The 91,882-nt window shown below is 34.5% G+C and carries 94 protein-coding genes, 4 pseudogenes and 1 riboswitch; of the genes and pseudogenes, 23 read left to right on the plus strand and 75 right to left on the minus strand.

Annotated elements, in window-relative coordinates; translation table 11 throughout:
- Positions 1-509: 509 nt before the first annotated feature.
- The 3 genes from FOT98_RS00010 to FOT98_RS00020 all read right to left on the minus strand — a co-directional run bounded on the left by FOT98_RS00010 (position 510) and on the right by FOT98_RS00020 (position 3,280).
- The gene (locus tag FOT98_RS00010; protein ID WP_063259545.1) at positions 510-932 is read right to left on the minus strand and encodes a bleomycin resistance protein; all 423 of its coding nucleotides are present in this window, start codon (positions 930-932) and stop codon (positions 510-512) included.
- 185 nt (positions 933-1,117) lie between these two features.
- Positions 1,118-2,032: a phosphotransferase family protein gene (locus tag FOT98_RS00015; RefSeq protein ID WP_063259544.1), complete on the minus strand. Its 915-nt coding sequence runs from the start codon at positions 2,030-2,032 to the stop codon at positions 1,118-1,120.
- Positions 2,033-2,110: 78 nt separating this feature from the next.
- Positions 2,111-3,280, minus strand: coding sequence for an MFS transporter (locus FOT98_RS00020; protein WP_063259543.1), 1,170 nt, complete (start codon positions 3,278-3,280; stop codon positions 2,111-2,113).
- Between the two features lie 204 nt (positions 3,281-3,484).
- Between FOT98_RS00020 and FOT98_RS00025 the strand changes: the two are divergent.
- Positions 3,485-4,915, plus strand: a pseudogene (locus FOT98_RS00025) (IS4 family transposase).
- Positions 4,916-5,110: 195 nt separating this feature from the next.
- Here FOT98_RS00025 and FOT98_RS00030 read toward each other — a convergent pair.
- The 4 genes from FOT98_RS00030 to FOT98_RS00045 all read right to left on the minus strand — a co-directional run bounded on the left by FOT98_RS00030 (position 5,111) and on the right by FOT98_RS00045 (position 11,559).
- A complete protein-coding gene (locus FOT98_RS00030; RefSeq protein WP_063259542.1) occupies positions 5,111-6,967 on the minus strand; it encodes an alpha/beta fold hydrolase in 1,857 nt (618 codons plus the stop codon).
- A 58-nt stretch (positions 6,968-7,025) separates the two neighbouring features.
- The gene (locus FOT98_RS00035; protein ID WP_063259541.1) at positions 7,026-7,592 is read right to left on the minus strand and encodes a TetR/AcrR family transcriptional regulator; all 567 of its coding nucleotides are present in this window, start codon (positions 7,590-7,592) and stop codon (positions 7,026-7,028) included.
- Positions 7,593-7,778: 186 nt separating this feature from the next.
- Entirely contained in the window at positions 7,779-8,984 is a 1,206-nt protein-coding gene (locus tag FOT98_RS00040; RefSeq protein ID WP_063259540.1) for a M20 family metallopeptidase, read from the minus strand.
- An 88-nt stretch (positions 8,985-9,072) separates the two neighbouring features.
- Positions 9,073-9,174: riboswitch (SAM riboswitch) on the minus strand.
- Positions 9,175-9,249: 75 nt separating this feature from the next.
- Positions 9,250-11,559 carry an AAA domain-containing protein gene (locus FOT98_RS00045; RefSeq protein WP_063259539.1) on the minus strand — a complete coding sequence of 770 codons (2,310 nt, stop codon included), beginning with the start codon at positions 11,557-11,559 and terminating at the stop codon, positions 9,250-9,252.
- Positions 11,560-11,670: 111 nt separating this feature from the next.
- On the opposite strand from FOT98_RS00045, the gene FOT98_RS00050 reads away from it, so the two are divergent.
- The gene (locus FOT98_RS00050; protein WP_061677736.1) at positions 11,671-12,063 is read left to right on the plus strand and encodes a VOC family protein; all 393 of its coding nucleotides are present in this window, start codon (positions 11,671-11,673) and stop codon (positions 12,061-12,063) included.
- A 50-nt stretch (positions 12,064-12,113) separates the two neighbouring features.
- On the plus strand, positions 12,114-12,437 hold the full coding sequence (locus tag FOT98_RS00055) for a hypothetical protein (protein ID WP_063259538.1): 324 nt from the start codon (positions 12,114-12,116) through the stop codon (positions 12,435-12,437).
- 52 nt (positions 12,438-12,489) lie between these two features.
- On the opposite strand, the gene FOT98_RS00060 is transcribed toward FOT98_RS00055, so the two are convergent.
- The 6 genes from FOT98_RS00060 to FOT98_RS00085 all read right to left on the minus strand — a co-directional run bounded on the left by FOT98_RS00060 (position 12,490) and on the right by FOT98_RS00085 (position 21,413).
- Positions 12,490-12,822: a DUF1904 family protein gene (locus FOT98_RS00060; protein WP_063259537.1), complete on the minus strand. Its 333-nt coding sequence runs from the start codon at positions 12,820-12,822 to the stop codon at positions 12,490-12,492.
- A gap of 686 nt (positions 12,823-13,508) precedes the next feature.
- Positions 13,509-13,814, minus strand: coding sequence for a monooxygenase (locus FOT98_RS00065; protein ID WP_063259536.1), 306 nt, complete (start codon positions 13,812-13,814; stop codon positions 13,509-13,511).
- A gap of 100 nt (positions 13,815-13,914) precedes the next feature.
- Positions 13,915-14,664: a class I SAM-dependent methyltransferase gene (locus FOT98_RS00070; RefSeq protein ID WP_063259535.1), complete on the minus strand. Its 750-nt coding sequence runs from the start codon at positions 14,662-14,664 to the stop codon at positions 13,915-13,917.
- A 368-nt stretch (positions 14,665-15,032) separates the two neighbouring features.
- Entirely contained in the window at positions 15,033-15,539 is a 507-nt protein-coding gene (locus FOT98_RS00075; RefSeq protein WP_061677742.1) for a GNAT family N-acetyltransferase, read from the minus strand.
- 550 nt (positions 15,540-16,089) lie between these two features.
- The gene (gene cypD / locus FOT98_RS00080) at positions 16,090-19,287 is read right to left on the minus strand and encodes a bifunctional P-450/NADPH--P450 reductase (RefSeq protein ID WP_063259534.1); all 3,198 of its coding nucleotides are present in this window, start codon (positions 19,285-19,287) and stop codon (positions 16,090-16,092) included.
- 647 nt (positions 19,288-19,934) lie between these two features.
- A complete protein-coding gene (locus tag FOT98_RS00085) occupies positions 19,935-21,413 on the minus strand; it encodes a DHA2 family efflux MFS transporter permease subunit (protein ID WP_063260490.1) in 1,479 nt (492 codons plus the stop codon).
- Between the two features lie 540 nt (positions 21,414-21,953).
- On the opposite strand from FOT98_RS00085, the gene FOT98_RS00090 reads away from it, so the two are divergent.
- A complete protein-coding gene (locus FOT98_RS00090) occupies positions 21,954-22,547 on the plus strand; it encodes a hypothetical protein (protein ID WP_063261379.1) in 594 nt (197 codons plus the stop codon).
- Between the two features lie 342 nt (positions 22,548-22,889).
- Here FOT98_RS00090 and FOT98_RS00095 read toward each other — a convergent pair whose 3' ends face one another.
- Positions 22,890-23,276 (minus strand): DUF1259 domain-containing protein, encoded by a 387-nt coding sequence (locus FOT98_RS00095; protein WP_144290917.1) that lies wholly within the window; start codon positions 23,274-23,276, stop codon positions 22,890-22,892.
- 297 nt (positions 23,277-23,573) lie between these two features.
- Complete coding sequence (locus FOT98_RS32175; protein WP_029442740.1) at positions 23,574-23,735, minus strand: hypothetical protein; 162 nt, start codon at positions 23,733-23,735, stop codon at positions 23,574-23,576.
- A 370-nt stretch (positions 23,736-24,105) separates the two neighbouring features.
- Between FOT98_RS32175 and FOT98_RS00100 the strand changes: the two genes are divergently transcribed.
- Positions 24,106-24,483 (plus strand): hypothetical protein, encoded by a 378-nt coding sequence (locus FOT98_RS00100; RefSeq protein ID WP_063261381.1) that lies wholly within the window; start codon positions 24,106-24,108, stop codon positions 24,481-24,483.
- A 353-nt stretch (positions 24,484-24,836) separates the two neighbouring features.
- Here FOT98_RS00100 and FOT98_RS00105 read toward each other — a convergent pair whose 3' ends face one another.
- The 3 genes from FOT98_RS00105 to FOT98_RS00115 all read right to left on the minus strand — a co-directional run bounded on the left by FOT98_RS00105 (position 24,837) and on the right by FOT98_RS00115 (position 27,008).
- Positions 24,837-25,496, minus strand: a complete 660-nt coding sequence (locus tag FOT98_RS00105; protein WP_063261382.1) for a protein kinase family protein — start codon at positions 25,494-25,496, stop codon at positions 24,837-24,839.
- A 697-nt stretch (positions 25,497-26,193) separates the two neighbouring features.
- The gene (locus FOT98_RS00110; RefSeq protein ID WP_063261383.1) at positions 26,194-26,517 is read right to left on the minus strand and encodes a PepSY domain-containing protein; all 324 of its coding nucleotides are present in this window, start codon (positions 26,515-26,517) and stop codon (positions 26,194-26,196) included.
- Between the two features lie 20 nt (positions 26,518-26,537).
- Positions 26,538-27,008: a hypothetical protein gene (locus FOT98_RS00115; protein ID WP_063261384.1), complete on the minus strand. Its 471-nt coding sequence runs from the start codon at positions 27,006-27,008 to the stop codon at positions 26,538-26,540.
- A gap of 176 nt (positions 27,009-27,184) precedes the next feature.
- On the opposite strand from FOT98_RS00115, the gene FOT98_RS00120 reads away from it, so the two are divergent.
- Both FOT98_RS00120 and FOT98_RS00125 read left to right on the plus strand, forming a co-directional pair.
- On the plus strand, positions 27,185-27,859 hold the full coding sequence (locus FOT98_RS00120; RefSeq protein WP_063261385.1) for a response regulator transcription factor: 675 nt from the start codon (positions 27,185-27,187) through the stop codon (positions 27,857-27,859).
- Positions 27,856-29,229 (plus strand): sensor histidine kinase, encoded by a 1,374-nt coding sequence (locus FOT98_RS00125; RefSeq protein WP_063261386.1) that lies wholly within the window; start codon positions 27,856-27,858, stop codon positions 29,227-29,229. Before FOT98_RS00120 ends, FOT98_RS00125 begins: the two co-directional genes overlap by 4 nt.
- Before the next feature lie 176 nt (positions 29,230-29,405).
- On the opposite strand, the gene FOT98_RS00130 is transcribed toward FOT98_RS00125, so the two are convergent.
- The 3 genes from FOT98_RS00130 to FOT98_RS00145 form a co-directional block, all read right to left on the minus strand.
- Positions 29,406-29,621 carry a hypothetical protein gene (locus FOT98_RS00130; protein WP_063261387.1) on the minus strand — a complete coding sequence of 72 codons (216 nt, stop codon included), beginning with the start codon at positions 29,619-29,621 and terminating at the stop codon, positions 29,406-29,408.
- Between the two features lie 343 nt (positions 29,622-29,964).
- On the minus strand, positions 29,965-31,410 hold the full coding sequence (locus tag FOT98_RS00135) for a L,D-transpeptidase family protein (RefSeq protein WP_063261388.1): 1,446 nt from the start codon (positions 31,408-31,410) through the stop codon (positions 29,965-29,967).
- 895 nt (positions 31,411-32,305) lie between these two features.
- Complete coding sequence (locus FOT98_RS00145; RefSeq protein WP_063261389.1) at positions 32,306-32,728, minus strand: hypothetical protein; 423 nt, start codon at positions 32,726-32,728, stop codon at positions 32,306-32,308.
- 102 nt (positions 32,729-32,830) lie between these two features.
- Here FOT98_RS00145 and FOT98_RS00150 point away from each other — a divergent pair, with 102 nt between their 5' ends.
- Positions 32,831-33,121: a hypothetical protein gene (locus FOT98_RS00150; protein ID WP_063261390.1), complete on the plus strand. Its 291-nt coding sequence runs from the start codon at positions 32,831-32,833 to the stop codon at positions 33,119-33,121.
- 168 nt (positions 33,122-33,289) lie between these two features.
- Here the strand turns inward: FOT98_RS00150 and cuyA are convergent, their stop codons facing one another.
- The 7 genes from cuyA to FOT98_RS00185 all read right to left on the minus strand — a co-directional run bounded on the left by cuyA (position 33,290) and on the right by FOT98_RS00185 (position 40,448).
- Positions 33,290-34,285 (minus strand): D-cysteate sulfo-lyase, encoded by a 996-nt coding sequence (cuyA, locus tag FOT98_RS00155; RefSeq protein WP_063261391.1) that lies wholly within the window; start codon positions 34,283-34,285, stop codon positions 33,290-33,292.
- A gap of 350 nt (positions 34,286-34,635) precedes the next feature.
- On the minus strand, positions 34,636-35,859 hold the full coding sequence (locus tag FOT98_RS00160; RefSeq protein WP_063261392.1) for a DUF4073 domain-containing protein: 1,224 nt from the start codon (positions 35,857-35,859) through the stop codon (positions 34,636-34,638).
- A 270-nt stretch (positions 35,860-36,129) separates the two neighbouring features.
- Positions 36,130-37,242, minus strand: a complete 1,113-nt coding sequence (locus tag FOT98_RS00165) for an aminopeptidase (RefSeq protein WP_063261393.1) — start codon at positions 37,240-37,242, stop codon at positions 36,130-36,132.
- A 58-nt stretch (positions 37,243-37,300) separates the two neighbouring features.
- A complete protein-coding gene (locus FOT98_RS00170) occupies positions 37,301-37,624 on the minus strand; it encodes a hypothetical protein (protein ID WP_063261544.1) in 324 nt (107 codons plus the stop codon).
- A 28-nt stretch (positions 37,625-37,652) separates the two neighbouring features.
- Positions 37,653-38,477, minus strand: coding sequence for a CPBP family intramembrane glutamic endopeptidase (locus FOT98_RS00175; RefSeq protein ID WP_063261394.1), 825 nt, complete (start codon positions 38,475-38,477; stop codon positions 37,653-37,655).
- A gap of 109 nt (positions 38,478-38,586) precedes the next feature.
- Positions 38,587-39,381, minus strand: a complete 795-nt coding sequence (locus FOT98_RS00180) for a MerR family transcriptional regulator (RefSeq protein WP_063261395.1) — start codon at positions 39,379-39,381, stop codon at positions 38,587-38,589.
- A 146-nt stretch (positions 39,382-39,527) separates the two neighbouring features.
- Positions 39,528-40,448, minus strand: a complete 921-nt coding sequence (locus tag FOT98_RS00185; protein ID WP_080467636.1) for a class I SAM-dependent methyltransferase — start codon at positions 40,446-40,448, stop codon at positions 39,528-39,530.
- A 203-nt stretch (positions 40,449-40,651) separates the two neighbouring features.
- Between FOT98_RS00185 and FOT98_RS00190 the strand changes: the two genes are divergently transcribed.
- Positions 40,652-41,245: an ATP-binding protein gene (locus FOT98_RS00190; RefSeq protein WP_132133146.1), complete on the plus strand. Its 594-nt coding sequence runs from the start codon at positions 40,652-40,654 to the stop codon at positions 41,243-41,245.
- Between the two features lie 145 nt (positions 41,246-41,390).
- Positions 41,391-42,509 carry an LPXTG cell wall anchor domain-containing protein gene (locus tag FOT98_RS00195; RefSeq protein WP_063261398.1) on the plus strand — a complete coding sequence of 373 codons (1,119 nt, stop codon included), beginning with the start codon at positions 41,391-41,393 and terminating at the stop codon, positions 42,507-42,509.
- 201 nt (positions 42,510-42,710) lie between these two features.
- Here FOT98_RS00195 and FOT98_RS00200 read toward each other — a convergent pair whose 3' ends face one another.
- On the minus strand, positions 42,711-43,382 hold the full coding sequence (locus FOT98_RS00200) for an ABC transporter ATP-binding protein (RefSeq protein ID WP_000202604.1): 672 nt from the start codon (positions 43,380-43,382) through the stop codon (positions 42,711-42,713).
- Positions 43,382-44,446, minus strand: a complete 1,065-nt coding sequence (locus tag FOT98_RS00205; protein ID WP_063261399.1) for an ABC transporter permease — start codon at positions 44,444-44,446, stop codon at positions 43,382-43,384. Before FOT98_RS00205 ends, FOT98_RS00200 begins: the two co-directional genes overlap by 1 nt.
- Positions 44,447-44,628: 182 nt before the next feature.
- On the opposite strand from FOT98_RS00205, the gene FOT98_RS00210 reads away from it, so the two are divergent.
- Both FOT98_RS00210 and FOT98_RS00215 read left to right on the plus strand, forming a co-directional pair.
- A complete protein-coding gene (locus FOT98_RS00210) occupies positions 44,629-45,255 on the plus strand; it encodes an ArsR/SmtB family transcription factor (RefSeq protein WP_063261400.1) in 627 nt (208 codons plus the stop codon).
- Between the two features lie 68 nt (positions 45,256-45,323).
- The gene (locus FOT98_RS00215) at positions 45,324-46,583 is read left to right on the plus strand and encodes an MFS transporter (protein WP_063261401.1); all 1,260 of its coding nucleotides are present in this window, start codon (positions 45,324-45,326) and stop codon (positions 46,581-46,583) included.
- 146 nt (positions 46,584-46,729) lie between these two features.
- Here FOT98_RS00215 and FOT98_RS00220 read toward each other — a convergent pair whose 3' ends face one another.
- The 5 genes from FOT98_RS00220 to FOT98_RS00240 form a co-directional block, all read right to left on the minus strand.
- A complete protein-coding gene (locus FOT98_RS00220) occupies positions 46,730-48,106 on the minus strand; it encodes a sensor histidine kinase (protein WP_063261402.1) in 1,377 nt (458 codons plus the stop codon).
- A gap of 1 nt (position 48,107) precedes the next feature.
- On the minus strand, positions 48,108-48,785 hold the full coding sequence (locus FOT98_RS00225) for a response regulator transcription factor (protein ID WP_000781971.1): 678 nt from the start codon (positions 48,783-48,785) through the stop codon (positions 48,108-48,110).
- Positions 48,786-48,966: 181 nt separating this feature from the next.
- The gene (locus FOT98_RS00230; RefSeq protein ID WP_000747488.1) at positions 48,967-49,806 is read right to left on the minus strand and encodes a YitT family protein; all 840 of its coding nucleotides are present in this window, start codon (positions 49,804-49,806) and stop codon (positions 48,967-48,969) included.
- A gap of 352 nt (positions 49,807-50,158) precedes the next feature.
- Positions 50,159-50,428, minus strand: a complete 270-nt coding sequence (locus tag FOT98_RS00235; protein WP_063261403.1) for a 2TM domain-containing protein — start codon at positions 50,426-50,428, stop codon at positions 50,159-50,161.
- 171 nt (positions 50,429-50,599) lie between these two features.
- A complete protein-coding gene (locus FOT98_RS00240; protein ID WP_063261404.1) occupies positions 50,600-51,241 on the minus strand; it encodes an ATP F0F1 synthase subunit alpha in 642 nt (213 codons plus the stop codon).
- Between the two features lie 467 nt (positions 51,242-51,708).
- On the opposite strand from FOT98_RS00240, the gene FOT98_RS00245 reads away from it, so the two are divergent.
- From FOT98_RS00245 to FOT98_RS00265, 5 genes are all read left to right on the plus strand, one after another.
- The gene (locus FOT98_RS00245) at positions 51,709-52,077 is read left to right on the plus strand and encodes a hypothetical protein (protein ID WP_063261405.1); all 369 of its coding nucleotides are present in this window, start codon (positions 51,709-51,711) and stop codon (positions 52,075-52,077) included.
- Between the two features lie 297 nt (positions 52,078-52,374).
- Complete coding sequence (locus FOT98_RS00250) at positions 52,375-53,478, plus strand: tetratricopeptide repeat protein (RefSeq protein WP_063261406.1); 1,104 nt, start codon at positions 52,375-52,377, stop codon at positions 53,476-53,478.
- Complete coding sequence (locus FOT98_RS00255) at positions 53,475-53,762, plus strand: hypothetical protein (RefSeq protein WP_063261407.1); 288 nt, start codon at positions 53,475-53,477, stop codon at positions 53,760-53,762. Before FOT98_RS00250 ends, FOT98_RS00255 begins: the two co-directional genes overlap by 4 nt.
- 616 nt (positions 53,763-54,378) lie before the next feature.
- Positions 54,379-55,410 (plus strand): S66 family peptidase, encoded by a 1,032-nt coding sequence (locus tag FOT98_RS00260; RefSeq protein WP_063261408.1) that lies wholly within the window; start codon positions 54,379-54,381, stop codon positions 55,408-55,410.
- A 75-nt stretch (positions 55,411-55,485) separates the two neighbouring features.
- Positions 55,486-55,881, plus strand: coding sequence for a DUF3224 domain-containing protein (locus FOT98_RS00265; protein WP_063261409.1), 396 nt, complete (start codon positions 55,486-55,488; stop codon positions 55,879-55,881).
- Positions 55,882-56,080: 199 nt separating this feature from the next.
- Here the strand turns inward: FOT98_RS00265 and FOT98_RS00270 are convergent, their stop codons facing one another.
- From FOT98_RS00270 to FOT98_RS00300, 7 genes are all read right to left on the minus strand, one after another.
- Positions 56,081-56,458, minus strand: a complete 378-nt coding sequence (locus tag FOT98_RS00270) for a hotdog family protein (protein ID WP_063261410.1) — start codon at positions 56,456-56,458, stop codon at positions 56,081-56,083.
- Positions 56,459-56,541: 83 nt separating this feature from the next.
- The gene (locus FOT98_RS00275) at positions 56,542-57,789 is read right to left on the minus strand and encodes a DUF1015 domain-containing protein (protein ID WP_063261411.1); all 1,248 of its coding nucleotides are present in this window, start codon (positions 57,787-57,789) and stop codon (positions 56,542-56,544) included.
- Between the two features lie 15 nt (positions 57,790-57,804).
- Positions 57,805-58,977 carry a 3-phosphoglycerate dehydrogenase family protein gene (locus FOT98_RS00280; RefSeq protein WP_063261412.1) on the minus strand — a complete coding sequence of 391 codons (1,173 nt, stop codon included), beginning with the start codon at positions 58,975-58,977 and terminating at the stop codon, positions 57,805-57,807.
- Between the two features lie 12 nt (positions 58,978-58,989).
- Positions 58,990-60,072, minus strand: coding sequence for a 3-phosphoserine/phosphohydroxythreonine transaminase (gene serC / locus FOT98_RS00285; protein WP_063261413.1), 1,083 nt, complete (start codon positions 60,070-60,072; stop codon positions 58,990-58,992).
- 211 nt (positions 60,073-60,283) lie between these two features.
- Entirely contained in the window at positions 60,284-60,475 is a 192-nt protein-coding gene (locus FOT98_RS00290) for a DUF378 domain-containing protein (protein ID WP_000670802.1), read from the minus strand.
- Between the two features lie 89 nt (positions 60,476-60,564).
- Positions 60,565-61,632, minus strand: coding sequence for a glycoside hydrolase family 113 (locus FOT98_RS00295; protein ID WP_063261414.1), 1,068 nt, complete (start codon positions 61,630-61,632; stop codon positions 60,565-60,567).
- Between the two features lie 506 nt (positions 61,633-62,138).
- Positions 62,139-63,020, minus strand: a complete 882-nt coding sequence (locus FOT98_RS00300; protein ID WP_063261415.1) for a CPBP family intramembrane glutamic endopeptidase — start codon at positions 63,018-63,020, stop codon at positions 62,139-62,141.
- A gap of 341 nt (positions 63,021-63,361) precedes the next feature.
- On the opposite strand from FOT98_RS00300, the gene FOT98_RS00305 reads away from it, so the two are divergent.
- From FOT98_RS00305 to FOT98_RS00315, 3 genes are all read left to right on the plus strand, one after another.
- Complete coding sequence (locus FOT98_RS00305) at positions 63,362-64,687, plus strand: erythromycin esterase family protein (protein WP_063261416.1); 1,326 nt, start codon at positions 63,362-63,364, stop codon at positions 64,685-64,687.
- Positions 64,688-64,889: 202 nt separating this feature from the next.
- Positions 64,890-65,468, plus strand: coding sequence for a sensor domain-containing protein (locus FOT98_RS00310; RefSeq protein WP_063261417.1), 579 nt, complete (start codon positions 64,890-64,892; stop codon positions 65,466-65,468).
- Positions 65,469-65,582: 114 nt separating this feature from the next.
- A complete protein-coding gene (locus tag FOT98_RS00315; protein WP_063261418.1) occupies positions 65,583-67,370 on the plus strand; it encodes a helix-turn-helix transcriptional regulator in 1,788 nt (595 codons plus the stop codon).
- Between the two features lie 259 nt (positions 67,371-67,629).
- On the opposite strand, the gene FOT98_RS00320 is transcribed toward FOT98_RS00315, so the two are convergent.
- The 3 genes from FOT98_RS00320 to FOT98_RS00330 form a co-directional block, all read right to left on the minus strand.
- Entirely contained in the window at positions 67,630-70,020 is a 2,391-nt protein-coding gene (locus tag FOT98_RS00320; RefSeq protein ID WP_063261419.1) for a penicillin acylase family protein, read from the minus strand.
- A 72-nt stretch (positions 70,021-70,092) separates the two neighbouring features.
- Positions 70,093-70,839: a DnaD domain-containing protein gene (locus FOT98_RS00325; RefSeq protein ID WP_063261420.1), complete on the minus strand. Its 747-nt coding sequence runs from the start codon at positions 70,837-70,839 to the stop codon at positions 70,093-70,095.
- Between the two features lie 288 nt (positions 70,840-71,127).
- Complete coding sequence (locus FOT98_RS00330; RefSeq protein WP_063261421.1) at positions 71,128-72,909, minus strand: S-layer homology domain-containing protein; 1,782 nt, start codon at positions 72,907-72,909, stop codon at positions 71,128-71,130.
- Between the two features lie 617 nt (positions 72,910-73,526).
- Here FOT98_RS00330 and FOT98_RS00335 point away from each other — a divergent pair.
- Positions 73,527-73,970, plus strand: a complete 444-nt coding sequence (locus FOT98_RS00335; protein ID WP_063261422.1) for a DUF7832 domain-containing protein — start codon at positions 73,527-73,529, stop codon at positions 73,968-73,970.
- Positions 73,971-74,046: 76 nt separating this feature from the next.
- Here FOT98_RS00335 and FOT98_RS00340 read toward each other — a convergent pair whose 3' ends face one another.
- The 7 genes from FOT98_RS00340 to FOT98_RS00370 all read right to left on the minus strand — a co-directional run bounded on the left by FOT98_RS00340 (position 74,047) and on the right by FOT98_RS00370 (position 78,220).
- Complete coding sequence (locus FOT98_RS00340; protein WP_063261423.1) at positions 74,047-74,505, minus strand: hypothetical protein; 459 nt, start codon at positions 74,503-74,505, stop codon at positions 74,047-74,049.
- Between the two features lie 155 nt (positions 74,506-74,660).
- Entirely contained in the window at positions 74,661-75,617 is a 957-nt protein-coding gene (locus FOT98_RS00345; protein WP_063261424.1) for a DUF3994 domain-containing protein, read from the minus strand.
- Positions 75,618-75,673: 56 nt separating this feature from the next.
- Positions 75,674-76,003, minus strand: a complete 330-nt coding sequence (locus FOT98_RS00350; RefSeq protein WP_063261425.1) for a hypothetical protein — start codon at positions 76,001-76,003, stop codon at positions 75,674-75,676.
- A gap of 101 nt (positions 76,004-76,104) precedes the next feature.
- Positions 76,105-76,443 (minus strand): DUF4064 domain-containing protein, encoded by a 339-nt coding sequence (locus FOT98_RS00355; protein ID WP_063261426.1) that lies wholly within the window; start codon positions 76,441-76,443, stop codon positions 76,105-76,107.
- A 127-nt stretch (positions 76,444-76,570) separates the two neighbouring features.
- On the minus strand, positions 76,571-76,945 hold the full coding sequence (locus tag FOT98_RS00360) for an immunity 22 family protein (protein WP_063261427.1): 375 nt from the start codon (positions 76,943-76,945) through the stop codon (positions 76,571-76,573).
- Positions 76,946-76,960: 15 nt separating this feature from the next.
- Positions 76,961-77,476, minus strand: a complete 516-nt coding sequence (locus tag FOT98_RS00365) for an ankyrin repeat domain-containing protein (RefSeq protein WP_063261428.1) — start codon at positions 77,474-77,476, stop codon at positions 76,961-76,963.
- A 255-nt stretch (positions 77,477-77,731) separates the two neighbouring features.
- Positions 77,732-78,220 (minus strand): antitoxin YezG family protein, encoded by a 489-nt coding sequence (locus FOT98_RS00370; protein WP_063261429.1) that lies wholly within the window; start codon positions 78,218-78,220, stop codon positions 77,732-77,734.
- Positions 78,221-78,456: 236 nt separating this feature from the next.
- Between FOT98_RS00370 and FOT98_RS00375 the strand changes: the two genes are divergently transcribed.
- Positions 78,457-79,164, plus strand: a complete 708-nt coding sequence (locus FOT98_RS00375; RefSeq protein ID WP_063261430.1) for a DNA alkylation repair protein — start codon at positions 78,457-78,459, stop codon at positions 79,162-79,164.
- A gap of 66 nt (positions 79,165-79,230) precedes the next feature.
- On the opposite strand, the gene FOT98_RS00380 is transcribed toward FOT98_RS00375, so the two are convergent.
- The 9 genes from FOT98_RS00380 to FOT98_RS00425 form a co-directional block, all read right to left on the minus strand.
- On the minus strand, positions 79,231-79,692 hold the full coding sequence (locus tag FOT98_RS00380; RefSeq protein ID WP_063261431.1) for an Imm30 family immunity protein: 462 nt from the start codon (positions 79,690-79,692) through the stop codon (positions 79,231-79,233).
- 227 nt (positions 79,693-79,919) lie between these two features.
- Positions 79,920-80,342 carry an immunity 22 family protein gene (locus FOT98_RS00390; RefSeq protein ID WP_063261432.1) on the minus strand — a complete coding sequence of 141 codons (423 nt, stop codon included), beginning with the start codon at positions 80,340-80,342 and terminating at the stop codon, positions 79,920-79,922.
- A 19-nt stretch (positions 80,343-80,361) separates the two neighbouring features.
- The gene (locus tag FOT98_RS00395) at positions 80,362-80,874 is read right to left on the minus strand and encodes a SecY-interacting protein Syd (RefSeq protein WP_180740655.1); all 513 of its coding nucleotides are present in this window, start codon (positions 80,872-80,874) and stop codon (positions 80,362-80,364) included.
- Positions 80,875-80,934: 60 nt separating this feature from the next.
- Positions 80,935-81,486, minus strand: coding sequence for an SUKH-4 family immunity protein (locus FOT98_RS00400; RefSeq protein WP_063261433.1), 552 nt, complete (start codon positions 81,484-81,486; stop codon positions 80,935-80,937).
- Between the two features lie 160 nt (positions 81,487-81,646).
- The gene (imm47, locus tag FOT98_RS00405; RefSeq protein WP_063261434.1) at positions 81,647-82,435 is read right to left on the minus strand and encodes an Imm47 family immunity protein; all 789 of its coding nucleotides are present in this window, start codon (positions 82,433-82,435) and stop codon (positions 81,647-81,649) included.
- Positions 82,436-82,496: 61 nt separating this feature from the next.
- The gene (locus FOT98_RS00410; RefSeq protein ID WP_144290915.1) at positions 82,497-82,985 is read right to left on the minus strand and encodes an SMI1/KNR4 family protein; all 489 of its coding nucleotides are present in this window, start codon (positions 82,983-82,985) and stop codon (positions 82,497-82,499) included.
- A 64-nt stretch (positions 82,986-83,049) separates the two neighbouring features.
- On the minus strand, positions 83,050-83,400 hold the full coding sequence (locus tag FOT98_RS00415; protein WP_063261436.1) for a DUF2185 domain-containing protein: 351 nt from the start codon (positions 83,398-83,400) through the stop codon (positions 83,050-83,052).
- 221 nt (positions 83,401-83,621) lie between these two features.
- On the minus strand, positions 83,622-83,978 hold the full coding sequence (locus FOT98_RS00420; protein WP_063261437.1) for an Imm3 family immunity protein: 357 nt from the start codon (positions 83,976-83,978) through the stop codon (positions 83,622-83,624).
- 96 nt (positions 83,979-84,074) lie between these two features.
- Entirely contained in the window at positions 84,075-84,407 is a 333-nt protein-coding gene (locus tag FOT98_RS00425; RefSeq protein ID WP_063261438.1) for a DUF3895 domain-containing protein, read from the minus strand.
- Positions 84,408-84,713: 306 nt separating this feature from the next.
- Between FOT98_RS00425 and FOT98_RS00430 the strand changes: the two genes are divergently transcribed.
- Positions 84,714-84,968: a SunI/YnzG family protein gene (locus FOT98_RS00430; RefSeq protein ID WP_000900619.1), complete on the plus strand. Its 255-nt coding sequence runs from the start codon at positions 84,714-84,716 to the stop codon at positions 84,966-84,968.
- Between the two features lie 182 nt (positions 84,969-85,150).
- Here FOT98_RS00430 and FOT98_RS00435 read toward each other — a convergent pair.
- The 14 genes and pseudogenes from FOT98_RS00435 to FOT98_RS00495 form a co-directional block, all read right to left on the minus strand.
- A pseudogene (locus FOT98_RS00435) lies at positions 85,151-85,303 on the minus strand (GAD-like domain-containing protein); the annotation flags it as partial.
- Between the two features lie 12 nt (positions 85,304-85,315).
- A complete protein-coding gene (locus tag FOT98_RS00440; protein ID WP_063261545.1) occupies positions 85,316-85,783 on the minus strand; it encodes an Imm30 family immunity protein in 468 nt (155 codons plus the stop codon).
- 68 nt (positions 85,784-85,851) lie between these two features.
- Positions 85,852-86,307: an immunity protein YezG family protein gene (locus FOT98_RS00445; RefSeq protein WP_063261440.1), complete on the minus strand. Its 456-nt coding sequence runs from the start codon at positions 86,305-86,307 to the stop codon at positions 85,852-85,854.
- Positions 86,308-86,335: 28 nt separating this feature from the next.
- Positions 86,336-86,803 carry a DUF2004 domain-containing protein gene (locus FOT98_RS00450; protein ID WP_063261441.1) on the minus strand — a complete coding sequence of 156 codons (468 nt, stop codon included), beginning with the start codon at positions 86,801-86,803 and terminating at the stop codon, positions 86,336-86,338.
- Between the two features lie 72 nt (positions 86,804-86,875).
- A pseudogene (locus tag FOT98_RS33250) lies at positions 86,876-86,997 on the minus strand (SMI1/KNR4 family protein); the annotation flags it as partial.
- An 86-nt stretch (positions 86,998-87,083) separates the two neighbouring features.
- Entirely contained in the window at positions 87,084-87,740 is a 657-nt protein-coding gene (locus FOT98_RS00460; protein ID WP_063261442.1) for an SMI1/KNR4 family protein, read from the minus strand.
- 175 nt (positions 87,741-87,915) lie between these two features.
- Entirely contained in the window at positions 87,916-88,347 is a 432-nt protein-coding gene (locus tag FOT98_RS00465) for an SMI1/KNR4 family protein (RefSeq protein ID WP_063261443.1), read from the minus strand.
- Positions 88,348-88,562: 215 nt separating this feature from the next.
- Positions 88,563-88,958 carry an immunity 22 family protein gene (locus tag FOT98_RS00470; RefSeq protein WP_063261444.1) on the minus strand — a complete coding sequence of 132 codons (396 nt, stop codon included), beginning with the start codon at positions 88,956-88,958 and terminating at the stop codon, positions 88,563-88,565.
- A gap of 108 nt (positions 88,959-89,066) precedes the next feature.
- Complete coding sequence (locus tag FOT98_RS00475) at positions 89,067-89,489, minus strand: tetratricopeptide repeat protein (protein ID WP_063261445.1); 423 nt, start codon at positions 89,487-89,489, stop codon at positions 89,067-89,069.
- Positions 89,490-89,500: 11 nt separating this feature from the next.
- Entirely contained in the window at positions 89,501-89,917 is a 417-nt protein-coding gene (locus tag FOT98_RS00480; RefSeq protein WP_000422368.1) for a tetratricopeptide repeat protein, read from the minus strand.
- A 17-nt stretch (positions 89,918-89,934) separates the two neighbouring features.
- Positions 89,935-90,105, minus strand: coding sequence for a hypothetical protein (locus FOT98_RS32180; RefSeq protein WP_161940840.1), 171 nt, complete (start codon positions 90,103-90,105; stop codon positions 89,935-89,937).
- Positions 90,106-90,312: 207 nt separating this feature from the next.
- Positions 90,313-90,511: pseudogene (locus FOT98_RS00485) on the minus strand (hypothetical protein); the annotation flags it as partial.
- A 254-nt stretch (positions 90,512-90,765) separates the two neighbouring features.
- Positions 90,766-91,257 (minus strand): immunity protein YezG family protein, encoded by a 492-nt coding sequence (locus FOT98_RS00490; RefSeq protein ID WP_063261446.1) that lies wholly within the window; start codon positions 91,255-91,257, stop codon positions 90,766-90,768.
- A gap of 7 nt (positions 91,258-91,264) precedes the next feature.
- Positions 91,265-91,882 (minus strand): DNA/RNA non-specific endonuclease (locus tag FOT98_RS00495; RefSeq protein WP_260850875.1); only part of this gene is annotated, 618 nt, incomplete at its 5' end.

Raw genomic sequence — 91,882 nt, forward strand, 5'->3', positions numbered from 1 at the left:
GAGTATGTCCAAAACCGTACTCTTCTACTCCCTATTGTAAAAAAATGAGTCCGATGCCAAAAGGCATCGGACTCATTTTTTTAACTTGATGGCTATGGTCCATGTGGACAGCTTATTGTTTTTTTGCTTAGCGTGCAAAATTCGCGTCTTGTTGGCGGTACCCCATGCCCATCAAGTTAAAATCTCATATTACCCCCAGAACGAAAATTTTGTGCATTTTGCTCGTATTTATTGTTTTGGGGAAATTCATATTTTTAGCTTGATGGCGATGTAATGGGCCTCCTATTGTTCAGTGACAATAAAGTTGTTTAATTTTAGTCTAAGAAATGTAATAACCACCTACTAAATTAAATTGTAGGTGGTTTTAAAGTTATTTAAAATTAAATTTAATTGTTGTAGCCTGTAATTTATAAAAATAATAAAGTTGGTTAATTCTTCTTCAACTAATGCCTCTTATTGAAAAAAGTAGCTTGCTCCATTTACTAAATTTTCATCCTATTTTACATAGCTTAATCTGCCTCAACATCTTTTTCACCTAAATTTTGAACAAATCTTAATAGATAACCATCAGGGTCCATAATTAAAAATTCTTTTTGTCCCTTTAATTTAGTATCAGCTCTATACCAATTCTCTTGAATATCAAATTTAATTGGATACTCGTTCTTTTTCAAACTATTATATAGTGGATCAATATCATTTATGATAATTTGAAAATTAATTCCTCTTCCGTAGGGATAAGATAACTCCCCAGTACTCCAATGACCATTTACTTCTTCAATCATAATCTGGCAGTCATTTAAAGACAGTAAAGCAAACTTATCCTCTGGTCTTTGATATTCAATTTTAAACAGGAGAATTTCCGAATAGAAATTTAAACTTTGCTCTATATCTGAAACTGATAGCTCTGGTATTAATGCATTGAGTTTGTGCAAAAATGCTTCCCCCTTTGTTTAAGTTATTGATTATTATAACACTTACTATAAATTCTTCTTCCATTAAACTACTTCGTTAATCCTAAAAGAAGTAAACAACTTAATTATTTTTTAAAGGACTTTATTATAAATTAAACAACTTTATTATCTCTACACACCTATGTCAAAGCATCTTTTATTTGTTTTTATAAATATCTATGTATTTCATTATGAAGTGTTTTCACACGCTCTTTATAGAATATGCCTTTCCCCTCTATTTTCAGTTGCGCTATAAACAGATTTGCAAGCATTACCGCTGTATCAAGCTGATAAAATAAGCTGACAATTCGAGGCATAGATTCAAAGATATCTTTATTCTTATATCCATCTTTAAATTCATACCAATCAATTTCATTAGTTTCAGCTATCCTCATAAGTTCTAGCAGCGGGTGACCAATTAGAGCATTATCCCAATCAACCAACGCCTTAACTTCTCCGTTATATCCAATTAGATTTGCTGGTCGAATGTCCATATGTAATAATTTCTTTACATGATCTGCTTGTTTAAGAATCTCTTCGATTATCGATATATCAGGAAATTCAATATCGCAATGTGTAATTTTATTAAATCCTTTTACTCTTTTTACGACACGTTCAGCTATATACTTACTAGATGGTTTCCTAGTCCTATGTTGGTAATTCAAATTTTCAATTGGAATATTATGGAGATTATTAACTACTTCTCCTATTTTGTACGCAGAAATTTGAATATGATCAGTAGCCAGGTAATCTGAAATTAAAAAATCAAGTTCCGTAGAAAGGTGCAGTCCGTGAACCTTTGGCACTGGAATGTCTTTAGAATTACAAAACTTAGAAAGCTCCGCTTCCTTTTGCAATGAGATTCGACTATTAAACAACCCTTCATTTATATTTTTCACTTCACGTTCCCAAGGTACTCGAAATGCTAAAGGCCCTTTTTCCGAATCCCCTCGGAACACAATATTTTGCACTCCATTTCCTATTACTTTTAACTCCTGAACATCCAATTCTTTATATTCTCGATTCAATATAGTTTTTAATTTCGCCCTTAATTCTTCTGTTTTCCAACGTATATTAACCATTTTACCCCTCGATTCGCAAGTTATTTACAACCCGTAATAGCATCTCTGAATAATCTTCCAGATGTATTTCTCTTCATTTTAATACATGTGTTTTTTTATATTTCCAATCGTAATAAAGCTAGCCAATATTAAGATAGAAAATAAAAGTAAAATATTATTCACTCCCATATGAGTTATTAAAATACCAGTCGACAGAGCAGAAGATATCTTAACAAATGATGCTAGAATTGTTCTTAAGCCTATTACCCGGCCAATATATTCTGTTGTAGTATTCAACTGTATTAACGTTTGCACGATAATCAAATGCGACATGGTAAATAGCCCCATTATAAATATACAAATAACGGCCGTTGTTTTATAGTCATTCAAATATAATAAAAAAGAAGAGGTTGCCATACCCATCATCGTAATAAAAATAACTTTATGTTTAAACTTTTTTAAAAAATAGATAGCAATCAAGCCTGCTATAATTCCTCCTACTGAAAATGCTATCTCAAATATTGAGTAAAGTCCGCTACCTCCTTCAAACTGTTCTGCAAGAGGTAATAATAAAGTTGTTGTCATTTGTATGCTAATGCTATTCAAAATGGATAAAAACAGTAAGTACTTCATTCCTTCTGTTTGATTAATAAAACGCCATCCCGATATTAATTCTGCAAGGTAGGATATTCTTGTATTTTTTACTTTTTTAGGGTTCATTCTTTTTATAGAAGAAAAGAAAATGGCCGCAACTAAAAATGTTACAGAATTAATAAAGAAACTAGTGGCTAAAGAAAATTTAACTAGAAATAACCCAGATATACCAGTTCCCACTAGTAATGCTGCTTCATTTAATGAAGATGCTTTTGATATAACAAATGGTATATCATGATTACAGAATGCTTCCTTAATAAATGCAGAAGATGCAGGTTTGTAAACAGTGTAGCAAACTGCTAATAAGAATTGCATAATGTAAAAAATAAATACTGATTCAAATTTTATGAAAATAAGTATTGCCATGATTAAAACAAGTACAAATCGAATACTATCTGTTAGAACAACAATATTTTTAGAATCATGATGATCTACATAAACAGACACAAAAGGTGTTAAAATGATACTTGGTATATAATAAATTGCAATCATTAATCCGATAGAAGTTGCTTGTCCTGTTAAATGAAAAATATACCATAGCAAGGCAATTTGTTGAATTCCATCCCCAAATCCGGTAATGCTAATCCCTAATAAATATTTCAATTTATTATTCATAAAATTACCTCTTATATAATTGTTATCTTCATTTTAGGTGCATCACTTCAATAGAGTAAATTACAATTTATTTATCTATATTTATAATTTATTCTTATAAGGTATCTCACCACTTGCCCTTCAAGCGAAGTTAAAATCATATCCTCAAAATAGAAAAACGCTATGCTTATCGTAAGAAGTTTATGAGAAAGGATGGTGTTTTTAATGAATCCTATTATTTCAAATGAGCTGAATCTTTTCGCACAAGAGCTACAATACTTTTTATCTCCAGTAGTCCTACAAGATATCGCCAAACAAGTTGGCTTTGTACAGCGAACTAGTAAGTATCAAGCGAACGAACTCATTGCCCTTTGCGTATGGCTCAGTCAAGAAATCGCTAGCACATCGCTTACACAATTGTGCAGTCAGTTAGAAGCTTCAACTGGAGTACTGATGAGCTCAGAAGGACTGAATCAACGCTTTAACCCAGCAGCTGTCGCATTTCTTCGAGAAGTCTTTACTTCTCTTCTCACACAAAAACTCTGTTCAAATCACTCACTTTCTGCACACATGATCCCTACTTTCAATCGTATCCGTATTTTGGATGCAACAGTGTTTCAACTACCTGATCATTTCGCCACTGACTATCAAGGTTCAGGTGGAAGTAGTAATACGGCAGGCGTAAAAATCCAATTGGAATATGATTTACTTAGTGGTCAATTTCTTAACGTGCAGCTTGGACCAGGAAAGAATAATGATAAAACATACGGTACCATCTGCCTTGAAACCGTAGAGACCAACGATTTGTGTTTACGTGATCTTGGTTACTTCGATTTAGGAGACTTACAAACTATTCATGATAAAGGGGCTTACTACATCTCGCGGTTGAAGCTAAATACGCGGATTTATATCAAGAACCCTGAGCCAGAATACTTCAACAACGGCACGTTAAAAAAGCAAACAGAATACATCCAGCTTGATATGACACAAATGATGTCAGATCTAATCCCTGGTGAAACGATAGAAATTCCCGAGGCATACATTGGCCAAAATCAAAAACTTCCAGCACGTGTCATTATCCATCGTTTAACCGATGATTATACGCAAACACGCCTAAAAAACCAAGCGATACGTGAAAAGAAAAAAGGCATTGTCATGAAAGATAAAAGTAAACGTTTAATGGGCATGAATATATATATTACGAACACGTCTTTAGAAGAAGTACCAACTAACTACGTGCACTCACTGTATTCACTTCGTTGGCAGATTGAAATTTTGTTTAAAACGTGGAAGTCATTTTTTGAAATTGATGAATGTAAAAACATTAAAAGAGAGCGCCTAGAGTGCCATTTATATGGACAACTAATCGGTATTCTCCTCTGTTCTTCTACGATGTTTCAAATGCGACAGTTTTTGCTTGAAAAAACAAATCAGGAGCTAAGTGAATACAAAACGATTTATATGATTAAAGATTACTTTCCGTTACTGTTTCAAGCGATAGCCATTGGCACAGAACAACTTTTGAAAATTTTGCATCGTCTTTATCTATTGCTCAAAAAGAACGGTCGTAAATAACATCGGTATAAGAAAATGACCGTCTTTGATATTCTAGGGATTGTGTATAAAACGACGGTGAAGCATAGACAAACTGCCTAGCGAAAAAATCAGATTTTAATAGGCTTCTTTAGTATGCCTACTTTTCTATCAATTGTTAGTTTTGAACCAAGGATCGTTTCATATCTAGTAAGTTACTTGATTAGCTTGATGGGCATGTGGCGGGACCCCAAACAGTACGATTTTATTTCAAAGAGACAACGATTTTACTACACACTTTTTATTTATCCCACACTCTCATCTGCTAGTATTACTATTTTTTATTACTAATGTTGCCGTTTCACTCGGATGGCTAAGAGGAAAATGATGGCCATATGGAACAAAATCAACCTTACCAAGATGCGATGGAGCAGAATAGCCTCTGTCATAATCCCCCCAAATAATGTGAAGATTATACTTTGTTACTTCATTGAAATCACCTTGATCGTTTTTCAGTAGTAAACTATTAAGCTGAACCGTAGTATTTAAAATTCTAGGAGAAGTAAAACTGTTACTTATTTTTTTGATATAATGTTCAGGGATACTCTCCATACTTTCAAACAAACCATTACTTAATAAATATCGCCCTATGAAATTAGTAGTTGCCAGTTTTAATGTCCATTTGTTCATAAATTGAGGAACATTTAGCGATGTAGCATTTTTTTTAATAACAGGTGGCTGAAGTAAAGTGATTGAATACTTCTGATCTATGTACTCTTGTACCAATGCTTCCAGAAGAATAAACGCACCGAATGAATGGCCAATTAGATGTGCACCATTAGTAGCTTTCTCCAATAACTTTTTCACTACATTCAAATAGATATCTAAAAGATTTTTCTCTTGTTTAAAAGGAGAACGTCCCAAACCTGGAAGATCCAAGATCCATACAGGTTGACCAGTTTTTTCATGAAGCTCTTGTGCTAAAGGAAATAAATCTTCTCCATCACTCAATAAACCATGTAATAAAATAAATGGTTTACCCTCTCCTTTTAATTGGTAAAGGGTATTGTTATCGCATAATGTTCGTTTAAATAAATGATTATGCTGGCCATTTTGATACATCATTCGATAATCCAGATCAGCTACTACGGCAGGGAAAAATTTCATTACACTCGTCTCCTTAAACCAATCTCCTCCCATAATTTTTTTCGCTGAAACATTTGAAAATTTTCGTTTTGTAATAAAATTCAGTCCATCCGAAGGAATTTTTGTTATTTTACTTATCCCACTATTCATAATTGCTTTCATAAGTGGCATTGGGACAGAGATTTTTGGTGCCCTCATATTCATACTTTCCGACATAATACTTAATAATTCAGCAATGTTCTGATCGTGCTGTTTGTCTTCAACAAGTGTATATGTTTGAATAGTCGGTTGTTCCAATCTGAAAACCTGCACAATAAACTTCGCAAGCTCATCGTTTGAAATAAGTGGTAACCTATATCCCTTACCTCCAGGAATCACTGGCATGAGCCCTCTTCGCATACTCATCACAAGCAAACCTAATCCTGCTATCTGCTCTGTACTCCCTGTTTTACTACTACCGACTACAGTTGGCGGATTAATTACAGAAAGCGGATAACCTACCGCTGATGCCTGGTGACGGATATAAAGATCTGCTAAAAATTTTGTTCTCTCATATGGATTTTTTATTTTCAAATCATTGTTTCCTTCTTTAAACGCATCAATTGCAATCTTGCTATTTTTATCATCAAAGGGACTCATATAACCTACAACATGAATAAATTGTTGCAAGCCCTTCAATTGATGAATACTTTTAGCTAATTCACTAATATGTTTTGCGCCATTTAAAAATACGGAAGCTGCCTCTTTACTTGTCGCTTGAATATCCATGGGGCCTCCTGCGTGAATAATCACATCCGTTTTCAATATCCTCTCCTTATCTTCAGCACTTAGACCTAAATCTATTTTCGTCAAATCACCTTCAATAAAGTGCATAACTGCCTTTTTTAAGATGCCTCTTTCTTGAAAAATGCGTATTGCTTTACTTTTCGACCTTACTAAAAGAAGAATTTTAACATCCTCTTTGGCTAATTCTTTTACTAATTGCTTTCCAATAAAGCCTGTTCCACCAGTTAAAAATACTGTTCTCATATAAAATCCCCTTTTTAGTACTACTTAGTACTAATTTGATGTAAAAAAAATGCTTCTTTTATCGAAGCAATTTTAAAAAATGATCTGCTGTTTTCGTAATTACAGTTGCATCCTTCAATGTTTCTGAAATAAATAACGCTCCTTCAAGATTTGTAATAAAAAGGGATGCAACCTCATCAATATTAATCGTATTTCTGAATTCTCCATTCTCTACCCCTTGTTTAAGTAATAGAGAAACTTTCTTTTGTAATCCTGTAAAAAAAAGACCTATTTTTTCTTTTATTTGTGTGGCCTGTTTAGGACTTTGAATATAAAGAGTAATAAATGGACAGCTCCCCTTATACTCTCTCGACTGAACTCCTTGTGATAATTGTTTTAAAAACAGTTGGATACGATCTTCAACTAAAAATTGGGTCTGAGAAAGTACGTCATCAATTGCAGATTGATACATTTCAATCCAATAATCAACGACCCCTTCTAATAATACTTCCTTATTAGAAAAGTGATAATACACATTAGACTTTGAAACTTTGCTTACACGTACTAATTCATCCATACTTGTATAAGCAAACCCTTTTTCTAAAAATAATGTTGCAGCTACTTCAATCACACGTTTTTGATTCATTAATTTTACCTTTGTCATAACTAGAACTATATAGTACTAATTTAAATATTGCAAGCATTTATGTTAATTTTGAAAAAATTTTGATTAAAAAAATTCTACTAACATTGATTTTACTGCAAAAAAAATCTTAGCATCAGTGTTACGCAAAAAAGAAAAGGAGTGGATCCCCCCACTCCCTTTAACCATCTACCCCTGATTCCTCTGCGCCTCTCTAAACTCCTCCTTCACCTTCTCTAACAACCCTTCTTCCGTAATTAATCGATACGCTGTATTTGCTAGTGCTTTTGCGGATGTAATTAATGCTTTATCTCCTAATTCTGAACGTGCTGCTTCTCTAAATTCATTCGTATGTGCAATTAAATTGTCTGGACCGATTTTAATGTATGGGTGAATTGTTGGTACGACTTGACTTACGTTTCCTGCGTCTGTCGAGCCGATACCAAATCTTTCTTTCCGATTTACGTCTTCACCTTGTAATTCTAGTTCTTCGGCTACGACTTCATTAAATGTTTTTGTTACGAGTAGTTCATCGATTTCATTTTGGAATTGATGAATTTTCACTTTCGTACCTGTTGCTAGCGCTGCTCCCTCTGCGATGTTTCTTACTTTCTCTGTTACTTCCGCACATCTTTTTCTCGTTGCTGCTCGGATGAAGAACCTTGCTGCAGCGTAGTCAGGAATAATGTTAGGTGCTTTTCCACCCTCAGTAATAACGCCATGAATTTTCACATCTGACGGAAGTTGTTGGCGAAGTGCGTTAATGCTGTTATACAGCTGGATAATCGCATCTAATGCGTTAATTCCTTCTTCTGGTGAAGCTGCGGCGTGAGCTGTTTTTCCGTAAAAATGAAAATCAAGTGGATCGACTGCTAGTGAAGGGCTCGTTGTCGCTGTTTTTCCGCTCGGATGAATCATAAGTGCCGCATCGATATCTTTAAATAAACCAGCTTTTACATAACTCGCTTTCGCACTACCGTTTGGCCCTCCTTCTTCAGCCGGAGTACCAAACACGACAACTTCCCCGCCAATTTCTTCAAGCGTTTCTGATAATGCGATCGCTGCCGCAACACTAATTGTGCCAATTAAATTGTGACCACACGCATGACCGAGTCCTGGTAAAGCGTCATACTCAGCTAAAAATGCGATAACTGGTCCTTGTTTTCCAGAGCTTTTTCGTGCGATAAAACCTGTTTCATGTCCAGCTATATTGTGTTGCAATTGAAAACCTGCACTCCCTAGCAATAAACTCAACGTTCTTGATGCGTAAAACTCTTGGTTACCAATCTCCGGATTCGCATGAATATCGTGACTTGTTTCTATGTACTTTTCCTTATTTCTTTCAATACTCTCTTCAATTGTTTTTCTTTGTGACGTTACTCCTGTCGCTCCCATTGTTCTTCCCCCTTATATTTTCACGTAAAAAAGCCTCTTTCTAAAAGATAGAAAGAGGCTTCTGCATATACAGTCAAAATGAGCTTCTTTCTTATCTTTCAAGTTACCTTGCTGGAATTGGCACAGTATTCATAACGAATCCGCTGCCGAGGTATCATAGGGCCAGTCCCTCCACCTCTCGTGATAAGAATTTTCATAAAATTATATTAAATTACATTCATTCTAAGTTCATTCCGATTAAAAGTCAAGGAATTCCTATCCGAATTTACCGAATATCTAAAAATCCTTTTAATACACCAATTGTTTCTGGTGCTTGCAGTCTTGCACATACGTACGGAAATTCCATACTACCTTCAAACATCATTTGAGATGTGAGCGGTGCCCCTGCCCAGAAGATTTCATCATCGATTACGATAAACGGGAATGCTTTATTTTGTCTTTGTAACTTTACATTTTTTAACGGAACTGGTCCATCACTATACACCGTTATTTGCGCATTTGTACGCATTAACGCTTGCCATACTCGTTTATCCACTTGCTTTGTACTTGGAAGTGAAATAATAATTTTTCGTTTTGCAGCTAAAATATCTTTCAATAATCCTTTCGGCTCTTCAAGATTCATTTCCATAAACCAGCGTAAACGTTTCGAAATTTTCCGCTCCCACAATTGTCTTGATGTCGTGCGATCATACACATCTCCGTGACGTTCTATATGAGCTGTTAATTGTGATAAAGCTTGTTTTCTCGAAAGGTTTTTGCGCATATAATGGCAATCTGATAGTTGAATGAACTTCCCTCTCGCTCTCGTTACAGCTACATTGACGAGGCGATGGTTTTTATGGTCAAAGAATAACACGCCTGGTCGTTCTTGCGGATAACTATCCACTGTATCAAATATCATCATATCTCTTTCAGACCCTTGAAACTTATGAACCGTCGCCGCTAAAACTGGTATATTTTGATATTTCGTTCTCTGCAATATTTCCCTAATACATGTTGATAAGAAGCGGGATTGTGCCCTGTAAGGTGTAACAACACCGATCGATTGAACACCATCTAACAGTCCGATTAACATCATTTGCATCGCTACTAAACCAGACATAATGTTAAAACGAGAACCTGAAGCAGCGTCTTTTAACGAAAAGGCCCCCATTAAGCTCGTATCAAATAAAACACTCGCCTCATTTGCGAATGGTTGCAATTGCGCAAGTTCTTTACGTTCTGAAACAGACGGATGATCATACACTCTATTTTTATAAATAAATGAGTTTGTAAACTTAGATATATCCGCATGCATACGTCTTTGTTCCTGCAGCATAAAGAGGTTCGGATGTGCTTCTGACTTATTGACAGACTCAACAATCCCGGCATGGTAAAACATATCTTCCCCGAGCCATTTTCGAACGAGTTCATGGTTCGCCATCGCAATTGGAGGTAACTGTAAAAAATCACCACATACGACGATGCGTTTTCCAAGTGATGCAGCTAATGCAATTTGCGGAACATATGCCATACTCACTTCATCTACGACAACTAAATCAAATGTACGCTCATAAATCAGTGAATCAATGGCACATTTCGATAAAGTTGCACCGATTACTTTTGCATTTTCAATGTATTCTTTTTCTACTTCTTTAATTTTCGCTTTTTGCTTTCGAAGATCACTTTCAATCTCTTGTATACGCTTCTTATCAGCAGAAGTCGCTTTATATGATAAAATCTTTTCACGGAGATCTTGTCGTGTTTCCTCTAAATAGAGTCTTTCTTCTCCCCAAGATCCGTTCGTCGTTTCAACTAACTTCGATGCAAGCAACGTTTCATGATTTCGTATATGATCATGTTGGCTATAACCGTAACGAACAATTTCGCCAGGCGTCCATTTCTTTTTCTTCTCAATTTGCTTCGTTACTTCACTCATTAATACGTCCACTGCCGCATTACTATGAGCTAGCACAAGTACCGATTTTCCCTTTTGATAATGCGCTGAAATAATACGTGATAAATTGTAAGACTTCCCTGTTCCAGGTGGTCCCCACACGTACGTTGTCGGATTGTAAAACGAACGATACGCCAATTCATTTTTCGGATTTTTCATCTTCTCAATATGTTTCGGACTGCTCGTCCCATCAACAAGACGCTTTATACGATTACGTTTTAACTTATCTTTATGTGCCTCTTTCAATCGCTCTTGTAGTTGCTCTAACAATTGCCACGGTTCACTGTATAAAACAGCTTCTCGTATTTCACCTTGTATATAGTCATTTAATTTCAGTTCTATTTCTAATCCATGTACAGATAATACTTCTCCTGTCGCTTCCTCACCATCAAACTCAATTCGAATTGGTGAACCTTCAGGTAAGCTTACTTCCGAAATAAGCTGAAATACGTATACCGTACTTTCATAATCTGTATATAAAAAACGACCATTCATGATAGAAATTTTACTACCACCTATCGTTTTCCAATGTTTAATTTCATACGCTAATGCATAGTGCCACTCTTTCATCGTTGCCGATAATGAAGGAGTTTGAGTAGGTGTATTCATCGTATAATCTCCTTCCTTCTCCCCAAACATACTTTCTCACTATACCATATAACACGCTAAAATTTGTAAGGTTTTTATCTTGCTTATTTTCTTAATTTTCAATAATATATTGTATATAATTTTCAGAAAGAAGGAATCCACATGCCAGTTAGAAGAATTGAACACGTTGGACTTATGGTTGCAAACTTAGAAACATCTATTTCATTTTATGAAGAAGTAGTCGGCCTACAACTCATTAAACGTATGGGGCACCCGAATCCAGACTTACAACTCGCTTTTTTAGGTGTAGAAGAATCGAAGGAAACGATACTAGAACTCATTGAAGGCTACAACTCTTCTCTTCCGGCAGAAGGAAAAGTACATCACATTTGCTTTAAAGTGGATTCATTAGAGGATGAAATCGAAAGACTCAAGAAACACGAAATAACCTTTTTACTAGGAGAAGAAATTGAAACATTACCAGATGGAACACGTTACATATTCTTCGCTGGTCCTGATGGAGAGTGGATTGAGTTTTTTGAAACGGAGAGATAAAAAACCTTTATTTTGCAGGTTAAAAACAATCATTTTATGAGGAGTAGAGAATGATCAATACAATCTATATTATTATTTTTTGGATCCTTATACTCTTTCCAATCCTGTATGTAATTAAGATAAGACACTGGAATTTAAAAGTAGTTGCCGTATTTGTTGGAAGAATTCTATTAAGTATTATCTTTTTCATAAATGGAATAGCTTTCGGAATGCAACGAAATTGGTCAGAGCCTCCCTATGAAACAGAATGGGATTTCTTTATAAAGTCTTTGCAACATGGGAAAACTGATGCACTTATAGAAGTATTTCTTCTAATTATTATCATTACTTTAGATTTAGCAGTTATATTTTTTTATAGAAATAAAAAGAAATAGGATATTCTCTCCTATTTCTTTTCTTAATGTTATAACAATCTTTCAAATAGCTCTAACTTGCACAATGCTTCCCGTTAATATAATACGCTGATTCTGTGAAAGTCGTAAATACAACCTCTACTTCTGGAAGTCCAAAATCCATTACATATGTAGTAATAGCCTTGGCAAATCGATCGCGAATTTCCTGTCCACGCTCGAACCATTTCACTTCAATAAGAGGAAACGCTTCTATTTCTTCTCCATTGAATACAAACGTAGAACTTGGTAGTTCCAAGGTAAAATTATCCGTACCACACTCACAGATTTCTGCGAGCTCTTCTACTAATGGCTTACTTATGCTTTTTAATTGTTCAGTAGTAATTCCACGAAACACAACATGCGGCATGTGAATCCCTCCGTTACATAGCTTTATATTTGCTCACATCATAACACAATTTATTTTGCTGCACTAACATTTTAATGACATTCTTAAGAATGATCATATGTTAGTGATGCAATACATGTATTGTAACCTGAAAAATAATAAAGAGGTATTGTCACATCGGTATCAAACTAATAAAAAAATACTCCTAAATAAAAACACGCTACTCTTTCTGTAGATTCATAGGAAAGTATAGCGATGAGATATTCCCTCTATTTCTCCCGTATCGATACGCGAGAATCAACATTGTTTATTATATGCCAAAACAATAACAAAAACGGAACTGTTATCAGGTCTCTTCTCTCATTTTTCTGTTAAATTCCTTAAACAACAACTTAAGTCCTACAACCATCTTTATTCCTAGTTACTAAATATTAGTTATGTTCATAATTCTGTAACATGTATAGACAGGTATATATGTTACAACCAACTTAGCAAATTACAAATAAATTTGCATTTCCTGTGCCCCTTACCTCCCAGTAAGGGGCGTACCCTTTGATAAATAATTATTTCAATACAGCTTTTTCCACAGTACTTTCTCGTCAATTCCACAAGTTTAAGAACTCTCATACGTTACCTTTTCCAAGGAACTATATGCCGATACACGAATCCCTATTTATATAGAGATTTTTTGAATTACGTGTCCCTCATTATTTACTATAACCACGATTCAGTTTCGTTAACTTTTCATTGATTTGAAAAATTCTTACTCTAATATCTTTAATACCAGATGCTTGAAGTCTGTTTTTGTGCATTTCGGCGTATTTTTCAGCATCTTGTTTTTCTTCAAATACATAGATGCCTCCAGCTTCTTTTGTTTCTTGATTCTCTGTCCATATTTTCCAATGGAATCCGTCTTCTTCATTAATACTTTTTGCTAAATCCAAAAATGCTTTTTCCATTTCTTCACCAAAAGGACCTTCAAACGGAAAATCAACTTGTAGTAAATATGCCATTTTCACTCACTCCTATGTTCAATATTTTCAATTCGAATGCATACAGTTTAACGGCTGTTTTCATAATTCAATAAAAGCTCCCAGATTGCGGTAGATATTTTTAAATATTATTTTGTTTTTTTGACTTGATTATAATAAAAGATGGACTTCGCGATTCGTTTATTAAATCTGGCATTTTCTCTATCCCTGCCAAAGTTGATTGTGGTTCGATTATTTTATCCAGCGAAAACCCGTGTTCAATTAAAGTATTTATTAATGTGGCAACTGTTCGATGATAAATAACCACACTATCGTCAACAAACCAGTTGTGTACTCTGATTCCTTCTTCTTGATAATTATCTAATGCCCAGTGTGATTTATTACCATCCTCAGTTTTTATCCAATGGTTGCTCCCTTTGCGAGCTGTTGCTACTGGGTGTTCGGTTGAAAAGATAAATTCACCACTGCTTTTTAATAGTTCATTAATCTTTTGAATCATTGCCGAGTAATCTTCAATGTAATGTATAGAGAGGGAACTTATAATCAGATCAAACTTTTGATTGGTTAGTCCCATATCCTCCATAGGAAGACACATAAATTCTATGTTATCATCCTGATTTAACTTTTTAGCACGTTCAATCATATTTTTGGATATGTCTACACCTACTACGTTTTTTGCACCATTTTCTATACAATACTTTGAAAAATGACCATCACCGCAACCCAAGTCTAATATCGATTTTCCTTTCAAACACAGAATTAATGATTTGATTGCTGGCTGTTCTATGAAGTCATTAGCGTTTATTCCACTTTCACGCAACGCTGTGTAGTTTTTGAAGAAATTCGGATTATCGTAAACATTTTGTTTCACTTACATCACTCCTCTGATAAGTTTTTCATAGATTAAGCTGACTTCTGTTTCCAAATTATCATACTAACCATAAAAATTTTGTCATCCTTTTATTATGTAATGTTTTTTAGGAAGATATCTCGAACTCAATACTTTCACAATCCTGCCCGTTTGTTGAATAAACTGCTGTAGATACTATACTGTATTAAGAAAATTAACCTTTATTTTAATTTTCAAAAAATATTACATGAAATTAAACTTATATAATGTTAGCTTGATGGGCATAGAGCACCGCCCACATTTTAATTATTTTATGGGCCAAGCAATTCTCAAAAAAGGATAGCATGATTTTAATTATGATTTTGATTTAAACAATGCGTTCTGAGACACTACTCTCCTTCTAAAATAGCGTAATAATATTCATCCCACCATTCATTTCCATGGGGTATACACTTCCTGAAATATCCTTCTCTTCTCATTCCAATTTTCTCCATCAATCGATATGACGGGGTATTTTGGGGCTGACATGTAGCTATAATTCTATGTAATTTCATTTCCTTAAACCCATATTTTAATGTAGCTTGTGCTGCTTCAGAAGCATATCCTTTATTGAAATATTTAGGATTGAATACCCACCCAATCTCATAAGTATGGTCACCAAAATATTTATGAAAAACAATATGACCAATCAGAATATTTTCATCTACCAGTATCACAGGAAAGTTCTCTGCATTTTCACCCATATTTCTATTTACAAAGTTTCTTGTATCTTCTTCAGTAAAAACCCCTTCAGGTATGTATTTCATAACATTGCTATCTGATGTATACTCATGGACATCTTGCCAATCTTTGAACTCAAAATTTCGTATTAATAATCTTTCTGTTCTTATAAACATTTACTTTTCTCCTCTCAAAAAATCGTGTCTTTATTTCAAATCCACATTCAACCCTTAAACTATCTTACAGATTCATCATAGAAACTACATGAATAATAATTTGATAAATATATCATATAACAAATATTAGCATTCATACATTTCGAAAATTATGTTAATTAAGGACAAAAATAGCTTTTTCTTAACTATTCTAAATTTCGTTTACTACTAACTTCATTTTACTTAAATAAAATGCTGGATCTGATTTTTTTTGCAACTTCTTGTGAATGAGTAACAACAATTACGCATTTTGTTGAGTTTAAATTAAAGTCTACTTCTCCCTGATGTTTCCCCTTTTTATTAAGTATTTCAAATCTAACATGTTGTGTATATAATACATAAAGATTATTGGATTTTGAATCAACATATACGCCCCTTTTATTTAAAAATAAGAAAACCCCATATTCAATAAAAAATACAGGGTTTTTATAAAACAGTTTATTTTGTTTACTGTTATACTTAGTCGAAAGAAGTTCGTAAATGAAATATTACTTATCTAATTAAGAAGAATTTAGATTCCAGCCCAAACATCTTTTCCATATCGTCCTTCATCTTGCACACGTTCCAACCAATCCCTTGCTTCTTGTTCACTGACTTCATGAATTTCTTGATAGGCTTGACAAAGGGTGTCTTCTACGTCAGGAGCCATTTTACTTCCATCACCACATATATAAAGATGAGCCCCATTATCTAATAACGAAATTAAATTGATTCTATCTTGTTTTATTAAATGCTGTACATATGTTTTAGGAGATCCTTCTAAGCGAGAAAAAGCTGTGTGTAAAGAGATTAATCCATCTCTTTCATCATTTTCTAGTTCTGTACGATAGAGATAATCTTTTTCAGGATGACGACAACCAAAATATAGATGTGCTTCTCCTAAGTTCATACCTTTTTGCTTTTGAACACGACGCGCTTGCAAGAATCCACGGAATGGTGCAATTCCAGTACCTGGTCCAACCATGATAATTGGTGTTTCTGGATTTTCAGGTAATTGAAAGTTTGATTGTGGCGTTCGAATGAAACAAATAATCTCATCTTTATTATGGCGCTGAGCTAAATAATTAGAAGCAACTCCTTCATATGTCCCTTCCCCACTCCATGCAGGTGCATTCACAACACCAACCGTAATGCTCAGACGATCCTGTGCAACGAGTGGAGAGCTTGAAATAGAATAGTAACGCGGTTTGAGCGCAGGAAGAAGTTCTAAAAAGCGTTCAAATCGGATTTCACAAGCCTCATACTTTTCAAGAAGATCCAACATTGATATACGTTTCTTTAATATTTGTTCATGATAAACTCCCTCTTCCAATAATGATTCCAATTCTTTTTTATGAGGAGGGCATGCTGTGAATGTCACCATTTCTCGTATTTGTGCTCGAGTGGCTGCTTCTTGCACTTCTACACTATAACTAAGAAGGTCATATAAACGAACAGGACTGTCTAAAGGTATGTGATTTACACTGCGCCCACTTGCGCTTAATATGACTTGATCCTTTCCGTTTAATCCAAAGCGTTTTAAAATTCGGTTGACATTTTTCTCACTATTAATTGGCAGCACCCCAAGGTGGTCTCCTTCTTTATACGTAGCGCCTTCTGGCAAGGATATCTCAATATGTCGCGTGCTTCTTTCGCTGCTAGATGATTGAAGCTCACGATTTTCTAGTATAGATGCATAAACCGCTTCATATGTTCGCGCAAGAGGAGATCCTCCAAGACGACTAACAAATTGTAAACTTAATGTACTGCGTTCTTTCTCCATGTTTTTGTTAAGTTCCAACCCAAATGCCTTCATCGCATCAGACCACATACTTTGTTTCCATTGCTCGAGCTGTTCCTCGAAATCACCACTTGCATCCGCTTCCCCGCGTTTAGAAAATCTTGTTGCTCCTTTTTGAGCCATTTGCTCATCAATGTATCTTGGAATTCGTTGATAGGTACTCGCCCAATTATGATCTCCACAACCAAAAACTGCGTATTGAACACCTTTTAGCTCATCTGGTTTTAATTGCTCCAACCATTGCACAAACTGCCCTGCATTACTTGGCGGTTTTCCATTATAAGAAGAAGTTACAATAAGAACCGCTCCTTCTTTCGGTAGACTTCCAATTCGATCGTTAAGAGCTACCACTTCCGTTTGAACACCTTCTAAACTAGCTGTATCTGCTAGTTCTCTTGCAATACCTTCTGCTACCCCTGTATCCGAGCCATACAGAACAAGCAACGAAAGATTATCGGCTCCAATAATAGAAGAAGTCTTCTGAACTTGCTGCTTGGTTTCATGGTTTTTCAGTTTCTCCTCTATAGGCGCAAGAACAGTAGTATGGCTAATAGTTCGATCTCGGGGTAGAATCCTAATTTTAAAATCACCAGGCTTTAACGTTAATGTTTGTTTTACGTCCAGCTGATAGTCTTGATAATCAATGAATTCAAAATGTTGAAGAAGCATGCCCATTACAAGTGTGGCTTCATGAAGTGCAAACTGCATACCGATACATGCCCGTTGACCATTTCCAAATGGCTTATAAGCATGATGAGGAACCTTATCCAGATCTTCAAATCGTTCAGGTTGGAATTCTTCCACGTTTTCTCCCCACGCGTCTTTATCCCTATGTAACTGTGGAATAAGAACAGAAATACGATCTTCTCCTTTCTTAATTGGATATTTCCCACCAATCACTGTATCTTCTTTTGCATAGAGACTGAATGCTGGAGCAGTAGGCCATAGACGTAGCGATTCATTTAAAATCATCCGGATATACTTAAGTTTCATAACTTGTTGGTATGTTGGAGTAGGATCTGTCAAAACCCTATCTACTTCTTCATAGGCTTTTTTCAATTTATCTGGATTCTTTAATAAAAAATAGATTGCAAAAGATAATAATCCACTTGTTGTTTCATGCCCAGCTATTAAAAAAGTGATAATTTGGAAACGAATATTTTCATCATCTAATTTTTCACCAGTTTCCGGATCCTGCACATTTAACATACGGGAAAGTAAATCATTCTCTTCCTGATTTCCACTACTTTTACGTTCAGCAATAATATTATCTACTAAAGAAAACATAGATTGAATATCATGCTGAAATTGACGTTTCGTTCTCCACATGAGTTTGTCTTCTATATCCAGCCGTTGTAATTGGTGCATCGCCTCATCTAGAGCACGGCTCATGCTAGTAATAAAAGGATGAGGGGTCTCACGATAAAAGCTATTAAATCGATAGTTAAAACCACATAGACCAATTGTATCCAATGTAAGGCGAGTCATATCCTCCGGTACATCTACGCTTTCATTCGGATTAAGCCGTGCCCATTTTTGAACGAGTTGTACGGCAAGATCGACCATCATAGCATGATAATCTTTCATTGCCCGTTGGCTGAATGTAGGCATCAAAATATTATGAGCTTTTTTCCAGTTAGGCTCATGAGTCTCACTTGTAAATAATCCGTCTCCAGCAAAGGCGCGAACTTTCGCTAAAGCGCCTTCTATACTTTTATCAAATCGTGTTTCGTCACAGACTTCTGCTACCAGTTCATGTCCAGAAACGACAATGATGGTATCACTTAAAGTTTGAATTTGAAAAATGGGACCATACTCTTCCGCTATCTTGATAAAGGATAGGGTCGGTTTATCTTTATCGATTAATGGGAGATTCCCCAGTAATCCATATGTTTTCGGTTGAGGAATGGCAGATACTTTTTTATCCATTAAAAACACCCTTTCAAAAAAACATGAAATAAAGTGAAACTTTAATCAGTGGGGGTTTTCTTCATCCCCCACTGATTATTAGTTGAACCAATCGGACTTTTATGGGCAGTTGAACCCCGACCTAAATTCTTTGCTTTCTCTGCATTTTGAGGTGGGGGTCTTACTGCCCATTAAAGCGGGATAAAATATCCCATTCAATAAACAATGAATCGCCTGGGATAAAGATATGTAATTGATTACCTTATTTTATCTTTTCCCTAACTATTCACGATTATGATATTGCTTATAAGGTTCGTAATCTAAGTTGTTTGTTGCTATTACATGTATAACTTGCAGAAAAAATACTAAATGAAAATGAAGTATATTATTATAATGTTTATAAGAAATTGAGAGCTAAAGATTGTAGTATTAGGAAAACCAGTAGCTTCTCATATCAATTCAAACAAATACGATAAATAAGTATACTGTGTTGCTAATGAAAAAGGATCTGATATGAATATCAGATCCTTTTTACTATATATAATTATTTCGCTGATTCTTTTCCAGATTTAAATACCAGCGCCTTAGCAGCAGAAATTTGCATTTCTTCATAGTCTAACTAAACAGTAAAAACTTATATGAATCATGACCTAAAGTTATATTTTGCTCTACCGATTTAACCTCTCGACAGCTTCCGCACTTGTATCTACACGTTTAACGAAAAAAACTAATAGTAGTGCAACAACATTCATGCCAAGCGCTACATAGAATGAATATTGAATTCCGGATAATAAAGCCTTCTGAGTTAACATTGCCTTCGTAGCTTCGGTGAAGGTTGTTGGATCTACATCCGCCATTAGACTTTCAGCTTTTGTTTTTGTTACAGAATTCATAATCGTAACAAGAATAGCAGTACCAATCGAACCGGACACTTGTTGAGCTGTATTATTAACAGCTGTACCATGCGGATTTAAACGAGTTGGTAATTGATTAAGTCCGTTTGTCATAAGTGGCATCATCACCATAGCCATCCCAAACATCCGCAGTGTGTAAATAAGAATAATATGTGTGTGACTAGAGTCGAGTTGCAGGTTGGCCAGCATATAAGTTGAAACAGCTGTAATAGAAAGTCCTACTATACCAAGAATACGCGGGCCATATTTATCAAATAGTTTACCTGTAATTGGTGACATAATCCCCATTATTACCGCACCTGGAAGCATCATGAGCCCAGAGCTCAGCGGTGAAATACCACGGACGTTTTGTACATAAGCTGGTGTTAAAATCATCCCCGAAAACATGGCCACTGCGTTCACAATTGCAATTACAGACGCAAGTGCAAACATTGGGTACTTGTAAACACGTAAATCCAATAACGGTTCATTCATTTTTAATTGGCGGATAATGAAAGCAATTAGAGCAATAGCGCCTATGCTTAAGGTTGTTAAAACAACTTTATTCGTCCAACCATCGGAGCTTGCAGAACTGAATCCATATAACAAACCACCAAAACCGATAGAAGATAATAGTAATGAGAGATAATCAAGTTTTGCATTTTTGTTTTGTTTCATGACATTCTCCGATTTCCAAATCCCTAACAGTAAGCTAATGATTGCTAATGGTAATATCATTTCAAAAAGCAAGCGCCAGTCATAATACTCTACAATATAACCTGATAGTGTCGGTCCAATTGCGGGAGCTGTAATCATAACTAATCCAAAAATCCCCATTGCTGTTCCCCTTTTTTCTCTTGGAAAGCTTACTAGCATAATATTCATTAACAAAGGCCCCATGACTGAAGAACCTGCTGCTTGAACCATCCGGCCGGTAAGTAATAAACCAAAGTTCGGTGCTAAAGCTGCTAAGGCCGTACCAAAAATAAAAATCATCATAGATGTAATAAATAAGCTCCTATTGGAGAAGCGGGTTATTAAAAATGCTGATGCCGGAATTAATATACCACTTACAAGCATATACCCTGTAGACAGCCACTGGATCGTTGAATAATCTTTAATGTCTAAATCCTTCATTATTGATGGCAAGGCTACATTTAAAAGCGAGTTATTTAGAAATGAAACAAATGCGCCAATAAAAAGGATTACAAGCATTAAATATGGTGGTTGTCTTTTATGTAATGTTTCACTCATATATTTATTTGCCCCTTCATTATAAATTTCATTGATGCGTTTAAATCGTTTGTATATCTGCACAAGAATACATTGTCCTTGCAGTATTTTGCCAAACTCTTCGAATGGATATTCTCTTTTTAGCAATTCTACTTGCTCAACGTTACATCTGAAAATCTTTTTTATTGATCAAACGTTCATAAACGCGTTTGTTAACCGAAATTAAATTAGGTTACATTTTGAGGTGGAGTTGTCTTCTTGCCCACAAATAGTGAGATAAAGTGAAACTTTAATCAGTGGGGGTTTTCTTCATCCCCCACCGATTATCAGCCCTCACCAATCGGACTTTTATGGGCAGCCCGACCCCCACCTAAATTCTTTGCTTTCGCTGCATTTTGAGGTGGGGGTCTTACTGCCCATTAAAGCGGGATAAATCAACAAGACCATACACCCATTCCTTTAAATACAGGCTTGTAAATCTAGTTATGTAACCATCCTTAAAAAGGAATATTACATAGGCTAAGTCTAACATTACATTTTTAAAGTGAGGGGAATAAACTTATGTACCAATATTGGTATTTGAATTCAGAGGGCAACAGTGAGCAATATACGAACCAAATTGCAATGTCATCATTATATTTACAGCCCCAAATCACTAAGGCTGAGGGAATGAATGATTTGAAGATTCCTGAGAATTGGAGTTGTCGAGGCTATCCATTTGGTTGGGATTCGCCAGCCTATTATACGGGTTTCAATCCTCAAACTCCTCCCTTCTCTTTAGGTCAGCCAATCCATTATGCAGGGATGATGCCACAAGGACATCCCGCTAATTGGACGCCATTACAAGGCCATGTAGGTAATTTTCAAAAACCTCCCTTACCCTGGGCCCAACCATTCAATCATGCAGGGATGTTCGCACAAGGTCATCTCGCCGCTTTACTATCGCCACCAGCTAAAGCTTTTAATTTTAATACCAATAATAACTGGGGTATTTTAGGAAACCCTCCAGGATGGGGAGGACAGGTAAGTCCTATGGGATGGGGAAATAACGGTCAGCCAGGAATGCTTGGAAACTTACTGACAGTAGGAAAAGGCACCATGAATGGAATCGGAATGCTTAGTAGTCTAATCGGTATGGGAAAGTTCTTCTTTTAGTTCATTAGAACGGGAGGATAGATCCATAGCCAAGACTTAAAAACCATTTCCTTTTAATCTCCTCAAACATACTTCCTCCAAGTTCGTTTCCTCGTTTTCCAAATTATAAAAACATCAAGAAAAGACATTCCAATTATGGAACGTCTTCTTTTACTTTATAAAACGAGTCAACAATCTAAAATATTCTCACCAACATACTCACTCATTTAACTAAATAAAGTGAAACTTTAATCAGCCCTCACCAATCGGACTTTAATGGGCAGCCCGACCCCCACCTAACTTCTTTGCTTCGCTGCATTTTGAGGTGGGGGTCTTACTGCCTATTAAAGCGGGATAAATTGGTTAGTTGCATAAAGCTCTTCTAACTTTCCTTGCGAAGCTTAGCGGATCATCAACGTCTTCGATATTAACGTAAATTAAATTCGGCTCATCACATAACCACTCATTGTGTATAGACGAAACGATTATTCCTTGTTTAATAATTGTAGCAACAAACCCATTGACTTCTCTTTGCAATAGCGCTATCCGGCCTAAACATAATGCTCGTCCGGTTTTATTATCTCGTGATTCGAATGAGAAGGAACTTGTTACTCTAAAACGTTTTCCTAAAATAGTTGCTTGTATTTCATCCCGATTTATTGTTGCCACGCATTTTCCACCGGCGAACCCTTCTTGGCCACCGATAATTCTTGCAAACTGTTGACAAATTAATTCATCATTACATGCCATACCTTGAATCATCCCCCCTTTTACTGTTAGGTTATGAATGAATCCTTAGGTCTGAAACGGTAATGAATCTATACTATTACAAAAAAGATTATCGGGATCTAACGAAGTCTATTATATGGTAAGGCATTTTTAGAAAACATAAAAAAAACACCCTAAGGTGCCATCCTTTGACTTGAGAATCATATCTATGTATGGAGAAATTTAGAAAAGAGAAGGTTCTAACTATAATTTATAAAGCTATTATGCCATGAATTACATACATATTTCCTTATTTACTGGGAGCAGAATCCCGTTATATTACTTTCTAATCAGACGCGTTAAAGCCATCCCAAGAAATCCAGCTCCCATTCCTATTAACCATCCTGTTTGGGCATTACCTAACATAGACCCCACTCCTCCGCCAAGAAACATACAGCCAACGAATACTAATCCTCCAATTCCCCAATTCGGACGTTCCATAGTTCAATCACACCCTTTCAATAAAACATATGCGATTAACTAACCTAACTTTCTTGCATGGGATAGTTAATTATTTTGCTTATGTTTAGCACTTCAGGGAATTCAAAAGATGCTGAGATTGAGTCATTTGAATAAATTATAGAAGGAGAATTTCATTTTTCATATTATAATAACTTAAGAGTTGTAGAACAAATTCTTCTTCAACTAATGAGTTAATAACAGTATAGAGATTTCCCACACTTTATGACTCAACCCTCGTTATCAAGTTAAGAAAAGCAAATCCCACAAAAACGAAAATTATATGCATCATTGACTACTGTTAATAGGACGTTATGTCATACAATGGAGTTACTATTAGAAAACTGTGAGGATGATTACGTTGATAAAATTTGTAATTAGTTATGCTGCAAGTCTGTTTGCTTTTATTTTTGGATGGTTCTTGATTTCATATATTTCTCATCCTAGCTTTATTCACCCGAACGTTGTATTAGGATTTATTAAAACGATCGTCACTTATGGTAGTATACCGGCTCTTGTAGCTTGTCTAATTGGAGAAGTGCTATACAGGAAAATCAAGCGATGTAGAGAATTTAAATTTGGAATTCCTATATTTATAGGACAAGCAGTTATCTATACACTTATACCATTTCTTTTTCTTTTTCCATTTAATGTTTCCCATTTCTTTGATTTCGTTGTACCTGTAATTATGGGGTCCTTAGCTTTTTATTTCGTACGTCGAAAAATATAATTAACTTCTGGAGTGTGGCAAAAAGAATCCTACTTAGTAAAACCACACTGTATAACCATACAGAGCTCAAAGAACGCATCAATTCTTGCGAAATCAACAAGAAAAAGTATTTGTGGACCCTAGGTTTAAACAAAACGAGAACAATCACGATGCCTTCATTGCTTCTCTTAAAAGAAGAATTGAAAAGATAGAGGAAAAATAAGTAATTGCGTGAAAAAGAAAATGTAAAGCTTACTGATTACTTCATGAGGCTATAAAATTAGGACCGTACATAATAGACATATCTAAAATGTACGGTCCTTTTGTTTACTAGTCGTTCACTTATCTAACCTAAAGATAAGTATGTGGCCCTTTTACAATTTGAATTTCTTTTTAAACTTCTTATATTTTCTATACGAACGTCTAACAATGTTTAACATCCAATATGGTATTTTAATAGGGAAAGGAAATTTATAAATGAATGGAAAATAAAATATAAAATATGCCTTTTCTAGGTCTCTCCACTTACTATCTTCTTTTGTTTTTAAGAAATCAGATACATCGACTACATATCCTCTTCCGTTTTCCATCATCACATTTTTCCCGTGAACGTCACAAGGGGTTAATCCTTGTTCCCTTGCATACTCTAAAGCTTCATTGATATCAAGGATTACCTGCTTAGGAATTTTAATCCCCTTATGAATAGCATCGTATAAAGTAATTTCTTTTAAACGTTTCAATACTATGAAATTTTCTCCTTTATATATAAGCTTCGAATAAGAAGGATGGTCTCCGATTCTTCGGTATACTTCCGACTCTTTTTCAATTCCTTCTCCTTCTCGTGCGTAAACTTTCACTACCCAATCTTTGTACTCTTTGTGCATAAATACTGCAGCATAATTACCTATCCCTAAACACTTCCAAAGTCTAGGAATATCTTTAACTACTACAGGCTCGAATTCATCCTCACTTCTTATGCTTACCTCTTTTAATAAGTCTTCTTTTATCAATCCCACAAAACTGTTTATACTCATCATTTCCACTCCGGTTTTGCTAAAAGGGGGCCCACCCACATTTTAACGAAAATATACACTAAGTGAATTTTAGCATAAAACGAGTCATCTTTTTTCTTAAAATAAAAAGATGACTCGTTTTATTTGAACTGTTGAATACTTAATATTTATTCCACTATTCATAACTAAAAGCCTTACAACATAAAAATATTTCCAACTATTTACGTATTTTCATTTTTTCAGAGACAACCGTATAAGAGCTTTTATTAGTGCAAGTTCTCTTCGTTCATTGGCCATGCCAAATCCATGTTTGTCCATCGCATAAGCATAACCTAACTTTTCATCTGAATCAGCAAGACAGAATGAGCCTCGGTGCTGTACAAAATACAAACTTATCGTTCTGGGGGTGGTATGAACTTTTAACTTGATGGGTATGGAGTACCGCCAGTATTTCGGAAAAAACCAAGCTAAGAGTATACAAGATTTTATACAGTTTTTCGGTTAATCCAATAATAGACAAGAAACCTAAAACCACAGCAGGATAGAAATGTATAAGAAAATGCATGGATCCATAGAATAAAAAAGACGATTCCCTTGTAAAATTTGGGGTTCGTCTTTTTCTTCGCTACCGATAACAAGAATCGTGTAAATAAGCTACCCATATAGGCAGTGTATTGGATTTTTTCAAATACGTGATATTTTATTTATCTATATTTTTTCAATCTTCTTTATCGATTTCTATTGTACCTGTTCTAGCACTAACTTTTAAACTATTTAACAGATTATCAGGTGTCTTAATTTCCACTTCATATTCAAATGTAGATTGTGCTAAGTTGTCATCTTCTAATTCGAATTCTTTTTTCACATTCATAATTTCTCCCTTTGTATGCGCTAAAGAAATTTCACGAACTTGTTTCTCTGTATAGTTTTCATTCTTTTTGGCATAGTTGTAACCCATACCATAATATCCACCAACAATAGCAATACCACTTACTAAAATAGCAATTACACTTATCATTATTTTCTTTTTATGTTTTAACATTTTCATCCACTCCTTCATGATTAATCATCTATTCCAAATCTTGCTTCCAGCGCATTTTCTGCTTGCTCTAATTGATCTTCCAGTATATCGTGTTCTCTTTCTTGCGCTTTATATTGTTCAATCGTTATCGTTCCAGCGCGATAATCTGCTTCAAGCTGATTATCGGATAGATCTATCTTGTCATCCAATTGATCAATTTCTTTTTTTGCTGCAAAGTACGTATTTAAGTTTTCTTCTTTTGCTCCAACTGGTTTCGTGTTATTTGCCTTTTCAACGATAGCTGTGACTTCGTTTTTGAAATCTTGTATTTGCTTCGTATCATTCGTAGCAGGCACTGTTTTGTGTGGTTCTTGTTGTAGTTGAGAACTTTCTTTTTGCAATGTATCATTTTCCACTTTCAGTTGTTGTACTTCTGTATTTTTATCAGCTTGAGTAGAACAAGCTGTTAAGAATAAACAAGACATTGCTCCAATCAACATCCATTTTCCCATTCTGTTTTCCTCCCTTTACATGTGCACCTTATCCTTGCCTTTATATTACTGAACAAACATTAAAGGAAGATTAATGTACAAAAAAATAAAATGATATAATTAAATCGTTTTTAATCTTTCTTTAATGTTTTGGAATTATAGTGATACATATAAATAAGGAAAAAAGGAGAATGTTAATGCGAGTTCTTATTGTCGAAGATGAACAAGACTTACAAAATATATTAGTAAAACGATTAAATGCAGAACATTATAGTGTCGACGCATGTGGGAATGGAGAAGATGCCTTAGATTATATAAACATGGCTACCTACGATTTGATTGTGCTTGACATTATGATTCCCGGAATAGATGGTTTACAAGTATTACAAAGATTACGCGCAGACAATCATACAACTCCTGTCTTGCTTCTTACAGCTAAAGATACAATTGATGATCGCGTAACAGGACTTGACTTAGGTGCGGACGATTATTTAGTAAAGCCGTTTGCTTTTGACGAACTGCTAGCAAGAATTCGAGTGTTAATGCGAAGAAATACAGGAAATACATCTAATGTGTTTGAAGTCGCTGACCTAGTGGTAGATTGCAATATGCATAAAGTAACAAGGGGTGCTCAGGTTATCACTCTTTCCAGTAAAGAATTTGCTATTTTAGAATATATGATTCGTAATAAAGAAGTTGTGCTCACACGAGATAAAATTGAGCAACATGTGTGGAATTACGACTATGAAGGTGGCTCGAATATTATTGATGTTTACGTTCGCTATCTTCGCAAAAAAATTGATAGCCAGTTTGAAACGAAGTTAATTCATACAGTACGAGGAACTGGTTACGTATTGCGAGCAGAATCATGAAACGACTATCCATCAAAATGAGAGTAACCCTGTGGTATACAGGGCTAATTGTAATTATTATGGCACTCGTGTTAGCTTTTATTTTAACTTCCTCAGATCAAGTTTTGCTTTTTAATATGAAAAATCAATTGAAGAGCACAGTAAAAGAAAGCATGGAAGATATCGAATATAAGCATGGACAATTAAAGATCGACGATGATTTTCAAATGTTAGAAGATGGAGTAAATATCAGCATTTATAATAAACAAGGTGAGCTGCTGGCAGGAAATAGTCCAACAAGCTTTAATAAAACGACATCGCTTAAATCTGATGAAATACAAACCATTAAAGACAGTAATAAAGAATGGATTGTATATGATTTTCTCCATAATGCAGGCGGCGATGAGCAAGTCTGGGTTCGTGGAATAATGACTATGAACCAATTATCATCAACGATGAATACACTTATTGTAGTAACACTCATCTCATTCCCATTACTTATTCTTATTGCGGCAGTCGGAGGATATTTTATTACGCAAAGAGCATTTCGACCTGTGCAACAAATGAGTGATTCAGCCAGTAAAATTGGTGATGGTAAAGACCTTTCGAAGAGAATTCATTTACAAGGTTCACCGAAAGACGAAATGTATCATTTAGCACAAACCTTTGACAAAATGTTTGCGCGATTGGAAAGATCATTTGAAAGTGAAAAACAATTTACATCTGACGCATCTCATGAATTAAGAACACCAACATCTGTTATTATTTCGCAATGCGAATACGCTTTATCGCAGAGAAATAATCCGAAAGAAATGGAAGAATCGTTAGAAGTAATTTTAAAGCAATCACGTAAAATGTCCGCGCTACTATCCCAACTCTTATTATTAGCAAGAGCTGACCAAGGAAACCATAATACTTTTCAATTTGAATGTATCAATATGAGTGAATTAACGGAAATCGTTGTAGAAGAGCTTTCATTAATGGTTCCAGAAGCATCGATTAATATAACAACTCATATAGAGGAAGACTTGTTTATGAAAGCAGATCAAACATTGATGATGCGTTTATTAATGAATTTACTAACGAATGCGATTGCTTATAGCAAAGCGAACGGCACTGTGCATATGCAACTGTTCCGTGATGAAACCAACATAATAGGTAAAGTCTCCGATAATGGCATAGGCATCAGCGAGCAACATATTACGAAAATATGGGACCGCTTCTATCGAGTTGACGCAGCAAGAACATCTTCAAGCACCGGAAACACAGGTTTAGGATTGTCGATGGTAAAATGGATTGTCGAACTACATGGAGGAGAAATTACGGTTGAAAGTAAATTAGGAGAAGGTAGTACTTTTACCTTTAAACTACCAATTGAAAAACGAGCATAATGTATGAATGTTTGTAACTTCAGAATAAAGATTCTTCAATCCTTATATAACAGTAACCGACGCATTTTAAACAGCATCGATTTTATCATGTTGGCCAACCTGTTCTGTTAAGTTCATATGCATATAGAAAAATATCGAAATAAAACCCCAGAAATCCAAAGGTCTCTGGGGCTTCATTATACATTTAGCTCTTTTTGCTTTTTGTTTTGTCTATGTCTATGCAGCAATTTTCGACTTATGAGAGAAATCAGTAATAAAATCAGTATGAGTACGAAAATCTGCATAAATGACAAATCAAAATATTTAGCACCTGTAACGATTAAAAGTGTAGAAATTGTACCTTTTACAATGAAAAAAATAATAATCCATAATCCGCCTTTTTTCCAGTTCATTTTTATATTGCCCTTTCCTACTTTTAAATTCTTAAATGGGATATCTTATTAGAAATCTATTATATTAGTAAACTTTTTCATAAAAATCAAATAAAATTACATGCGACGATTCCATCATAAATGAAAATGATATTCAATGTCAATTTTATTGACTTTTTGAATACCTATTACTTCACCTCAATCCCTTTCTACTTTGTTTCTTATAAGCAATGAACTCTTGTCTTCAAACAAAAAACACCTCCATTAAATTTACATACTTCGTATGCGAATTCAAGAGGTGTCTTTTCATGTACCATCAAGTAAAATGTCCTGCTTTATTTGTTTCTTAATACGTAGCTATTTTCTAGTACACAATAACTGGATCATTCGTGTTCAAACTATCATATACAGTTTTTGCAACATTAGGAAGAAGGTTTACACATCCGCCTGATCCCCCTGTTACATAAGCATTATTTCCCCAGTCTTTTCGCCAGCCGGCATCATGGAATCCTTGACCACTATTTGTGAATGGAACCCAGTAATCTACTTTCACTGCATAATCAGCTTTCCCTACTGCGCTGCCTCTCAGCGTGTATGGAGTTCGTTTATATAAAACGTACCACACACCTGGTGATGTATCTTCACCCGTGCTATGTTTACCCGTTACTACATTTGTTGTAACGACTAATTTCCCATCTTTATAAATCCAAATTTGTTGATCTGCAATAGAAACTTCCGCATATGTGTCTCCGATGCCATTATTCGATGTTGTTTCATAGCCGATACCTTCCTTCTCCCAACCATTTCCGTGAATATTAGAAGCAGAAAGCGATTTTTCACCTTTCTCAAAGGCTTGTTGAACTTGTTTTGTTTCTTTTTCCACATTTAGTGCCCAGCCGTATCCTTGTCCTTTTACTGATATGACTGAACCAGAATGTGTTTTAAAAGCGAAGTCTTTATGTAATGTAGATTTTTCCTTATTAATTTCAGTAATCTTATTCTTAATATCGCTCGCATCGATTGTCACTTTCATATCCTTTGACATAGACGCATTTTGAATGAGATCTTTCGCTTTTAATGAGTACACTTCATTCTGCACTTTATAATCAACAGACTGCCCAAGAAGATTCTGTAATGCTTTTTCTTCTTTTTTAATGATTGGATCGTCTTCTTTAATAGGTTGTATGTATGCAGACTTTAAATGAATTTCGCTTTTATGCTTCTGCTTGTCGTAATCTTTTAGTAGATTCGTAACGTCATACTGCTTTCCATCAACGCTCTTCGAAATTACAACTTTTCCTTGTTCGAGCTTCGCCATAGCATCTTGAGGCGCTTTTAAATTTTCATTCATAGAAACAAGCTTTTCTTCTACAAGTTTTTTCATCGTTTCACTACGATACTGATCCGCTTCTTTCGGTAACAATGAATAATCTTTTTCCTTTGTAGAAGGGAAAAATGTCCACTGACTTTTTAATAGTTTCTTAACTTGTGGCAAGTCTTTTTCCGTTAGCTCCGTTTTTGTATCTTGTTCATCTAAAATTTGTTGTTGATCAATATAGACTTTGTTTGCTAGTCCAGATGTTTTTAATTCCTGCATTGCCTGATCAGCGCTCAAACCACCGACTTTTGTATCATTAATCGTAACATTTGAATTGAAGTGAGTTGCCTGGTAATAACTCATTCCCCCAATAAGAATTGCAACTACACCGCCACCCGCTGCGATAAGTTTCCAATTTGTAAAACGCTTTTTTGATCTTACCTTTTTTTTCTCAACTTCTTCAACTGATTCTTTTACAGTATTGTTATTCATCAATCTTTCCCCCGTATACATTAACGTCAATCGATTTTAAACCAAAACCATTGAATAGTGTACCTTATTTTTCCTGAAATTTCATTGTTTTTACCAGATTTCATCTCATTTAATCGATTAAAGTCAGATTTTTTAATAGTAAGATATATAAAGATGATAGATAAAGTGAAAAAGGGACCACACTAATTAAGCTATTACAAGCCCTCGCATTCGCCGAATTTTGAAGGGCGATACTACTTAACTTAGTAAAATAATTTTTGGATGGTTCAAGTCAGAGGAAGGCACCGTAGGATGTCTATTATTTATGAAAAATATCCACAAAAAAGGGTCTACATGTAAACTCTTTTTTGTGAATATTTTAATGTCGCATAATTTATACATTTAAATGCAAACCATGCTCCCTGCTTTCCACCATGTTTCACAACATTTACTATCGGCCTAACTAGTTTCACCTTATGATCTTTATCATCAAGAATTTCAAGTTTCTTTAAATTAAATATGTTTGTACCACGCTTTATTGATACGTTTAATCTTTACAGGTGTTGAAGTTTTAGACTCATCCTTTGTTGTAATCCTATTATTAGAACATCCTGCAATGGTGAGGCAGCATGTAGCCAATAAAACTAATAATATTAACTTCTTCAAATAGCCACTCCTATATAAGGGAAATATTATATTAAGAAAATTAAACATAACATCGAATCTTTGTAAAAACAATATATTTCCTAGTTTTATTATTCATTGGCAGATTCATGCTAATCAAGTCAATGTCCAATTTCCATTTTATCCGATTCTCAATATTTATTCCAACATAAAAAGATAGCTATTATTGTTGAAAAATAAGTATCTCTCAAAATGCAAAATACAAACTGAATTCCTATAACCCGATATACGTTTATTCAGCTAACTTCTCCCCTGTAACGATCTGAAATAAAGTGGTTGCATGTTTCCCTTCTAATAGGGCGTACCGATTATCCTCCGCCTTAATTTCCAATTTCTCCCTATTAGCACTTACCCAAATTTGATACAACACAGCTTTCGCCTCTATTTTCGGATTTTTAAATTGAAAAATAAAGTGATAATCAGCTGGACGAGACATTTCCACTTTTTTATTTTCAAAAGTAGTATCATGTAATATTTTCTTTACTTGCAACACTTCATTATTATCTGTCACTACCTTAAGATCTTCATATTCATTATCACCAATACGTTTTTGCACTTCGATTCTTTGATCTTCATTTTCTATTACATTTGAACAGCCAGTTATTATGAATATGCAGATACTGATAATAACTAGAGACCAATTTCTAAATTTCATATTGATACCCTCTTTTCCATACAAAATATTTTAATTTGTAAAATAAAGGTAATTAATTTAAACTTAAAAATATAAATAATAAAGAGAAAGGAGTATCGTTCCATGCAGTTACAAACATACACTTGGAAAAGTTATACGTTTCTCATTGTAAGTATATTCGTTACTATTAATCTCTTTCTCTTCACACCTATTTTAGACCGAGTTGGAGTAGAATATGTCATGCCTTTCGCCTACTTCATATTAGCTTCAGCTGTTATAACAATCCTATTAGCGGTCATCTCTTTTTGTAGCCGAGCTGAGAAGAAAATGTTAGCCATTATCGGGTTATGTTTTACTCTATTTAACACAGCGATCATTTTATTTTTCCTTTGGTTTGGTTACCATTTCACTTAAGTGAAATATAAATAAACTCCATAAGCCACAAATGAAATGAGTAAAATAGAAATGCCGAGTATCGTGTATATAATCCATTGTAAGTTTGAACTCATATACGCCCTCCTCTCACCTTCTAACAATTCCAGTATATAACAAAAAAGCATTGGATACCCAATGCTTTTTCACTTACGCAAATAAAGATGTATTCGCATATAAAGCTGGTGAACCACCTGAATGTACGAATAAAATATTGTCTTCTTTATTAAATGTACCTTTTTTAATTAAGTCGATTAGTCCCGCTACCGCTTTACCTGTATACACTGGATCCAGTAAAATACCTTCTGTTTTCGCAAGTAATTGAACTGCTTCCACCATTTCTGGCGTTGGTAACGCGTAACCTGGTCCTACATATTCATCAAAGCATGTTACAGCTTCGCGCGGGATAAAGTTTGGAATTCCAACGTGAGCTGACGTTTCCTCTACAAGTTTTGCTACTTTCTCTTCTTGTTCTGCTTTTCCTCTACTTACGTTAATTCCGATTACAGGAATGTTACTTTGTGTTCCAGCAAAACCAGTAATTAAACCAGCGTGCATACCAGCGCTACCGCTTACGCAAACCACTGAGCTGAAATCAATTCCTTGATCAAATGATTGCGCCATAATTTCTTGCGCACAAGCAACGTATCCCATTGCACCAGTAGGATTTGATCCACCAACTGGTATTACATATGGTGTATTACCTTTTTCACTAACTTCATTCGCGACTTTATGCATCTCTTCCATCAGATCTGCTCCGTTCGGTACAACAATTACGTTTTCAGCACCTAATAAGTGATATAAGAAATAGTTACCGTTAAAGTCTCGCTTCTCTTCTGGCTCAAGCCCTTCTTCTAATACAAGAATACATTTCATTTTTTCTTTTACCGCAGCTGCAAGAGTTAGACGGCAATGGTTTGACTGAATACCACCAGCTGTAATTAACGTATCTGCACCTTTTTCCTGTGCATCCGCAACTAGAAATTCTAACTTTCTCGTCTTATTACCACCAGCTGTTAAACCAAGTAAATCATCTCGTTTAAAATAAATAGTCGGCCCGCCAAGTGCCTCAGAAAAATTGTTTAATTTTTCAATTGGTGTATATGATTCTGTATATTTTTTTCTTGGAAATTTAGCTAAATTCATGAATAACGCTCCTTTGTACTTCTTTCACAATGTATGTAACGATACTATTATTACATGTAAAAATGATGAAGTCACCTTTCTGGTGGAAAAATGTATTGGAATTCGGTTTTGGTGCATGAAATTGTATTGATAATTTTAATTTCATTACGGTACGTGAAATTACACTAGTAATTTTAACCTAATTACGGTACATGAAATTTATATCGACGATTTTTCAAATATATCGTTCATAACTTGAAATATATCAACGATTTTTTCAATATATCGACGATTCGACATGAGATATCGACTTACCGACAAAAAGTGACAAAATAAAAGAGCCCACTTATTCAAAAGTAGGCCCTTACCAATCACTTATTTGCCGAAAATCGAAGTAGCTGCGTTAATCCTGGTTCTAAATTCATTTCGCCTTTATGGCGTACGTATACAGTCTTGTTCCCGTCAAATTTTGGAGGGTTCCCTTTACTGTATGTTTGCCACTCATTCGTTCCTTCTACATCGTACTCCATATACTCTGTTGCACCGACAATTACATTTTTACTATCATCAGCTGTTACATCTGGTGCCATTTGTGCGACTTTCGCATCACTAATGAATAGCTTCTTTATATCTTTATCACGTTTATAATCGTAAGCTGTTACAATTACGTCGTTACCGTGCGCGTTTATTTGCAATCCTTGTTTAAACGAAGAACCATCCGGAGCATGAATCTCGCCGCCATTAGGACCAGCTGACCTCCAGCCCGTTTCAATACCGCCCGTATTTACAACTGTAAATCCTTTTTCATCTCCGCCTGCAATTTTCTTTTTACCAGCCCAGTCTGGTAAATTTAAATCCCAATGCGTATGGCTCGTGAAAAAGACAACTTGCGGGTAATCTTTTAATATATCGTACAATTTATCCACGTTTAAATAGTCATTTAAATACGGTGATTGTCTTGATCCAGAAATAGAATCAGGTAAAACGTGATGAGAGAAAATAAAAATCGGCTTATTTTTATCTTTTTGACTGTAGTCTTCTAAATTTTGCTTTAGCCAACCTAATTGTTCCTCACTTAAATACACTTGATCTGACATTTTTGAATCATGGTATCTCATATATTTTTCTGTCCCTAAAAATAAAAGCGGATAACCATCTAACTCTTTTTTATGGTACACCTTTTCTTGGCCGCTAAATTTCAAATATCGATTAAATAATGTTTCTTCTGTTACACCATTTGGCCATGTACTTTGAGATAACTTTCCATCAGCTGTCCATTTTCCAGCGTAAAACTCATGGTTCCCAATAGCAGACCATACATTTTCTGGATGCTTATTTTTGTTTAACACACGCTTCACATCATCATATTGTGACTGCTGTCCTTCTGGCGTTATATCCCCATTCATAATAAGTGCTCTAGATAGCGGCGTCACTTTGTTCATATCTTTTAACACGTGATCAAAATCCGATAAATCCCCTTGAATGTCACTAATAACATTAAAAGTTGTAGCTGACTTTTGGACCCCTTCAGCATGTGCTGAAAACGTCGGCAATAATGCCGTTATAACTGCTAACGAAGCGACTGTCTTTTTCATACAAATTCTCCCCCTAATAAATAGAATGTACAAACTGACATGCTCTACTCTCTTAGATGCTTGTCCAATTCACATTATAAGGAGGGATTGTAAAGGTAGATGACGTTAATAATTAATTGTTTTTTAAGAGATTTTGTCGCTTTTACACTCCCTATAGCGCTGCCTTTTCAATTACCATAGTAATGTTAAATGAATGTATCGCTACTTGATAAATCTCTTAGTTTCGTATGTTGTATTTTAATCTACTTTACACATTCTCAATAAAGCACTTTACCTCTTCAAGTTTTCTTCATTTAATCCGAACAACTCTTGTAAAATAAACCGTCCATCTTTTCTTATCAGTACATCATCAAACCAAATTTCACCACCACCATACTCTGGCCTTTGAATGCTTACTAAATCCCAATGTATCGCTGATGTATTCCCGTTGTCTGCACCTTGTAGCGAATCTCCAATTGCTATATGATAACTACCATTTATTTTTTCATCAAATAACGTATTATTCATCGGGTGTAATATATAGGGGTTAAACGCTAGTGCAAATTCTCCTATATATCTTGCTCCCTTATCCGTATCAAGAATGCGATTTATTCGTTCTGTATCATTTGCATATGCCTCTATTATTTTCCCTTGTTTCACATGTAACTTTATATTTTGAAACGCATAACCTTGTTGAACAGATACAGTGTTACATGTTATTACGCCATTCACTGAATCTTTGACAGGTGCTGTATATATTTCGCCATCCGGGATATTATCCGTACCATCCCCCTTTAAAACACCTATTCCTTCAATGGAAAATTCCAAATCCGTTCCCTCTCCAATAATCCTCACTCGTTTCGTCTTTGCCATTAATTCTTTTAATGGCTCCATTGCTTTTGACATATTGTTGTAATCTATCGTACATACATCATAGTAGAATTTTTCATAAGCCTCCGTGCTCATATTTGCTTCTTGCGCAGAAGCCGCATTCGGAATGCGAGTTGTCACCCATCTCGTTTTATATACAGCTTCACTATGAGCTTTTCCAAATATCTTTTGATATAACTTCATTTTTTCTCCTGGTACATCTGCTAATTCATATGCATTTCTAGGGCTACGGAGATTCATATACACTTGCATTTTACTTAATCGATAACACTCCCAATCTGCTAATAACTTAAATTGTTCTTCAGATCCTGACAAAATTAATTGCCTTGTAACAGAAACATCACGCATTGATACATGCGCATATCCACCTGCCTTTTCCACTGATTTAATAATTTCACGAACAACTGCAGGATCTATTTCTGTGACACTTTGAATCAACACTTGATCACCAGGCTGCACTTTCGTAGAATGGTTGACTAGTATATCCGCTAATTTAGATAACCCCTGCTTCACTACACCTCTCACCCTTTCATTTCCGTTTCAAAAACGTAATAAAAAAGAGAAATACCCTTTAAACATTTCTCTTTTCCATCCAAACGATAGTTAGAAAATAAATCATTAAAAATATAATATATAAATTCCATAACGAGGGTATTGCAGCGACACTCAAATAAAGAGTTCCTGGCAACATCCAAATGCAGCAAACGACCATAAAAGCCTTTTTCCTTGCAACTACCGCAATTACTGCTAGAAAAGAAGGAAGTAAGAACATGAAAAATACAGTGATATATACTTCCTTATCAAGCTCTTGATTGCTATATGGGTTGAAATATAGAAAAACAATTGTAAGGATAAAAATACTTATAGCAGCGGCTACCCCTATATAATTCTTCATCATTCCCCGCCTTCCGATAGCAATGTACTTAATACTTTCCATTCCTGCTATTTATATCTTCCGCTCCATACAGAACTCTCTTTGGGTTCACAACAATTAAAGCAGCTGCAACTACTAAATAAAAAATCGCATTATACATGATTAGATCGATTAAGTTTCCGTTTATGATACCAATAAAGAAATTAAAGAATTGATGGATAATGATTGGAATGGTTAAATTTTGATTTAAATTATAAAATGCAGTCATGACGATTTTAATGGATATGATAGAAATCATAAAAAATAATATATATTTGAATAAATCAACTCCTACAAATCCTGTAGTAAACCAAATAGGTAGGTGCCACATTCCCCACCAAAAACCAATAATTAGCGATGCTTTTAATGGTGAATACTTCTTTTGAAGTTCAATTTGTGCAAAGCCTCTCCATCCTAGTTCTTCTCCCAATGGCCCCGCAAGAAAGTTTTTAACAAAGAAATAGATTAGCATTCCCCATGAAGAGACAGTAAAAATAGAGTCTACTTTACTATTTTTAGATACGAGAAATAAAATCATCAAAAATATGAAGACTTGAATCATAATTGTAGTAATAATCACAGAAAATTTAAGTTTATTCTTGAATTTCTCTTTTACAAACTGTATCAAGCTCTGCCCCGGATAGATTTTCTTAAATAGCACGGCAAAAGCAAAAGTTGAGGACCAAGACGATATACAGAACATTACATCAAAAACCCATGCTGGGAATCCTAGTATACTTATAGCACCTACAAGCAAAAAAAATGGCAGAAAAATGATATTGGTTAGTACGATAAAACTCGCTACTGGTTTTTTGAGTTTCTTTTCCCTATTCATGCACAATCCCCATTTCAAACTAAGTATTTCGTAAACATAGTAGTAGTTATATTTACAGATACTTTCAGCTTAAACCTGGGGGTTACTCACAGGTCAATACATGTCTGCATTATTTTACAGGTGCATAAATTTCTAAAAATATACGCTCAAGTTCATCTTCATATGTGGTAAGTAATATATTTATATACACTAGCCCCAAAAGTTCATACCCTTGTTCTATTGCTGCTTTTCTTAAACTGGATTCCACATTATGATCAATACTTTTCCCACCAGTTGCCCATCTTCCATCTTCAATAACTGTATAAATACATTTTGGATGCGATAGAATTTCTCCTTCTAATCCTTTATCAAAGTCTTCTACTTTTCTTACAATTATAAATTTATCTTCTATAATACCTTCTTCATTGAAACGTATAACTCTTCGTAAAGATGTTAAAGTAACTGCTTTTTTTAAACTATCCGTATTCTTTTTCAAAGATTCATATTCATCATACGCAGTAAAATGCTCTATTTCTCCGTTTACTTCTAATGGCTTCATTTCTTTTACTACGTATTTCCCTAAGAATTGCGTTGTTTTTGCGCAATCTTCTTTTACAATTTGAAGCTTTTTTAAAAGAAGTTTTTTATATGCTATCTCCTCTAAAACTTCTTGTTCTTTCTCTTCTAACAATGATTTTATTCCCTCTATACTCTTACTTTTTCTTAATTCCTGAATTTTTTTTATTTCGATATCCATTTCCCTATAGAAATTGACCGTTGTAATATCATATATATCAAAATGATTATATTTTCTATATCCATTCTCAATATTTTGCTTCGGCTTGACCAAATCTTTTTCCTCATAAAACTTCAAAGTATCTCTAGATACATCTAAAAATTTAGCAACTTGTCCAATTGTGTACATCACGTTCTCCTTTATCATTGCTACTTAATTTATTACATTCATACTTCATATTCTTTACATTATCGAATTTCCCTTCCTATTAATATTTCCCCCTTGTTTTCACACAAAAAAAGACACAGAGATTTCTCCCCATGCCTACTAATCGGCTACTTCTTCACTGCATGCACGTAATGCACCGTCTCAAAAGCTTCTAAATAATCGTTTCGTCCTTCAAAATATAATGCATGAATATCCTCTGGTGATAAGTGCTCATAAATGAGTAAGCCTGCACTCTCTAACAGTGCTTCCATTTCTTTATAAGAAAAACACGATTTCATCGGTTCTCCACCTACTGCAGCCATTTTCACCATATTTTCAACTCGATTGGACAACCCTTTTTCCGTAAATAAGTTTTCATCCGGATAATCGAATACGATAGAGCTTCCCTCTGGAACCATCTCGAATAAGTATTCTATTAAACTAGATAGCTCCTCTTTCGTTAAATAGTACGTAACACCTAAAAGGCTAAAGAAAGTCTTTTTATTTTCAAATCCTTCATTTACTAATTTTTGCTTCGAGAAACCTTTAGTAAAATCCATTGAAACAAAATGAAGGTTGCTTGGAATTTCATACTCTCCTTCTTTCACTCTTTGTATTTTAAATGCTTGCGTAGAAGGATGATCCACTTCAAATATTTCTATTTGATTCTCTAATTCTCGGTGTCTGAAACTGAACGTATCTAAGCCTGCACCGAGTATGACGTATTGTTTTGCGCCTAATATAATTTCATGTAGTAATACTCTTTCACAATATGCTGCGCGTGCCAAAGGTGTTGGTGATAATTGAACTTGTGTAATCCATTTTAATATTTCTTGTGGATTGTCTTGAAACTGCTGTGCAATGTCTGGATTGAAAAAATGTATTCCTTGAACCATATTCGTTTCAATATCGTTACGTTCCTTTTGTGGAATGAAATCTTTAGCTACATAATCATCAAAAATTTTAGGATTATCAAATTCACTGTGATACGCTCTTCCGAAAGCTGATACTAGCGACGTTACACTTGCTTCACCTTTTTTCACGCACATACACTCCTTCATCTTCACAACAAAAATAGGGTTCCCCTGGCCAGGAGAACCCTATTATACACTTTATTTTCACATTGGTAAATTATAGCATAAATAAGTTTTTTTGTCAAGTTTTTCAGCCTGCTATCACTCCAACAATTTGTATATTCTCTAGCAGGAAAATTGTCGATCCACACAGAATGTTCCAAATTATAACAATACATATGGAGGCCAATATGAAACGATTAGTGATCATTACCGTAGGAAAAACACACAGCGGAAAAACTACATTTGCTCAAGAACTAGAAAAAGAGTTACCCCACTCTTTCGTTATGGATCAAGATAACCAAGCAGAATTTATTAACTCGCATTATGAAAAATTACAGCCGGCTGAAGGCGCCAATACCTTTAAACACGGTCTTTCGAAATTCATTGTTGATTATGCAAAAGAACATACAAATTTACACCTTATTATTTGCAACTCAAATAGAAGCCGAAATGGCCGGATGTATTTACTAAATGAATTGTTTCCAAAAGAAGACTATGTACGCATACTCGTTCATTTTGATATTCCAGATGATGTACTTTACGAAAGAGTAGCTCGAAGCACGCGAAGTACGAATATTTTTAGAGGCAGTTATTCTAGTTTCAAAGAAGTACTCGATCGACAACAGTCTGAATCACTACAAGAAGATGTAGTAGATCCTATAGAAAATGAGGCTGATTATTTGTTTGTTATTCGCAATAGCAAGGATATAAACTTTACTATAGAAGAAATTGTGCATCTTGTTAAAGATTTGTCCCCTACTCCAAAATAGGAGACTATGAGAATTACATAATGATAGATTATTATGCAAATACTTCCTCTAGACATCGTACATGGTATATAATGATGTAATAATCTATTATTATATGCTCAATTTTACACAATAGAGTGCATTCATAGGAAAGAGGTACAAAAATATGAAAACAAAACAAACAATTGCTGCGTCTACACTAGCTTTAGCAATGATTGCTGGCGTAAACTCTGCTCATGCGGAAGTAACTGATGCTACTCCTCAGCAAAGTACGGGAGATCGATTAGCTGAAATTAAGCAACATAGACAAGAGTTAGATGCGAAATTGCAGCAGCACAAAGAAAACGTGGATCAAACATTGAATGAACTTAACCAAGTTAAGGAAAATGTTGATACGAAGGTTAATGAACTACATGAGCGTAAACAAATTGCTGATGAAAAAATCAATGAGATTAAACAACGTAAAGAAGAGTTAGATGCAAAACTTCAGCAAGACAAGCAAATCGCCGAAGATAAGATCGCTGAAATTAAAGAGCATAAAAAACAAGTAGAAGACAAAGTTGCTGAAGTTAAAGAGCATAAGCAAAATATCGATAACAAAGTGAATGAGATTAAAGAGCATAAACAAACTGTCGATGAAAAAGTGAATGAAATTAAGCAACATAAAGAGAACATCGATCAAAAGGTTAATGAACTTAAGGAAGTTAAAAAACAGGTAGATGAAAAATTAGCTGAGTTAAAGAAAGCAAAACAAACTGCTGAGGACAAACTTGCTGAGCTAAAAGAAAATAAGCCGAATACTGGTAACACGTTAGAGGAACTTAAGAAAATTAAAGGCAATTTAGATAGTCTTTCCGCTAACTTAGAACTAGCTAAACAAGATGTAAAAAACAAACTTGCTGAATTACAAAAAGCTAGAGAAGAATTACTAAATAAAATTAACGAGATAAAACAAGCGAAACAAACTGTTTCAGATGATTTAACAAAGAAAAAACAAGACTTAGATATTAAAATCAACGACTTTAAACATACTGAGAAAAAAATTGAAGACAAATTAGCTGAGGTACATACAACGAAGCAAAATGTAGATAACAAAATTAATGAAGTATCTCAATCAAAACAAACTGAAACAAAGACTGGTACTACAAACACAAACAATAATGCTAAAGAACTTCCTAACGCTGGTAGTGAGCAATCAAATAATATGGCTTTAGGTATGTTATCTGTATTAGGCGGCGTTTTATTACTTACGCGTAATAAAATTAAAGCGTTATTCTCAAAATAAAGTGAAACTTTAATCAGTGGGGTTTTCTTCATCCCCCACTGATTATTAGTTGAACCAATCGGACTTTTATGGGCAGTTGATCCCCACCTAACTTCTTTGCTTTCGCTGCATTTTGAGGTGGGGGTCTTACTGCCCATTAAAGCGGGATAAAGCAATTATACAAAAGACAACCGCACATTTATGTGCGATTGTCTTTTTTCTTTATATTAACTTCCCATCTCGAAGTGTCAATATACGATCACATACATCAAGCATTCTTTCATCATGTGTAATCATAATTGCTGCTTTTTGACTCTCTTTCACTTCACGTTTCATCATTTCTACGACTTCACGTGCGCGTTTTGAGTCTAAGCTTGCTGTTGGTTCATCCGCTAATATTAAGTCTGGGTTGTTCATGAACGCACGAGCGATTGCTACCCTTTGCTTTTCTCCGCCAGATAGTTGATTTGGATAATGATTTTTTCTTTCTCCTAATCCAAATGCCGCTAATAAATGATCCGCACGCTTTTCTGATTCTTGTTTGTTTTCTTTTTTAAGCTTTGCAATGTAAAGTAATTGTTCTTTTACATTTAAATATGGAACAAGATTTGCAAACTGGAAAATGAAGCCGATTTTTTTCAAACGAATGTCTGTCATTTCCTTTTCTGATAACTTCGTAATATTTTGCTCACGAATGTAAATATCCCCTTTTGAAGGTGATAATAATGCACCCGCGATTGATAATAATGTACTTTTCCCTGATCCAGAAGGACCGACGATTCCGATAAACTCTCCAGCTTTCACATCAAGGGACATCGGATGAAGGGCTGTTACTTCCGTATTCCCTTCTCCGTACACTTTACTTACTTTGTCTAATTTCAATAATGAAGTCATTACATCCCGCCTCCAATTGCTTCTAATGCATCAACTTTTAATACTTGGTATAACGAAATAAGTGTTCCTAAAATACTAATTACGATAAAGATTGCTGCATATTGTGCAATCATCGGTGTTGTTAATAAGAACGGCATTCCGGCTGGTAAAATTTGTTCTAATCCTTGTACAAGAACAATACTGATTACCATTGCAACGACTGATAAGAATAACGCCTGCACGACTAAGCTATTCGCTAAATAAGAATTCTTTGTACCGATTGCTTTTAATACACCTAATTGCTGTGTTTTTTGCAGTGTAATGACGTAGAAGAATACACCGATTAGTAACGCAGCGATAACAAGTAAGAATGCAATGATCATCGTTAATGTTCCTTGCTCTTCTTTAAATCCTGGAATACTTTGCAGTACTTCTTTTTTGTCAATTACGTGTGCATTTTTAATTTCTTTATCTGTATTCAGCGCAATTGCACTATAATCTTTTTGGTTTGGTTGTGAAATAGATCCCCATACATCTTCATTTACATAAACGACTGGTGTATGGCTAAACATTTGATCTTTCGTAAATCCAACGATCGTAAATTCTTTCTTTGAAACAGGATCAATAATTGTATCCCCGATATCGATTCCTTTTTCTTTAATAGATTCATCAGCAACCATTTCGTTGTTTGCTGTACCTAATTTCTCACCTTTTACAATTTTCGGTTCTAAAAATGAACCACGTTCACTTGCGAAAATGGCAATATCCACTTTTTTCGAGCTATCTTTCTTTTCATACGTTGAAACTTTCACACGAAACGGAACGGCCTCTTTCTCGCCTACTTGATCTACTACGTTATCTGCATCTTCTTTCTTAATTTGTGAACGAAGTAATTTATTTTCCGCATCATCTGCTAAAACGAACTTATTTGCCTCCATATTTTGAATCGATGAAGCATTATCATATGATAGTCCATTTGCTAATCCTGAAATAACAAGAACTAAAAATGATAATAACACCATAATCAGTCCGATTAATCCGTATCTTAATTTTGATTGTTTTAATTCACGCAGAGCTAAAAACATTTCGCTCGCTCCTTTCTCTTTCTTTCTATGCACTTATCATAAAAAAGAAATATGAACGGAATATGAACAGAAGATTACAGAGGGGAAGATTTAATTTTCAGAAAGTATTGAAAACAATTAGAATCCTTGGTACAATTCAGTCAAATATTCTTGACCGAGTAATTTCATTTAAGGAGTTGATCATGTTGAAGCCCATGTTAACACTCACTACTTATAGCCAACTAAAAGCAATAAGCGATCCACTACGTGTCGAAATGATGATGCGTCTATGCGAACGTCCTTATACAGGACAATTACTATCTGAGAAATTCGGCATTCCAAGGGCTAAAATTCATTATCATTTAAAAGAATTAGAAAAGAATGGTTTTATAGAGATTGTTTATACAGAAGAAAAGAATGGCATCATTCAAAAGTTTTATCAATCTGTCGCTAAAGGCTTCACCCCTGCCGCGAACCTATTACCTCATTTAGAAATATTAAGTGAATCCGGTCGCCAAATCTTTTTACAAATGACGGAAATGACGAAAAGCCATATTCTCGCTGCACCTGAAGAAGCTTTTACATTACGGAAAATAAGCGAAAATCCAGCTGAGTGGAATTACGTTTCATCTTGCTGGGAGTTTGATGCCACACCAGAACAATTTCAAGTGTGGGTGAAAAAGTTTCATGAATTAATGGGTGAATTAAACGAGATCACAAAAGACGCGGATAAAGATCCAAATAGTAAATCTTATTACATTTCTACTACTGCACTACAAATCGACGAACGAGCAATGCAGCGCTTTGTGAAAAAAGAAGAAAAATCGTAATACGATTTTTTTACACCAACGGTCAAATTTATTTTACCGAATAATTTTTTTATAAAGGAGTAGATAAAGTGGACATATTAAAAAACCGGAATTTCTTCTTACTGTTTTTAGGGAGAATTTTTACGAACATAGGAGATAGCTTGTATTATGTAGCTGCGATGTGGCTCGTATATAAACTTAGTGGTAATCCTTTTTATTCTGGATTGGCTGGTTTCCTTACATTATTACCTTCTGCACTTCAATTTCTTACTGGGCCATTCGTTGATAGATGGTCAATCAAAAACACCCTCGTCATCACACAAGTTCTGCAATGCGTCCTAATATTAATCATTCCTATTACATACTACTTCGACCTATTAACTGTTCAACTACTACTCATCATTATGCCCATCGTAGCCTTTATCGAACAATTCGCCTATCCCGCACAATCAAAAGCTTTACCACTTCTACTGCATAAAACACAATTATTAAAAGGAAATTCACTCTTTTCATTTGCGTATCAAGGCATTGACTTAATTTGTACGACTCTTTCTGGCATATTAGTAGCACTATTTGGCGCAATTACTTTATATGTAATCGACTCTTTCACATTCGCGATTACTGCGCTTTTATTCTTTTCATTGAAAATGCCCAAACAGACCGAAACGGGCACATCACTTTCAACTAAACAATATTTCACTGATTTAAAAGTAGGTTTTTCAATCGTCTTTCGTTCATTAATGGGCATATTCTTAATCGGTTCAGTTGTCGCTAATTTTTCCATTGGTATGACGATGGCGATACTCCCTTCTTTCGCTGATTCTTTAGGAGGCGTGAAATCATACGGGTTCTTCTTAGCTGCTATATCAGCAGGTAGTCTCATCGGTGCATTATTCAGTTCATCGGTTGGCAAACGTAATGTCGGCCGTGTCTCTATTATTGGCTTTGCGACTGGAGCTATCTTTTGGTTTCTCTCTACAATCGTACAGTTTCAGTGGTTGTCTATTCTCTTATTCGGTCTAGCCTGGATACCAATTGGCGCCACGAACATATTATTTGCGACAGTTAGTCAAATTGTAATTCCAAATCAATATATCGGGCGCATCAATTCAGTCATGCGAAGTATGGGCACAATTGCTATGCCGTTCGGTTCTTTAATTGGTGGATATGCTGCGAATGTATTTAGTAGCCAACTCATTTTCGCGCTTGCTAGCATCGGAATTTTATTTATTTCTCTCGTATGGCTACTTCATCCGAAATTACGCTCATTGCCGAAAGCTGATGAAATTACAGCGGATACTTTTGGGGTTCGGTTTAAAGTAGAGAGTGAGAAAGGTGCGGCTTTATAGCAAAAGTGGGAGTACGTGAAATTTATATCAGCGATTTTTCAAATATATCAGCGCAACTCAAATTATATCAGCGATTTTTCGATTCTATCGACTTACCGACAAAAAACGACAAAAAGAAGAGGCCGTTTCCAAACAGCCTCTTCCATCTATTTAGGAAGCTCCACCTGAACAGTAGTCCCTTCTCCTTTCGTACTATACACTGAAACATTTCCGTTATGCAGTTCCACAATCTTCTGTACAATCGATAATCCTAATCCACTACCTTCTACGTTTCTTGCCCTTGCTGTATCTACTTTGTAAAAACGATCAAATATACGGTCCATTTCTTCTCTTTCCATACCAATTCCGTTGTCTGATATAGAGATCATAACGCTCGACTCTAATTCTTCTACAACAAATTCAATCGTTCCAGCGTCGTTTGAAAACTTAATGCTATTCGTAAAGATGTTACTCCATACTTGATGAAGTAAGTTTTCATCCCCTTGTATTGTAATATCCGGCACATCAAATTCAACGGCGATATCTTTTTCACGCCATTTCCACTCGAGCATAAAAATAACGTCTTTAATTTGCTTCTGCAAATTGAATTCTTTTATTTGTAATACTTTCTCTTCTTTATCTAGTGAAGCTAGCGTAAGTAACTGTTTACATAAACTAGACATTCGCTTACTTTCACCCTCAATAATTTGTAAGTAATGGTTTCTTTCTTCCGCACTCATCTCTTCTGACTGTAACGTTTTTGAGAACCCTTGAATGGAAGAAAGCGGCGATTGGAATTCGTGCGAAACATTTGAAACGAATTCTTGTCTCATCTCATCTAATTCTTTAATACTTTTCGTCATCTTTTGAAAATTAGTTGCTAATGTACCAATTTCATCTTTTCGATTTTCATCTAATTCGATATCATATTCACCATTTGCAATCTTTTGCGTCGCTTTCGTAAATGTACGAATCGGACGAACGATATAACCTGCTGCAATCGCTATAAAAATGATACTTAATACAACGATGAAACCGAGTAATACCGCTAGAAAAATTCGCATCTCGCCAAATTGGTTCTGAATGTCAGGACGAATAAATAAAGCGTACTGTTTATCACTGTGTTGCACTGGTACACCGACACTATTAATTAATTCATTATCGAAAAACCCTGTAATAAAGAGGCGCGTTGGATATGTGGAAACGCCGTTAAACGTTTCCCCTTGCAACACTTTATGAACAGTATCATCACTAATAGACGTTTTACGAAACGCATTACCGATACGCTTTCCATTCTTTTTGTCATCTACAATGTAAATTTCATATCCTAATTTCGCAATAGACTGTAAGTACGCCTCTTTATTTTCTTCACTTTGTTTTTCATATAACGCTTTAACTTCTTCCGCGTACATTAAAATCTTTTCACTGTTATACGGTTTTAACTTCACTTGATAGTACACATTTGTTAATAAAAAACCGATAATACTACTAAGTAGCATGATCCCAACCGTCATAAAAACAAATCTAGAGTATAATGATTTCATTTTATTTCAACTCCAACTTATAACCGAGTCCGCGTACTGTCGTAATTTGAAAATCATCCGTTCGTTTTGAGAAACGATCTCGTAGTCGTTTCACATGAACGTCAACTGTTCGTTCATCTCCTTCAAAATCCATTCCCCATACTAATTCAATTAATTCTTCTCTTGAAAATGTTCTTCCAGGATAACTAGCCAGTTGCGATAACAATTCAAATTCTTTTAATGGAAGCAGAATTGTTTGACCGTTACACTTCACTTCAAACCCTTTTCGATCAATTGTTGTACCGTGCAGTGTAATAATATCAGCACTCAGCATTTGATAACGACGTAGTAATGCTTTCATACGGAAAATAACTTCAGCTGGCTCAAACGGTTTTACAATATAATCGTCCGTACCAGAAATGAATCCTTTTTCTTTATCAACTAACTGATCTTTCGCAGTTAATAAAATAACCGGTATATCATGATACTTCCGGATTTCCTCACATAACGTATAGCCATCAACAAACGGCATCATAATGTCCACTATCGCAAGGTGAATATTCTCTTTCTCTAATACGCCTTGCGCTACCTTTCCATCCTCTGCTTCAAAAACTTTAAACCCCTCTTTTTGTAAATGGTAATGTAACAACTCTCTAATATGCTTATCATCATCAGCTAATAAAATATGTATCATCTTCATTAAACCCTCTCTTGTTCATCCTTCTACATTTCTTACATTAAGAAACAATTGGATTTTTTGCAAGAAAAAGAAAAACAAACCAACATTTTAAGATAAATAAAAAGAATCTATTTTGAAAAAAGATTATTCAAAATAGATTCTTACGTTTTAGTATTAAGATTATTTTAATGAAAAATAAGTTCTAAGCTTTCGAAATATCAACGAATCCTTCTCCAAATACGTCACGAACATCGTGTATAGCGATGAACGCAGCCGGATCTGTAGTTTGAACAATCCGTTTTAGCTTCACTACTTCTTGCTTATTAATAACAACATAAAGAATTTCCTTCGGCGTTTTCGTGTAATAGCCATGACCTGAGTACACCGTAACCCCTCTACCCATTAAGGTAGTAACCTTCCCGGCAATTTCATTTGGGTTATCAGAAATAATCGTAATGGCTTTCTTCGGATTTAAACCTTCAATTACAAACTCCATCACTTTCGTTGCTACATATAGCATAATAATTGTTATCATCAGTTTTTCTGCACCAATGATGAAATACGATGAAAACGCAACGATTAAATCGAAGAACAGTAAACCATAGCTAATGCTCCAACCTAAATATTTATGCGTCATCCTTGCTAAGATGGTAGTACCAGCAGTTGTTCCGCCCACGCGAATAATAAGACCAATCCCGCATCCAATAAATATTCCTCCGAAAATGGCATTTACGAGCATTTCATCCGAAGCAATCGTCCAGCCTTCTGTCAAATGAAGAAATAGCGAGTTTGTAACTACAGCGATAATCGTATAAATTGTTGTAATCTTATTTAAAAACTTATAACCAGCTATTAACAAAATCGCATTTAAAATTAAGTTAACTAAGCCCGGTGACCATTCAAATAAATAGTACGTAATAATCGTGATACCTGTTACCCCACCCTCACCAAACTCATTCGGGATAACAAACAAATTAACACCTAACGCAAAAAGAAATGCACCGATAATAATAAAAATAATGTCTGTCGTTCTTTTTTTCATACAGTACCTCACTTCTTATGTAAATATTTATTCTGTCATAAACTCTCACCATTATATCGTGGAATATTCAAATCGAACAGTGGTTTATTTTTATTTTAATATAGGGTAATAAATCAACTTCATCCTACATCCACAAGTAATTAAAAAAGTAAAACAACTGTATTTATTATGTACTACAAATAAAGTTTTGATTTCACGAGCCATTCAGCCTAAAAAATGAATATAAACACTCTCACTCGCGCAAAATTTGAATACAAAGCAAATAGGCGAAGCTATAGAATAAACTTCGCATCAAGCGTGTAATCATAGAGATTTATATAAAATTTTATATTCATACATTCCAGAAATAAATTTACTTATCTTTCTCCATATATTCTTTAATCTTTCGTTCTTCCCACTCTTTTCCGAATATCCCAACTGGAAAAGTTGTCAAACCATGTATAACGATACCAATCCCCCAACCTGCAAGTGGATATAAAAACCATAATTTACTGGAATCAGAGATTATATTTATAATAAAAAGCATTACGTTCACTAGTATATAAACCGTTAAATGAATGTAAAAAGCTTTTAAATTCTCCACCCTTTTTTTAGCTCGTAAATAAACCTCATCTTGCTTCACCCTTAAACACCTCTTTCCATATTGTTTTTTCACCTTCACTCCAGTCTTAACATCATATTCTAATCGGAAATCCGTTATTCTCAAAAAACACAAAACAAAAAGTACCCATCGAATTGTCATACATATGATCATTCGATGGGTACTGCATGATACATGTTTACAAGAATCTAATTAAGACCAAATCCAAACATCATCATTATTTTCAACGTTGCTCTTTACCTCATATACTTTTTCAATATGATCCGTTGTGTTCCAGTTAATAGAACTTCCACCCCAGCCCACATACTTCATATCAATTTTCACTGTCTCACCCGTATGAAATACTTGTCCCTTCGTTAAAAAAACATCAATGATAACTTTCTTCCCGTTTAGTGATGGATACTCAACTACGACATATTTAGTAGAACCGTTTCCCTCCTCTACCATCGTTCCTACTTTTGATACTTCCCCAATCACATAATCAGGAGAGTCGTCTTCTTTCATGTGCATACCTAATTTATTTGAAGTATTTTCAACTGTATTTGCAATCATGTATTCCGTGAAATTACGCATCATAGATCCAGTAGCTTTAACCTCATCCCCTACTTTCACATTTGAGAAAGTATCCATGTATACACTAACAGGCTCTTCATATTGCTTAGATTTTACAACAATCACACCTTTATCTACTTCTATTACTCGTCCTTCTAACGTCGAGAAGTTCGACTCAATAGAAGCCGCACTCACTTTTGACAGTTCGAATCCTGGTAAATTCGTTCCTGATAATGCTGCGATCCCTAAAGCACCTGCTAAAATTAATTTTTTCATACCCATATGTAACCTCTCCATTCATGATGATTATATTTTTTGATTGGATACGACCAACCTGTAACTATTATAGTTACAGGTTGTAGAAAATAGCAACCATCTTTCTTATGCAATGTTGCATACTGTAACTTTGAAATATACAGCGAGAGAACTAGATTCTCAAATTACAAAAGCTCAGTTAATTCAAAGTCAAAATAAACCTATGAACAGGCTATAAAAAATTAAGAGCTGCTTTCAGTCCTAAAGTTAGCGAATACCTTTATAAAAACTCAATCAAAATCTATTCAACTAATTGTAAAATGAACCATGTCGAATTTCATTTTCATAAAATTCAAATTTCAAGGAGGTTTTACAAAATATTACACATAATTATTCGTATATCGTAATATAATTGGTAATTTTTTGCGATTCATTTCATTTTATCTACCACGTTTAGACAAAATGGAAAACTATAGCAAAAGGAGAGATATAGATTGAAAAAAAAAATTAGTACAGCTGTTGTAGGTTTATCGGTACTTAGCTTTGGTCTTTTTGGTGTAAATATTGGGGATGGCGGCGTTGTAAAGGCTGCACACGGGGATACTCCTGCTCCGAAATTAGATTCACATGGAGATTCATGGGCTCCTGCTTATGATCATGGAAGACCTCCTATTTCATCAAATAATAAAGGGGATACCTGGGCTCCGAAACAAGAGACACATGCTGATTTAAGCTCGAAATTAGATTCACATGCGGATACTTGGGCTCCTGCTTTCAATATTGGCGACACTCCTGCTCCGAAACTTGAGGGGCACGAACATTTCCCTGCTCCAAAACTAGAAGCTCACGGTGAAACTATTTAACATAAACCGCCTAGCTACATAGCTAGGCGGTTTATTTTTTCATTCTATTGACACCTCATGCATACTTTCTCAACTTTTATTTTAGTACTGTACATGTGACATCATTTTATTAAGATTCTATAGTCAATTCTGATCCCTCCCCCCCCAAAAAACATAGACAAAACTATAAAAACACATGGATTTACAAGCTTTAAAAAATCAGAATATTATTTATCAACAAAAAATTCCATATAATTACTTTTCATTGTGTTACCATTATAGTTACAATTATATAGAAAAATATACAAGGGGGCTAATATGAACATTTCATTAAAGGGGCATACATATACAACAAAACATTTAGAAGCTTGGTACCATGCAATCTTAACGCAAAACGTTAAGGAAGCACAAATTCAGTTTCAAGAAGCTAAAAAAGAACATGAAGAAATGCTATTGAAAGAAACAGAAACATTTCCACTTTATCACTTATATTACGCATTACTCCAGTTCCGACATACAGCTCTGACAGATGGACTATCAATCACGAAAGATAGTTTTCAAATCATAGAAGACCAAGAAAAACCAGAAGATAAACATTTATCTTATCTATTTCATTATTATAAAGCGATTCACTTAACAGCTATCAATAAATATCAGGAAGCAGACGAATATTTCTTAAAAGCACAAACACTTTTATCCGGACACAGTCAAATTGAACATGCCGATTTCTATTACCGATTTGCAACATATCATTATCATCAACAACAACCAAGTTTTGCGATTGTAAATGCTTCTAAAGCATTAGAAATTTTCGAATCGCAACACGGATGTGAAAGAAATATTTCTTCCTGTTTAAGTGTACTTGGTGCTTCTTATGTAGATGTAGGACATTTTGAACAAGCTGAGGAAAGCTATAACAAAGCGTTAGATATTCTTCAAAAATTGAATGAAGAACCCTTACAGCTTTTTGTCCGTGGTAATTTAGGGCTACTATATGCAAGTCAGAACCTATCTGAAGAAGCAATTCGTCATCTGACGCAAGTCATTGAAAAACTCCCTTCTCACTACAAAGCTATATTCTTACTTGCACAAGAACATGAAAAATTAGGACTTATAAACAAAGCAAACCACTACATTGAAATAGGGAAACAACTTATTTCTGAACTTGGTAACGAAGAGTATAAACATCACTTTGCTATATTGGAAGTTTTCACGAACCAAAATGAATTAGATCAAATTGAACCGATTGTTTTAAAAGGAATTGAATACTTCAATAGAGAATCCTTATATAGTTACGTTTCTGAATATCTTGAAAAACTAGCTCTTGCGTTTTATAACAAACAACAACATGAGAAAGCAAGTTTATACTTCTTTAATAGTACAGTAGCAAAAAAATCAAATGAAAGAGGGTTAAAAAAATGAAAAAAACAATTGGTAAAATCGCCTTAGGTATTGCATTTACGGGTATTACTGCATTGGGATTAAATGCAGGTTTCACAAATCAAGCTGGACACGCACACTTCCCATCTCCACCAGCTCCTTCTTTTTCTGAGGGCCATACTGGCGGCGCCCCTGCATTAAACATCGGTGACACTGGTGGGGCTCCTAAACAAGAAGGGCATACACATTTCCCTGCTCCAAAAGTTGAAGCTCATGGCCATACTGGCGGCGCTCCTGCTAATTCTGAAATTGGTACAAGTATTTAAGTTACCCAAATTGAAATCTATTTTGTTTACCATTTTCATATATTTACAAGGAAACCATTTGATGTAACGAATATTACGTATATACATGATTTCTATTGTGATACACTCTGCCGTAGAAAAATTCCCAATACATATGTGGTTTTCAAGTCTAAAAAATACACCTAGTAATTAGGTGTATTTTTTATTTTACCTCTCTATCTAATAATTAAAGAATACTCCCCTAAAAATCCCAACAAAAAAATCGAATAAACTACCTATACTTCAGACACTTTAGCACCACGAACATTACGATCTTTAATGACACTCCGATGCCTAAAGGCGATAGCTTTCTTGTTTAGGAAAAGCTGTAACCTCTCCATTCATGATGATTATATTTTTGGATTGAATACGACCAACTTGTAATAATTGCAGTTACACATTGCAGAAAATAGCAACCAGCTTTCTCATACAATGTTGCATACTGTAACTTTTAAATATATTCAACACGCATGCTAAATCCTTGAATCACAGCAGGTAAACAGATTAATGATGAAGAAACTAATGTCATGCATCATATTTTTCAATACTACAGTTTGTATAGTCGTAGTCCATTACATTATGTAGGAGCGGAGTTAACATGTTAAAGAAACCAAACAGATTACAGCCAGGTGATATCGTGGCAACAGTAAGTCCTTCGTGGGGAGGCGCAGGTGATTCTGAGATACGATGGCGATATGAACAAGGGGTAAAGAGATTAGAAGAAGTTTTCGGTCTTACGGTTGTTCCAATGCCGAATAGTTTAAAAGGTAGCGAATTCACTTATAACAACCCACAAGCTCGTGCGGAAGATTTAATGAAAGCATTTCAAGATACGCGCGTGAAAGCAATTATCGCAAATATTGGCGGAGAAGATAGCATTCGCTTACTTCCCTATATAGATTTTAATGTAATCCGTGAAAATCCAAAAATTTTCATGGGATACTCTGACGTTACCATTTCACACTTGTTTTGTCATAAAGCAGGAATTTCCTCTTTTTACGGTCCAGCCATTTTAACTGATTTCGCTGAAAATATAGAGATGGATCCATATACAGTCGAAATGGTAAAGCGAACTCTCTTTTCAAATGAGACAATTGGCAAGATTCAACCAGCTCCTGAATGGACAAGTGAGCGTTTAGAATGGATAGAGGTAAATAAGGATACAAGGCGTACGATGCAACAAAACAAAGGATATGAGCTACTTCAAGGCTCCACCACTGTACAAGGGCGTTTAATTGGTGGATGTATAGAAGTACTAGAATTTGCAAAAGGAACGGAGCTTTGGCCTGAAAAAAAACATTGGGAGAATAGCATCCTTTTCTTTGAAACTTCTGAAGACCATCCAGAACCAAGCTATATAAAGTATTGGTTACGAAATTACGCAGCGCAAGGCATTCTCCAAAAAGCAAAAGGAATCATTTTTGGTAAACCAAAAGACGAAATGTATTATGAAGAATATAAACATGAAATACTGCAAGTTATGAAAGAACATAACTTAGAAGATTTTCCGATTCTTTATAATTTAAATTTTGGCCATACTGAACCGAAGTTTATTTTACCTTACGGCGTGATGGCAGAAATTGATTGTGAAAATGGGTCTTTCTCTATTTTAGAGAGTGGCGTGGAATGAATAAAAACACTCTCATGAGATATGACTGTGAATGGATACTTTTTAAAAGTTTATAATTGAAGGGAGATTACGTGTATGGAAGTAACATTTACAGTAAGTAAATGGGATGAAAAACCTATCGATGATACTAAAAAAGATTTCCCTATTAATATTGCACATGTCGAATATGATATTGATGGTGAATTAAAAGGAAAAGCTTTTGTTGAATACTTATTATATTATTTAGACTCCAATATAAATGATGGTCACTTAGCTACTGCTAAAATCTCTGGATTTTTACACTTTGAAGGAATTTATAAGGGGCAACAAGGGACATTTACAGCTATAGAGCAAGGAATATTTGATAAAGGAAATTTAGATTCCCCAGGAACAATTATTAAAGCTACCGGTAACTTAGAAAAACTAAGAGGGTCCTATCATTATCAGTTTATAGGCCAAACTAGTAAACTAATTTTAGAGTTTAAATGTTAGCTAAATACCTTATAATTTAGTGGAAAGGACATTTCTTGTAATACTAGGAATGTCCTTTTTGTTGACGAGCTTATTCAAAATAAGAAATAACAGAGTATATTATCAGTATGCAGCAGTGCATATCATTTTCGTTATAGTGGAATTAAAAACCTAATCCCAAGTGACATGGCCCACACCTATTCATTACTTTTCCTATCAATTAAAGAATAATCCCCGAAAAACTCCCCTTCATAACTTCCTTTTCAAGTTGGTTCCTACATATAAACATCGCAATAATTTTTGTGCGACTTTTTTCATCGGGCTCAAATTGTTCAATGGTTACGTCACAACGAATTGTATCACCGCTAAAAACAGGACGTAAAAATTCAAAATCCATCTTGCGAGCTAGTACGTTATAATCACCGCCAATTTTTGTAGGCAATGTTGATGTTAACAGTCCTTGTACAACAAATCTCCCCTGCTCATCTGGCGTAACATGATGAACACCTTCATCTTTTGATACTTCCGTAAATAAAACAACATCCTCTTTCGTAAACGTTCGCTCAAAGGTGATTTTTTCGCCTACTTGTAATTTCATCCCTACCCCTCCTCAAAAACACTTTTAACATAAGAAAAACCGAAACTATAATCATTTCGGTTTTTCAATCTAAAGAAGTCTATTTATTTTAATGAATGTACAAACAACCCACTGCGCAGTTTCGGTTCAAACCACGTTGATTTTGGCGGCATAACTTCTCCAGCGTCTGCGATTGCTAATAAAGCTTCCATTGATGTCGGATATAATGCGAATGCTGCTTTATATTCACCGCTCTTTACAAGGCGTTCTAGTTCTTCCAATCCGCGGATTCCTCCGACAAAATCGATGCGTGAATCAGATCGCGGGTCATGTATTTCAAGTACTTGGCTTAATAAATGATCTTGCAGAATAGATACATCTAAACCTTTAACGAGATCATTCGCATCAAACGTTTCCTCTTTCACTGTAAGCTTATACCACTTCTCATTTACATACATTCCAAAAGTTTTTGGCTCATTTGGTTTATACGGTGAAAGTGATGCTTCTTCTACATAAAAGTATTGCGTGATTTGTTTTAAAAACTGTTCTTCTGATAAGCCGTTTAAATCTTTTACAACTCGGTTATAGTCCCAAATGGATAATTCATCATGAGGGAATAAAACAGATAGGAAGAAATTAAACTCTTCTTCTCCTGTGTAATTCGGATATTGTTCTCTTCGCATGAGCCCAACTTTTGCCGCTGATGCAGAGCGGTGATGCCCATCTGCAATGTACAAATTAGGAATATCTTCAAATAATTTTACTAAACTTGCAACTACTTCTTCATCAGCTATTTTCCACGCAACATGCCTAACTCCATCTTCTGCTGTAAATGTATAAATTGGCGCATGTTTTTCTTTCCAACCTGCGATGAAACGCTTTATCTCTTCTTTAGTACGATATGTTAAAAAGATAGGACCTGTATTCGCATCACACACATCTACGTGACGAATGCGATCTAGCTCTTTTTCATGACGCGTTCTTTCATGTTTTTTAATTGTATCATCTTCATACTCATCAATAGATGTACAAACGACAAGACCTGACTGCGTTCTCCCTTGCATCGTCAGTTCATAAATGTATAGTGCTGGCTCTTCGTCTTGAATAAATACTTCTTCTCGTATAAATCGATTTAAATTTTCACCCGCTTTTTCATATACACGATCATCGTACGGCGAAAGTGCCGGATCTAAATCAATTTCTGCTTTATCAACGTGTAAGAAAGAATACGGATTCCCTTTTACAACCTCTCTTGCTTCTTCACTATTTAATACGTCATACGGTAAAGCTGCAACTTCCGCTGCTTTTTCTTCTACTGGACGAATGGCCCGAAACGGTCGGATTTTTGCCAAGTTTTCCTCTCTCCTTTACACAATCATTCGTACGGCTACAACACCTGTAATTTTGCTTATATTTTCCACTATATTCTCTTTTATTATATCATCAATTCCGTTATCAATATCAATCATTGTGTACGCCCAAGAATGTTTACTACGATTAATCATATCGGCAATATTAATATGATGCTCTGCTAAACATCCTGTAATTTGTCCTACCATGTTCGGAACGTTTTGATGCATAATCGTAATTCGTTTCTTTCCGATATACGGTAATTCTACGTTTGGATAGTTTACTGAATTACGAATATTTCCTGTCTCTAAATATTCACGTAATTGGCGCGCTGCCATGATCGCACAATTTTCTTCCGATTCAGACGTAGATGCACCAAGGTGAGGCGTCGCTGTTACATTTTTCATCTTTATTACATTTTCATTCGGGAAGTCTGTTACGTAATGGGTAATAATATCTTCTTCTAATGCTGTTTGAAGAACTTTTTCATCTACAAGTTCTCCTCTAGAGAAATTGAATAAACGCATACCTTTTTTCATCTTTTCTACAGCGTGTTCACCAATAATCCCCTTCGTTTGATTCGTAAGAGGAATATGAAGTGTAATATAATCACACGTTGCGAAAATTTCATCTAAACTAAATGCTCTTTGCACATGTGTAGAAAGGCGCCATGCCGTTTCAACTGAAATATAAGGATCATATCCGACAACGTCCATTCCTAAAGCTAAAGCATCGTTCGCAACTAAAGCACCGATTGCGCCAAGGCCGATAACCCCTAGACGCTTCCCTGCAATTTCTGATCCCACGAATTGTTTTTTTCCTGATTCAACAAGCTGAGGTACTTCTTCACCTTCTAAATTTTTCGTCCAGCTTACTCCGTTAATAATGTTACGTGAAGACATAATAAGGCTGGCGATAATAAGTTCCTTTACTGCATTGGCATTCGCTCCTGGTGTATTAAATACTACAATCCCTTTTTCCGTACATCGCTCGACAGGAATATTATTTACACCAGCACCAGCTCTTGCAATTGCCTTTAATTCTTTTGAAAAATCTTCTTGATGTAAAGAATAGCTGCGAAGTAAAATGCCATCTGGGTGGTCCATTCTATCCCCTACTTCATAACGATCTCCGCTAAGTACTTGCAAACCTTTTTCCGCAATTTGATTTAACGTTTGAACACGAAACATATCCCCATCTCCCTATCTATTCTCAAGCTCAAATTCCTTCATATAATTTACTAATTGCTGTACGCCATGTACTGGCATCGCATTGTAAATACTTGCACGCATACCACCGACTGAGCGATGTCCTTTTAACGTAACAAGGCCGCGCTCTTTCGCTTTTTGTAAAAACTCATTGTTCAGCTCTTCTGATGGTGTTGTAAACGGAATGTTCATTAGTGATCGATACGCAAGGTCAACTGGTGAAGTAAACAATTTTGATTCATCTAAGAAATTGTAAAGAAGTGAAGATTTCATTCTATTCTGTTCTTCAATCGCAGATACCCCGCCTTGCTCTTTCAACCACTCTAGTACAAGTTTCGTTACGTAAATACTAAAGGTTGGCGGTGTATTATATAAGGAGTTATTTTTGCTGTAAGTTTCATAGTTTAACATCGTAGGACAAGAGCGATCTGCTCCCCCAATTAAATCTCTTTTTATAATCGCAATCGTTAATCCCGCTGGCCCTAAATTCTTTTGCGCTCCCGCATATATAAGACCGAACTTCGTCACATCATATTGTTCTGATAAAATATTCGAGGACATATCCGCAACGAGCGGTACTTTATCTAAATGTGGAATATCCACATATTTCGTTCCCTCAATTGTATTGTTCGTTGTAATATGTACATAATCTAGTTTTTCATCATTTCGTAAACCATCCAGTTTAGGAATTGTAGTAAATTTCGCTTGTTCAGAAGAGGCAATCACTTGTACTTCTCCTACTTTTTCAGCTTCTTGCATCGCCTTTTTAGACCATGAGCCAGTCAATACGTACCCTGCTTTTTTATACGTATTCATTAAGTTTAACGGTATCATAGAGAATTGTAATGACGCACCGCCTTGTAAAAACAGTACTTCATACTCATCAGGAATGCTCATTAATTCACGAAGCAAGTTACTCGCTTCATCTATAATACTTTGAAAATAAGAAGATCGATGACTCATTTCCATAATAGACATGCCTGTCCCGTTATAATTTACAAGCTCCTTTTGCACTTTCTCTAAAACTGGCAAAGGGAGTATTGATGGTCCAGCTGAAAAATTATATACTCTCTCCATCACCCTAATAACCTCCCTATTTCTCATTTTTATTAATTTTTAAACTTTCTGAATTATAACCTAAAATATAATATATGGTCAATTTGTTTTCTATTATTACGGCGTAAGACGCAATGGAATCGCTTGCATGTGCAAACTATTTTTTATACACATACAAAAAAGTGTTAAGTACATAATCGTACTTAACACTTTAATAATAAAAGAATGATAGCTAATTGTTCGTAAAGAACCGATCAAAAATTTGATAAATAGCAGAAAGACCAAAGAGCCAATAAATAGTGTCCACAAGCGCCGGCATTGAACCAAACCATTTCTCAACTACATTGTAATCTAACGCCACAAATAACCAATTCAAACCGCCAAGAATCACCAAAATTACTGTAAGGTAAGACAAAAATTTCATTATGATTGCCCCCTAGGTGATAAGATGGTGAAAGGCCTTTCACTAGAAATATATGTGGTAAAATTCAAAACTTACCTATTTAATTAAAATTATTTTCGGTACCAGCCATGTATAATTGTTTCTGCTTCTTTACTATGTATTTGATATGCATGCGTACTATTATGAGAGCCAATAAACCAAATAGAAAAACCTTTAAAATACGGTTTCGTTTCTAACACTTCTCGGTAAGCACGCCACCCGTTTCGTTGTACATCTTTTGAAAACACATTTGAAACATCTGGATTCCACGGATTTTGTAATCCAAGCTCACGCGCCGGAACGTTAAATCCACCAAAATAAACCGGCTTTCCTGTTGCTTTATGTAATTGTTCCAACTGCTGCACAACATTTTGCCCACGATTATACACTGTCGTCGCAAATAAACTTTTCTTTACTTCTTCGTATGTTGGATTTCTTTTCCCTGAAACTTCAAACCAACTATCGATACTTACAATATCCACTTTTTTTAAATACGGACGATTGATTTTCTCTTTAAACTTCGCTTCATACGAAAGATCCCAACTTGCTGTTAACCACCAATTCATTTGATACAAAACATTTCCTTTATACTGCTTACGAACAAAATCAATCGTATCGCTCCAGTATCCCTCTGCATATTCCATATTCACGAAATTAGAGGCAATCTTGAGTCCATACACATTGTATTTACTTGTAATGGAATGAAAGATATCTTGCAAAACAACTGTTTTCCAATTCCAGAAGAAATCATTCATATTACTCGGATTCCATTCCGTTTCCCCAACATTTCCTTGCTGAATATACGGGAACGGTTCCACTATAACTTGAATATTACGCTTTAATAATTCTTGAATTAAAATAATAGCCTTTTTCTTTTGCGCTTGATTAATTACCATATTAGTAGAAGTAACATTCGGAATATCAACTTGAATCGGTACATTTACTGTATTTAAATTTAAGCGATTCACATCTGCTAATACTTTCGATACATTTTCAACTTCCCATACCGTTACGTTTCCTGACTTTATTTTTCCAGATTGAACAGTATTCATATCTGCCTGTACATTTCCTTGGAAACAAAAAGAAAACAACATCATACACACTCCTAAAAAACTTACTAAACTCTTATTTCTCTTCACATCTTTCCTCCTATTATTTTTGACATACTTGCTTATTCTATACAACGTTTCACATATATTCCATATAAAAAAGAGTGGAATTTTCATCCATAAAAATGCTATTCATCCTTTATTCACACCTTATTCATACTAACCTCCTAAAAATAGTAAGGTAAATAAAAAAGGAGCTTATTTCCGCTCCTTTTTTGTCCTTATACAATTGAAATTATCGCCTTCCTTCTAACGGCCTAACTAAATTATATTTTTCGTATAAATAAATTTTTATACTCATAAATGTATCAAAAAATTTTATCTATATTCGCTTTTTGTTTGTATTACTTTTACATTTACTTCATTCGTAGTTCTTTCATTTCTTTGGATATTCATAATTGCACCTCAATCGTATTCACATATAACATCTGCCTAATTATGAATGCATGAGTTAACTATATTTTTCTAATATTTTTAGGAGCATCTTATTTCGCCTCGTCATATTTCACTAATTGAATTTACAACACATCCATATGCTATTTCGTGGAATTTACTATTCGAGACGTAATTATTGCAGTAATTAATATAATAATAGCGGTTATCAAGCCAGATTCTCCAATCCAAATCTCAGTTTGATACCCTGTACTTGCACGTGCGAAAGGTCCTTGAATAATGGCATTCCAAGTAGCATGGATGATAACCGAAGGCCAAATGCTACCTGTGATAAGTCGTAAATAAGCTATAATATAACCAAATGGTACAATACAAAGATAGATACCAAGTACTGAAAGAACGACAGATGGTCCCGCTACATATAGACCAGCAATAACTATTGGAACATGCCACGTTGCCCAAATCAATCCACTAATAAGGATGGGCCGTGAAAACTCTGCATCGACTAGCCTTGTGAGCATATAACCTCGCCAACCCATTTCTTCTCCCAAAACTGGGATTAAGTTAAGCAAACTTCCGAAAATGCCGCTCAATACTACTAGATAAATGAAGCTGAATGGTGCCGTTACATACTGAAGCCCAAGCATATTGTAGATCGGTTCTAACATCATACCACCTTCGGGATACTGAAACCCTGCAATTCCACTCAACCAGGCGATAGAATAAGTAATTCCACAAATAATCATAGGGATTAGCAGAGCAAAACCGATTCCCTTCCATATCTTTAAGTTACCGAGACTAAAAGATACATCTTTAAACCCTTCTTTCAGTATTATGCGAGTCAAAATAGAAGATAATGCTGGGGTAAACATATATACCACAATAAGCGCCCTACTTTCCGTAATTATTACTCCTACATTTAAAATAATAGAAGTAATGATTAAGATACTCAGAAAGAGTTGAAGTCCTATTTTAGCACGTTGGATTTTATCTTTATTATGGAACGATTTTGCGTGTAATATCATTGTAATCCGCCCTTCCCCTTTCATTTACTTCTTGTCATTTCTACAGACACAACTTAGAATAAAACATTTTTGTATACAGATTCATTCATCTTTAAACTCCCTCCCCCATTTATAGTCTAGTCTTACTTACGACTCATCCATGTAATTATTATTTATAAGTTGTCATAGCCGATAGTACAAAAGTGTAATGATTAGCATATGACCTGTGTCAATTAACCTTATGACAATATGTAACTAGAAAATATGATATGGGATAGATAACAATTGAATTAAGGCAATTGATTTGCGCAAGTACATGAATCAATCTTGCTTTTACAAATAATTCAATTGAGGTGGAAAAAATGAATAAGAAAAGCATAATTGCAATGGTTAGTACAGCTTTATTAGTCACAGGATGTGTAGAAGTAGGAAAGGCTCAAACAGTAGCAGTCGAAAATTCAGGTCAATCAATCCAAAAAACTATAGTTAAATCCATACAATCACAGGCTTACCCATTAAAAACGATAGAGCCGTCAAAATCATTTGAGGATTTAAAACCACTTAAGAAAATGATTGGGAGCGCACAATATGTAGGATTAGGCGAGAATACTCATGGAAGCTCTGAAATTTTCACTATGAAGTTTCGCCTTGTGAAATATTTGGTTACTGAGATGGGTTTTACAAATTTCACAATGGAAGAAGATTGGGGAAACGGCTTAAAACTAAATGAATATATCCAAACAGGAAAAGGAAACCCTAGGGAATTTTTAAACTTTTTATATCCTACTGATGAGATTATAGCCATGATTGAGTGGATGAAAGATTATAATGCTGATCCATCCAATAAAAAAAAGATCCAATTTATTGGGCTTGACTTAAAGGAGATGGACCAAAGCTGCTTTAATAAAGTAATTGATTATGTAAGGCTGCATCGACCAGATTTGCTGACAGAAGTAGAAGAAAATTATAAAGAATTGTCGGCTTTTAATGGCAGTGTAAAGGAATATATGGACCTTGCTCCTGAAATAAAGGAAAAGTTCAAAGCAAACGCTGAGAGAGTAGCTCAATTACTAAAAGATGAGAATGGGCAAGCCAATACAGAAATAGTTTCATCCGAGTACATCTGGGCGAAAGCAACGGCAAGTGCAATAGAGAAATTTACCACAATGCTAATTCCTAACGACTATCCAAGTATGTTAAAGCTACATGAGCAATATTTGGCCGATCATGTAATGTGGGCACAAGAGACATTGGGTGGTAAAACGATGGTATGGGGACACAATATTCATATCGCTAAAGGAATTTTTGATGAGGAATTATACCCTTATGTTGCGGGGCAGAATTTGAAGGAACGTTTAGACAATAATTATGTCACAATTGGCAGTACAACTACGGAGGGGAATTTCACCTTATACAACGACACCGGAGATAAGATTATAACAAATCCGATTCCACAAGATGTAAATAGTTTCAATTATACCCTTGGAAAAGTACCATATAAAATGTTTTTATTGGATAACCGTCACCTTAAAGGACCGGCAGAAAAATGGGTTAAAGCAAAAAGACCATTACTAAGTATAGGGGCACGACTCTTACCGAACCAATTGGCATACTTTGATACGTCATTGCTTGAGCAATTTGATATTATGTTTCATATTCGAAAAACAAGTCCATCTCATATTAAATAAAAGCACAAAACAATCCCGTTCTTGCAGATGCAAGAACGGGATTGTTTTATGGTGATTCATATAAGCATCTTTTTTAACCAGAAGTAGGTTACTCTCCCCTTTTTAGCATCATTTAAAAATGTCATATGACACTTTTACACTAGTGAGAATGACAAAAAAAGCAGTACAATTCGGTTATTACATAGATAGGAGCGAGAACTTTATGAAATCAAGATTCATCCAGAATGGTTATTTTTTATTGCTAACTTTCGTTACAGGATTGTTTTATTTTTGTTTTTATCTAATAGCTCTGCTATTCAGCTTCACCCTTTCATTTACGGTAATTGGGATTCCACTAGTTATACGCGTACTACAGACTACGACACCTTTTATCCAATTCGAGCGCATACAGACGAAAATTTATACAGATATTTCAACAGACTCTTATGATAGAAGTATAACAATAGATACATCGAACTGGGCTCAGGTAAAATTAGTGCTTACTGATCGTCGCAATTGGTCTGCTGTCTTTTGGTTAATGCAGAAATTAGTAATTGGTATGTTCAGTCTCATTAGCGCAATCATTTTTTATGTAATGCCACTTATGTTGCTGTTGGCACCACTACTGTATCAATACATCGAAATGAACATTATATTCATACAGATAGATACCTTTACTAAGTCACTCATTGTAATGTTTATGGGTATAGCATTTACCGCCATAAGTATTAGAATAGTAGATGGTTGGACAAAGAAAATTGGGGGCTATACACGTAGCATGATTCGGCAACTAAATCGATAGAAGTTTGCCTTCTGTAAGAGAATTGCAGTGTAAAATTAAAAAGTTTAACAATGTATGAAGGATTAATTTATAATATAGGAAGTAAAAAGGTAGGCTATTTAGGGGGTAAATAACTTGTTAGATATGGTTAAGTATTGGGTTTGGTACGATTGGATTATGTTAGGAGTCCGTATACTTGTTAGTGTCTCTATCGCCATAACCACATTAGATTTTCAGGATAGTTTAACATTGCCACTTTGGATTATTATTCTTTGGGAAATTATTGCCTTCTCTGTTCCATGGGTAGCCTTACTATTCAATTATAAATATTATTTGTTCACAGAAATACTGCTATATGGTGGACTGTGTATATATTTAACTTCTTTATTTCCGGGAGCTAACGTTACATTTCTTATATCGGCTTTTCTGATTGCTGCGAATAGTCAGCATTTGTCCTATTATTGGACAGCTCCAACAACAGTCTTTATAACAACTGGAATTTTCTATGCGGTTGCGCCAAGTAATAGCTATTGGATTATGGTTACCTATTATGGACTTGCTTATGTAATGGGCTTCGCTTTCCATTTATTAATCGTCAATCATAAGCAAAATGAAGCGATTCGTAAGCAAAACGCGGTACTTGAGCAATATATGTCTCAGATTGAACGCATTACACTGGCAGAAGAACGGAACAGACTGTCGAGTGAGCTTCATGATACAGTTGGTCACGCTTATACTTCTATTATTATGGGGATGGAAACGTTGCGTACCGAACTTGCTACTGAGATGGGTATACAGAGGCTAGATTCTCTGCTTGAAATGGGACGGAAAAGCATCGAGGACGTGAGAGGTTACCTACATCAAATGGATTCTCCGTGTCAATCGCCTTCCTTGATTCAATCTCTACAAAATCTTGGAGCCGAATTTCAGGAGCACGCTCAGGTAAATGTAAGTTTTAGGACATTCGGAGAGGAATATCAACTATCTCGGCAAGCAAAGATCGCATTCATTCGTTGCTTACAAGAGTCCCTTACGAACGCAGTACGTCATGGTCAGGGGACTGAAATTATAGTTTCATTGCAGTTTGACGAACAATATACGAGGTTAGAAGTTCAAGATAATGGAAAAGGAAATGTAGAATGGCAGGAAGGCTTCGGTATGAATGCGATGAAAGAACGGGCAATGAATTTGCAAGGTCATTTGTCTGTATATACAAAGCCAGAGGAAGGAATGCTTGTTACATGCACCATACCGCGACAAACTGAAATAAAAGATGGACTTATTCGTTTATTAATTGTAGACGATCAACCATTTGTTCGGGAAAGTTTAAGGACACTACTCGATAGATATGAAGATTTACATGTAGTCGGTTTGGCTGAGGATGGCAATCAAGCCATCGATTTGTGTGGGCGCCTTCAACCCCATGTTATACTTATGGATTTAGATATGCAGCACATGGATGGAATCGAAGCAACCAAAAGGATCAAACAACAATGGCCACATATCCGCGTATTGATTTTCACAACGTTTCAGGATACCGAACAGGCGTTGGAATCACTTCGCAACGGTGCGGATGGTTTTTTACTCAAATCTATTGAAACGTTAGAGCTAGCTAATACGATCCGACTTATTCACAAAGGTGGGACACTAATCGATCAGGGAATGTCTCACAAAATATTTGAGAAGTTTGATGAGCAAAAAGAGACACCACAATCAAAAGCAACCGCTTATGAGCTAACAGCTAGGGAAATAGAAATATTGCAGCTAGTAGCAAAAGGACTTCGTTACACTACCATAGCATCAAGATTATATTTATCGAGTGGCACAGTCAGAAATTATGCTTCCACAGCTTATACAAAGTTAGGAGTCCGTAACAAAGAAGAAGCTGTTCAAAAGGCTCTAGAAGTTGGAATTATTGAATAACAACATGTTTTGCGGTATATAAAAATGAGTAACAAAGAAACAGAACGCTTTGTGTGGTTTCTTTTGTAACAGAGTAAATAAGGCCCGTTATCGTATAAGTAAATGTTAAAACATTTACTGTTTTGTCATAATAAAATCATTGAATCTTATCCTCTAAAATACAAAAGCCTACTATCAATTTAACTGATAGTAGGCTTTTAATATTACTTAAGAACTTGGTTATGTTCTAATTTAACAATTTCCATCAGTGGAGATATTATCACTTCGGCTCTAAAGTTAACACTTTCCCCTCTATCCCATCCGTATTCAACGTAGTCGTATGATACGTTCCATTTACCCAATCATCGATTTGATCATGGTACCAATCACTTCTAAAATGTCCCGATTGTCCTGGCCCTACGATATGATAACCATTTGACATATCTTTCGTATCAATCACAAATCGCCATGAAGCTCCGTGATTGACAATACCGTTATCTCCGTAACTCGCTGCTTGGACTGTAACTTGGCTTCCACCGATTGGAACTGGTTTTTCGCGATTAAATGCGAGTAGTGCTAACATACTAGATGATTTTGAAATTGGATGTGTAAAAGCAAGTTGATGGTAATCGCCCCACTTCCACTCCGCAACATTCGGTCCATATTCCTTCTGCAATTTCTTCATTACATTTTCATACGATGTATGCACAACTTTCGTGAAACCTCCATACTTCGAAAACCAAGCGCTATTTTCTCCTGCTACTTCTTTTCGAATCAATTCATCAACTACTTGTGACTTCCCTTCAAATAACTCCATCACATCTTTCGGTATTTCTTTTGAAAATAACGTATTCGAAATCTCTTTCATTAATAAATGGAAAAGTAATGGTGCCGCTTCATCTTTACTATCGTAAAAATTCCATTTTGTTAATTGTTTTACGCCTTCTTTCTCTACTTCATTTAAAGATACTTTATTTAACTCCTTTAACAATATAGGAGTAAACTCTTTCCCGTATAAATTTTTTTGATCCATCTGTAACTCTTCTAAATCTTTAACCGTATATTTTTCCTTCTCTTGTAAAAACTCTTGAATACGCATTTGTCTATACGGCTGCGCCCACGTATTACTAATATGGTACGGATAATGATCATCCACAATTTTATTATTCGCAGTTGAAATAAACCCTTGTTTTGGATTTATTACTTTTGGAAGTTGATCATATGGGATATACCCTTCCCATTCATATTCATCTGTCCATCCTGGCACTGGTAAACTACCATCACCTTTTTTACGCACTGGTATATTTCCATTCGCTTTATAAGCAATTGTGCCATCGTTTGATGCAAATACAAAGTTTTGAGTTGGTGTATGAAAATCTTGAAGTGCCGTTTCAAACTCATTCCAATCTTTCGCCTTATTCATATTTAATACAGCCTTTAACTCAGCGGAAGGCTCCAAAGCAGTCCATTTCAAAGCGAATACCGTTTTCGTTTTCTCTTTCCCTTTATCCGCAAACTCTGAAATGACTGGACCATGCCTCGTAACCGTCACTTTATACGGAATTGTTTTCCCGCCTTTTACTTTAATAGATTCATCAACAACTGTAGCTTTTTCCCACTTATCGTTATACAAAAATTCATTTTCATTATTAGGATTTCTCTTCTCAATATATAAATCTTGCACATCAGGACCAGTATTCGTAACGCCCCATGCTATTTTGTCATTGTGACCTAATATAACACCTGGTACGCCTGCGAAAATAACGCCACTCACATGTAAATCTTTCATTTCGAGTTGCGATTGATACCAAATAGAAGGCGTCGCAAGAGATAAATGAGGATCATCTGCTAAAATCGGCTTACCAGATGCACTCTTCTCACCGCTTATGACCCAGTTATTACTACCGTTAAACTCAGGTGGAATGATTGTTTTTGCAAAACTTTGTGCTACGTCCACATTTGTATTCTTCAGTTCCGCTAGCAATCTAGGCGCATCTTTCGGATATGTAGGAAATAGCTCATTTGCTTGCTCTTTCGGTAAATTTTTCAGCGCCCAATATCGAAACGCCTGTCCGTGCCAATGTCCACCTAAATCAAACGCCATATACTTTCCAATCGTTAACGTATCAACAATAGACCATTCAGCAGGTTCATAACCTAATATAGTAAACTCAACTGGCAATTTCTTTTCCTCTTTTGCCTCGCGTATAAAAGCGTTCACCCCATCAGCAAATGACTGCAGGGCATACTTCGCTTCTCCGTCATATTGACTAACAGACGCTTCGGCTGCTCGCCGTAAACCGAGCGTTCGAAACAACTTATCTCGATCAACAGCTGCTTCCCCTACAACTTCACTTAACATCCCAGAAGCTTGCCTTCTACTTAAGTCCATTTGAAACAAGCGATCTTGCGCTTGTACATACCCTTGCGAAAAATATAAATCATGTGCATTTTCCGCTTTAATATGCGGTACCCCTTTACTATCTCGCTTTACAGTAACAGCATGTTGTATGTCCTCTAGCTTTATCGTTCCATCTATCTTTGGCACAGAACTAAGTGTATATATGTTCAAAAAAATCACTGTACAAATAACGAACAAAAGAACGATACTACTAGACCAAATGAAAATTCTCTTCCCTCTAGTTCGTTTCTTCTTTATGACGACTTCCATATAACCCCTCCTTTCTCAAACTATTCGCTCCTATTTAAGGAAGAACCTTTTAGAAAAGTTAAAAAACCCAGACTATGGATCATACAAACTACATACATCTCCCTTATGTATGCCTTTCTTTCCTTCAAAGAAATCTACTCTACCTTTTTTACACCAATTCCTCAAAATTCCCTTCACATAAGCAAGTGTTCGCTTATTCTGTTCAAACGCAATCTTCAGAGCCTCTAATACTCTCTCTCCTGAAACTTTTTGTATCCACTCTTTCAATTCCTTCACGATATAGGGAGATAGACTACTTATATGTTGTTCGTAAAACTTATACACTTCACTATGCGAAGTATCCTCTTCTATAACTTCCTCCTCAGCAACTACTTCTAAACTACTATTATCCTCTTCTGCCGGCATACCAAAATACTCTAATAACAATGGAATCTTCCATTCTTCTTCCAGACATGTACGTAAAAACATATGTACGAACTCTTTATTTTTCACAGTCTTTAATTCACGTAACACACACTTTTCTACATTCGTATTTACAATAGGGTTATAGTGTATCCAATTTAGTATGTATACCTCTTTCGTTTCCGCATCATATAAAATCTTCCCGTATTCCACAAATCTACTTAACAACTTCTCAACAGTTTCCATACTGTAGCCTGTTTCCAGTTCAGCAACACGCTTTGGTAATACGTAAATTCCACATTGCTTCGTTTTTGTACCAGTTAACAAATATATATAAAAATAACGCTCCTCTGGCGTTAAATCTAATATGAATTCATCTTGCCAAAAGTTCACTTGCACATTACGGTACACCGCCATATGTTTACCTCCTCCTTTTATTCATCAAAAGGCAGATTTCAATCCTTCCATATACATATAGGAAGGAGGGCTTGGTTTTTGCGTTTGAATTTCAAATTTTTTTAACTACTACAACGACGGTTTTATTTTTTCGTGCTTTTTTGTTCTTGTAGTTGTTTTTGTTTTGTTTTTTCTTAGTGATTTATTACTTGGTAGGTGCTTATAAGGGGCTTGGAAGGGGCTTCATAGGGGCTAAAAAAAAGGAGCTGTTCCAAATTTTCATGTTGGATAGCTCCTTTACCATTCTTTCTATTTTTGACTTGCATCTAACATCTTCACTAAAAAGGCTGCTGCTTCACCACGAGTTGTTGTACCTTTAGGATTAAACTTGTTATCTCCAACACCAGTAACTACCTGTAAGCTGTATAATCGCTGAACAGGCTGTTTGTATGCGATCGAATGTTGATCACTAAATGGTAATGCGACTACATTACCTGTAACACCTTTATACTGTAATGCCTTGTCAATCATAACTGATGCTTCTTCACGAGTGATTGGTGCATTCGGGTCAAAAATGCCTCCACCACGACCGCTAATAATTCCTGCACTTGCACTACGCTTTATACCATTATGAAGTGACGGATGCGCTTTGTTAATATCTACAAATGTTTTATTTCCTTCTGGTAATTGAAGAGCATTTGAGATTAATGTCGCAAACTCAGCTCTCGTTACATTACGATAAGGCGCAAATACACCATTTCCTTCCCCGCTCATAATACCTAGACTGTATAGTTTACGAATATGTCCTTCAAACCATCCACCTGTAATATCATCTTTTGGTTTTTGTACTTCTTCTTTTGGTACATTATAGTTTATCTTAATCCAACTTGGATTATAGAAGATCCACTCATTATTGCCTACTTTATACCAGCCGTTTTTAACTGCTAACACTTTGTAACGGTCACCTTTTGAAGCCTTACGAACGGTTTGATGTTCAAGTCCTGCACCGCTACGTACATTTATACCGTCACCATTAACGACTAGCTCCATACTAGGCTCCGCTGGATTAAATTCATTTGAATCAAATCGCTCGTTTCTTTCTTGTAAAGGCGCGTCAATTTGTGCATTAATATTTGCATACCATTGAATACCTTGTACGAACCCATTCCAATTTCCACGAGAAATTAAAATATCAGGACAGTTTTTTCCGCTCCATTGTTGATGCCTATAAATGTGGTCCGCGCTAATTCCTTCTTTATTCATTAAGTAACCTGCAAGTCGCTTCGCATTCTCTAACGCTTTATTGTAATCTCCATCTTGGTTAACTGAAATTTCAATACCGATAGACTCTCTGTTTCCTGAGCCATCACCATCTCCTGCATGCCAACCGTTTTCATTTGTTGGTAAGTGCTGATAGATTTGTTTATCGTCTACAGTAAAATGCCATGAAGCTGTTCGGAACGTACCTTCCGTTGCTTGTTTATACAAATACTTCGCATGATTTTCAGCATTCGCACCACGAGCTGTATTTGCAGTCTCATGAATTGTAATATAACGTGCTTTCATCGGATTAGCCGGGCGAATATCAGAATTTCCTGCTGGAACAATCCACTCTACAAATGGAGTGCCTGCAAGTGTCCCATATTTCTTTGTAGTCGTCGATGCACTATACTGAATAGCTCTTGGCTTTTCAACTGGCTTCATTTCGCGAGTGGAACCATCATTTCGACCGTCTACATGTTCAAATGCCTTTTCAATATTTGAAACCGCTTCATCTTCCGCTACTTGACCTGTTTTCGCTTCTTTCATTTTATGTAACTCTTCTGTTTCATCATGTTTATGTTTATATTCTTCTAAAAGAATTTTCTCATTCTCTGATACTTCCGCTGCGTTAATTTGCATGTGATCTGGAGTTTCTAGATTAAAATTCGAATAACTTAATCCGCTCGTTCCAACTTCCCCTTGTGCAATACGAAGTTGATCCGTTTGAAGATTTTTATTCTCTTCTGCTGATATTGCTAAAGGGGCGCTCCCTAACATTACTAAACTTGTTGATAGTGCAATTACTCTTTTTTTTATGATTGTATTCATTGCTGTAATCGATACCTACACTGTTCGTGTAGTATCTCAACCTCCCTTTATATTCTCATTAGTAATAGACTATGAATCTACTATGTACTTTTAACAAACCCTTTTTACATTCACCCTTTTATAAATACTTTCATTTTATCCCCAGCAGGCGAATGATAGTTTCAATAAAATCCCTTAACAGACATTATTTTATAACCAATTGCAATTGCCGTCAAAAGCACTTAAACCCTACTACTTTTCAAAAAACAGATTAGGATACCTTTTACTCATTTTTTTCAACAAGAATGATTTTTATAATTTTCATAACGATCAAGTATCTATTAAATAAATCCTGTTTCTTTTTACTTTTTCTCGTTAAAAATATTAACATTTTTATATTCTTACGATACTATAGATGTAACCTTTTACATTGAAGGGAGTTTTATTTGGAAAAGATTGCTCATAATAAAGAAGACAAAAAATGATGAAGAAAAACGAGAGTACATATGATATTCAGCAAATGGAATATATTTTGAAGAGCTAGAAATAACACTGCTAGAATGGCTTGAAAACATAGTTAAAAGATTAAAACAAACAGTACGAGTTTATTAGATCATACGTTAAAGGGGATGAACGAATTGTTACACACGTTTGTTTACGATAAAGCGAAGTACCATTATGAAGGTGATTTTCCTGAGGACTTACCAATTGATCAAGCTTTTGTACATACTGGTATGTTTTTAGGATGGATAATTGAACATCATTTATGTAGTGAAGAATTTGAAGAAGAGTCTCAAGACGAAATTAAACAGTTTAAACTTAGACAAATAACTGGCACAGAAATTTATATGAACTGGGATGGTGTTTTGGCAGACGACATGTTAAATGAAGAGGGAAACCAATTCGCGATGTATTACTTTAATAATGATGAGGAATGGAAATATATAAGTGATTACTCAGACGTTTTTATAGACGAAGAAACTCTCTACCACGTGAAAGATACTTGGGAAAACTATTTCAAATTAAAAGAAGTTATTGATAATAGCTATAATTTTTGGAAAGACAACTTACAAAATAAATAATTATAACAAGTCGGTTTCTTATTTTAATAAGGAATCGACTTTTTTAATAGTAAAATATTTTTTATTTTAGCTTCTATTACAAATTCCCTTTAACGTTTTCAACAATTTCGTTTATCGTATTTCGATCAAACTTATCACTAATTTCGTATGGCTCACGGTCTCTTACTAATTGTACGCCTACGATATCATTGCGGTCCTTACCAAATTGCACTTCAATAATAGCTCCCCGCTCTACTTGTTTCCAAACGAGACTTGCTTCATCTTTATTATCTAAAATTATACAGTCCTCAATATTTTCATCAATACCTATTAACTTGTTGCCATCTATAAATCCAACCTCGTATTGTTGACGTTCTTTCACTTTGCTGCTTACTACTATACCTTTGCTACCATATGAGTAATCCTTATAATCCTTTTTCTCCGATTGTGCCGCCTTCGTCTCTTGCGCTTTAGTTTTTTCAGCGTTCCCACAACCGATGATAAGACTAATTGGCATCACCGTAGTTAGTACTACTCTAGTAAATTTCTTTATCATTTATAAACAACTCCTCATACTTACATTTAAATTCCATTTATCAATTTATTAAATAATAACATGATATAAAATAGGCAAAGCCAACGATAAAATATTAGTTGCATTCCCACATTTTAATTAAGGACCAGGCCATTTAAACCTAGTCCTACATAACTTTACCTTTGCTTCACATATTTAATTGTATTGAATGAAGCCTCATTAAATAATCGTAAGTTTTCCCCATCATAATCTTGAACTTTATATGCTATTTTCTTTTTTTGAATTGTATCTTCTACACCGTCTACTAAACGTTTATTGAGATGTAAATAGATTGTAAAAGCTTCCTTATCATATTCCCAAGTGCCTTCAATATAATTCTTTTTATTTGGATACTCACCTTTACCATACGTTTCAAATGTCTTATCACCTTTTAGAATGAGTGACATAATGAAACCGTCTGTTTCTTTGAATCCCCAATTACCGATTAATTCCGTACCATCTTTCACATTCTTCATAACGTTATCCGTATTAATTCCAGCTTTCTTATCTAACTCTTTCAAATCTTTCACAGATACTGTACCGTCACCGATTTTAATATCTCCTTCAAGATCTTTGAATGCCTTAAGCCAGTAAATATCTCCTTCTTTCACTAACTTTTCGGATTTCTCCATTAACTCTTTATCAGTTTTATCACCTTTTTCTCTTTTTTCTTTTCGGGTGAATACTTCATTTATTAAAGAAAAAGACTCTCTAAAATAACCAATTGCTTTTCCAAAATCCTTTTGTTGATTTACATACTCTGCAGGCGGATCTATCGACTCAAATTTATCTAACACTTTATTTAATTCTTTCACACTATCTACTATATCTGATTTCTTTTTCTTACCGTCAAAAACCTCTCTCGTAATGTTGTTATGCTCCGTAAACAACTTATCAAACTCTACCCCTAATTTATACACTTTATTAGGATAGTCTTCCTTTGAAACTTTTTCTTTCTTACTATTAGACTTCGATTCTTTTACTTTAGACTCTTCTGTTTTCTCCTGTTTAGAAGTGGTCGTTTTCTCAGACACTCCACAACCAAATAACAACATGACCGGAACTGCTACCCCTAGTAGTTTCTTTACATTCATGACTAATTTCCCCTTTTACTTCAATCGATTATTCTTACTATACCCAGCCTCTTTTTTTATCTTGTAATTAAAGTTACAATCGCAATAACTCCTAGAATCGGTCCCCAATATTCTATTTTTATAAAAAATAGTGAATGCTTTTTGTTAAACATAACTTTTTCACCAGTTTCAGCATCTATATAAACTTTTCCATTTGGCTTATTAATATATTTTCCTAAATACCAAGACATAACCCCTGATATAATTAACATTACCGCCATTGGCCAACTATGGTCTTGAAAATATGTAGCGTCCCCCGTTATAGATCCAAAGATAACCTTACCCAAAAGAGTATTAATAATTACAATAATTGCGACTAAAAAACCCCAACCAGACCAAATAATCATCTATTTCTCCTCCTAAAGCGCACAATTTTGTACCTTATGTTAATTTGAACTGCAAATGAAAACATCTAATAAACCGAATATTCAGACGTGAATAATTACATTTATCCTACATTCGATTCTAACTTTAGTGTTCTAAATGCAAATGAACCAGACATAATTTGTAATATTGTTGGAATAAGTAAAAAGAATAATGACATAAATAACATAACTATAGGAATCACAATCATACAAACTCCATAAACTTTATTATTAACCTTGTTTACTAAACATGATAAAATAAGCAACCCTATTTGAACCGTTAAAATAATAGAGTAATAAGCTAAAAGTTCATAATCAAAACCTTCCATAATATTAAACGCTACAACTATTAATAGTATGGAAATAATAATTCCTATGATGCCACCAATTAAACCTAGTACGAATTCAAGCGTTCTTTTCAATACAATCCCCCTTTTATGAGCCACTAACAACTTGTATATTTTTCCCATTCACCATCATACCAAATATTTATTGGAAAAACTATACATACTTTTCATTCTTCCTTACCTTACAGTGATCTTCTTACCATTATAGATAGCTTGTAGTAGTTACAAAATTAAAGTCTTCACAATTACTTACTGAATTTTCATATTGAAAATTATAAATTAAAACGATAGAATTATAGGATTTATTTAATTTAACTACTTCCTTAATTCGAGAGAGTATTTTATCATCATATGAACATCCCGTTAATAACATAGAAATGTCATCACTCGCTTCTTCTAACACTTCCTTTTCAATAAAATCCTCATCTACATCAATCATATCTATATTAAAATCAACAAAAAATCTTGCTGGTATAGAATCTCCTTCTTCATCATATGTAACATCGATATATGTATCTAACTGATCTTGCGTTTGCATATTACCGAACCATATTGAAACCATTCCGTGTACTTCCATTCATATCCTCCTCCATTATGAATATATATTCTCATTCATCTTACGCTTTACATACTCTGCAATTTCCATCTCCCCTCTTTCAACAGCAAACATATAAGCGTCCATTTCTTTCATATTATTACCAGAATATTTTATCGTTATATCTATCCCCTTCATAACTAGCAATTTAACAATCTCAAAATGCCCACTATATATAGCAGCAAACAGAGGATTTCGATCTGGCTCACTAGTATCCATTTCAACTTGATGTTTAATAAAGTACTCTACAATATGTAAATGTCCTTTCGTAGCCGCTCTTTCAAGTGCGTTTGTAGAAAAAGTTCCACACTTTGCATGAATATTGATTCCTGAATTGATTAAGTACTCTATTATTTCTAACTGTCCATGCGCTGTCGCTACATGTAACCACGTACCAAATGGTGTGGTATATTCCAACATCTTAGGCTCTCTCTCAAGTAAATCTTTTAATGTGTTTAATTGACCACTCTTTATGGAATCTCTAATTCTTTTCGCAAATTGAATCTTATCCATTGTATTTCTCCTTTAATTATTATCTTACAGAACTAACTTTATAACTTATCAACTACTTTACAACTCATGATTTTTATAAAGTGAAACTTTAATCAGTGGGGGTTTTCTTCATCCCCCACTGATTATTAGTTGAACCAATCGGACTTTTATGGGCAGTTGATCCCCCACCTAACTTCTTTGCTTTCGCTGAATTTTGAAGCGGGGGCCTTACTGCCCATTAAAGCGGGATAAAAACCATTTCTTCTTTCCTTTCAGTCAAATAGGATTATTCGGAAATTCATTGGCATACTTATTAATTAGCTCTTTATCATTTTCATCAATTGGTAATTCACCTAAGTATTTATGTTTCCAAATAATCATCTGATCACTAAAACTATATTCTGTATCGAACCAATTTGTATAATCGAAATGCATGTTAAATTCCCCACTATGTTCAACAGACATTGTAAAGGAATACCAAAGTTCTTGGTGGTTATCTTTGAAAACATTTCTTAATTCATCGCTCAATTCAAATAACTTTCTTTTATTCCTTCTAAATTCTATTTTATCAACAGCAAAGTAAAACGGGATTTTCACACTATAATTAAAATCTTCTCTATCTTCAGGTGTATTATAGTAAAAGTAAGTTCCCCCTCCAGTTTCTGATATTTGAGCGTAAAAATAAAATTTATCCCACTCTGCTGGAATCATTTCATTAACCGTCTCCGCTATCTCTCTATATAATCGATTCAGCTTTTTTTCCAATTAAATTCCTCCTATATGATTTTTACCGCCCGCTTTTTCTATATTATACCATTTCCCCAATTATCTCTGGCTTCATTTTATTCAACAATCAGATCGAATTTTGATAAACTTTAGAAAGTAGACATACCTCCAAAATACAATTAGTATTAACATTGAGAAGTATGAAAGACTGAAAAATATAAACTAGATAATTACACTTAAAAAGATTTTTATATTAAGGAAGGAAGTGCACAGCTATGGACTTTAAAACAGTTATGCAAGAGCTTGAAGCCCTCGGTAAGGAACGAACGAAAAAAATATACATATCTAACGGCGCCCACGAGCCAGTTTTTGGCGTAGCTACAGGTGCCATGAAACCAATCGCTAAAAAAATAAAATTAAATCAAGAATTAGCTGAAGAACTTTATGCCACAGGCAACTACGATGCTATGTATTTTGCAGGCATTATTGCCGACCCAAAAGCTATGAGTGAATCGGATTTTAATCGTTGGATAGATGGGGCTTATTTTTATATGCTATCTGATTATGTTGTAGCAGTAACTTTATCGGAGTCAAATATTGCACAAGACGTTGCTGATCAATGGATCGCAAGTGGGGACGAGCTTAAAATGTCTGCCGGGTGGAGTTGCTACTGTTGGCTTTTAGGAAATCGCAAAGATAATGAATTTTCCGAAAGTAAAATTTCCGATATGCTTGAAATGGTGAAAGATACAATTCATCATTCTCCAGAACGAACAAAATCCGCTATGAATAATTTCCTAAACACCGTGGCAATTTCATATGTACCACTACACGAAAAAGCAGTCGAGATTGCAAAAGAAGTTGGTATAGTTGAAATCAAACGTGATAACAAAAAAAGCAGTTTGCTACATGCTTCAGAGAGTATTCAGAAAGAACTTGATAGAGGAAGACTTGGTTTCAAACGTAAGTATGTAAGATGTTAAACAGATTCGTATCTGGGTGTCAATTCGATAAAGATTGACACCTTTTTTATTGAGATTATTCGACTATTAGATAAGCTCAATGACTTCATTAATAGATTTACTAAACATATCAGGATCTTCATTTTTCATTTCCAATAATAGTTCTTTAATGCTACTTGTAATGGATAAATCAAATTGCGAAAGTACTTTTCCATACACCGTTCTTATTTGGAGATTATTAAGTATTCTGTAATGTATAATCTCTACCCAGTCTTTAGCGCCGCTCATCATCGACGGAGCAGCTGTAGCAATACATTTCAATCCCTCTTCTATATGATTTTCATATAAGCCCTCTATCCCATGAATCAAACTAAACATCACTTCAGGTTGTTCAGTATCATCATCAAAGACTAAACATAAATCTGGAATAATAGAAACATCGTTACACTCAATCACTCGTATGCATGACTCATTAAACTCTTGTATCTCATTTTCATTTTCTAGCAAACGGTTATCATATAATCGATTTAAATGTTCTTTAGTATCCAAAAGAGATTATCCTTTCTTTTTTTCATCTTCAAAATATTCACTGTCCCGATAGATCTTTATCATAAATTCCATAAGTAAATCAGCTATTTTATTTTTAAAGTAATATACAGGCATTTATTGAAATGTATTGAAATTAAAAAGTAATATCCTGATAACCTACTTCAATTACCTTGTATTTGATCTCTTCATAGAAATGCTTATAGTACAAATTAGCAACTCTGTACAAACTACCTGTACGGCATAGAACCAATAAATTTTACCTCTAAACCATCAAACATATCTTCTCTTTTCGCTTCATTATATTTAAAATCATAAAGAACAATAGCAAAGTTAATATCTTTCGCTAAACTATCTCCATTTATTAGCTTTTTTATTTTAGGAGTAATTCGTTCACTGTAAGAAAAATCACTTAAAACATGTTCAACGTCCCTTTTATTATTCTCATAAAAACAAAATTCAATATTATCTTCATCATAATAACCGAATTCAAAGCTCGTCCCAAAATTTGAATGAACTGAATCACCATCTATCGTGTAATCTATATCGACATACTCCTCAAGATTTTGGAGTGATTTAGAAATTCCAAACCAAATTGAAGCCATTCCACTATATTCCACTTTCCCACCCCATCTAGCCGGTCTATAATTCATATAAACATTCTTCACTTTACTATTTTTGTAATCTCAAACTAGAAATCAACTCATTTAAACTATTCGAAACCTCTATAAACAAACCTCGTTCGAAATCCTCCAATTCGACTTTGCCACTTACATTATTTAAAACAACTAGTAAACCATTTCCTTCTACTCCTATAGGAATCTTATCTAGCTTACGATGATCTTTTTCATATCCTTCTAACTTACCTTCAAAATTCTCCAATTCTATATTTGGTAATACAGCTTCTAAACTAATATAATGGTCACCGATAAACCCATCCAAATCAGCAAACCAATATGAGTTAAAATAGTGATAAACCGAATCATGAAACTTAATCCCGAACCGTTCCTCAATTATTGTTAAATCCGTTTTAATATATTTCTCAACCGGTTCCCATGAAATTTCTTCTTCCTCTATTTCACCATGATATATAACGAAATTGACTTTTTCATTATATGGTGTTTTAAATAAGAAATTCAAACCTCTATCAAAATATTCTTTTCTTAATTTAAAATATGTACTCATAGGATTCTTCACTATCACCATACTCCTCTTCAATGCACCATACATTTTTTTCACTTTCAATTATTCATATAAGTTCTCAATTTCAATTAACCAAAAAGATCCCTTTTCCATACACTTTTCATCAATTTTTTCTAATTTTTCTTTCAACCAACTTATTGTACACTCTGGTATATTATTATCGATAAAGGCATCCTCACCATTTATCTCTACTGCCCTATCGATCATTTTTGAATATACTAATAAACATGCTGCAAATTGATGTATAGAAGAATTCATAAACACTTCTTTATACGCATCACTATTATTTAGAAATACTATATTTTCTTGCTTTTCAATTATACAAATTGGATTTCCAGAACCTGTTGTTCCTAAATACCAATATTTTCGAAACTCTTCTGGCATTTGAAATACATTTATAATAGACCTTACGAAAGACTGAGATGAAGTAAATTCTAAATATGGTGGCGGTGTTTCCGGTAAGCCTCCTATAGCCAAAAATCGTTTCACTTCAGCTGAAAAGTTTTTGTTTATTAATTCTTTTTCAGGAAATGTAATGAGTGGGCCATCTTTATTAACATCCCATTTCTCTCGAAAATCCTCTGGTAGTATCATTTTTTCACCTTCTTGATGTATTTATAACTTTTTACATTTAGTTGAGCTACTAGTTGTTTTTTTATTTTCTCCCATAAAACATCTATTAAAGCTTTCCGTTATAATAAAAATCACTCCTTAACAGAGTGTCATAGAATGATTCATCACATATATCGTTTTCTTATACGACTACATGTCCATAAAAATACTTTTTACCAATCTTCCATTCTTTCTTTGTTAGAACATCGATATATGACATCAACTCTCTATTTTTTTCATTTGTTATTATCGTATCGTATTGAATTGGACATTTGATTCCACTCCAAATTGATAAAACGGAAGGTATAGTAACAACATTATAAGTAGTTCTATCTCTTAAAGAACTCATAACTTCCGAAACTAACTCCTTTGCCAAATCTCCAGGAAAAGATAGTCTATTACGATAATAGTATTCTTGCGTATCGTTATTTTCGATAAATTTAGAATAAGCTTCATTAAATTCTTCTAACGATACTTCATAATACTCGTCCTCAATTCCAAGCATCCATGAAAGTTCATTTCTTATAGCTTTTTCAACAAAGGTATCTTCCCACTCTTCTAGTAATGCTAAAAGATATGGTACTACATGATATGAAAGAGTTTCACCAGCACTTACTACAAAATTATGAACTCCATCCTCTGAAGCACTTGAAAGGAATTTCAAATTATTCGTTTCTAATAAATCATCGTGAGTAGCTGCTGAACAAAATAGTCTAGTGCATAAATTCAAAACAAGCACATCTCGAGTACTATTCATAAGTTCGATTAGTAACCTCTTTACAGAGAAATCACCAAGCTTTAACAATTCATTAATTAAAATAAAGGATTCTTTCTCTGTTGCACTATCCCTTAAGTTAGACTTAAGAGTTTCTCTTGTATAATTAGAAACTTTTCCATACCAAATATCTTTTTTTAGATCCTCTAATTCCATCATTCTCCCTCCTTTTATTGCTACTTACATTTATACGAACCATTTTATATGGATAATATTATTAATCATGTAACTTATTTAAAAACTCCATAAAATTATTAGCAATATGGAATACATTTTCTCTTGCTCTTTCCTCTGCCTCCTCAGCCGTAATCCCTTCACTTTCCATCAATGTTTCCTTTTCCCATGCCCCCTCATGTTCCCAAAAGACAACAATTGGATCTTCTTTATGATTTTTATAATCAAAGCAAATTAAATTTCCTGCTGGATCAAATGCGAATGGCACCAATGCACTCGGTAATGTGTCATTGTAGTCATAGAATACCTCAATAATATTTTCATCATCATCCATATCATAAGTTAGTAATGTACCAAAAACTTTTCTCTTCCCCTCAATTTCAAATACTTCTGGGCTAACATGTGCTCCGTTATTCTTCATTACACATTCTATATAATCTAAAGGAAAATGAATGCCCAACTCCTTTTCCACATTCTTTACATTTTCTCGCAATAAAGGCTTATCTGGTAATCTCCATTCCACTTTATTCATCTCGCACCATCCCTCTGAATTTCCTTAATTAATTACTACACATCTAAAACAGTTATAAGAGACCTTAATAAATTACATTTAAAATCTTATTTATATCTGTCATACAGTCTTTCACTAAATCGTAAAAACCAACATGTACATTATCTTCATATACCCAAAAAAGGTCTGTTCCATATGGTGCTTCAAATATTTCTAGCATTTGAGGTGCAATTGAAGACATTGATTCTGCATTAATTATGCAAAAGTTTTTTGGATTGTTTACATATTCATCATCATCATCCACTTCTGAAAAGATGTTCCAACCATTTAATTGAGAAATAGAACTTTCTTCTCGAAAACTATATCGAATAGGTACTCCATTCAAAACATTTCTAGATACAATAAACCCTCCATATGCATCATTTCTATTTGTCATGTTCATACTCCTTTACAATATTAATAAGGCAATACTATTACAACTTCTAAAGTCAGCCAGTTCAAAATCACAATCATTAAACACTGCCCCTACTAATCTCTTTATTCTTAGCCTTATCCCTTTTACAATCTTTATTATCTCTTATCCATCTTACGCTTTATGTATGCAGCAATTTCTGTTCTCTTGTCTAATTATGTCTCTTACATTTGCAGAAACATGAACTATTCAATCGAAGATTTATAAGCAACCTTTACATTTTTTAATCCTTCTATTACATTATTTATTCTTATCGATAAATCTTTTATTTCCTCTACTGTCAATTCACCTTCTGCCTCTTGAAGGTTAAACATACTTAGCCTCTTTGTTATACCTTTAATACGTCCAACAAAAACCATATGATATTCGACTGCTATTTCGCCTATGGCAGTATCAACGATAACATCTTCAATCTTTCCTAAATTATCAAATTCATCCGCTAGTTTTGCTATAGCATATCGATCCCCTCTCTCTTCATCTAATAACTCTTCATACGCCTCCCGAATTGCATGAAATAATTCATTATACTCCCAATCTTTCATACATCCTCCCTCAAAAAAATCCCCACGCTTATGTGAAAATAATCTTTCAACACAATTATGAGGACTTCCTTATTTCATTACTATACTTTATACATTTTATTCGTTAGAATCTTCGTATTTCAATTTATATACTCTATCTCTTTTCTCATCACTTTTGACAAAAATAAGCTTTTCTTCTTTAACAAAACCTTCTAACAGTAAGCATACTTGCCCGTATGCTTTAGGCTTATTCGTTGTGAATCTCTCATCTGATATTTTACCAGCTCTTATTAATTGTTCGCATAACTCAAGTGCACTTATTTCTTCACAATTAATTAATTCTAAAATATCCTTTTGTAAGGGCGATAAAGGTACGGGAATCTCAGCTACCTCCACCTTTTCTCGTTTGTTTTCTTCTTCAAATAAATCTTCGAATGAAATTTGATTCATACTTCTTTTCCTTTCTAACGATTGATTTGTATAACATGAACTGAATCCTATAGCGTATGTATTATTATGTTACCTTTTTTCATAAATCTCAAACTCATGTACATCGTTTCATATAGTATATTTCGATTATACCAAATATACGTTCTGTTTTCTATTGTAGAATTCGTTATAATAGGGATGAAAGTAATAATGAACATTTTCTCGTTGTTAATTGTATACTCTCTGTAAAAAAATAGAAATACAATCTGTAAATTTGTATAATAAAATAGTACGAGTGAAATTTTATTATAGAAAGGTTCTGGTAATATGTTAGGTATTCATGTTGAAAAAACAAAAGATGAACTAATTATTTCATGGCAATTCTCTAAAATTCATATTCCATTATGTGAAATCACTGAGGTAACGGAAGATAATACATATGCTGGTGTTGAAGAAAAAAGCGCAATCCGAATTGGAACAGCATATGGTACAACTGATCGTATTTTAATTAAGACAGTAAAACAAAATTATTTATTATTCACTACTAATAGAGTATCCATTTTAAATAAAATAAAAGCTTAATTGTTTTTCTTCCTATATTTAAACGTTAAACACTTTCATTCTATTATAGGAAACGCTACAAAAGATTCGTTGATTACTCCTGCTCCTAATTCGGAAGCATATGGTGAAACTATATAACACAAACACCCTAGCTCTTCGCTAGGGTGTTCTTAATTTTATCTATAATACAGTAGTTCTACAATTGGTTTTATCAATCTTAAATATCCGTTTAACATACTTCCAAATCCATATTGTTTCCATAAATCTATTATTTGTTCAGGAACTTTACCTGTATACTTTTCAACAATCTCTTGCGACGGCTTTTCGAAACATATAAAATCACTTATCTTTTCCATAATATCCCCTTATCACAATTTATCTAATATTGAATTTACTTTTTCTAAATATAAATCTGGGTCGTCCTCTCTTATCTCAAGAAGAATCCCTTTAATTATTTGCTTTGTTGAATTATTTATATTTTCTAAAACATTCATATACGATACGACTAAACCTTTTGAATGTAAAAGTGTCCGATGAATTCTTTCCGCCCAGAATTCTGCGTGAGGTAACATTTTAGGAATACTAATAGCTAATTTGTATAGCCCTTCCTCTCGCCCGGAATGTTCAGCAATATAAAAAATCGTTTCAATAAGGTAGTCACCCGCTGATGGCTCAGCAATATCATCCTCAAAAATTATACATAGATCAGGAATTATATCATTTGTCCCTTTATTCGCTAATTCATTAAGAATACTCTCAAAAACTTCAATATCTTCCCCTTCATTCTCTAGAAAACGCATTTTATATAAAATGGCTATTTGCTCATTAAAATCCATTGATTTCTCCATTTTCTACTCCCACTCATTACCTATTTCACTAAGATATAACTATTACTGTACCCCTTTTAAAGGTTATTATTTTTCACTTTCTCAAACCACTCATCAGCAAAATCATTAGCCGTTTTTATATCATCGTTTGTATGAATTAAATCATACTCATATTCAGCTTTAAACTTACCACTCTTAGCATCGTATATTAATTTCATCTCAGTTGGCATATCTTTTTCGTATTCTTTGCATAACATTTCAATTCTTTCGATATCTTCACTTATAATTTGTAGAACCTGAAACATTCGTTCTGGAGATACATCATATCTTTTTTCTCCATTTTTCAATACATCATTAACCTTGTGACACTCTACATACTTATTGTTAATTAAATAAAAGAAATTACTAGAAATCATATCTTCTTCACATGAAGCGTACACATATACTTTATCCGCTCTATCTTCAACATATTCCAAACATATAGATATCATATCAGCTTGCAATTCACTAAACCTTTCCTCAAATTCTTTCATACTACTTTTTCGCTCCTTAGATTAAAAGTTAAATAGCAACGTCTTGATACCCCACTTCAGTTACTTTTTCATTTAGTAAACGTATTCCTAATCCATTCTCTGTATCCCACGTACAATCGAAAGTTATCCCAATATCTCGTTCTTCATGAATATCTCCATATGGGACTACAATTCCAACTAAAGTGATCCTCTTAAGTAATTGATCAATTGTTTCGATATGCGGATAATTTTCATTAAATCCAATATCATATCCTAATTGTTGACGCTCTTGCTTGTAATAGTCTAAAATCGCTTGTAAAAAACTTTGCTGCAATTGTTCCCAATTTTGCAATAATGAATTATAAGCAGTATATTGTCCTTCATCAAACTTACCGTCTTCTTCACCTTTCACTATCAATGCTATTTCAACTTCTTTTCCACAAAATTCAACGGTAATGTCCTTAACCCATCCATATGTATACTCAATCTCACCAAAAACTGCATCATTTATAATCATTTTTAACTCTCCCTATTTACTCCCTTGGATCCATATAGATTTCTCTATTCGTATGAAAGTTACCCTCTAATATTAACTGTTTTTTCCAGTCGTTTCTATACTCAGTATAGTACTATCAATTGCTAATTTTTCAATAAGTTTTTCGCCTTACCGTATGGAGATCTTTCTACTAATATATAAGGCAGATTTTTGTTTGGGCTTTATAAAAAATCCAAGCATTTTCTGCCTGTATCGCTCCATCATCGTGCCTGATTGTTCCCTCTAAAGTGAAGAGGCACTATTAAACTTTCTTAATATACTCATACACTTCTTTAGGTTTTATATTAAGCATGTGGGCAATCTCCGTTATTTTCTTTCCTTCTTCCTTCATCTTTTTTACTTTTCTCTCCATTGTTTGCTCATATTCTTCTGCAATATCAAATAATGGACTTAATAAAGAGTTCCATATTTCAAAATCAGTAAATTTATTTCTTTCCAAAAACTCATTTAACAATATATCCAATTCTTTAGTTAGTATCATTCTTTTACCTTCTAACACTTGTTTCTCAGTTAGAAAATCACCTATATCTTTCATAAAATTAATAAATGATTCCATGGAATCTGCAAGAAAATTGCCACCACTCCAACTATCCATTCCGTGCATGAGTGAAGATATAGGGTATCCTTCCTCACTTAAGTCAATAATAATTGGATCTCCACACATAGTTTCATATGCAATAACAATCCAATTTGCATCCCAAGTATCTTCCTCATCGGTTACAAGGGAGTTTCCATCGGTGTCAATACTGTATCCTACTTGAAATTCATCTAATTGCTCAAAAGAACATACATCAAAATTTACATACTCTCTAATTTTTTTATGTTCTAAGTTCATAAGTTCTAAATTTCTCTTAATCTCTACTTTTTGATGATAAGAATTAAATTGTATCATTGTCATTTTTACTACATCCCTATTCATACTTTATATGTATTCTTTTGTATCTGTTTGTTTACTAACAAACTAAGCCAAGAATATTAATAATAGATATTGTTATTTTTTCTTTGCTGTATTCCCTATAGCTATTAGAAAACAAATTACAATGAAACTATAACACCAAATTCTCTACATGTTCTCAAATGTCTAATAAGATCTTCACACCAACATTATTTACTAATAACTCGGTTAAAGATGGTGCAATTTTAACTGCATCCTCCATGCCCAAATTTCCAAAACTGTTATAATATATACCAAAACCATCTTTACCTTGTAGATAAATTAATGCACCCCCACCTTCATCATCACCAATTGCGAGTGAATGAAGAAGGTAATTCTGCACTTTATAAGCTTCATTCATTTCTATGCAATCCGAAGCTCCCCATATCCTAATATACATTTGGTCATTAACATTAATTTCAACATTTGAAGCAAGCTGAATCATTTCTATATATTCTGTAGGTACATCTATTACTGAGAAATGCTGAAGCGCTTTAATTTCTTTTTCTTTCGAAGGAGGTTCTTTATTATCGACTGTATACATATCACTGATGTTCTGTAGTATGTTCATTAATAATCGCCCCTTTCATACTTAGCATATAACTCTCCGTATTTACAGTCAAAATAAAGTAATCCATATCCGAATATGTATTTGCAGGACTACTATGTCGAAGGTATAAATACATTGTTTATAAGATCTGTGAAACCTCCTTTAATATTTCATCTTCCTAACTTAGAAACTCCCAATATCATTTTAAAATCCTACAAAACCATTACATTAAATTTCTAATCTTCATAAATTACCGATCCTATATACTTAAAGTTCCTACCATCCAGTTTTGCTTCTTCAACAAGTTCTCCATACTCAAAATCATATAACCTAATGACAGTATTGTATTGTTCTTCTAAATTTTCACCATAAAAGTCTATCAGTTCACTTATGATTGATTCAGAATACGAAGCATTCTGTAGTAATTCAGACAAAGAAGATGTAACATGTTCATTATATGTACATTCTAATAAGTCTTGGTTATACTCAATGAAATCTATTTGAAAATCAGTCATAAAACGCGAAGGAATCCTATTCCCCTCATTATCATATTTTATTTCTACATACTTTCTTAACACCATTTCGCTAGTACAATTTCCAAACCAAAGAGAAACAGCTCCTGGACTTTCCATATTAATCCTCCTTTCCAATTTTTCTATGTTCTAATGGTAATAAATCAGGCCCACTGTTTAAGATATAATGTAATCAGCTTCTTAAATTCTTTTTACGCAGCTAAACATTTAACTTTTTAATAATTTAAGATACTTAGTATTCTTCGGATTCCCAAAACATCTACCTTCTGATTTTGTATTGGCGATGCTAAAAAATTCTTTTGCAGTTTCTAAATCACCTAATTCAAAAGAAACTTTTCCTGCAATAAATTCCTTATCACCAGAATCTATACGCGCAAATCCAGTTAAAAATATTTTATCGGCCCACTCCTTTGCTTTTTTTAAATCATTTGCCATAAAACAAGTAGAGATAATATCCTTAGCTAAATGGTAACTCTCTTCACAATAAATACCTTTAGGATTAGGTATTATATCCCATGCCTCTTCTAGTAACACAATAGAATCATTATAGTTACCATTATGAAATTGTTCATTGCTTTTTTCCAAAAGACTTTCAAATTCTTCTTTTATAGGTGATTGTAAAATAGCCATATTTCCCCTCCTCAAATCATATCCTTAATCAATTCAAAATACTTATCATCCTCATTAAAAAAGAGTTTATAGCCGTCTAAAATGTAAGCTCTTAACAGATACTCCTTAGCTTTATCAAGCTCCCCACACTCGAATAAACTCTCTCCAAGTCTCAGTAAAATAAATGGATTTGCAATACCATCCGGACAGTTTAGCGCATTATATAAATTACTTTTTGCTTTCTCATACTCACGATTTAAAAAATAAGTATCTCCTAATGCTGTATAAATCCATGTACTTGTTTCCCAATCGGTCTTCGGTAACGGAACCAAATCCAGAGCAGCGATATAGCTCTCTATTGCTTTATCATCTTTTCCTTTTTCAACAAAAGCATCTCCTTCGTTACATAACTTTACAATTCGGTCATACACTTGATCGTTGAGTTCCAATATAAATCCCCCCATAATTATTTATTTGGTGGCAAGTAGTTTTCATTTAACTTTGTACCTGCGAATCGATTTAAACTATCATGATCTAATACATAATTATTGGAGTCTAACATCCATTCTCTAACCTCTGGGGACTTCGCTCCATAATATCTACCTGTATGTACTATTCCACCATGAAACTGAATCACTTCAATGAGCCATATCTGCTTGATCTAGAGGATACCATTTATTATCACTTGCCATAAATTCTAGTTTACCATCACTTTTTGTACGGATTTTTGATGAAATTGAATTTTCCATTCTTTCTATTTACTTCTCTACCCATATTGTAGCCATTCCCAGGCGTATTCCTCATTAGGTCGATGCCATTTTCCATTTGCATCTTGATAAAAGCCTTTAGGTACATCACCCGTACCCTTAACCCCACCACTCTCCAAATTCGAGATCCTACTCTGAATACTCGCCTTTAAGGCATCATGGGCTTCTTAGAATTTCCCGCTAGTTCGTTCCAGTTCTAGCGACACTTCCATCTGGCAGTATTTCTCCAGCTTTAAAGATTGGGGATACGGAGTCCGCACCTTTTGCTAATTTAATTTCAATTATATAATATTAACAATTTATTTTCTTTTATCAATATATACCGCGCATTATTCATCAAGTTTAAATATGTCTATGAAAAAAGCACTTGTTGTCAAAAATAACAATCAAGTGCTTTAAATTTATATATTTTATAAGTAACATTAATCCGTCACTATTCTTTTTTCAATAGTCCAACCAAAGCTAGTTGATTTGAATATTTTACATATTTACTCGCTAATAATGCATTCCTTAATTTAACAAAAAATATTTTAAGATTTATTTTGCTCTTCATATTCTTTCATCTCTTCGAATTTTCTTCGCTCATTTTCATTACTAGGTTTCTTCCCTAAATATTTATATTCAAAATAATCCACTCGGTCATTCGGTCCAAAAGTAGATTGATACCATTTAGTATACCCATAATGGATTTTTAATTTACCCTCAGATGTTACAATCATGTCAAAAGAATACCAAGGTTCCTGATTATTTTTTGTAAATATCTCTTGTAATTCTACACTTAAATGAAATAATTCATCATATTTCTTATCATATTCTTTTTCACTCACATTAAATACATCTGGTATATCATGGGAATATATATATTCATCCGACCTATCTGGGGTATTGAAAAAGAATAATACCCCACCCTCTTGGTTATGAATCTCTGCATTAAAATAAAAGATATCCCACTCTACGGGAATTGTATCATTTATTTTTTGAGCTATATTTTGATAGATTTTATTTAATTCTAATTCGAACACTTTTACATCAACCTCCTGTTTTATTAAGTATTTCACGTATTACCTTACGTTGACCTTCAATTTGGTATTTAATTTTAAATAAGTTTGGTCTTAGCGATGAACCTGAGTATACGGTTTCAATCTTTACTGACACTTTTTTAGGTGGCTTTCCACCTAATGCATTAGCCCACTCTTGCTCCATGTTATACCACTCTCCACCAGAGCGATTAATTTGTCTATTTTGAGCAATCAAATTATCAATATCTCCAGAACCATGGAATTGAGTTCCTATCAAGTGGCCACCATCATCATCAGGTAACCTATCTTCACGGCCTGCAGCCACTTGCATTCCTTTGTTTCGTTTTCCTTTTTGAAGTATTAATTCTCCTGCCTCAACATCTACTATTCTACCAAACTCATCTGTTGTATATTTATAACCATCCTCGGTAACATAACGCACGTTTGGTGCCAGTTCTTTTCTTCCATTTTTCCCTTTAATAATGTGCTTCCCAAGGTCCCCCTCTTGTATTTCCGTTATCTTAGGAGGATTACCCGTACCCTTAACCCCACCACTCTCCAAATTCGAGATCCTACTCTGAATACTCGCCTTTGAGGCATCATGGGCTTCTTGGAATTTCCCGCTATA

The organism is Bacillus sp. HY001 (assembly GCF_007558965.1).
GTDB lineage: Bacteria > Bacillota > Bacilli > Bacillales > Bacillaceae_G > Bacillus_A > Bacillus_A mobilis.

Excerpts from the sequence above, each read along its gene's own strand:
- FOT98_RS00360 (WP_063261427.1), bottom strand. The coding sequence starts at position 76,945 with ATGGAAGTACACGGAATGGTTTCAATATGGTTCGGTAATATGCAAACG.
- FOT98_RS00210 (WP_063261400.1), top strand. The coding sequence starts at position 44,629 with ATGTTGAAGCCCATGTTAACACTCACTACTTATAGCCAACTAAAAGCA.
- FOT98_RS00305 (WP_063261416.1), top strand. The coding sequence starts at position 63,362 with ATGAATAAGAAAAGCATAATTGCAATGGTTAGTACAGCTTTATTAGTC.
- FOT98_RS00150 (WP_063261390.1), top strand. The coding sequence starts at position 32,831 with ATGCAGTTACAAACATACACTTGGAAAAGTTATACGTTTCTCATTGTA.
- FOT98_RS00420 (WP_063261437.1), bottom strand. The coding sequence starts at position 83,978 with ATGAAAGATTGGGAGTATAATGAATTATTTCATGCAATTCGGGAGGCG.
- FOT98_RS00105 (WP_063261382.1), bottom strand. The coding sequence starts at position 25,496 with ATGAGTATAAACAGTTTTGTGGGATTGATAAAAGAAGACTTATTAAAA.
- FOT98_RS00015 (WP_063259544.1), bottom strand. The coding sequence starts at position 2,032 with ATGGTTAATATACGTTGGAAAACAGAAGAATTAAGGGCGAAATTAAAA.
- FOT98_RS00395 (WP_180740655.1), bottom strand. The coding sequence starts at position 80,874 with ATGAGTACATATTTTAAATTAAGAAAAGAATATTTTGATAGAGGTTTG.
- FOT98_RS00065 (WP_063259536.1), bottom strand. The coding sequence starts at position 13,814 with ATGGCATATTTACTACAAGTTGATTTTCCGTTTGAAGGTCCTTTTGGT.
- FOT98_RS00110 (WP_063261383.1), bottom strand. The coding sequence starts at position 26,517 with ATGTTAAAACATAAAAAGAAAATAATGATAAGTGTAATTGCTATTTTA.
- FOT98_RS00190 (WP_132133146.1), top strand. The coding sequence starts at position 40,652 with ATGGAGGCCAATATGAAACGATTAGTGATCATTACCGTAGGAAAAACA.
- FOT98_RS00175 (WP_063261394.1), bottom strand. The coding sequence starts at position 38,477 with ATGAATAGGGAAAAGAAACTCAAAAAACCAGTAGCGAGTTTTATCGTA.
- FOT98_RS00145 (WP_063261389.1), bottom strand. The coding sequence starts at position 32,728 with ATGAAATTTAGAAATTGGTCTCTAGTTATTATCAGTATCTGCATATTC.
- cypD (WP_063259534.1), bottom strand. The coding sequence starts at position 19,287 with ATGGATAAAAAAGTATCTGCCATTCCTCAACCGAAAACATATGGATTA.
- FOT98_RS00160 (WP_063261392.1), bottom strand. The coding sequence starts at position 35,859 with ATGAAAAAGACAGTCGCTTCGTTAGCAGTTATAACGGCATTATTGCCG.
- FOT98_RS00170 (WP_063261544.1), bottom strand. The coding sequence starts at position 37,624 with ATGAAGAATTATATAGGGGTAGCCGCTGCTATAAGTATTTTTATCCTT.
- FOT98_RS00200 (WP_000202604.1), bottom strand. The coding sequence starts at position 43,382 with ATGACTTCATTATTGAAATTAGACAAAGTAAGTAAAGTGTACGGAGAA.
- FOT98_RS00230 (WP_000747488.1), bottom strand. The coding sequence starts at position 49,806 with ATGAAAAAAAGAACGACAGACATTATTTTTATTATTATCGGTGCATTT.
- FOT98_RS00185 (WP_080467636.1), bottom strand. The coding sequence starts at position 40,448 with ATGTGCGTGAAAAAAGGTGAAGCAAGTGTAACGTCGCTAGTATCAGCT.
- FOT98_RS00205 (WP_063261399.1), bottom strand. The coding sequence starts at position 44,446 with ATGTTTTTAGCTCTGCGTGAATTAAAACAATCAAAATTAAGATACGGA.
- FOT98_RS00300 (WP_063261415.1), bottom strand. The coding sequence starts at position 63,020 with ATGATATTACACGCAAAATCGTTCCATAATAAAGATAAAATCCAACGT.
- FOT98_RS00045 (WP_063259539.1), bottom strand. The coding sequence starts at position 11,559 with ATGTTTGGGGAGAAGGAAGGAGATTATACGATGAATACACCTACTCAA.
- FOT98_RS00255 (WP_063261407.1), top strand. The coding sequence starts at position 53,475 with ATGAAAAAAACAATTGGTAAAATCGCCTTAGGTATTGCATTTACGGGT.
- FOT98_RS00040 (WP_063259540.1), bottom strand. The coding sequence starts at position 8,984 with ATGGGAGCGACAGGAGTAACGTCACAAAGAAAAACAATTGAAGAGAGT.
- FOT98_RS00375 (WP_063261430.1), top strand. The coding sequence starts at position 78,457 with ATGGACTTTAAAACAGTTATGCAAGAGCTTGAAGCCCTCGGTAAGGAA.
- FOT98_RS00415 (WP_063261436.1), bottom strand. The coding sequence starts at position 83,400 with ATGACAAATAGAAATGATGCATATGGAGGGTTTATTGTATCTAGAAAT.
- FOT98_RS00290 (WP_000670802.1), bottom strand. The coding sequence starts at position 60,475 with ATGAAATTTTTGTCTTACCTTACAGTAATTTTGGTGATTCTTGGCGGT.
- FOT98_RS00430 (WP_000900619.1), top strand. The coding sequence starts at position 84,714 with ATGTTAGGTATTCATGTTGAAAAAACAAAAGATGAACTAATTATTTCA.
- FOT98_RS00365 (WP_063261428.1), bottom strand. The coding sequence starts at position 77,476 with ATGGATAAGATTCAATTTGCGAAAAGAATTAGAGATTCCATAAAGAGT.
- FOT98_RS00050 (WP_061677736.1), top strand. The coding sequence starts at position 11,671 with ATGCCAGTTAGAAGAATTGAACACGTTGGACTTATGGTTGCAAACTTA.
- FOT98_RS00060 (WP_063259537.1), bottom strand. The coding sequence starts at position 12,822 with ATGCCGCATGTTGTGTTTCGTGGAATTACTACTGAACAATTAAAAAGC.
- FOT98_RS00390 (WP_063261432.1), bottom strand. The coding sequence starts at position 80,342 with ATGAATTATAGACCGGCTAGATGGGGTGGGAAAGTGGAATATAGTGGA.
- FOT98_RS00310 (WP_063261417.1), top strand. The coding sequence starts at position 64,890 with ATGAAATCAAGATTCATCCAGAATGGTTATTTTTTATTGCTAACTTTC.
- FOT98_RS00135 (WP_063261388.1), bottom strand. The coding sequence starts at position 31,410 with ATGAATAACAATACTGTAAAAGAATCAGTTGAAGAAGTTGAGAAAAAA.
- FOT98_RS00130 (WP_063261387.1), bottom strand. The coding sequence starts at position 29,621 with ATGAACTGGAAAAAAGGCGGATTATGGATTATTATTTTTTTCATTGTA.
- FOT98_RS00115 (WP_063261384.1), bottom strand. The coding sequence starts at position 27,008 with ATGGGAAAATGGATGTTGATTGGAGCAATGTCTTGTTTATTCTTAACA.
- FOT98_RS00030 (WP_063259542.1), bottom strand. The coding sequence starts at position 6,967 with ATGAGAACAGTATTTTTAACTGGTGGAACAGGCTTTATTGGAAAGCAA.
- FOT98_RS00020 (WP_063259543.1), bottom strand. The coding sequence starts at position 3,280 with ATGAATAATAAATTGAAATATTTATTAGGGATTAGCATTACCGGATTT.
- FOT98_RS00425 (WP_063261438.1), bottom strand. The coding sequence starts at position 84,407 with ATGAATCAAATTTCATTCGAAGATTTATTTGAAGAAGAAAACAAACGA.
- FOT98_RS00450 (WP_063261441.1), bottom strand. The coding sequence starts at position 86,803 with ATGATTATAAATGATGCAGTTTTTGGTGAGATTGAGTATACATATGGA.
- FOT98_RS00345 (WP_063261424.1), bottom strand. The coding sequence starts at position 75,617 with ATGAATGTAAAGAAACTACTAGGGGTAGCAGTTCCGGTCATGTTGTTA.
- FOT98_RS00340 (WP_063261423.1), bottom strand. The coding sequence starts at position 74,505 with ATGATAAAGAAATTTACTAGAGTAGTACTAACTACGGTGATGCCAATT.
- FOT98_RS00475 (WP_063261445.1), bottom strand. The coding sequence starts at position 89,489 with ATGGCTATTTTACAATCACCTATAAAAGAAGAATTTGAAAGTCTTTTG.
- FOT98_RS00085 (WP_063260490.1), bottom strand. The coding sequence starts at position 21,413 with ATGAGTGAAACATTACATAAAAGACAACCACCATATTTAATGCTTGTA.
- FOT98_RS00320 (WP_063261419.1), bottom strand. The coding sequence starts at position 70,020 with ATGGAAGTCGTCATAAAGAAGAAACGAACTAGAGGGAAGAGAATTTTC.
- FOT98_RS00350 (WP_063261425.1), bottom strand. The coding sequence starts at position 76,003 with ATGATTATTTGGTCTGGTTGGGGTTTTTTAGTCGCAATTATTGTAATT.
- FOT98_RS00095 (WP_144290917.1), bottom strand. The coding sequence starts at position 23,276 with ATGGCATGTAATGATGAATTAATTTGTCAACAGTTTGCAAGAATTATC.
- FOT98_RS00055 (WP_063259538.1), top strand. The coding sequence starts at position 12,114 with ATGATCAATACAATCTATATTATTATTTTTTGGATCCTTATACTCTTT.
- FOT98_RS00265 (WP_063261409.1), top strand. The coding sequence starts at position 55,486 with ATGGAAGTAACATTTACAGTAAGTAAATGGGATGAAAAACCTATCGAT.
- FOT98_RS00400 (WP_063261433.1), bottom strand. The coding sequence starts at position 81,486 with ATGATACTACCAGAGGATTTTCGAGAGAAATGGGATGTTAATAAAGAT.
- cuyA (WP_063261391.1), bottom strand. The coding sequence starts at position 34,285 with ATGAATTTAGCTAAATTTCCAAGAAAAAAATATACAGAATCATATACA.
- FOT98_RS00410 (WP_144290915.1), bottom strand. The coding sequence starts at position 82,985 with ATGAATAAAGTGGAATGGAGATTACCAGATAAGCCTTTATTGCGAGAA.
- FOT98_RS00445 (WP_063261440.1), bottom strand. The coding sequence starts at position 86,307 with ATGAAAGAATTTGAGGAAAGGTTTAGTGAATTGCAAGCTGATATGATA.
- FOT98_RS00465 (WP_063261443.1), bottom strand. The coding sequence starts at position 88,347 with ATGAACATACTACAGAACATCAGTGATATGTATACAGTCGATAATAAA.
- FOT98_RS00460 (WP_063261442.1), bottom strand. The coding sequence starts at position 87,740 with ATGACAATGATACAATTTAATTCTTATCATCAAAAAGTAGAGATTAAG.
- FOT98_RS00180 (WP_063261395.1), bottom strand. The coding sequence starts at position 39,381 with ATGTACACAATTGGACAAGTTGCTAAATTTTTAGATGTATCTAGAGAT.
- imm47 (WP_063261434.1), bottom strand. The coding sequence starts at position 82,435 with ATGGAATTAGAGGATCTAAAAAAAGATATTTGGTATGGAAAAGTTTCT.
- FOT98_RS00250 (WP_063261406.1), top strand. The coding sequence starts at position 52,375 with ATGAACATTTCATTAAAGGGGCATACATATACAACAAAACATTTAGAA.
- FOT98_RS00240 (WP_063261404.1), bottom strand. The coding sequence starts at position 51,241 with ATGGGTATGAAAAAATTAATTTTAGCAGGTGCTTTAGGGATCGCAGCA.
- FOT98_RS00225 (WP_000781971.1), bottom strand. The coding sequence starts at position 48,785 with ATGAAGATGATACATATTTTATTAGCTGATGATGATAAGCATATTAGA.
- FOT98_RS00270 (WP_063261410.1), bottom strand. The coding sequence starts at position 56,458 with ATGAAATTACAAGTAGGCGAAAAAATCACCTTTGAGCGAACGTTTACG.
- FOT98_RS00195 (WP_063261398.1), top strand. The coding sequence starts at position 41,391 with ATGAAAACAAAACAAACAATTGCTGCGTCTACACTAGCTTTAGCAATG.
- FOT98_RS00280 (WP_063261412.1), bottom strand. The coding sequence starts at position 58,977 with ATGTTTCGTGTTCAAACGTTAAATCAAATTGCGGAAAAAGGTTTGCAA.
- serC (WP_063261413.1), bottom strand. The coding sequence starts at position 60,072 with ATGGAGAGAGTATATAATTTTTCAGCTGGACCATCAATACTCCCTTTG.
- FOT98_RS00260 (WP_063261408.1), top strand. The coding sequence starts at position 54,379 with ATGTTAAAGAAACCAAACAGATTACAGCCAGGTGATATCGTGGCAACA.
- FOT98_RS00325 (WP_063261420.1), bottom strand. The coding sequence starts at position 70,839 with ATGGCGGTGTACCGTAATGTGCAAGTGAACTTTTGGCAAGATGAATTC.
- FOT98_RS00330 (WP_063261421.1), bottom strand. The coding sequence starts at position 72,909 with ATGAATACAATCATAAAAAAAAGAGTAATTGCACTATCAACAAGTTTA.
- FOT98_RS00440 (WP_063261545.1), bottom strand. The coding sequence starts at position 85,783 with ATGGATTTTAATGAGCAAATAGCCATTTTATATAAAATGCGTTTTCTA.
- FOT98_RS00470 (WP_063261444.1), bottom strand. The coding sequence starts at position 88,958 with ATGGAAAGTCCAGGAGCTGTTTCTCTTTGGTTTGGAAATTGTACTAGC.
- FOT98_RS00125 (WP_063261386.1), top strand. The coding sequence starts at position 27,856 with ATGAAACGACTATCCATCAAAATGAGAGTAACCCTGTGGTATACAGGG.
- FOT98_RS00120 (WP_063261385.1), top strand. The coding sequence starts at position 27,185 with ATGCGAGTTCTTATTGTCGAAGATGAACAAGACTTACAAAATATATTA.
- FOT98_RS00220 (WP_063261402.1), bottom strand. The coding sequence starts at position 48,106 with ATGAAATCATTATACTCTAGATTTGTTTTTATGACGGTTGGGATCATG.
- FOT98_RS32175 (WP_029442740.1), bottom strand. The coding sequence starts at position 23,735 with ATGGAACGTCCGAATTGGGGAATTGGAGGATTAGTATTCGTTGGCTGT.
- FOT98_RS00090 (WP_063261379.1), top strand. The coding sequence starts at position 21,954 with ATGTACCAATATTGGTATTTGAATTCAGAGGGCAACAGTGAGCAATAT.
- FOT98_RS00035 (WP_063259541.1), bottom strand. The coding sequence starts at position 7,592 with ATGAATCAAAAACGTGTGATTGAAGTAGCTGCAACATTATTTTTAGAA.
- FOT98_RS00075 (WP_061677742.1), bottom strand. The coding sequence starts at position 15,539 with ATGTTTATAAGAACAGAAAGATTATTAATACGAAATTTTGAGTTCAAA.
- FOT98_RS00100 (WP_063261381.1), top strand. The coding sequence starts at position 24,106 with ATGATTACGTTGATAAAATTTGTAATTAGTTATGCTGCAAGTCTGTTT.